Below are 112,514 nucleotides of genomic sequence, written 5' to 3'. Positions count from 1 at the left end.
CGGGCGGGGGTACGACGTCCGGATGGAGCTGCACGGGTTCGACGACTCGCTCGCGGTCGGGCTGGAGGACCGGCTGCCGCTGCGGTCGGCGGAGCCCGGGGTGTCGTTCCCGGCGGGGGTGCCGTACGACTTCTTCATGGACCGGTTCACCGCCGCCTACCGGGCCGAGCTGACCGCGTTCACGGAGGTGGTGGCGGGTGCCCGGCCCTCGCCGTGCACGGTCGCGGACGCGCTGGAGGCGGGCTGGATCGCGGAGGCGTGCACCCTGTCGCTGCACGAGCACCGGCCGGTGCGGATCGACGAGGTACGGCTCGGCTGAACGTTTCTCCGCATATGGCGCTGCCGCATATGGCGCCGCCGTACATGGCTCCGCCGCGTCAGTGGTGGAACCCGGGTTGTTCCGCCACATGGGCCGCCCGGCCCTCGGAGAGCTGGTCGACGGCCTTGCGGATGTCCTCGGCCAGCAGCACCACCTTGTCGTAGCCGATGCCGTGCCGGACCAGGACGCGGGCGATGACCGTGTCGTGGCGGCTGGCGGGCAGCGGGTACGCCGGGACCTGCCAGCCGCGGCGGCGGAGCTGGTCGGTGAGGTCGTAGAGGGTGAAGGCGGTGGCGGCGGGGTCGGTGAGGGTCCAGGAGACCGCCGGGAGCGCCTCGTGGCCGTCGTGCAGCACGGTGAACGGGCCCATCTCGCGCAGCTTCCCGGCCAGCATCCGCGCGGTGGTGGCGCAGGAGCCGTGGACCTGGGTGTAGCCCTCGCGGCCGAGGCGCAGCAGGTTGTAGTACTGGGCGACGACCTCGCCGCCGGGGCGGGAGAAGTTCAGGGCGAAGGTGGGCAGGTCGCCGCCGAGGTAGTCGACCCGGAACACCAGGTCGTCCGGGAGGAGGTCGGCCTCGCGCCAGACGATCCAGCCGACGCCGAGCGGGGCCATGCCGTACTTGTGGCCGGAGGCGTTGATGGAGGCGACCCGGGGCAGCCGGAAGTCCCAGACCAGGTCGGGCTGGAGGAACGGGGCGACGAAGGCGCCGCTGGCCCCGTCGACGTGGATCGGGATGTCCAGGCCGGTGTCCGCCTGGAGGCGGTCGAGTTCGGCGGCCATCTCGGCGACCGGCTCGTAGACGCAGGTGTAGGTGACGCCGAGGATGGCGACGACCCCGATGGTGTTCTCGTCGCAGTACTCGCGGAGCTGATGGGCGCGCAGGCCCAGGGCGTCCGGTTCCAGGGGCACCTGGCGCAGTTCGACATCGAAGTAGCGGGCGAACTTCTCCCAGCAGACCTGGACCGGTCCAGTGACCAGATTGGGCCGGTCGGTGGGCTTCCCGGCGGCCCGGCGCCGCTCCCGCCAGCGCCATTTCAGGGCGAGGCCGCCGAGCATGCACGCCTCGCTGGAGCCGGTGGTGGAGCAGCCGAGGGTGCGGGCGCCCTCGGGTGAGTTCCACAGGTCGGCGAGCATATGGACGCAGCGGTTCTCGATCTCGGCGGTCTGCGGGTACTCGTCCTTGTCGATCATGTTCTTGTCGAGGCACTCGTCCATCAGGGCGTGCACCTCGGGCTCGGCCCAGGTGGTGCAGAACGTGGCGAGGTTCTGCGAGGCGTTGCCGTCCAGGGTCAGTTCGTCGTGGATCAGCGCCTTCACCGCCCGCGCGTCGGACACCCCCCGGGGGACCTGGTACTTCGGCAGCTCACGCCCGCTGATGGGCAGGGAGTAGACATCGTCGAAGGGGACGTCGTCGTCGCGGTTGGTCTGGTGCAGAGCCATGAGGGCCATCCCCGGGCAGCTAGGACTGTCGTTCGGATCGTCCCGGCCCGGCCGCCGGGTCCGCGCAGCGCGGACCGGTCCAACGCCCACCGCCCGCCACCCACCAGGCATCAGGCACCGAACGCCGGTCACCGAACACCGGACCGCACTCCGGAATCTGCCACGCGGGACGCTCCCCCGCGCGCCGGGCGCATCCGGACGAGGGGCGGGCGGCTGCCGATCGCCCCGCATTGGCCCCCTTTTTGTCACCCAGGTGCGTAGACGCACCCCCCGGGCTGCTCCTACGGTCTGCGGGCAGCGTCGTTATGTGTCGCCGCGTCAGTCACCACATCAGGCGCCACAGCAGGCACCACGTCAGGCGCGCCACGCCTGTCGCCACACCCATCACCACGTCAGTCGCCACATCGGTCGAAAATCGAACGGGAGCAGCGGATGCGCCGGAGTGTCACCCCCCTCCCCCTGGTCCTGCTGGGCATCGGGGTGTTTCTGCTGGTGCTGGCGCCGATGCTGGTCTGGTATGTGAAACCGCGGGCCGCGGTGAACCCGATCGACATCGATGTGACGGCCGTCTACAAGGGCAGCGGCAGCTACTTCGACACCGGTGAGGCGAAGACGCTGGAGAACCAGCCGATCACCGTCACCCAGCGGGTGCGCGGGGACGTGGCGGCCAGCGAGCGGGCCGACGCGGCGGTGTGGGACGTGGTGACCACCGTCGACACCGATGCCTCGCTGCCGGCCGCCGATCCGCATGACGCGCTGGACTTCGCCACCGCCCGCTGGGTCACCGACCGGCGCACCAACGAGCCCGTGCACTGCTGCGACGAGCAGCCGTATCACGAGGGCGAGGCGTATCTGAAGTTCCCCTTCGATGTGGAGGAGCGGACCTACCGCTGGTGGGACAGCACCGGCGACACCACGGTGATGCTCCGCTACCAGGGCCCCGAGAAGGTGCGCGGCTATGAGGGGCTGGCGTTCACCGGCGAGGTGGCCCCGATGAAGGTGGGCACCCGGCAGGTGCCGGGCGCGCTGGTGGGGAAGACGGAGTCGCCGCAGATCCTGGCCGAGGAGTGGTACTCCAACCAGGGCATCAAGCTGGTCGTGGACCAGGCGACGGGACGCACGCTCTACGCCGAGCTGGGCCCCCGGCGCACCCTGCGGGCGCCCGGCTCCGACGAGGACGCGGTGACCCTGCTGGATGTGGAGAAGCTGGCGTTCACCGCGGACACCCAGCAGTTCGCGGTGGACCGCGCGGAGGCGGACGCGGGGCAGTTGCGGGCGGTGGGGGTGACGGTGCCGATCGGGGCGGGGAGCGCGGGTGCAATCCTCGCGGCGGCGGGGGTTCTCGGGCTGGTGCGGCGGCGGCCCGCCGCGACCGATGTGGGGTGACCTTGTGGATCGGGTGCGGGCCGGTGGGGCTCGTTCGCGCAGTTCCCCGCGCCCCTGAGAAGCCTCTGCGGCAACGCCCCTTCTTCTTGGGGGCGCGGGGAACTGCGCGACCAGCCCCCACTCACCCGCACCCGACCCCGTACCGTAAGAACCCGCTCACGCCCCGCAGGACCGCAGGAACTTGCGCGTCCGTACCGCGATCGGCAGCGGAGCGTCCGGCTCGCAGGGATACATGTCCTGCTCCACGATCGCGAACAGGTCGACGCCGAGCCGCTGCGCGGCCACCAGCACCGGTTCCAGTTCCGGCACGCCGGACGGCGGCTCGCACATCACCCCGCGCGCCACGGCCGGGCCGAAGGGGACGCCGTTCGCGACCACGTCCGCGAGGATGTCCGGGTCGACCTGCTTGAGGTGGAGATAGCCGATGCGCTCGCCGTAGGTCTCGATCAGCTTGACGCTGTCCCCGCCGCAGTAGGCGTAGTGCCCGGTGTCCAGGCAGAGGCCGACCAGGCCGGGGTCGGTGGCGTCGAGGAAGCGCTCGACATGGGCCTCGGTGTCGATATGGGTGTCGGCGTGCGGGTGGACGACGATGTCCAGGCCGTAGGTGTCGCGGACCTCGCGTCCGAGGCGTTCCATGCCCCGGGTGAGATGCCCCCACTGCTCGGCGGTCAGCTCGGCGGGTTCCAGGATCTCGGCGGTCTTGTCGTCGCGCCAGAAGGACGGGATGACGACGAGATGGCGGGCGCCCATGGCCTGGGTGAGCGCGGCGACCTCGCTGACGTGCTGCCAGGTGGCGTCCCAGACGGCGGGGCCGCGGTGCAGGCCGGTGAAGACGGTTCCGGCGGAGACCTTGAGGTCGCGCCGGGCGATCTCGTCGGTGAGGCGGGCGGGGTCGGTGGGGAGGTAGCCGTAGGGGCCGAGTTCGATCCAGGAGTAGCCGGCGTCCGCGACCTCGTCCAGGAAGCGCTGCCAGGGGACCTGCTGGGGGTCGTCGGGGAACCAGACGCCCCAGGAGTCGGGGGCGGAGCCCACCCTGATCCGGTCGAGTGCGGCGGACATGGTCAGGACTTCCCTTCGGAGGAGGGGGCGGAGGAGGGGCCGGTACTGGGGGCATCGGGGCCGGTGGCGGAGCCGGTACCGGAGATACCGGGGTCGGTGCCGGGCTCGGCGTCCGGGAGTTCGTCCACGTCGACGCCCCGCACCTGGGACAGCTCGTGCTTGAGCGCCGCGAGTTCCGCGCCGCCCGCCATGTGGTTGGTGAGCTGCTCCAGGCTGACCTCGCTGCGGTCGGCGGAGAGTTCGAGGGTGCCGAGCCGCAGCACGCTGAAGTGGTCGCCGACCATATAGGCGTGGTGCGGGTTGTGGGTGATGAAGATGACGCCGAGGCCGCGGTCGCGGGCGGCGGCGATGTACTTGAGCACCACCCCGGACTGCTTGACGCCGAGGGCGGCGGTCGGCTCGTCCAGGATGAGGACGCGGGCGCCGAAGTGGACGGCGCGGGCGATGGCGACGCACTGGCGCTGGCCGCCGGAGAGGGTGCCGATGGGCTGGTCGAGGTCGTCGAGGACGATGCCCATGTTGCGCAGTTCCTCGTCGGCGGTGGCCTTCATCCGGGCGATGTCGAGGCGCCGCACGGGCCAGGGGCCGCGGGTCAGCTCGGAGCCGAGGAAGAAGTTGCGCCAGACCGGCATCAGGGGCACTGTCGCCAGATCCTGGTAGACGGTGGCGATCCCGCGGTCCAGGGCCTCGCGGGGGCTGGAGAAGCGGACGGGCTCACCGTCGACGAGGAAGTCGCCCTCGGTGTGCTGGTGCAGCCCGGAGACGATCTTGATGAGGGTGGATTTCCCGGCCCCGTTGTCGCCGAGGACGCAGGTCACCCGGGAGGCGTGGACGGCGAGGTCGACGCCGTGCAGGGCGCGGATGTTGCCGTAGGACTTGCCCGCGGCGCGCAGTTCCACCAGGGGGCGGTCCGGGGCGGGCGGGGAGTCGGGGAGGACGGCCCCGTGGGTGCCGGCGGCGTTGCTGGTCATTTCTTCCGTCACCTCCGGGTCGCCGTACGGCTGACCCACAGATTGATGAGCACGGCCCCGAGCAGCATCACACCGAGGAACGCCTTGAACCAGTCGGGGTTCCACCCGGCGTAGACGATGCCCTGGTTCACCATGCCGAACATGAAGGCGCCGAAGACCGGGCCGATGGCCGAGCCGTGGCCGCCGGTGAGGAGGCAGCCGCCGATGACGGCCGCGGCGATGTAGATCAGCTCCTGGCCGACGCCCTCGCCGGACTGCACGGTGTTGAAGGAGAACAGGTTGTGCATGCCGATGAACCAGGCGCCGACGCCGACCAGCATGAACAGGCTGATCTTGGTGAAGGTGACCGGGACGCCGACGGCCCGCGCGGACTCCTTGTTGCCGCCGACGGCGAACACCCAGTTGCCGTACTTGGTGCGCAGCAGGACCCAGGTCGCGAGGGCGGCGAAGACCAGCCACCACACCACGGTGATCTTCACCTGGACGCCGCCGATGTCGAAGGAGGAGGCGAACAGGGCCCTGGCCTGCTCGAAGCCGTCCATGTTCGAGATGTCGTCGGTGGCAACGTTGCCGGTGACCCATTTGGTGACGGCGAGGTTCACGCCCTGGAGGATCAGGAAGGTGCCCAGGGTGATCAGGAAGCTGGGCAGTCCGGTTTTCACCAGCATCCAGCCGTTGAAGGCGCCGACGCCGACGGAGACGACGAGGGCGGCGATCACCCCCATCCAGACGTTCAGCGTGAGCTGGTAGCTGAGCATGCTGGCGGTGAGCGCGGAGGTGATGACGGCGACCCCGGCGGACAGGTCGAACTCGCCGCCGATCATCAGCAGGGCGACCGGCAGCGCCATGATGCCGATGGTGGACGCCTGGTAGAGGATCGTGGCCATCGAGCCGCCCTGGCGGACCGAGGGCGCGGCGATCAGGAAGAAGACCAGGACGGCGACGGCGCCGAGGAACACGCCGATCTCGGGCCGGGCGAGCAGCCGCAGGGCGAGCGGGCGCTGCCGGGTGCGGCCGTCGGCGGGGCGGGGGCCGCCGGCCGGCGGTGTGCTCACCGCCGGTGCGGCCGGGGAGGACGTACTCATCACCGGGTGCCCTTCTCGGCGAACGCGGCGACGGCCTCGACGTTGGTCTTGTCGACGAAGGCCGGGCCGGTGAGGACGGGCTGCTCGCCGCCGCCGCTGTAGTTGCCGTTGTTCTTGTGGAGCCACAGTCCGTCGACGGCGAGGTAGCCCTGGAGGTAGGGCTGCTGGTCGACGGCGAACGCGATGTCCCCGGCGGAGATCGCGCCGGTGAGCTGCTTGTTGAGGTCGAAGGTGGCGACCTTGGCCGAGCTGCCCGCCTCGTCCACCGACTGCGCGGCGGTCAGCGCGAAGGGCGCGCCGAGGGTGACGACATGGTCGATGGCGGTGTTCTCGGTGAGCTTGGCGGTGATGGTGGACTTCACGGACGGCATGTCGGTGCCGTTGACGTTGAGGATCTCGGTGGTGCCGGAGAAGGTCTTCTTCACGCCGTCGCAGCGCTGAGTGAGACCGATGTTGCCCTGCTCCTGGATGACACAGACGACGTTCTTGGCGCCGTCGGCGTTGAGCCGCTTGCCGAGGGCCTCGCCCGCGACGGTCTCGTCCTGGCCGAAGAACGACATCAGACCGAGGTCCTTCCAGTCGCTGAGCCCGGAGTTGAGGCCGACCACGGGTATCCCGGCCTCGCGCGCCTTGTCGAGGACGCCCTTGAGGGCGTCGGGCTTGGCGAGGGTGACGGCGATCCCGTCGACCTTCTGGTCGATGGCGTTCTGCACCAGGTTGGCCTGGTTTCCGGCGTTGGGGTCGGCGGAGTAGACGAGCTTGACGTTGTCCTTGTCGGCGGCGGCCTGGGCGCCCTTGCGGACGATGTCCCAGAAGGTGTCGCCGGGTGCCTGGTGGGTGACCAGCGCGACGGTCATCCGGGGGGTGGTGGCCTTGCCCGCGGCGGCTCCCTCCCCCGGCGTCTCCTCGGCCTTCTTGCCGCCGGAGCCGCTGGAGCAGCCCGCGAGGGCGAGGGCCGCCGCCGCGGCCACGGCGAGGGCGGGGATCATTCTGCGGGAGCGAGCGGAGCGGTCCATCGTTGCTGCACCTCACTGTGCGGCCGGGGAAAGGAAAGGTGTCCACCGGGTCGACGGGACCGCCGGCCGGGCCGGCAGGGTTACCGGCCGGTCGGCAGGGTCGCGGAGGACCCGGTGCCCGGGATCAAATCCCCTCAGGCGCCCGCTGTCAATACTTTGTTAGGACATCATTGCAGAACAAGGTCCGAATGTAAGTACAAAGCCTTGACAAGGCTCCCCTTCCGGCCTTTAGCTCTCAGGACGTCGAGTACCCCGCCGAGGAGGTGCCCCCCGTGGCGACGACCGGAGCCCCGTCCGTCCCGTCCGTCCCGTCTGTCTCCGCCCTCGCTTCGCTGGACTTCACGCTGGACCGGGCCAGTCCGGTACCCCTGTACCACCAGCTCGCCCAGCAGTTGGAGGCCGCGATCGAACGCGGGGAGCTGCCCCCGGGCAATCTCCTCGGCAACGAGGTCGACCTCTCCGGCCGCCTCGGCCTGTCCCGGCCCACGGTCCGCCAGGCCATCCAGTCCCTGGTCGACAAGGGCCTGCTGGTCCGCCGCCGCGGCGTCGGCACCCAGGTCGTCCACCGCAAGGTCAAACGCCCCCTGGAACTGAGCAGCCTCTACGACGACCTGGAGGCGGCCGGCCAGCAGCCCACCACCCGGGTGCTGCGCAACGAGCCGGTCCCCGCCCCCGCCGAGGCGGCCACCGCCCTCGGCCTCCCCGAGGGCACCCCGGTCACCCTCCTGGAACGGCTCCGCCTCACCCACGACCTCCCGGTCGCCTTCCTCGTCAACTACCTCCCGACGGACGTCCTCACCCCCGACACCGTCCGCCTGGAGGCCACCGGCCTCTACCGCGCGCTGCGCACCGCAGGCATCACCCTGCACAGCGCCCACCAGACCGTCGGCGCCCGCTCCGCCACCCCCGAGGAGGGCCCCCTGCTCGACGAGCCCCCGGGCGCCGCCCTCCTCACCATGCGCCGCACCGCCTACGACGTCACCGGCCGCCCGGTGGAGTACGGCACCCACATCTACCGGGCGTCCCGCTACGCCTTCGACTTCCAGTTGCTCGTCAGGGGCTGACCGGCCACCCGCGGGCGGCTCGGTGCGCCCCGTCCGGCCGGGGCTGACCGGCACACCCGTCGGCACCTCAGTGCACCCCATCCAGCCGAGCCCGCTGCTCCTCGGTCAGCTCCAGGTCGACCGCCGCGAGGTTCTCCTCCACCTGCGCCACCGAGGAGGCCCCGGCGAGCGGCAGGACGGGCAGGTCCGAGGCGAGCTGCCAGGCCAGCACCACCTGGTTGAGGGTGGCGCCGGTCTCCCGGGCCACCTCCCGCAGCACGGCGAGCCGCACCGGGTTGCCCGGGTGCGCGTAGTCCGCGGGCAGCGGCTTGTCGGGCCGGGTGTACGCACCGGCCAGCAGCGGTGAGTAGGCGACGAGGGTGAGGTCCGGCTCGGCCCGCAGATACGAGGCCAGTTCGGCGCCCGCGTGCCCGAGACTGCCCTCCGGGAACATCGCGCTGGGCACGTCGTAGCGGGGGCGGAGCAGGCTGTGCTGGTACTGGAGCACCTCGTAGCCGGGCAGTCCGGCGGCGGCGGCCAGCGCGCGGGCGCGCTCCACCCGCCAGATGGCGTGGTTGCTGACGCCGAGCAGTCCGACGGTCCCCTCGGCGACCAGCGCCGCGAACCCCTCGACGGTCTCCTCCAGCGGGACGGTCCGGTCCTCGATGTGCGCGTAGAGCAGGTCGAGCCGCTCCACGCCGAGCCGCTCCCGGCTGCGCTCGGCGGCCTCGCGGATCACCTCGGCGGAGAGGCCCTCGGGGTTGTCGATGTATCCGGTGCCGGGGGCGAGGGGGCGGGCGCCCAGTTTGGTGGCGATGACGATCTCGTCGCCGACGCCCCGGCTGCGCCGCCAGCGGCCGAGCAGTTCCTCGCTCTGCCCGCCCTGGCCGCCGTCCTCCCAGTAGGCGTAGTTGTCGGAGGTGTCGATGAAGGTGCCGCCGGCCTCGGCGAAGCGGTCCAGCACGGCGAACGAGGTGGCCTCGTCGGTACGGGAGCCGAACAGCATCGCGCCCAGCGCGAGCACGCTCACCTCACGGCGGTGGGCGGGGTCGGTGCCGATCGTGCGGTACTTCATGGGCATTTTTGCGCTTCCTCCCCTTCGAGCCGGGTTGTCCGGGCTCGAAAGGGAGTCTGGGCGTTGAAGTGCTCTTCAAGTCAAGGCGGTCAGGGGCGTTCCGCCGCGAACGGGCCCTCCAGTGCCGCCCACTGGAGCAACATGATCGTCTTGGCGTCGGCGATCTCCCCCGAGCGGATCATCGCCAGGGCCTGCCGGAAGGGCAGTTCGAGGATCTCGATGTCCTCGCCCTCCTCGTCCAGTCCGCCGCCCTCGTGGGTGCGGGTCGAGGCCGCGTACTCGGCGGCGTAGAAACTGACCCGTTCGGTCACCGAACCCGGGCTCATATAGACGTCGAAGACATGGCGGACCGCGCCGATGGTGTGCCCGGTCTCCTCCATCACCTCGCGCCGCACGGCCCGTTCGGGGTGCTCGTCATCGTCGTCGAGGAGTCCGCCGGGGGTCTCGATCAGCATGCCGTCGGGGTGTCCGTTGACATACACCGGGAACCGGAACTGCCGGGTGAGCAGGACCGTCCCCCGCTCAGTGGAGTACAGCAGCATGGTGGCGCCGTTGCCCCGGTCGTGGGTCTCGCGCTGCTGGGTGCTCCAGGTGCCGTCGGCACGCCGGAGGTCGAAGGTGGTGGCCCGCTCCACGTACCAGTGGCTGGACAGCAGCCGGACGTCCCGGACCCTGACCCGGGGGTTGCGGTCGAGGTCCAGGCCGGTGCGGTGCAGACCGGTCCGGCCGCGGCGGTCGGGGGTGTCGGCACCGGCGGTCATCGGGCACCTGCCGGAGGGGTGTGGGTGTGAGTGTGCGTATGGGTGCGGCTGTGCATGCGGGTGTGGGCGAGATCCATGTCCGCTTTCTAACATCCCGGCCCGTCCCGGCCGGGCCCCTCCCCCGGGGAGCGCGGCGCGGGGTCACTTCAGCCCGGAGTGGGACAGCCCCTCCACGAAGTGGCGCTGGGCCACGACGAAGACGATCAGCATCGGCAGTACGGTCATGGTGGCCGCGGCGAGCTGGGTGTTCCACATCTGGCCGCCATAGGCGTCGGTGAAGCGGGTCAGGGCCTGGGGCAGGGTGAACAGGTCGGGTGAGGTGAGGTAGACGGTGGGTTCCAGATACAGGTTCCAGGAGGCGAGGAAGGTCAGGATCGCCACCGCCGACAGCGCCGGGCGGGCCAGCGGCAGACAGATCCGCCACCAGATCGCCGGGCGGCCGAGGCCGTCGAGCCGGGCCGCCTCCTCCAGTTCGACGGGGAGGGTGATGAAGAACTGCCGCATGATGAACGTGGCCAGCACACAGGGCGCGGCCAGCGCGGTCACCAGGATCAGCGGCCAGTGGGTGTTGACCAGTCCCGCCGACTTGAAGAGCTGGAACAGCGGCACGATGGTCACTTCGCTCGGCACCAGCATGCCGGTGAGCACGACGAGGAAGAGGGCGTTGGCCCCGGGGAACCGGATCCGGGCGAAGGCGTACCCGGCCAGACTGGACACCGTCAAGGTGATCAGGGTGACCAGGACGGCGATGTAGACACTGTTGAGGTACTGCCGGGCGAAGGGCTGGAAGCTGAACGCCTCGGTGTAGGCGGACAGGGTGGGTGAGTCGGTCCACAGCGAGGGCGGGGCCTGGAAGATCTCCGCGAGGGGCTTGACCGACGCGGCGACCATCCAGACGGTCGGTACGACGAAGGGGAGCGCCAGCACCGCGAGGGCGAGCACCAGCAGGACCGAACGGACTCGGTCAGTCCTCATAGAACACCCACTTACGGCGGAGCTGCCATTGCAGCAGGGTGAGCAGCATGACGAAGGACAGCAGCATCAGGGCGAGCGTCGAGCCGTAGCCGATGTCGTTGAACTCGAACGCCTGCTGGAACACGTAGTAGACGAGGACCGTGGTGGACAGTTCCGGTCCGCCGCCGGTCAGTACGGCGATCTGGGCGAAGGACTGGAGCGCTCCGACGATCGTGACGATGACGGTCAGCAGGATCGTCGGGGAGATCAGCGGCAGGGTGATCCGGGTGAACACCGCGCGGCTGCCCGCACCGTCGATCCGGGCCGCCTCGTACAGCTCGCGCGGGACGCCCTGGAGGGCGGCGAGGAAGAGGACCACATTGACCCCGACGCTCCGCACCACCTGGGTGAGGATCACGGACACCATCGCGGTGTCGCCGCGCTGGAGCCAGTTGGGGCCGTCGATGCCGACGGTGGCGAGCAGGCCGTTGATGCCGCCGTTGTCCTGGAGGAGGAAGCCCCAGACCAGGGTCCAGGCGACCACGGAGACGACCACCGGGGAGAAGAACAGTGTCCGGAAGAAGGTGACCCCGCGGAACCGGCGGTTGAGGAGGACGGCGATGAGCAGTCCGAGGGTGATGTTGAGGATCACCACCCCGCCGGAGAAGAGCAGGGTGGCCAGCAGCACCTCGGGGAGCTGGGGGTCGTCTGCGAGGGCGGCGTAGTGCCGGGCGCCGACGAAGGTCTGCTCGCCGGTGAAGACGTTGCGCTGGTTGAGGCTGTACCAGATCGCCATCCCGACCGGCAGCAGCACGAACACCGCCACCCCGGCGAGCTGCGGCAGGATGAAGAGATAGCCGGTCAGAGTGTCCCGGCGGCGGGTGGTCCAGAAGCGTGGGCCGGCCATCCGGGCGGCGGCGCCCCGGGCGCCAGCGCCCCGGGCGGCAGCGCCTCGGGCGGCGAACCGGGCGGCGCCGCGAGCGGCGGGTGCCGCCGCCCGGCCGGCGGTCCGCCCGGTGGCGGTCTCCGCGCCATCGGCGTCCACGGCATCGGCACCCGCGGCGGCGGCCTCCGCGGCTGCGGTCTGCGCGGCTGCGGTCTGCGCGGCAGTGGCTTTTGCGTTGCTCACTTGGCCAGAATCGGTTCGATCGCGGCGCAGACCGAGCGCAGTACGGCCGGGATGTCGGCGTCGGGCTGCCACATCGCGTCCAGCGCGGTCTTGCCCTTCTGGGCTATCTCGGCCGGGTTGGCGTGGTTGGGCAGGGTGACGGCCTGCGGCAACTGGTCGACGACGGCGTCCTGGAGCTGGGTGGCGTTCAGGACCTGGTTGTTGGCGGCGAGCTTCTCCCCCGTCAGCAGCGACTTGCGGGGCGGCGGGAAGTACTGGGCGAGCTTCTCGGCGTTCGCCGGGTTGGTCAGGAAGGCGAGGAAGTCGGCCGCCTGCTCCGGGTTCCGGCTGGAGGCCAGGACACCCACCCCGGCCTGGCCGAGCACGGCGTAGTCCCCGGCGGGGCCCTCGGGGAGGGGGTGGAGGGCGAAGTCGAACGAGCCGGTGAGCAGGGAGGCGCGGGACACCTGGGCGACGGTGAAGGCGGCGTCCCCGGCGAAGAAGTCGGCGGTGGTGCCGGGGCCGGGCATGGCCTGGGTCTTGAACGCCGCGTCGTGCAGGAAGGTGAAGGCGTCCTCCATCTCCGGGCTGTCGAAGGTGCAGGTCTTGCCGTCCTCGCTCCAGGCCGACGCGCCCCAGCCGGTCCACACCGTGGCCAGCGTGTTCCACGCCTTGTAGTCGAAGTCGCGGACGACGAACCCGGCCTTGCCGGTCTTGTCGTTCACGGCCGCTCCGGCGGTGGCGACCTGGTCCCAGGTCAGGGTCGCCGGATCGATCTCCTGCCCGGCCTCGGCGAGCAGGTCGGTGTTCACGTACAGGGCGTACGGCGAGTTGGAGAAGGGGTAGGCGTAGAGAGTGCCGTCGCGGCTGAACTCGGCGGTCACGCTGCCGAGCAGGTCGTCGTACTTCCAGCCCGGGGTGGCCTTGAGCTTGTCGGTGAGGCCGAGGAGGGCGTCGGAGGCGATGAGATCGCTGGACAGATCGCCCATCCAGGCGAGGTCGGGGGCGTTGCCGCCAGCGATCTGGGTGGTGAGGGTGGTGTTGTACTCGGCGAACGGCAGCGACTCGAAGGTGATCTTCGCGATGTCCGGGTGGTCGGCGCGGTAGTCGGCGGCGATGTCGTTCAGCAGCTTGAGCTGGGCCTCGTCGGAGGTCCAGACCGTCATCCGGAGCTGGACCGCCGAGTCCTGGGTGTCGGCCGCGGACCCGGAACAGGCGGTCGCGCCGAGCGTGAGCGCCGTGGTCACGGCGATGGCCGTCAGCGCCTTTCTGGTGGTGTTCATGTGCGGGGTCCCTCTCGTGGTGCGGGTGCGGTGGTGCGGGGGGTGCGGGGTGCTTCGGTACTGGGGATGGGGGGTGCCTTGGGGTGAGGGGGGTTTGGGGTGGAGGGGTCTTGGGGTGGAGGGGTCTTGATGTGGGGGGTGTTCCGAAGTGGGGGTGTTCTCCAGTGTCGGAGGGGGGCTCAGTAGCCGACGATCTCGGGCCAGTGCAGTTCGACGCCCGCCTCGGTCAGGCGGCGCTGGAACTGGTCGACGAGGGCGGGGTCGGTGGCGACCTGCTGCGGACTCAGCCCCCGGTCGAGGCAGAACGCGGCGAGTTCGCCGGCCGACTCGCCGATGTTCCACTCGACGGGGTGGAGCCGGTAGGCGCCGTTGGTGATGTGGGTGGTGCCGATGTTCTTCGCGGCGGGGAGGAGGTTCTGCGTCCGGACCGGGACCAGCGCGCCGAGTGGGATCTCGAAGGGCGCCGACTCGATGTCGATGTAGTTGTCGCCGCCGGTCGAGGGGTGCAGATCGATCCGGTACATGCCCACCCCGACCGACCCCTCGAAGCGGGCCGGTCCGCCATGGCCCCGGGCCTTGATCGAGATGTCCTGCTCGCGGACGGTGGTCAGCGCCCGGATCCGCCGGGACTCCCGGATGTACGGGGCCTGCGCGAACCCGTCGTCGGTGCCCACCAGGTCGCCGCGCAGCCGCAGTCCGGGCCAGCCGTGCCCTCCGTCGGGCCGGGGCGCCTCGGTCTGGAGCCAGTGCACATACGCCCGGGACTGCGCCTTCGCCGCCGCCAGATGACGCTCCCGGTCGTCGGTGTCGATGACCGAGCCGCCGACGTAGTCCAGTTGGGGCCAGTTGGCGAGCACGATGTCGCTGTCGTACAGGCCCTCGGTGAAGGTCTGCCGGGCGGCGATCCGGCGGAACTGCCACAGATCCCGGTCCCCGGCGTCGAACCGGGGGTCGCCGGAGCCGTCCTGCTCCGGGTTGACGATCAGGGTGCGCTCCTCGGGGGCGAGGGTGCGCGGGTCGGGCGCGGTGAAGGACAGCATCGGGGCGCCCCAGAAGGGCAGTTCGAGCGAGCGCCAGTGGTCGTAGTCGTCCGGGCGGGGGATGGTGTGGTCCCCGGGCGCGTGGTCGAAGACGAAGCACCAGGCGATCGACTGCACATTGGCCGGGTCGGCGGTCTCGGGGGCACTGGGCTCCCCGGTGTCGGACCGCGCCTCGGCGCCGACGACGTACTCGGTGCCGGTGAGCGGGAGGAGATCGCCGGTCTCGGTGCCGTCGAGCACGTACTCGGCGGTGACGACGGTCTCCGCCCCGGTGTGCGGGTCGGCCACCGTGACGGAGCGGACCACCCCGTCCACGACCTCGGCGGCGACCGGGACGGCGGGCTGGAGGACCGTCAGCCGCCCGCTCGACCGGTACGGGGCGAGGAGGGCCTCGATCACGGCGAGGGCGACCCTCGGTTCGTGGCAGAGCCGGCTCACCCGGCCGCGGCCGGGGTTGAGTTCGCGGTCGGCGCGGGCCGCCGCCGAGAGCGGATAGTGGTCGCGGTAGTAGCGGCGGATGTCCTCACGCAGGGCGCGGTAGCGGGCGGTGACACCGAACCGCTCGACCCATATGTGCTCGTCCGGCGGGACCGCCTGGGACGTCAACTGCCCGCCCAGCCAGGGGAATTCCTCGGTCAGCACCACCCGGCGACCGCGCTGGAGCAGCGCCAGCGCGGCGGCCACCGAGCCGAGGCCGCCGCCGATGACGGCCACCTCCGCGCCGACGGTCCTCGTCCCCCGGGTCCGGCCCCCTGCCCCACTCACGAACGGCTCCCCTCCCTCGCTCACGAACGGTTCCCCTCCCTCTCTCACGAACGGTCCCGCTCCCCCACTCACGAACGTCCCTCCGCCCGCGCCACGACCGTCTCGCCCGTCTCGACCTCGGCGACCAGCAGCCGCTGGGTCTCCAGGTCCGCCCACTCCTCGGGGTCGGTGAGGATGAGCTGCCGCAGCAGTTCCAGCGCCTCGGCGGCGACCTGTTTGCGCGGCACCCGGAACCCGGTCAGGGCCCGGCCGTCGGCCCGGTGGCCGCGTACCTCACCGAGGGCGGCGACCGAGACCTCGCCCGGTACGTCCACCCCGGCGCCGACCAGGGCGAGGATGACGTCCTCGGTGAGAAAGGCGTCCTCGGCGAGAATCAGGGTGGCGCCGGTGGCCTGCGCCAGCCGGGGCAGTTCGGCGACCCGTTCCTCGCCGACCAGCAGGAACGCCATCCGGCCCGCCGCCGAGGCGGCCTCGACCGCGCCACGCCGGTCGCGGGCGGTGGCGGTGTCCCGGCCGCGGTGCACATACAGGGCCTGGCGGTGTCCGCCGGCCGCGGCCAGGTCGATCACGGCGTCGGTGGGGCTGACGTAGTCGATCCCGACGTACGGCACCGGCGCCGCCGTCTCGTCCCGGCGGCCGACCGCGACGAACGGGAACTGCTCGGCGACCATCCGCTCCAGCTCGGAGCCGATCATCTGCTGGCCGAGCAGGATGCAGCCGTCGGTCAGCCGCAGCCGGGTCTTGCGGTGGAACAGGCTGCGGGTGCCGTTCTCGACCGGTGAGGAGGTGAAGAACAGCAGGTCCCAGCCGATGGTCTCGGCCGCGCGCTCGATGCCGTTCAGCAGCGGGCCGTAGAAGTCCATGCTCTCCGGGGAGAGGGCTTCCTCGTAGGTGAAGACGCCGATGATCTGGTTGTCCAGGCCGGCCAGCCGGCGGGCCGCCGGGTCGGCGACATAGGTGGCCTGGTCGAGCGCCTGCTTGACCCGGGCCCTGGTCTCCTCCGAGATCCGGGCGTTCGAGTCGTCACGGTCGTTCAGCACCACCGACACGGTGGTCTGGCTGACGCCCGCGATCTCGGCGATCTCGCGCTGGGTCACCCGGCGCGGCTTGCTTGGCATCGATCCTCCGCTGCTCCGCGTAGCGCAGTCACGGTCATGGCCGCTGACGGCCATGCCACTGTTCGCTGTCGCTGCCGCTATCGCTCTCGCTGATAATGCGTATCTTCACCGAACACCGGTGACCTTAAGGCGCCGGAAACAAGAACGCAATCCCCCCTTGACCGATGGGTCATCCAGTTGAGATCGTCCGTCACGCCGCGATGAAGATAGGCATTATCACGACGACCGTCGCGGCCGGACAGGAGCCGCACGATGTCAACTCCCCATGCCCAGGCCCCCGACCCCGCCCCGCACTCCGGCCCTCTCCTGAGCCGTCGGGGGCTGCTCGGCGCCGCGCTCGCGGCCGGTGTCGTCCTGATCGCCGAGCCGACCGCCGTCACGGCGCACGCCGCGGCCGGTGATGTCACCCTGACCGCGGGCGGCATCAGTCTGCTGGCGAGCGTCGGCGGGCGGCTGGCCATCCGTGACGCGAACGGCGTCACCCGCTCCGCCGGGTCGAAGTTCCAGATCAAGGACCGGCTCACCGGCATCCATCTCTCCACCGGCGGCACCCCCGCCCTGGCCACCCTGGCCGACGGCACCCCGGCGATCCGGATGGACTACACCTTCGACCCGGCCGCCGGAGCGGCCACCACCGTCACCGGCTGGTTCAGCGTGGCCACCCGGCACGCCCAACTGGAGTGGCGGATCACCGGCGCGGACACCTTGGTCCCGGACGGTTTCCTGTTCAGCCGCGCGATCCAGTCCCCCACCGCGCCCGACGACTACATCCCGGTCACCGAGTGGGTCCGCGACACGGGCGGCGGCATCCCCTACGAGGACACCGTCGGTGTCGCCCACACCTCCACCTGGACGGCCCTGCACGGGATGTTCCTCCTGAACAGGTCCCGTCAGGCATGGACGAACTCGACCTGGATCCACTCCCCCGGGGAGACCGACCCGGCGGGCGGCTGGACCAGCCGGGCCGACTTCTTCTTCTCCACGACCCGCCCCTCGGCCACCGCCACCATCGGCCGCGGCACCCAGCTCGGCCTGGAACTCACCACCGACCGCGACTTCAACCTCTACACCACCCCCGGCGAGCCGATGCAGCTCACCGCCCTGGTGGCCAACGGCGGCACCGCCTCCCGCACGGCCGAACTGGAGCTGTCGGTCCGCGACTTCGACGGCACCCACCTGGCCGCCACGACCGTCACCGGCACCATCGCCGCGGCCAGCACCTGGCAGCACACCTTCACCGTGCCCGCCCCGGCCGCGGGCATCGCCCTCGCCGAGGTCGTCGTACGCTCCACGGGCGACGAAGCCTTCGCGCGCACCAACCTCGCGACCCTCCCCGCCCCCACCCACCAGCCGGTCGCCGACAGCATGTTCGGCATCGCCAACTACCCCTGGCTGCAACGCCCGAGCGCCACCGCCGTCCTGGACCTGTGGGAGCGCGTCGGCATCTCCCTGGTCCGGATCGCCTACGACGGCGGCCCCGGACTGCCCCCCGCCGCCTTCGACGCGCGAGGCATCCGCCACAACATCGAACTCCAGCCCTCCCTCGAAGCGACCGACACCGAGGCGGCGGCCTGGGCGGCCGACAAACTGACCGTGGCGCAGACCTCAGGAGCCGCCTACTTCGAGGTCGGCAACGAACTCAACCGCCCGTTCAACACCGGAGTGGCCGCCCAGGCGTACCTGGACAAGGCCCTGCGTCCGGTCTTCGACCGCAGAGCCGCGACCGGCGCCACGATCAAACTGATGAACAACGGCCTGGCCGGCATGGACAAGCCCTGGGTGGAGAACTTCATCGCGGCGGGCGGCTGGAACCTGATCGACGCGTTCGCCTACCACCCCGGCCGCGGCAACTTCACCCCCGACTACATCCCGCCGGGCGGCGACTGGAGCACCGGCCCGGAGGGCTCGTACTGGAACTTCTACGGCGGGCTGAAGCAGCTCAAGGCGCTGATGGCGGTGCACGGCGAGAAGGAGATCTGGCTGACCGAGGCGTACGCGCCGACCAAGCCGAACAGTTGGTGGCACGACACCTACCGGCACGCGGCGGAGAACGTCCTGCTCACCCTGGCCCTGGCGAAGGCGGAGGGGGTCACCTGTGTCTGCTGGTACCAGTTCCACGACAGTGTGCTGGGCATGCCGCAGGTCGCCGACCCGGAGAACGTCGAGTACCACTACGGCCTGATGAACCGCGACCTCAGCCCCAAGCCGTCCCTCCTGGCCTACGCAACGGCCGCCCGGGTCCTCGACCGCGCCACCTTCACCGGCCGCCTGACCTTCACCGACCCACACACCTTCGGCCTGTGGTTCACCACCCCCGACGGCCCGGCCCTCGTCCTGTGGAACCGGGCCGACGGCTACCTCCTCAACACCACGGGCCAGCGCACCGGCTCACACTTCCCCGCCCCCGAGACCTGGACCGACCCCTGGCCGACGAAAACCCTCCTCACCGTCCCCTCCACCACCCCGATCCGCGAACTCGACGCCATCGGCCGCACCCGGAACCTGACCCCGGTCCAGGGCGAGGTGACCCTGACCCTGGACGGCGCACCGCGCGTGTACTTCGGACTGACACCCCAGAACGGGACCCTGCCGGGGACGGGGACGCTGGCGGGGGGTCGGTTCGAGGTGGGGTAGGGGTTCGGTTTCCAGGAGGCGGAGTCGGAGGGTCGTCCGGCTCTCGGGCAGGGCGGGGGGGGCAAGGACGGGGGGATGCAGGGCGCGGGAGTGTCCGGGTGGGCACCCGGTGGGCACTCCCGCGCCCGTTCTCCTCGCGGATGAGGCGTGGCAGGGGTGGCCGTGGGCGGCCTCGACCCGGGATGCGAGAACAAGCAAGGGCCGGATTCGGATGGCTCCGAATCCGGCCCTGAACCGCGACTTCGCAAAGTCGGGACGACAGGATTTGAACCTGCGACCCCTTGACCCCCAGTCAAGTGCGCTACCAAGCTGCGCCACGTCCCGATGCGGTTCCCGCCGCGTGGTGCGGGTTCGCGCGGTGAGTACTTTACCCCACGTCCGGCGCGCGCCCGCCGGGGGCGATCATCGACAATCGCCGTATGGACCAGCGCAACGACACCGACGGCCGCGACCGGGACGACGACGGGCGGGCCCGCAACGCCCGGCCCCGGGACGGGCTGGGGCGTCCGCTGCCGTACGGGGCGGCCGGTGTGGAGCGGCAGCCCGAGGGGGTCGTCCGGACGCCGGAGGAGACGGTCGCGCAGGCGCAGGCGCTGCTGGACGCGGGGAAACCGTTCCACGCGCACGAGGTGTTCGAGGACGCCTGGAAGTCACGGCCCGACGGGGAGCGCACGCTGTGGCGTGGCCTCGCCCAGCTCGCCGTCGGTCTCACCCATGCCGCTCGGGGCAACCCCACCGGCGGTGCCCGGCTGCTGCGGCGCGGCGCGGACGCGGTGGAGGAGTGGGCGGCGGTGACGGGACGTCCGCTGCCGTACGGGATGGATCTCGGCGCGCTGGTCCGCTGGGGCCGGGAACTGGCGGCGGAGGTGGCGCGGGAGGCGGCCACGGTGGACCCGGTGGCGCGAGCGCCTCGGCTCGGGGGGTGGGGGGCGGGGTAGGTGGCGGGGTGGTGCCTGCCCGGGGTGGGGAGGCGCTCACCGGTGCGGGGACGCGGGTCCCTCGCGGGTGGAAGCCGGTCCCCGGAGTAGGGAGGCACCTCCCCGGCGTGGGGACGTGGATCCCCGGCGGGGGGGGGAGCCGGTCCGGCGCGCGTGGACGGGTCCCGGGGTGGGGAGGCGGGTCCCCGGCGAGTGGAAGCCGGTCCCCGGCGTGGGGGAAGTGGGTCCCCGGCATGGAGGGCGGCCGGTCCCCGGCGTGGGGACGCGGGTCCGCTGCCATGCCGCTGTCCGGGTCGTCGGTCGCCGACGGTCGCGTTGTCAGTGGTGTGGGGCAGACTCGGTGGTGTGCGAAGGATTCATGTCATCGGTATCGGCGCGGGCGACCCCGAGCAGCTCACCCTCCAGGCGGTGCGGGTGCTGCGGGGCACGGATGTGTTCTTCCTGCTCGACAAGGGCGAGGTGACGTCGGACCTCATCCGGCTGCGGCGGGACATCCTGGACACGCATCTGCCCGAGGGCGCCTACCGGCTGGTGGCGGTCCGGGACCCGGAGCGGGACCGCGCGGCGGACGGGGCCGCCTACTCCCCGGCCGTCGAGGACTGGCGCGGCGCGCGGGCGGCGATCTATGAGCGGCTGATCGCCGAGGAGCTGGGTGAGGACGAGCGGGGCGCGTTCCTGGTCTGGGGCGACCCGGCGCTGTACGACAGCACGCTGGGGATCCTGGAGGAGGTGCAGCGGCGCGGCACCGTGCCCTTCGGGTACGACGTGATACCCGGCATCAGCAGCGTCTCCGCCCTGGCCGCCCGGCATCGCACGGGGTTGAGCAGAGTGGCGCGCCCGGTGCAGATCACCACGGGGCGGCGGCTCGCCGAGGGCTTCCCGGAGGGGGTGGACGACGTGGTGGTGATGCTCGACGCCCACCAGGTCTTCCGGCGCTACGCGGACCAGGACATCGACATCTACTGGGGCGCCTACATCGGGACGCCGGACGAGATCCTCGTGTCGGGGCCGATCGCCGAGGCCGCGCCCCGGATCGAGCGGCTGCGGGCCGAGGCGCGTGAGCGCAAGGGGTGGATCATGGACACCTATCTGCTGCGGCGCGGGGAGGGACGGGGTGGGGAGCAGGGGGAGGAGTCGGCAGAGGAGTAGGCAGAGGACTGGTCAGGGGAGCGGGCCGGAGGGGTAGGGGCGCGGTGGCGGGAGCCGAGTTCCGCCTGTCGGGGAGCGCCCCCCGCTTCCGACTCGTCCCCATCCCGCCCCCATCCCCACCCCCACGGTCCACCTCGACATGCGAGCCCCCCTTCGCGGTGTGATCGTGGCCCCGTGACAGTCGCCGAGGAGACCGCCCCGACCGAGGCCCCGCCACCCGTGCTCGACCGACGGCGGCGCAATGTCGTCTTCGTCACCATCATGCTCGGTGTGCTGCTGGCGGCGCTGGACCAGACGATCGTGGGGACGGCCCTGCCGACGATCGTCTCGGATCTCGGCGGCGGGGAGCATATGTCGTGGGTGGTCACCGCGTATCTGCTCGCGGAGACCGTGGCGACGGTGCTGGTGGGGAAGTTCGGCGATCTGTTCGGCCGGAAGGTGGTCTTCCAGGTCTCGGCGGTCGTCTTCATCACCGGTTCGTTCCTGTGCGGTCTGGCGTCCAACATGACGCTGCTGATCGTGTGGCGCGGGATGCAGGGGGTCGGCGCGGGCGGGCTGATGGTGACGGCCATGGCGCTGATCGCCGATGTGATCCCGCTGCGGGAGCGCGGCAAGTACCAGGGCGCGATCGGCGCGGTGTTCGGGGTGGCGACGGTCATCGGCCCGCTGCTCGGCGGGCTGTTCACCGACCATCTGACCTGGCGCTGGGCGTTCTACATCAATGTGCCGATCGCTATCGCGGTCGTCATCGCCGCCGCGCGGACGATCCCGGTGGTGAAGTCGGCCTCGCGGCCGGTCATCGACTATCTGGGGATCGCGCTGGTCGCGGTCGGCGCGAGCGCGCTGATCCTGGCGACGAGCTGGGGCGGCAACGAGTACGCCTGGAGCTCGGGGGTGATCATCGGGCTCTTCGCGGGCGGGGTGGTGGCGCTCGGGCTGTTCTGCTGGGTGGAGACCCGGGCGGCGGAACCGATGCTGCCGATGCGGCTGTTCGGCAACCCGGTGTTCACGGTGTGCTCGGTGCTCAGCTTCATCGTCGGCTTCGCCATGCTCGGCGCACTGACCTATCTGCCGACCTATCTCCAGTACGTCGACGGCGACTCGGCCACCATCTCCGGGGTGCGGACGCTGCCGATGGTGATCGGGCTGCTGATCGCGTCGGTGTTCAGCGGCACCGTGGTGAGCCGCACCGGCCGGTACCGGGTCTTCCCGGTCGTCGGCACGGTGGTGATGGCGCTGGGGCTGTATCTGATGTCCCTGATGGGGCCCGACTCGGGTGTCTGGGTGGAGTCGCTCTCCATGTTCGTGCTGGGCACCGGCATCGGACTCAGCATGCAGGTCCTCACCATCGTCGTCCAGAACACCGTCGACTACGCCGACCTGGGCACCGCCACCTCCGGTGTCACCTTCTTCCGCACCCTGGGCAGTTCCTTCGGCACCGCCGTGTTCGGCACCCTCTACGCCAACTCGCTCACCCCGCATCTGCGCGACGGCATCGCGGCGGCCACGGCGACGGCCACCGCCACCGGCGCCGCCGACCCGGCGGCCGTCGCCCGCGCGGCCACCAGCCCCGAGGGCCTGCACCAACTGCCGCCCGACACGGCGGCGCCGATCGTCCAGGCGTACACCGAGACCCTCCAGAGCGTGTTCCTCTGGGCGGTGCCGGTCGCGGCCCTGGGCTTCGTCATCGCCCTGTTCCTCAGACAGGTGCCGCTGCGGGACAGTGCCCGGCTCTCCTCGACCGACATGGGCGACGCCTTCGCCCAGCCGCACGACGCCGACTCGCAGCGGGTGCTGGAGGCGTCCGTCGGCCGGATCATCGGCTCGACCGATCTGGACACCGCGCGGCGACTGGTCCGTGAGTCCGACACGCGGCTCGATCCGGCGGGCGCGTGGGCGGTGATGCAGGTCGAGATGTTCACCCGCCTGGTCGGGCACGCCAGCCTGGGTCTGATCGCGGCCCGCCGCCATATGCCGCCCGAGGTGCTGCTGCCGGTCTTCGAGCGGATGGTGGACGAGGGGTATCTCACCCGGCACGGTTCGCTCTTCCAGCACACCGAGGCCGGTGCCCGGGAGGCCCGGGTGATCACCGACGCCTGGGCCCACTGGCTGGAGCGGCGCGTCCAGGACGACGTCGGCCACCCCACCGGCAGCGACCTCCGGGCCGCCGTCGACGCCATCGCCAAACGCCTGCTGGTGGAGGACCTCAGCCAGGTGCTGCCGGCCGGCGCCGCGGCCCGGCCGGCGGCCACACGATCCGGACCCGCGCCCCAGGTCATGTGAGCAGCAACTGCACCCCGCCGATCACCGTCGCCGCGATCACGAGTTGTTCGAACAATCGCTGGTTGATCCTGTTCACAGCCCATTTCCCGATCAAGGCGCCCGGCACCACGAACACCACCAGCGCCGCGTCCAGCAGCAGCGACCGCGCGTCGATCAGCCCCAGCCCCACACTGAACGGCACCTTCGACACATTCACGATCAGGAAAAAGAACGCCGAGGTCCCCAGGAACCCCAGCTTCCGGAAGCCCGCCGAGAGCAGATACATCGCCATCACCGGTCCGCCGGCATTGGCCACCATCGTCGTGAAGCCGCCGAGCACCCCGTAGGAGCGGGCCTTCGCCCGTCCCCGCCGGGTCCGAATCCCGCCCGGGTCGCCCTCCCGCCCACTCTCCCGCTCGGCCGCCCGCTCGCCCTCCCCCTCCCCCTCGCCGCCTCGCTCGCCCTCCCGCTCGGCCGCCTCCCGGCGCCGCCGCCACACCGTGACCGCCGCCATCAGCAGCAGGATCGCCCCGATGGACGTCCGTACCTGCGCGTCGTCCGCCCAGAGCAGATACACCGTGCCGAGCACCACCCCCGCCGCCACCGCCGGGAACAGCCGCCACAGCGTCGGCCAGTGGGCGTGCCGCCGATAGGTGAGCACGGCCAGCACATCACCGGCGATGAGCACCGGCAGCAGGATGCCGGTCGAGGCACGGGCCGGCAGCACCGCGGCGAAGATGGCGAGGCTGACGGTGTTGGCGCCGCTCACCGCGGTCTTGGAGAAGCCGACCAGGAGCGCGGCGGCGGCCAGCGCCGCGAACTCCCAGCCGGATATGTTCCAGAGTGTCATCGTGTCCATGCGGACACCGATGCTAGGGCCACGTAACTCCCCGGGGTAAGGAGTGTCCGCCGCACGTGACCCTGATCACCCTCCTCATCCCCCTCCCATCGCCTTGGCCCGAAGACGCTCCACGCGTGGCCGAAGACCGACTCCGACAGACCCCCATGGTCATGTCACACTGCGCCGGGACCCACCACAAGCACGGCGAACACCCCAAGCACTTCGAGATTTCCATGCCTCAAGACGCCGAGACTTCGAGAACGAGGAGAGCCCCCTTGACCGGGACCGAGCCGACCGGCCCGCTGATCGACACGACCAGGCCGCACCCCGCCCGGGTGTACGACTGGTTCCTCGGCGGCAAGGACAACTACCCGGTCGACGAGGACCTCGGCCACCGGATCATGTCCATCGACACCGGCGCCCCGCGCGCCGCCCGCAGCAACCGCTGGTTCATGCAGCGGGCGACCCGGCTGCTGGTGCGAGACCAGGGAATCAGCCAGTTCCTGGACATCGGCTCCGGCATACCCACCGAGCCCAACCTCCATCAGCTCGCCCAGGCCGTCGCACCCGAGGCCCGGATCGTGTACGTCGACAACGACCCGATCGTCCTCGCCCACGCCGGCGCCCTGCTGCGCGGCACCCCGCAGGGCGCGACGCACTACGTCCAGGCCGACGCCCGGGACCCGCAGCGGATCGTCGAACAGGCGGCCGGCGTCCTGGACTTCGACCGTCCGGTCGCCCTGTCCCTGATCGCGCTGCTGCACTTCATCGCCGACGAGGACGGCGCCCACGACCTGGTGGGCACCCTGGTCGATGCGCTCGCGCCGGGCAGCTTCCTGGTGCTGTCCGCGCTGACCGCCGACTTCGAGCCGGAGAACGTACAGCGCGGCATCGAGGCGTACACGGCGGGCGGGGTGACCCTGGTCGCCCGCTCGCAGAGCGAGTTCGGCACCTTCTTCAAGGGGCTGGAACTGGTGACGCCGGGAGTCGTGCCGCTGCCCGCCTGGCACCCCGAGCTGGCCGAGGACGAGTCGGACATCGGCGACGGCCCGGTGTCGCTGTACGGGGCGGTGGGGCGCAAGCCCTGATCCCTGCCCCACAGCGACGCACCCCCGCCCCGCCTCACCCGAACCGGCTCACCCGAACCCGCTCACCCGAACCGGCTCACCCGAACCGGCTCAACGCCGCCCCCACCAGCGTCAGCACCCCCGGCACCAGCGCCGCCGGGTCGGGCGCGAACCGGGGGCTGTGATTGCTGGGAACGTTGGCGAACTTCTCCATGATCCCCTCGCCGGGCGCCGCCTCCCAGACATCGGGCGCGGTCGTGGTCACGTACCAGTAGTCGTACGGCACCCCTTCCGGTGCGAGCAGGGAGAAGTCCTCGCTGCCCATCAGCGGGCCGAAGTCGAAGACCGTGCCCGGCCCGAAGAGCGCGCCGTGCACCGCGGCGATCCGGGTGTCGAGGGCGGCGTCGTTGACCATGACCGGGTAGCCGGGCCGGACGGTGATCCCGGGCGGCTCCGGGCACCCGGCCGCCGCGCACTCGCCCCGGACGATCCGCTCGACGGCGTCCAGGACACGGGCCCGGACGGCGGGGTCCTGGGTCCGCAGATTCAGGGCGAGCCGGGCCTCGTCGGGAATGATGTTGTGCTTGGTCCCGGCGTGGAACTGCCCCACGGTCAGCACCACCGAGTCCCGCGCGGCGACCTCCCGGGCGACGACGGTCTGGAGCCGCGTCACGATGTACGCGGCCGTCACCACCGGGTCGACGGTCGACTCGGGGCGTGAGCCGTGCCCGCCGAGGCCGTGCACGACGATGTCGATGTCATCGGCGGCGGACATGGTCAGTCCGGGGGTGTGCGGGTAGAAGCCGACGACGCCGGGCGAGGCGTGCTGGCCGAACAGCACATCGGGCGCGGAAACCGCTCGTGCAGCCCGTCGGCGACCATCGCGCGCGCTCCGCCGCCGTTCTCCTCGGCGGGCTGCCCGACGACCAGCAGGGTGCCGGACCAGGTGTCGCGGGCGGCGGCCAGACAGTCGGCGGCGAAGGCCAGCCAGGTGACGTGCAGATCGTGGCCGCAGGCGTGCATCACACCGTCGACGGTGGAGGCGTACGGCAGGCCGGTGGCCTCGGTGACCGGCAGCGCGTCCATGTCGGCACGCAGCAGGACAACCGGGCCGTCGCCGTTCTCCAGGACCCCGACCACGCCCGTGGCGCCGACGCCCTCGGTGACGGTGAGTCCGGCGGCCCGCAGCCGGGCGCCGAGCTTCGCGGCGGTGCGGTGTTCCCGGAAGGAGAGTTCGGGGTGGCGGTGCAGATCGCGGTAGAAGTCCGCCAGTGCCGCGGGCCCGAGCCCGGAGGTGATGTCCCGCGTCCGTCGGGCGACGGCGTCCGGCTCACTCACTTCTCTTCGACCTCCCCCCCATCCCGGCTCCACTCCCCCGGACTCCCCTCGCCCCGACTCCACCCACCCCGGCCCCACTCCCTCCGACTCCACCGCTCACTCCTCCCCCAGCGCCGCCTCGTACGCCGCCAGTGTCCCGATGAACATCCGCCGTTCGTCCGCGCTGAGCGGTGCCAGCGCCGTGCGCCAGGCCCCGGCGCTCTGCCCGAGCCAGTCGTCGATGGCGGGCCGGTGTCCGGCCGCGATGCTGACGATCTTGCGGCGCCGGTCGGCGTCGTCCTCGCGCCGCTCCAGGATCCCCTTCCGGCTCAGCTCGCCCACCATCAGGCTCACCGTCGTCGGGGCCACCTCCAGCCGGGCCGCCAGTTCATTGACGCTCATCGGGCCGTCGAACAGCAGACAGGCGAGCAGCGACAGATGGCGCGGGGCGAGGGACATCGACTGGAACACCTCGGGCACCCGCATCCGCTTGGCCCGGCCGACCATACGCGGCATGAGCAGCAGCAGCGCCCGGATCGCCGCGTCCACCCCGGGGTCGTCGGCCTCCGCCGCGCTCTCGTTCGCGCCCGTGCGCCGGGTCGACCGGTCCGTTGACACGCACCCCACCTCCACATACCTTTGCCACCAAAGCTACCTTTGCAGGCAAAGCTATTTTGCTTGCAAGACAAAGCTGCTCTCGTTCGCCATGCTAGCGCCGCCACTCCCCCGAAGGACCCCCGTGCCCACGCCCTCGAACAACCCCGCCAACCCCACACCCCCGACGGACCCCGCCCCTCCCCCTCCTTCTGCCCCACCCTCGCCCGCCGCACTGAACGAGCAGGTCATCGACGAGTTCCGAACCCGTTCCGGCCGGGTCGGCGGGATGTTCGAGGGCGTGCCCCTGTTGCTGCTCACCACCACCGGCGCCCGCTCCGGCCGCCTCCACACCACCCCGGTGGTGTACGCCCACGACAAGGGCCGCCTGCTGGTCTTCGCCTCCCACGCGGGCGGCCCGCGCCACCCCGCCTGGTACCACAATCTGCTCGCCGACCCCCGGGTCAGCTATGAGATCGGCACCGACGACGGCCGGGTGACCCGGTTCGCGGCCACCGCCGAGCCCCTGCGCGGCACCGCCCGCGAGCGGGCCTACGAGGAGCAGTGCGCCCGCGATCCCGCGTTCACCGCCTACCGGGAGGCGACCACCCGGGAGATCCCGGTGATCGCCCTGCACCGCCCCGACATCACCGACCCGGCCCGCACCCGCGCGATGGGCGAGTTCCTCCTCCGGGTGCACGGCGAGCTGCGGGATCAACTGGCCTCCCTGACAGCCCGGTTCACCACCGACACCGACACCGACATCGACACCGACACAGTCCCCGCCCCCGGTACCGCCGCTGCCCGCCCCCTCGCCCTGCACTGTCTGACCCTCTGCACCGCCCTGCACGGCCACCACACCCACGAGGACGGCGCCTTCACCGATCTCGCCCTCCGCTTCCCCGAACTGGCCCCGGCGATCGCGCGGCTGCGCCGGGAGCACACCCGCGTGGCCGCCACGGTCCAGGACATCGAACGCCTCGCCCGCCACCTGGACACCAACCCCGCCGACCGGTCCCCGCTCCGCGCCGAACTCCTCGCCCTCACCGCCGACCTGGAGCGGCACTTCGCCTACGAGGAGGAGCAGTTGCTGCCGACGCTGTTCGCCGCGACGGACACTCGCTGACCCCGCCCCCCATCCTTGTCACCGCTCGACCCCCGGCAGCCCCAGCACCCGCGCGATCGTGCGGAGCACCCCGTTGTCGTTGTTGGACGGGGCGAGATGGCGGGCCCGCGCCACGATGTCGGGGTGGGCGTTGGCCATGGCGTAGGACCAGTCGGCGGTGTCGAGCATCTCCAGGTCGTTGAGATAGTCGCCGAAGACCATGGTCTGCGCGGGGGTGATGCCCAGTTCGCGCTGGAGACGGCGGACGGCGGCGCCCTTGTCGGCGGTGCGGTTCATGACGTCGACCCAGTGCGCGCCGGACACCACGACCTGGTGGGTGGCGGCGAAGGGGGCCAGCGCCGGTACCGTGGCCCGCTCGACGGGGCCGAAGTCGTACAGGGCCACCTTGAGGATGTCGTCGTCCACGGCGGTGACATCGTCCACGATCTCGTTGCGGACGTAGTACCGGCGCACCTCGGCCAGGAACGGCTCGTCGGACCGCTCCACGTACGCCGCCCGCTTGCCGCAGACGACGGCGCCCACCTCGGCGCCGGACGCCACCAGATCCCGTACGGTCGCCACGAGGCGGGTGACCACGGCCGGGTCCAGGGTGTCGGAGCTGAGTTCCACGCCGTCGCGGACCACATAGGTGCCGTTCTCGGCGATGAACGCCATGCCCCGGGCGGCCGGTGCGAACTCCCTGGCCAGGGTGGCGTACTGGCGTCCGCTCGCCGGGCTGAACAGCACCCCGCGCTCCCGCAGCAGCTCCAGGACGGTCCACAGCTCGGCCGGCATCCGCTTGGCGTCGTCCAGCAGGGTGCCGTCCATGTCCGTGACGATCAGCCGGATCCCGGCCGGGCGGGCGGCGGCGCCGGTCGCCCCGTTCCCATGGTTCTCGTCGTTCTCGTCGTTCTCGTCGTTCTCGGCGGTGGTGACCAGGGGGACGTGGGAGGGGGGCGGGGAGGGCATGTCCGGTGTCCGCTTTCCGTGGAGGGCGCCCGGGGCGACGGGGGTCCGTCCGACGGTGGACGGATGTGCGAGCGCCAGGGTACCGGGCGGGGGAGAGCAGGTACCTCGGCGCCGGGGTACCCGGCACCACCCGGCACCCCGGCACCACCCGCCACCCGCCACCCCGGCGCCAGGTGCTCCGCCCGGCACCCCTCGACCCCGCCCACGAGACGCTCGTCCCATTCCCGGGACAGCCGATCATGGGCGGTGCACAATGACGGCGAGAACCGGCCGGGGCGCGGCGGGCCCCGGGGGCGAGGAGGACGGACGACGTGAGCGAGAGCGGGATCCCGGCCGGCAGATCCGCGGGGCCGAGAACCCCGGTGGCGCACAGCGCACGGGTCTGGAACTACTGGGCGGGCGGCCGGGACAACTACGAGGTGGACGAGCGGGTGGGCGACCATGTCGCCTCGATGTTCCCGGTGATCCGCGAGGTGGCCCGCGCCAACCGGGAGTTCCTGGGGCGCGCGGTGACCTATCTGGCGGCCGAGTGCGGCCGGCGTCAGTTTCTGGACATCGGCACGGGCCTCCCGACCGCCGAGAACACCCATGAGGTCGCCCAGCGCGTCGACCCCGGCGCGCGGATCGTGTACGTCGACAACGATCCGCTGGTCCTGATGTACGCCCGCGCGCTGCTGACCGGCACCGGGGAGGGCACGACCGACTACATCGAGGCCGACGTCCACGACCCGGACGCCCTGATCGAGCGGGCCGCCAAGACCCTGGACCTGACCCGCCCGGTGGCCGTGCTGATGCTGGGCATCCTCAACTTCGTGCTGGACGGCGGGCAGGCCCGGGACATCGTGCGCCGGGTGATGGCGGCGGTGCCGTCCGGCAGTCATCTGGTGCTGACCCACCCCACCGACGAACCGGAGCTGGGCGGCGCGGGCCAGCGGGCGGCGATGGCGTACTGGAACGAGCACGCGCGGCCCCCGATCGTCGCGCGGAGCCGGGACGAGATCGCGGGCCTGTTCGAGGGGCTGGAGCTGCTCGAACCCGGACTGGTGTCCTGTGCGGCGTGGCGCCCGGACGGCCAAGCCCCGCCCGTGGTACCGCAGTTCGCAGCGGTGGCCGTGAAGCCCTGACCCGCGGCGCCGCCGGACCGCGCACCACCAGGAGGACCTATGACCACCCTTGCCGACCCCGTACCCGGCGGCCGACCCGGAGAGGTGGAGCGGGCCGTCGCGCTGGCCGCGGAACTGGCCGGACGCGGGGTGCACGGCATCGTGCTCGCCTATGTCGACACGGCCGGTGTCGGCCGGGTGAAGACGGTCCCGGTGGGGAAGCTGGCGGCGACGGTGGCATGGGGCGCCGGGATGTCCCCGGTGTTCGACACCTTCCTCGCGAACGACGCCATCGCCACCACGGACACCCTCGGTTCCCCGGACGGCGATCTGCGGCTCTACCCGGATCTGGACCGGCTGACCGTGCTGGCGGCGCAGCCGGGGTGGGCGTGGGCGCCGGTGGACCGGATCACCCAGGACGGCGATCCGCACCCGGGCTGCGCACGCACCTTCCTGCGCCATCTGGTGACCCGCGCCGGGGAGGACCACCGGCTGGAGTTCCGGGCGGGCATCGAGGTGGAGTGGGTGGTCGCCCGCGCCGATGCAGGAGGGAGCGAAGGGGGCGGTGGGGGCGGTGGGGGCGGTGGCGTGGACCGGGTCAGCGGCCGGGACGGCGACGCCTCCGGCTTCCGCCCCGTCGCCACCGGCCCGGCCTACAGCGCCGACCGCCAGATCGAGCTGAGCGACTTCGCCGCCGAGTTGCTCGCGGCCTGCGCGGCGCAGGGGCTGGACGTGGATCAGTTCCATCCGGAGTACGCGGCGGGGCAGTTCGAGCTGTCGGTGGCGCCGCTGGACCCGGTGGCGGCGGCCGACCGCAGTGTGCTGGTCCGGCAGACCGTGCGGGCGGTGGCCCGGCGGCACGGGCTGCGGGTGTCGTTCGCCCCGGCCGTGCGGGGCACGGGCGTCGGCAACGGCGGCCATCTGCACCTCTCCGCCTGGCGCGACGGCGCGAATCTGCACACCGGGGGCGCCCGGCGGCACGGGATGACCGCCACCGCCGAATCCTTCACGGCCGGGCTCCTCACGCATCTCCCCGCGCTGACCGCCGTCACCGCGCCGAGCCCGGCGAGCTATCTGCGGCTGCGGCCCTCCCAGTGGGCCGGGGTGTTCACGGCCTGGGGTCTGGAGACCCGGGAGGCCGGGCTGCGGGTGATCCGGGGCACCGCCGGGCAGCGCGGCCAGGCCGCGAATGTGGAGGTCAAGCCGGTCGATCTGGCCGCCAACCCGTATCTCGCCCTCGGCTGCGCCCTCGCCGCCGGGCTCGACGGCATCGGCTCCGGGGCCGCGCTGCCCCTGGAGACCACCGGCGACCCGGCCGCGCTGGACCCCGCCGAGGCGAAGGCCCGGGGGGTGCGCCGACTGCCGGTCTCCCTGCCCGAGGCGGTCACCGCGTTCCGTGCGGACCCGATCCTGCGGGACGCCCTCGGCCCGGTCCTCACGGACGCGGTGATCGCCGTACGGGAAGGGGAGAGCGCGGCCGTGGAGGGGCTGGACGACGAGCGGGTGGCGGCGGCCTACCGGTGGAAGTACTGAGATGGGGGCCGTGGAAGGGCTGGACGGTGAGCGGGCTGCCGGTGGAGTTGATGAGATGACGGCCGTGCGTGAGGCGCTGAAGGCGGTGCGGGGGGTGCGGCCTGCCGGTGAGGGCGTCGGGACGGCGGCCCGAAGGGCCGGGCCGCGAGCGGGCGGCGGCGGGCTGCCGGTGGAGGCGCTGAGATGACGGCCGTGAAAGGGCTCGACGACGAGCGGGGCGTCGGTGGAGGCACTGGGATGGGTGCCGTGCGCGAGGCGCTCGACGCGCTGGAGCTGATCGACCACCACTGCCACGGCGTCGTCACCGCCGATCTGACGCCCCCGGACTTCGAGGGACTGCTCACCGAGGCCGGGCCCTGGCCCGACCCCTCCCTCTCCCCCTTCGACACCCCGGTCGGCACCGCCGTACGCCGGTACTGCGCCCCGGTGCTCGATCTGCCCGCGCACGCCCCGCCCGCCGCGTATCTGCGGCGCCGGGCGGAGCTGGGCGCGGCGGAGGTGAACCGGCGGTTTCTGGCCACCGCGCGCACCGGGGTGTTCTGCGTGGACACCGGTTTCGCAGCCGACCGGCTGACCAGGCCGGACGCCCTCGCCGGGGCGGCGGGCGGGGGCGCGGTGGCGTACGAGGTGGTGCGGCTGGAGAGCGTCGCGGAGCGGGTCGCGGCCGAGGGCGTGGAACCGGACGCCTACGGGGAGGCCGTCCGGGAGGCCGCGCTGACGGCGGTGCGGCGGCCCGGGGTGGTCGCGGTGAAGTCGGTGGCCGCGTACCGGACCGGTTTCGCGCTGGACCCGGACCGGCCGGGTGCCGCCGAGGTGACGGCGGCGGCCCGGCGCTGGCTGGCGGGCGGTTCCGGGCGGCTGGCGGACCCCGTGCTGGTCCGGCATCTGCTCTGGACGGCCGTCGATCTGGGTCTCCCCCTCCAGTTGCACACCGGGTTCGGGGACAGCGACCTGCGGCTGCACCACGCCGACCCCGCCCGGCTCACCGACTGGCTGCACCGGATGGCGGGGGCCGTTCCGGTGCTGCTGCTGCACTGCTGGCCGTATCAGCGGCAGGCGGGGTATCTGGCCGCCGTCTTCGAACATGTGTACCTGGACCTGGGGCTCACCCTGCACCATGTCGGCCCGGTGCGGGCACGGGCGGTCCTGGAGGAGGCCCTGGAGATCGTCCCGTACCGCAAACTGCTGCACAGCTCCGACGCCTTCGGGCTCGCGGAGTTCTACCATCTCGGCGCGCTCGCCTTCCGGCGCGGGCTCGCCGAGCTGCTCCAGGACCGCGTGGACGCGGACGAGATGGCCCTGTCCGACGCGCTGCGGCTCGCCGGCTGGGCGGGCCGGGACAATGCCCGCCGGATCTACCGGTTTTCCCACGACAACTGAAAGTATGATCTAGCAATGTCTGACTTGACCGAGACCACGCCCGGCTGGCTGACCAGCGACGAGCTGGAACTCGCCCGCGCCCAGATGCCGATCCTGTACGTCGAGGCGGTCCCGGTGCGGGTCGACGACAGCGGTGAGGTCACCAGCATCGGCCTGCTCCTGCGCATCGGGCCGGACGGCACGGTCAGCCGCACCCTGGTCTCCGGCCGGGTGCTGCTCCACGAGCGGGTACGGGACGCCCTGCTGCGCCATCTGGAGAAGGACCTCGGCCCGGTGGCCCTGCCCCGCGTCCCGGCCTCCCTCCAGCCCTTCACGGTCGCGGAGTACTTCCCGACCCAGGGGATCACCCCGTACCACGACCCGCGCCAGCACGCCGTGTCGCTGGCGTACGTCGTGCCGGTCGCCGGGGACTGCCGGCCCCGGCAGGACGCGCTGGACCTGGTGTGGTTCACCCCGCAGGAGGCGGCGTCGGAGGTGGTGCACAGCGAGATGCCCGGCGGCCACAGCGCCCTGCTGCGCCAGGCGCTCTCCCATGTGGGCGTCGCTCTGTAGAACGCCTTTCCGGTTACGGTGACCTCGCTCACCTTCCTGACCTCGTCTGGCCTTGCGCAACGTGACCGGAAATCGTCCACGCAGCCCCGGGAGTCCACCATGAGGCTGAGCATCCGCAACCAACTGCCCCTGGGCCTGCGGTCCGGCTCCGCCGTGGTGGCGCCGATCAAGGCGACCGAGGTGTCGCCGGCCGCCGGGTAGGCGCCCCTTCCCGCCCCCTCCCCTCCCCCGTAGAGGTGTGGGGGCTTTGGCGTGCCCGAATATCCCCCGCTTCCTTGACGAACAGGTCAAATCCCGACAAATGGCACTGGTGTACGGGAAGGTGATTCGCCCAGGTCATCGAGGGTGCGACCAAGAATCTCTGGACGACGTACAAAGCTCGAACAACTTCTTTTCTTGAACCCTTCACGTTGAAGCGGATAGGTTGGGGGCCGTGACCGCAGCCCAGCCCCCGACCCCCGCCGAGGAGCTGCGCGGAACCGGCCCGATGACGAGGCCGTCCCGCGTCGCCGTTCCCTGCGCCGTACGGGGCACCGATCATCCCGGGTCCGGGAGACCTGCGGCCCGAGCGCGGGCTCGTGTCGGCACCGCCGCACCTTGACTCCAGCAGTTCCTGAGCACCGATCAAGCAAGTTCGGAAGGATTCCCATGGCTGAGAACCCCGAGGCGAACGTCTCCGCGGCGGAGGGCGGCTGCCCCGTCGCGCACGGGCGTGCCGCGCACCCCACCCAGGGCGGTGGCAACCGGCAGTGGTGGCCGGAGCGGCTCAATCTCAAGATCCTTGCCAAGAACCCGCCGGTGGCGAACCCGCTGGGCGCGGAGTTCGACTACGCGGCGGCGTTCCAGGCCCTGGACCTGGCGGCCGTGAAGCAGGACATCGCCGAGGTGCTGACGACCTCCCAGGACTGGTGGCCGGCCGACTTCGGCAACTACGGCCCCCTGATGATCCGGATGGCCTGGCACTCCGCCGGTACGTACCGGATCAGTGACGGCCGCGGTGGCGCGGGCGCCGGTCAGCAGCGCTTCGCCCCGCTGAACAGTTGGCCGGACAACGCCAGCCTGGACAAGGCCCGCCGCCTGCTGTGGCCGGTGAAGAAGAAGTACGGCCAGTCCCTGTCCTGGGCCGACCTGATGGTTCTGACCGGCAATGTGGCCCTGGAGACGATGGGCTTCGAGACCTTCGGCTTCGGCGGTGGCCGCGCGGACGTCTGGGAGGCCGAGGAGGACGTCTACTGGGGCCCCGAGACCACCTGGCTCGGCGACGAGCGCTACACGGGCGACCGTGAGCTGGAGAACCCGCTCGGCGCGGTCCAGATGGGCCTGATCTACGTCAACCCGGAGGGCCCCAACGGCAACCCGGACCCGATCGCCGCCGCCCGGGACATCCGGGAGACATTCCGCCGGATGGCGATGAACGACGAGGAGACCGTCGCCCTCATCGCGGGTGGCCACACCTTCGGCAAGACCCACGGCGCCGGTCCCGCGGACGCCGTCGGCCCGGACCCCGAGGCCGCCCCGATCGAGCAGCTCGGCCTCGGCTGGCAGAGCAGCTACGGCACGGGCGTCGGCAAGGACGCCATCACCTCGGGCCTGGAGGTCACCTGGACCACCACCCCGACCCAGTGGAGCAACGGGTTCTTCACGAACCTGTTCGAGTACGAGTACGAGCTGTCGAAGAGCCCGGCCGGCGCCCACCAGTGGGTGGCGAAGGACGCCCCGGAGATCGTCCCGGACGCCTTCGACGCGGACAAGAAGCACCGCCCGACCATGCTCACCACGGACCTCTCGCTCCGGTTCGACCCGATCTACGAGCCGATCTCGCGCCGGTTCTACGAGAACCCGGCGGAGTTCGCGGACGCCTTCGCCCGCGCCTGGTACAAGCTGACCCACCGTGACATGGGCCCGAAGTCGCTGTACCTCGGCGCCGAGGTCCCGGCCGAGACCCTGCTGTGGCAGGACCCGCTGCCCGCCGCCGAGGGCGAGACCGTCGACGCCGCCGATGTCACGGCGCTCAAGGCGAAGATCCTCGACTCCGGTCTCACCGTCTCCCAGCTCGTCGGCGCCGCCTGGGCCTCCGCGGGCACCTTCCGCGGCAGCGACAAGCGCGGCGGTGCCAACGGCGCCCGGATCCGCCTGGAGCCCCAGCGCGGCTGGGAGGTCAACAACCCCGATGACCTCGCCCAGGTGCTGCGCGTCCTGGAGGGCGTCCGAAGCGAGTTCAACGCCGCCGGAGCCAAGAAGGTCTCCCTGGCCGACCTGATCGTCCTCGGCGGTACCGCCGCCGTGGAGAAGGCCGCCAAGGACGGCGGCGTCGAGGTCGAGGTGCCGTTCTCCCCGGGCCGCGTCGACGCGGGCGAGGAGCACACGGACGCCGAGTCGTTCGCCGCGCTGGAGCCCGCGTACGACGGCTTCCGCAACTACCTCGGCAAGGGCAACCGGCTTCCGGCCGAGTACCTGCTGCTGGACCGCGCCAACCTGCTCACGCTGAGCGCGCCGGAGACCACCGTCCTCGTCGGCGGTCTGCGGGTGCTGGGCGCCAACCAGGGCGGCTCCCGGCACGGTGTCCTCACCGAGCGTCCGGGCACGCTGACGAACGACTTCTTCGTCAACCTGCTCGACCTGGACACCACCTGGAAGTCCACCTCCGAGGACCAGACCACGTTCGAGGCGACGGACGCCTCCGGCGCGGTCAAGTGGACCGGCACCCGTGCCGACCTGGTCTTCGGTTCCAACTCCGAGCTGCGCGCCCTCGCGGAGGTCTACGCGAGCGACGACGCCAAGGAGAAGTTCGTGACGGACTTCGTCGCGGCCTGGGCGAAGGTCATGGACCTGGACCGGTTCGACCTGCGCTAGTCGGTCGCCGCGCGGGTTTCGCGACCCGCGCCGGGCGCTCCGCAGATTTCGCGTCGCACCGGGGCTGGCCTTTCGGGGCCGGCCCCGGTGTTGTCGTGTGCGGGGAGGACGGTGGGCGGTGGGGTGGGCGGTGGGCAGTGGGCAGTGGGCCGGGAACGGAGCGGCCCGCCCGGGAGTTGTAGAGACAGGCACAGGGTTGTGGAACCAGGCTCAAGGTTGGCAGGGTTGCAGGCACAGGCACGAGCAGCGGCGGCGTGGGTGGACACCGGGACGGGAAGGCGCGAGGCATGATCATCTTCGGTACCAAGGGATACCTCTACCAGCTCGCGATGCTCACGCTGGTCTGCGGGCGCTGCGGCAACCCGGCGGCGCACGCGCTGCGCAAGCGGGTCACGAAGTTCTCGCTCTTCTTCGTCCCCCTGTTCCCGGTGTCGACCAAGTACCTGACGCAGTGCACGTTCTGCGGTGCCGAGGAGCGGGTGAGCGAGGAGCAGGCGGAGCGCCTCCAGGCCCAGTCGGCCGGTGGTGGCCAGGGCCCCCACATATCGACTCCGCAGCAGCAGTACCGCCCCTAGGGGGGTGTAAGAGTGCTGGTCTAGGCGCCGGGCGGGGTCCGCTGGGCCCGGTTGCGGTATGGGATCCACCGGGCCGGATCTGCCGAGCGGGAGTCCATCCGTCGGATGTCCACCGGTCGGAGACCAATCCGCCCCGGCTGCATCGAACGATGCAGTGCCCTTTCCTCCACGGGCAGGAAGAACGCGGCCGGGCGGCCCGGGACGCTGGTGTCATGACCGAGAGCATGCGCGCGTCCGTCGCCGCACCAGCCCCCACCATGCCCTCCACCGGCCGACTACCGGTCCTGGACGTGCTGAGAGGCGTGGCGATCCTCGGCACGCTGATGACCAACGTCTGGATCTTCGCCACACCGGGTTCGGAGTGGGCCTTCCTTCAAGGGGTGCCCATGGCGGACCCGTTCGAGGAGCCCTTCGAGGCGGTGTTCCGGTTCCTCGCGGACGGCAAGTTCCTGGCGATGCTGACGGTCCTGTTCGGGGTCGGGCTGGCGATCCAGTACGACAGCGCGAAACGCCGGGGCACGGCGTGGCCGCGCGGCTACCGGCCGCGGGCGCTGTTCCTGTTCGCCGAGGGCACCGTGCACTTCGTGCTGGTCTTCGGCTTCGACGTCCTGATGGGGTACGCCCTCGCCGCGCTGCTCGGCGCCCGGCTGCTGGTGCGGTCGGAGCGACGGCGCCGGGTAATCATGTGGGTGTCGGTGGGTGCGCACACCGCGCTGATGGCCGTAATCACCCTGGCCCTGCTGGCGGATCCGTCCGACGGCCCGAGGGGCGCGTCCCCGGCGGTGGTGGAGATCTACGCGCACGGGAGCTGGCTCGACCAGATCGCCTTCCGGCTGGAGAACGTGGTGGCGCTGCGGATGGAGCCGGTCATCTCGTTCGGCCTGCTGCTCTTCCTGTTCCTGCTGGGGGTGCGCCTGTACCGGGCGGGCGCGTTCACCGCGACCGGGGGCGGGCGGCTCCTGCGCCGACGGTTGGCGTACTGGGGTTTGGGCATCGGGCTCCCGCTGAACGCGGCCGTGTATCTGGGCGGCGAGGATCTCTTCTTCCTGGGCCGCTATGTGGCGGCGCCGGTCGTGGCCCTCGGCTATCTGGGGCTGATCGGGGTGCTGGTGGACCGCGCCTGGCTGCCGGGGGCGGCGACCCGAGGGCTGAGCGCGGTCGGCCGTACGGCGCTGACCTGCTATGTGCTCCAGAACGTCCTGGCGATGCTGGCCTGCTACGGCATCGGGCTGGGCCTGGCCGAGACCTGGGCGGACAGCGGGCCGTGGTGGGTGATGGGGCTGTGGGCGGTGATCTGCGCGATCCTGATCGCCTTCGCGACCCTGTGGCTGCGACGCTTCTCGCACGGGCCGCTGGAAGGGGTGCAGCGGTGGGCGTTGGGGAGGTGAGGCGGGGGACCGGCCGAGCCGGAGGGCCCCCGGGAGAGGGGCCCCGGGCGGGGTGAAGTCCGTCAGTCGGTATCCGGCCGTCAGGCCAGTACCTGGGACCGTCCGTCAGTTCCTGGGGCCGTCAGGCCAGTACCTGGGGACCGTCCGTCAGTTCCTGGGGCCGTGAGGTCAGTACCCAGGCCCGTCAGGTGAGTACCCGGGTCAGTCAGGTGAGTTGCGGGGGGCCGTCACATCCGTACCCGGGCCCGTCAGTTCAGACCTGCGGCCGTCAGCCAGTACCCGGGACGGCAGTCCGTACCCGGCCGTCAGCCAGTACCCGGGACGGCAGTCCGTACCCGGCCGTCAGCCAGTACCCGGGACGGCAGTCCGTACTCGGGGCCGCAGCCAGTACCCGGCCGCCAGGTCAGTACCCGGGGCCGTGGTCAGTACCCGGGCCCGTCCTCGTCGGGATCGCCGGAGGCGCGCGCGGCGGTGCGGAGGGCGTCGGCCACCCGGAGGACCGCCTCGGGGGGCGGGGCGGGCAGCCGGGCGAGGAGCAGCCGGCGCTGTTCCTGGGCGCCACCCCGGACGGGACGGACGGCGACCCCGGCGGGGGCGACCGCGGCGAGGGAGGCGGGGACGGTGGTGAGTCCGCAGCCCGCGGCGACCAGGGACAGCTTGGCCAGCCAGTCGCGGGCGGTGTGGGCGATCACCGGCCGCTCGTCCAGGCCCGGCCAGACACCCATCAGCCTGTCCTCTCCGGAGGCGGGCGCGGCGATCCAGCGCTGTCCGCGCAGATCGGCGAGGTCGACGTGGGTACCGCGGGCCAGGGGATGGTTCGCGGGCAGGGCCAGGCACAGGCTGCGCTCGGTGAGCGTCTCGGTGACCAGGGACGGCGACTCGGCGTCCAGCGGGCGGTAGGGCGGCGCGGAGCCGAGCAGGGCGAGGTCGATGGTGCCGGAGCGCAGGGCGCGGACGAGTGCCGGGGTGCTGCCCTCGCGGGAGGTGACGGTGATCGCCGGGTGCGAGGCGCGCAGCACGGTGAGGGCGCGGGGCACCAGCGCGGCCCCGGCGTTGGGCGGCCAGCCCAGCCGTACCGTGCCGCCCGGGTCGGGCAGGCCGGACAACTCCCGGGCGGTGCGGTCGATCTCGTCGAGGACGGTGGTGGCGCGGCGCAGGACCAGGTGCCCGGCGGGGGTGAGGCGGACGCCCTCACGGCGCCGGTCCAGCAGGGTCGCTCCGGCGGCCCGCTCCAGCGAGGCCATCTGACGGGAGACCGCGGACTGGGTGTAGCCGAGGGAGACCGCGGCGGCGGTGAACGTGCCCTGCTCGGCGACCGCCCGGAAGACCCGCAGCGCGGTGAGGGAGACATCCCGGAAATCCATGACGTCTACGCATACCACGCATGCCGAAGTCTCGCTGGTGTCATGGTCGGCGATGATTTTACGCTGGTCGGTATGACCGGATTCACTCCTCCTTTCAGCTTCTCCAGCACCGCGGCGGAGGTGGCCGCGGGCGTCGATCTCACCGGCCGCCGGGCCCTGGTGACCGGCGCCTCGTCCGGGCTCGGCGCGGAGACCGCCCGGGTACTGGCCGGATGCGGCGCGGAGGTCACCCTCGCGGTACGGGACCCGGACGCGGGCGAGCGGACCGCGAAGGAGATCACCGGGGCGAGTGGCGGCACGGCGGTCCGGGTGGCCCAACTGGACCTCACCGACCCGGCGTCCGCGACCGCGCTCGCCGCCCGCTGGCGCGGCCCGCTGCACATCCTGGTGAACAACGCCGGGGTGATGGCGACCCCGGAGCGGTACACCCCGCAGGGCTGGGAGCTCCAGTTCGCGACCAATCACCTCGGGCACTTCGCCCTGGCCACCGCCCTGCACGGGGCGCTGGCGACGGCCGGGGGCGCGCGGATCGTCGTCGTCAGTTCGACCGGCCACCAGCGCTCCCCGGTGATCTTCGACGATCTGCATTTCGCCTTCCGCGACTACGACCCCTGGGCGGCCTACGCCCAGTCGAAGACGGCGAACGTGCTGTTCGCGGTGGAGGCCGACCGGCGCTGGGCCGCCGACGGGGTGCGGGCCAACGCGCTGATGCCGGGGGCGGTCCGGACCCGGCTCCAGCGGCACCTCGGGGGCAGCAGCGGTCGCGTGGCGCCGGACGACTTGAAGTCGGTGGCGCAGGGCGCCGCGACCTCGGTCCTGCTCGCCGCCTCACCGCTGGTGGAGGGGGTGGGCGGCCGGTACTTCGAGAACTGCCGGGAGGCGGAGGTGGTGGACCACCGCACGGGGACGCTGCACGGCGTGGCCCGGTACGCGGTCGACGGGGCGAACGCGCGGCGGTTGTGGGAGGTGTCGGAGGAGTTGCTGTCGGCGGGGGCGGGTACGCCGTCCGGCCCGGGGCGGGGGGCGCGCTGATGTCGGACGCGGGTACGCCGTCCGGCCCGGGGCGGGGCTCGCTGATGTCGGGGACGGGTACGCCGTCCGGCCCCGGGCACGGGGCTCGCTGATGTCCGGGGCGGCGCGGCGCGACGAACTCGGTTCCTTCCTGCGCGCCCGGCGCCGGGCCACCGACCCGGTCACGGCCGGGTTCCGGCCCGGCCCCCGGCGCCGCACACCGGGTCTGCGCCGGGAGGAGCTGGCCCAGCTCTCCGGGCTCAGCGTCACCTGGTACACCTGGATCGAGCAGGGCCGGGACATCGGCGTCAGCCGTCAGGTCATCGAGAGTCTGGCCCGGGCACTGCGGCTGGCGCCCGCCGAGCGTGCCCATCTCCTCACCCTGGCCGGTCTCGCCCTGCCGCCGGTCGCGCCGCCCTCCCGGACGGTCGACCCGCTGCTGCGCCGTCTGGTCCGGGAACTCCACCCCCGGCCCGCGTACGTCATGAACCCCTGGTGGGATCTGCTGGCGTACAACGAGGCGTACGCCGAACTGCTGGGCGGGCTCGGCGGGCTCGGTGGGCTCGACCAGCGGCCCGAGGGCGAGCGGAACGTCCTGTGGATCACCTTCGTGGAGTCGCGCGGCTCGGGGCTGTTCGTGGACTGGCCGGGCGAGGCCCGTGCCCTGGTCGGCCAGTTCCGGATGGCGCTGGGACGGCACCCGGACGATCCACGCGGCCCCGAGCTGCTGGATTCCCTGCGGCGGGCGTCGGATGTGTTCGGGGAATTGTGGGAGGAGCAGACGGTCAGCGGTTTCACATCCGCCCGCAAGGAATTGCGGCACCTCCGGGACGGCCGGCGGCTGGACCTGGATTACCTGAAACTCGCCGACGCCCGGAACGAACAGCAGTCACTGATAGTCTTCCTGCCTGCTGAGTAAACCCCTGCTGTCCGTTTCCGCCGCAATCTCCGCAGCCATTCTCCCCGTCATTCTCAACACTATTTCCCGGGCTGGAAGCACTCGAAGACATTCCCGTCCCGGTCGCGCACGATCGTGCGCCGTCCGCCGGCCGCGTCGACCGGCCCGTCGAGCACCTCGCCGCCCTCCGCGACGAACGACTCGACAGCCCCGGTCAGATCGTTGACATGCAGGGTCGCCTCGCGGTGGAACGTCCTCAGGGTCTCCGGGTCATCGCCCTCGATCAGCAGGAACGGCCCGACGACGGCCAGCCGCAGCCCCGGAAAGTCCAGTACGGGCGCCTCGGCGACACCGGTGAGCCGCTGATAGAGCGGCAGCGCGTGCTTGATGTCGTCGACTTCGATACGCGCGGAGATGGATTCGATGAAGTTGCTCATGCCCTCCACGGTAGGAATCCCCTCGGCGGATTTCCATGCCGGTTCCGGGTGGTGTCGGCACCCGTATGAGCGCCACCCCGCCCAGCAATTCCATCGCCCGCTCTCCGGCCGCATGCTGGATCGCGTCGGATGACATACCTATGAATTCCCGAGGAGACCTGCCCATGTCGAAGGAACGGAATGCGTCGAACGGGCCCCGCGTGGCCCTGGTCACCGGAGCCACCCAGGGGCTCGGGCTGGCCCTGGTGCGAGCGCTGGCGCGGCGACTGGACAGCACGGACGTGGTCTACGCGACGGGACGCGACCAGGACCGGCTACGCGACATCACCGCCGAACTGAGCGGCCCCGCCCCCCGGCCCGACCCGGGGAACGACGGCCCCGCCGCCCGGTCCGACCCAGGGAACGACGGCCCCGGCGCCCGGTCCGGCCCGGAGTGCGACGGCCCCGGCGCCCCCTCGCCCACGGAACCGAACGGCCCCCGCGCCCAGGTGCGCGCCGAGTACGTCGACGTGGCCGACCCCGAGCGCGCCGAGGAACTCGCGGCGACGCTCACCGCCCGGCACGGCGGCGTCGACATCGTCTTCAGCAACGCCGTGATGCGGGTCGGCCCTCAGGACGACTCCCGCGCGATCGTCGCCCCGTACGCCGAGGTCAACAACTTCGGGACGACGCTCGTGCTGCGCGCGTTCGCTCCCCGGCTGCGGGACGGCGGGCGGCTGATCGTGGTGGCGAGCGCGCTGGGCTCGCTGTCGTATCTCGCGCCGGTGCTGCACAACCGGTTCGACGCCCCGCAGACGCTGGACGAGGTGGACCGGGCGGTCGCCGACTGGCGGGACGCGGTGCGCGACGGCAGCGCGTTCAGCGGACCGTGGCCGGCGTTCGTCAACATCCCCTCCAAGATCGGGCAGGTCGCGGCCGTACGGACGCTGGCGCGGCAGCGGCGTGCGTCGGATCTGTCGCGTGCTGTGCTGCTCGCCTCGGTGTGCCCCGGGATGATGAACACCCCGACCTCGCGGGAGTGGTGGGACGTCAGCGACGCCCCGACCCCGGAGGAGGCGGCCGAACCCCTGCTGGACCTGGTCCTCCAGCCCACCCGCCCCGACCACTACGGCGAACTGCTGCGCGACGGCGAGGTCATCCCCTGGTACCCGGCGCCCGCACCCACCCCGTCCCCCGCGAACTGACCGCCATCCCTCCCCGAAAGGCGCCCCCTGACCATGTCACTCCACCAGGAGATCCGGTCCCACCACCCCCTCGTCGTACCCGGCGTCCACGACGGCATCTCCGCCCTCCTCGTCCGCGAGGCCGGCTTCCGGGCGGCCTATGTGGGCAGTTACGCCACCGGAGCCGCTCAGTACGGTCTGCCGGACATCGGGTACATCGGCCTGGAGGACATGGCCGACCAGGTGCGCAGGCTGGGCCCGCTCCTGGGGGTGCCGATCATCGTGGACGGCGAGGGCGGCTGGGGCAATCCGCTGCATGTCGCGCACGCGGTGCGGGTGCTGGAGCGGGCGGGGGCCGCGGCCACGCACATCGAGGACCATGTGTTCGGCAAGCACCTCATGGCGGACCCGGTGCTGGAGAGCGTCCGCGGGACGTGCGACCGGATCAGGGCGGCGGTGGACGCCCGGGTGTCCGAGGACTTCCTGATCATCGGCCGGACCGACGCGGCCAAGCGCGGTGCGGCCTCCGCCGAGGGTCCTGCGGCGGCGGTCGAGCGGATGCTGGCGTATCAGGAGGCGGGCGCGGACGGGGTGTTCATCGCCGGGCGGCTGGACGAGGAGCACTGGCGGCTGCTGAGGGCGGAGGCGAAGGTGCCGGTCTACACGGTGGACTTCCCCGGGCGTTCGGCGGCGGAGGTCGGGGCGTGGGGCGCGGATGTGGTGCTGTACCGGGCGCTCGGCCCGTTCGCGGCGGCGCGGGCGATGCGGCGCGCGTTCCGGACACTGGCGCGCGAGGGGTCGACCGTCCCGATCGAACCGGACCTGGGCACGATGCCGGACTTCGATGAGTTCCTGGGCATCGAGCGGGCGCGGGAGGAGGCCCGGAGATACGGCCTCCTGGACTGACCCAGGACCCAGGACCCAGGAACCGGGAACCGGGAACCGGGAACCAGCACCCGGGACCCGGGACCCCAGAGTTCCCCCTCCCCACCCGAGAAAGACAGCCCCACCCGTGCCTCCCACCCTCTTCCACCACGCCCGGGTCATCACCGGCGACGGCCGTACGGTCATCGAGGACGCGGCCGTTCTCGTGGACACGGACGGCCTGATCACCGGCATCGGCCCCCGCGCGGCCGTCCCCGTCCCCCCGGGAACCGGCACCGTCGACCTCGGCGGCCGGACCGTCATGCCCACCCTCATCAATCCGCACGCCCACCTCGGCTATCTCCGCGACGCCACGGTCACCCGCGACCACTACTCCCGGGCGAACGTCCTGGACCACCTGCGCCGACTGGCGTACTACGGGGTCGGTGTCGTCCAGTCCCTGGGCACCGACCGCGACGACACCGAGATCACCCTGCGCGACGAGCAGCGCTCCGGTGCCCTGGACGACCCTGAGCTGCCCCTGCTGTTCACGGCGGGCACGGGTCTGGTGGCCCCGACGCCCGGCCGGATCAACGGCGGCCCCTACTTCGCGACGGACGTCGTGCACGAGGTGTCCGACCCCGCGCAGGCCCGTGCCACGGTCCGCGCGCTGGCCCGCAAGCGCCCCGACGCCATCAAGTTCTGGGTGGACGACCGCCGGGGAACCCGCGCCAAACTGACGCCCGAGGTGTACGGGGCGATCATCGGGGAGGCCCATGACCTGGGCTTCCTGGCCATCGCGCACATCTTCGAGCTGGCGGACGCCAAGGGGGTGCTGCGCGCCGGGGCGGACGGCATCGCGCACATGGTCCGCTCCCCCGGCCCCGACCCCGAACTCCTCGAACTCCTCCAGCGGGACACCGTCTTCGCGTTCACCTCGATGGGCATCCAGCGCACCGCGTACGACGACAGCGGCTGGCTGGACGAGCCCGCGCTGACCGCGACGGTGTCCGAGGCGGCGCGGGCCGACACCCGGGCCCGTGTCGCGGCGCTCACCGCCGAGGAGGCAGCCGCCGCGAGGGCGGGGTACGCGATCCTGGAGGACGGGCTGCGCCGGTACGTGGAGAGCGGTGTCCGGGTGCTGCTGTCGGCGGACACGGGCGCCCGCACCCAGTTCTTCGGTGTCGCGGAGCACCGGGAGCTGGAGTCCATGGTCCGGGCGGGGATGCCCGCGCTCCGGGCGATCCGCTCGGCGACGCAGCTCCCCGCCGAGGTCCTCGGCCTGCCCGACCGGGGCACACTCGCCCCGGGCAAGCGGGCCGACCTGCTGATCCTGGACGCCGACCCGCTGACCGACATCACCGCCACCCGCGCCATCTCGGCGGTCTACTTCGCGGGCCGGAGGGTGGACCGGGAGGCGCTGCGGGAGCGGTGGACGCCGGGGGCCCGGGTGCGCTGAGGCGCCCCGGCACGGGGCGGGGCGGAGCACGGGTGCAACGCCCGGCCCTCAGCCCTCAGCCCCCGGAAACGCGTCAGGGCCGGTTTCGGATTTCTCCGAAACCGGCCCTGACCTGCGACTGTCTCCAGTCGGGACGACAGGATTTGAACCTGCGACCCCTTGACCCCCAGTCAAGTGCGCTACCAAGCTGCGCCACGTCCCGATGCCGTCTGACCTGGGTTTTTCCCTGGCCGAACGCGCACAGAAACCATACCGCACTCCGCCGGGTGGTCGCGCACGCGTTTCCTTGACCTGAACTTCGGTTGAGGTTGCACGATCGTCCGTATGACGATCACGGACCCCCGGCAGCGCCCGTACGACTACGACGGGCTGCCCGCGCTGATGAGCCGGATGACCGGCGACGAGAAGCACGGCCCCGCCGCGACCTCCACCCTTGACGTGCTGTGGGTGCTGTACGACCGGGTGCTGCGGATCGACCCGCGGCGGCCCGAGGACCCGGAACGGGACCGTTTCCTGCTGTCCAAGGGCCACGGCCCGATGGCCTACTACGCGGTCCTCGCCGCCAAGGGGTTCGTCCCGGCCGGCTGGCTGGACGGCTTCGGCTCCTACGACTCCCCGCTCGGCCACCACCCCGACCGCACTCTGGTGCCGGGGGTGGAGATCGGCAGCGGTTCGCTGGGGCACGGGCTGCCGATCGCCGTGGGTACCGCGCTGGGGCTGCGCGCCCAGGGGCGGGGCGGACCGGCGGTGTGGGTCCTGGTCGGGGACGCCGAACTGGACGAGGGCAGCAACCACGAGGCCATCGCCTACGCCGGGCCCGCCGGACTGGACCGGCTGCACACCGTCGTGGTCGACAACTCCTCCGCCACCCATGCCCGCCCCGGCGGTATCGCGGCCCGCTTCGAGGCGGCCGGCTGGTCCACCCTCACCGTCGACGGCCGCGATCACCGGGCGCTGTACGACGCCTTCACCGCGCCGCACCCGGGCCGCCCGCATGTCGTCGTCGCCCGCGTCGAGCCGAAGGCCCCCTGACGCCCCCCACTCTGCTCGACCTTCTGAAAGGCAGTACCCCATGGACACCATGCGTGACCGGTTCGCCCCCACCATGACCCGGCTGCTGGACGAGGATCCCCGGCTCGCGGTGGTGCTCGCCGAGATTGGCGTCGCCGCGTTCGACGAGGAGGTACGGCGGCGGCATCCGGACCGGCTGATCAATGTCGGGATCCGTGAGCAGTTGCTGATCGGCGCCGGGGCCGGGCTCGCGCTCACCGGGATGCGGCCGGTGCTGCACACCTTCGCCAGCTTTCTGGTGGAGCGGCCCTTCGAGCAGATCAAGCTGGACCTCGGTCACCAGGGGGTCGGCGCGGTGCTGGTGAGCGCCGCCGCGTCCTTCGACTGGCCGGCGGGCGGCTACACCCATATGGCGCCGGGCGATGTCGCCGTCCTGGACACGCTGGACGACTGGACCGTGCACGTCCCCGGGCATCCCGACGAGGCCGAGACGCTGCTGCGGCACGCGGTCGCCGCGGGCGACGACAAGGTGTACGTCCGGCTGTCGCTCCAGTCGAACGCCGGGGCGTTCCCCGTCGACGGGGAACGTTTCCACACCGTTCGTGAGGGCCGCTCAGGGGTGGTTCTGGCGGTCGGGCCGACCCTGGACGCCACCCTCGCCGCGACCGAGGGGCTGGATGTCACGGTCCTGTACGCCACGACCGTGCGGCCCTTCGACACGGCGGCGCTGCGGGCCGCGACCGAGCGGGCGGGGGCGGAGGTCGTGCTGGTCGAGCCGTATCTCGCGGGGACCTCGACCGGCTTCGTGAACGACGCCCTGTCCGACGTACCGCACCGGGTGCTGGGACTGGGGGTCGGCCGACGGGAGCTGCGGCGCTACGGCACGGTCGAGGAGCATGTGGCCGCGCACGGGCTGGACGCCGGGGCGCTGCGGGAGCGGATCAGCCGGTTCCTGGCGGGGGCGCGGGTACCGGTCACCGTCTGACGCCGGGCGCCCGCCCGGTGTGCCCGCTCACTTGGCCTCGCAGCCGCTCCCCACATCCCGGTTCGCGCCCGGCCCGGGCTCCTCCGGTCTCGCCGTGCCGCCCGCGCCCACCGGGGCCGCGTCCACCCGGACGAGGTTGCGGACCGCCGGGATCGCGAGCAGGGCGACGACCACGAAGACGCTGGTCACGGCGGCGACCATGAGGACACCTCCGGCGCCGAGCGCGGCGGCGGCCGGGCCGGCGAGAGCCTGGCCGACCGGCATCATCGCGAGGGAGCCCGCCACGTCGTAGGCGTGGATGCGGTTGAGGACATCGGGCTGGACCTGGGTCTGGACGCTGGTCGCCCACATGACACCCCAGAACGCCATCCCCGCCCCGGCCACCGCCGCGCCCGCCGCCATGGCCGGGACGTCCATCCCGAGCCCGACCGTCGCCGGGAACCCGGCGAAGCCGAGGAGGCTGATCGCGCCCGCGCGGAGCATCCGGCGGGGTCTGATGCGCAGGGCGAGCAGCCCGCCGACGACCGTTCCGGCGCCGAGCGCGGAGTTGACCAGGCCGTACGCTCCGGCGCCGTGTTCGCCGACCACCTCGGTGGCGACCAGGGGGGTGGTGGGGCCCCAGACGGCGATCATGTAGAGGCACCAGACGAGGATGACCCCCCAGAGCCAGGTTCTGGAACGGAACTCGCGCCAGCCCTCGACCAGATCGGCCGTGAAGGTCGAGCGGGCCGTCCCCCTGGCAGGAGCGCCCTTGCCGTGGCCCGTGCCGTACGTCGGGGGCGGCAGCCGGAGCAGCAGCAGGCACAGGGCGCTGATGGCGTAGGTGGCGGCGTGGGCGACGAACACGCCGCCGGGGTCGGTCAGTCCGACCAGGATGCCCGCGGCGGCCGGTCCGGCCAACTGGGCGGCGGACTCGGCGATGCGTATCGCGCCGTTGGCTCCCTGGGCGTCACGGGACAGCCGCAGGACCGTGCTGGCCACGCCGGGCTGGAAGACCGCGCCCGCCATGCCGTTGACCACGCCGATGACGCAGATCTCCCAGAGCACGACCCGCCCGGAGAAGAACAGCACCGCCGTCACGGCCTGGGCGACCAGCCGCACCAGATCGGCGCCGATCATCAGCCCGCGGGTGCCGAACCGGTCCGCGATGACCCCGCCGAAGACGACCAGCCCCGCGAAGGAGGCGGCCGTCGACGCCATCGCGAGGCCCACCGCCCCCGCGCCGTACCCGTGCTGGAGCAGTCCGGCGGCGAGCGCCACCGGCAGCATGGTGTCCCCGAGCCGGGCGACCGCGCGGGCGACGAAGAACAGCCCGAAGTCCCGCGACCAGACGCGGGGGGCGGGCTGCTCCCCGCCCCGTGCCCCGCTCCCTGCCCCACCCGGCTTCTCCGCCGCCCCCGAGGGACCCTCCCCCACCGGCCGCGATGACATCCCCGGCATGCGTCCGTACCCTCCCCGTCCGTTTTCCCTTGTTCTGCTGCGCTGTGTTCCACCCCTGTCCTGCGGATGATGTCACGTGCCACTGACAACGCACCCGGGAGTTTTCATCCCCCTGCGGACGTCCCCAACCGGGGGTGGGCGTCGAGCAGTCGGGACGGGGCGGCCTGGCGCCAGGAGTCGGCGAGGATGTCCCGCAGCTCCGCCTCGTCCTCCAGCGCCGCGAGCCGGACCCGCACCCAGGCGAACTGCGCCTCGTGCCCGGCGATCCAGAACTTCTCCGGCTCGGCGAGCACCAGTTCGTCGCGCTCCTCCTTGGGGCAGCGCACGGCGATCGAGGTCTCGTCCTCGGGCAGGGTGGCGAACATCTTCTCCGCGACGCGGAAGGTGGGCATGCTCCAGGCGATCTTCTCCGTGGTGTCCGGCAGCGACAGGGCGATTCGGCGTACGTCTTCGGCATCCGGCATGTCAGGCACGGTAGCGGCTGCCACTGACAATCACCTGGTGGGAAGGGGCAGGGAGGGGTCAGAGAGGAGGCCGGGACAGGTCAGCCCGCTTCGTGGTGGGCCAGGGGCCGCTTGTAGTAGAGCGAGGTCGGCCGCAGTACCCCGGCGGGGTCGGCCGCGTAGTCCGGGATCGCGCCGATCCTGGTCCAGCCCGCCGCCCCGTACAGCCGCTCGGCGCCGCTGCCGGTCTCGGTGTCGAGGTGGAGGAGGGTGATGCCGGAGGCGGCGGCGGCCTCCTCGGCGGTGGTCAGCAGCAGGCGCCCGAGGCCCTGCCCGCGCGCGTCCCGGTGCACCATCAGCTTGACCAGTTCGGCCCGGTGGCGGCTGTTGGGCCGGTCGGCGAAGGCGAGGCCGACGGTCCCGGCCGGCCGGCCGTCCCGCAGGGCGATCCAGACCGCCTGCCGCCCCTGCCGCACCCCCTCGGCCCGCTCCCGCCACCAGGCGAGGGCCTCGCCGCGGTCCAGCGGCGCGAGAAAGCCGACGGAGGCGCCGCCGTCGACGGTGTCCACCAGCAGGTCCGCCAGCCCGTCCGCGAGGGCGTCCAGTTGGGCCGCGTCGGCGCGCAGGATCGTCACGGCAGCACCACCGCCAGCAGATAGCGGACGGCCTCCGGTCCCGGGCAGCGGAAGCGGGTGGCCCCCCAGACACGCAGCCGCAGGCAGTCCCCCTCTTCCAGCCGGTGCTCCGTGTCGCCCGCGGTGACGTCCAGGGTGCCTTCCAGGACCCAGAGGTGCTGTTCCAGGCCGGGCACGGGCGGCCGGTCGTAGGCGAGATCGGCGCCCGCGGTGAGCCTGCCCTCGACCAGTTCGCCGCGCAGCCCCGGGTGCGGCGGCGACACGGACCGCCGGACGAAGCCGGAGGCGCGGTCCTCCCAGCGGGGCTGCTCGGCGGCGCGCAGCAGGGGCGCGGGCTCGCCCTCGACCTCGCCGAGCAGCCGGGACATGGTCCGGCCGTAGACATGGCACAGCCGGTTGAGGGTGGCGGCGGTGGGGCTGATCTCGGCGCGTTCGGCGCGGGAGAGGGTGGAGCGGCTCACTCCGGTGCGCTCCGCCAGATCGTCCAGGGACCAGCCGTGCTCGGCCCGGAGCGCGGCGAGACGCGCGGCGAGCCGGGCGTCGACAAGGTCATACTCTCTCATGAGTGAGAGGCTATCTCACCCTTGTCCCATATTCGAGATATCGAGGCCCCTGGGGGCCTCATACCGGTGCCGCTTCCCCCAGTGCCGCCAGGACCGGGCGGATCAGCGGGTGTTCCTCGGCGCCGCGGCGGACGGCCGCGAAGACCCGGCGGGTCGGGGCCACCTGGTCGACCGGGCGGACCACCACCCCGGTGAGATCCATACCGCGCAGCGCGGAGCGCGGGACGAGGGCGACACCGACGGCGGCCGAGGCGAGGGCGACCACCGCGCGGAAGTCGTCGGAGGAGTGTTCCAGGCGGGGCTGGAACCCGGCGTTCTCGCAGGCCAGGACCACCACGTCATGGCAGGGATTGCCCGGGTAGGGGCCGATCCAGGGGTCCTTGGCCAGTTCGGCCAGCGGCACCACGGCGGCGCCCGCGAGCCGGTGGCCGACCGGCACGACCGCGTCGAACGGCTCGGCGTACAGCGGGACGTGGGTCAGCCGGGGATCGTCGGCGGGCGGCGCGCCCCGGTACTCGACGGCCACCGCCACATCGATCTGCCGGTCGAGGACCATCGCGAGGCTGGCGTCCCCCTCGGCGTCCCGGACACGGATCCGGATGCCGGGCGCGGTCCCGGCGAGCCGGGCCACGGCGGGGGCGACGACCAGGGCGATCCCGGTCGCGAAGGAGGCGACGGTCACCGCGCCCGCCGCGCCCGAGCCGTAGGCGGCGAGTTCCGCCTCGGCCCGCTCCAACTGGGCCAGCACGGCGTGGGTGTGGCCGAGGAGGATCTCCCCGGCCGGGGTGAGCCGTACGCCTTTGGCGCCGCGCTCGACCAGGCGGTGGCCGGTCTCCTGCTCCAGGGCGGTGAGCTGCTGGGAGACCGCGGAGGGGGTGAGGTAGAGCGCGGCGGCAGCCGCGGTGACCGTGCGGTGGTCGGCCACCGCACGGAGGATGTGGAGCCGCCGTGCCTCGATCATGCGCCCATTATCCCCGGGGTGCCGACAGGGATCGGCGCTGGTCAGCCCGCCAGTTCCGCCCGCGCCGCGACGAACGCGTCCACCGCCCGCCGTACGTCCTCGGTGCTGTGCGCGGCGGAGAGCTGGACTCGGATCCGGGCCCGGCCCTGGGGGACGACCGGGTAGGAGAAGCCGATCACGTACACCCCGCGTTCCAGGAGGAGTTCGGCCATCCGGGCCGCCTCGGCGGCGTCGCCGATCATCACGGGCGCGATGGCGTGGTCGCCGGGCAGGATGTCGAAGCCCTCCGCGGTCATCCGGTCCCGGAACAGCGCGGTGTTCGCGGCGAGCCGCTCGCGCAGGTCATCGGCGGACTCCAGCAGGTCGAGGACCTTGAGGGAGGCGGCGGCGATGACCGGCGCGAGGGTGTTGGAGAACAGATAGGGGCGGGAGCGCTGGCGCAGCAGGGCGACGATCTCGGCGCGGGCGGCGACATAGCCGCCGGAGGCGCCGCCGAGGGCCTTGCCGAGGGTGCCGGTGAGGATGTCGACGCGGTCCATGACGCCGTGGAGTTCGGGGGTGCCGCGCCCGCCGGGGCCGACGAAGCCGACGGCGTGGGAGTCGTCGACCATGACCATGGCCCCGTACCGGTCGGCGAGGTCGCAGATCTCGGCGAGGGGGGCGAGGTAGCCGTCCATGGAGAAGACGCCATCGGTGACGATCAGCCGCCTGCGGGCGTCGGCGGCCTCCTTGAGGCGGGTCTCCAGCTCGGCCATGTCCCGGTTGGCGTAGCGCAGGCGGCGGGCCTTGGAGAGGCGGATGCCGTCGATGATGGAGGCGTGGTTGAGGGCGTCGGAGATCACCGCGTCCTCGGGGCCGAGGAGGGTCTCGAAGACACCGCCGTTGGCGTCGAAGCAGGAGGAGTACAGGATCGTGTCCTCCTGGCCGAGGAAGGCCGACAGCCGGGCCTCCAGCTCCTTGTGCACCTCCTGCGTCCCGCAGATGAAGCGGACGGAGGCCATGCCGTAGCCCCAGCGGTCCAGGGCCTCGTGCGCGGCGGCGACGACCTCGGGGTGGTCGGCGAGCCCGAGGTAGTTGTTGGCGCAGAAGTTGAGGACCTCGCCGGGGCGCCCGCCCGCGGTGACCGTGACGGTCGCGGACTGCGGGGTGCCGAGGACCCGCTCGGGCTTGTGCAGTCCGGCGGCCCGGATCTCGTCGAGGGTGGCGCGCACATCGTCACGCACGGAGTCGAACATCAGAGGGCTCCAGAGGGCCAGAGGGGAGGAGGGAGGAGGGAGGAGGGAGGAGGCGAGAGAGGGTGCGAGGAAGCGGGCGGGATGGGGGGGGCTTGCGCGGTCCAGGAGGGCTCGCGCGGCCCAGGAGAGGTCTACGCGGTCCAGGAGGGGTTTACGCGGTCCAGTCCAGGATGACCTTGCCGCCCCTGCCGCTCGCCGCGTCCGCGAAGGCCGCCTCGTGGTCGCGGTAGCCGTAGCGGCCGGTGATCACGGGGGCGAGGTCGAGGCCGCCTTCGAGCAGGACCGACATCGCGTACCAGGTCTCGAACATCTCGCGGCCGTAGATGCCTTTGAGGGTGATCATCGAGGTGACGATCCGGGCCCAGTCGACGGGGAACTCCTCGGCGGGCAGCCCCAGCATGGCGATCCGGCCGCCGTGGGTCATGTTGGCGAGCATGTCGCGCAGGGCCTCGGGGCGGCCGGACATCTCCAGGCCGATGTCGAAGCCCTCGCGCAGGCCCAGGGCGCGCTGTCCCTCGGCGATGGGTTCCCGGGCGGCGTTGAGCGCCAGGCTGACCCCGATCTTCCGGGCCAGGTCGAGCCGTTCCTCGCTCACATCGGTGATCATCACATGCCGGGCGCCCGCGTGCCGGGCCACGGCGGCGGCCATGAGGCCGATCGGTCCGGCGCCGGTGATCAGCACGTCCTCGCCGACCAGCGGGAACGACAGCGCGGTGTGCACGGCGTTGCCGAACGGGTCGAAGAGGGCGGCCACATCGAGGTCGACCGGGACGCGGTGCACCCAGACGTTCCCGGCGGGCAGGGCCACATACTCGGCGAAGGCACCGTCGCGGCCGACGCCCAGTCCGACGGTGGCCCGGCACAGATGGCGCCGCCCGGCCTGGCAGTTGCGGCACTTGCCGCACACCAGATGGCCCTCGCCGCTGACCCGGTCGCCCACCGCGACCTCGGTGACGTCCCGGCCGATGGCGACGGCCTCGCCGACGAACTCGTGGCCGACGACCAGGGGCGTGCGGATCGCCTGCCGGGCCCAGCCGTCCCAGGAGCGGATGTGCAGATCGGTGCCGCAGATGCCGGTGCGCAGCACCTTGATGAGGACATCGCCGGGCCCGATGACCGGCTCGGGCACGTCCGCGAGCCACAGACCGGGCTCGGCCTTCTCCTTGACCAGCGCCTTCACGGACGGCTCCAGGGGTTCGGGGGTACCGGGGTGGTACGGATGGGGTACGGGGGGTTACGGGGGCGGTACGGGGGGGGCGAGTCCCCGGGCCGAGGCACGCCGAAGCGGCCCGGACACGGGGGAAGGGGGGATTCCCGGAGCAATCTGCCGTACCGGAGCCCCCCGGTCCATCGAGGATTTCTTAACCGGTGCCGCAGCTTTCCTACAGACCCGCACCGCACCCGACCCCCGCGCCGGGCCCCGCCCTCCGGCGCAGCCGCCCGCACTACGGCACCCGGCCCACTCCCGGGTGCGCCGCGCCGCTGCCCCTGCGAGGCTCGGCCTCCGGCGGCGGGGACGGTCCGCGCCGGAACGCGTGAGCCGCGAGAACGGGAGAGCCGAGATGCGTGAGTTCCTGGTACGGATCACCACGACCGTGCCCGAGGGCACCCCGCCCGAGGAGGTCGCCGCGCGCCGCGCCGCCGAGGCGGAGCACGCCGAGGAGCTGGCCGCCGCCGGTCATCTGTGGCGGCTGTGGCGCCCCGAGGGCGAACGCCGCAGCAGCGTCGGCATCTGGTGCGCCGACGACGAGGCGGAGCTGCACGCCAAGGTGCTGGACACCCTGCCGCTGCGGCCCTGGATGACGGTCACCGTCACCCCGCTCGCACCGCACCCCAGCGACCCGGGCCGCGCCGACGGCTCCCCCTGACCGCGAGCGGGAACACCCTCATCTGCGCGGTGCGCCCCACAGGTCCGGTCCGGCGGCGAGAATCGTGGGGAGATCACCGGCCGCCCAGGCCGGTGGCGCGTCCGGCCGACCGACCAGGAGCCGCTCATGAACACCGCCCGGGACCTCGCCATCGCCGCCCTGGACGCGGCACCCGACCACGGCCCGGCCCAGGGCGATCTGTCGCTCGCGCTGGCCGGTGCCGAACTCCTCGACCTCTCCGAGGCGGGCGCGCTCTCCCTGGCCGGCGACGACATCGTCCCCGGCACGACGACCTCGACGGGCGACCCCCTGCTGGACGAGGCCGCGGGCCTGGTCGTACGGGAGCAGCCGTACGAGTCGGTGGAGGACTGGCTGTGGCGGCGGGGCCGGGAGCTGGCGGCGGCCTACACGGCCGATCTGGAGCGGGCGGGACTGGCCACCCGAAGGGGCGGACGGAGGCTTCCGGTGCGCTCCCCCCGGACGACGCTGCTGGACTCCCCGGAGCGGGTCCGCGCCCATGAGCGCCTCACCTCGGGCGACCCGGTGTTCACGGCGCTGGCCGTCTCCGCCGGGATCCTGGAGGACCCCGAGGAGGGCGAGGGCACCGGTGAGGACACGGACGAGAACACCGGGGACGCCGGGGACGCCGGGAAGCCCGAGGGCACCGAGGACACCGACGGCGGCGGAGGTGCCGGGGACGGCGACGACGCCGGGGGCATCACCGACGACACCGTCATCGCCGTACTGGCCGGTGTCGGTGACGCGGTGATGGAGCTGGAGGCGGTCCGGCAGCGCCGGGCCATCGAGAGCGCGGCGTTCGACAACGTCTGGCGGGGCTGGTGACCTGACCCGCGGCGTCACAGCGCCGGGAACCCGCCCGTCTCCCGGCGCTCCAGCCGTGCGGTGAGTTCCGCGGCGGCGGCCTTCATGGTCTCCAGACCGGGTCGGCCCCAGGGGCGGGGGTCGATGTCGGCGACGGAGACCGTGCCCAGGACCATCCCCGAGGCGTCGATCATCGGCGCGCCCAGATACGACCGGACGCCGTACGCGTCGACGACCGCGTTGCCCGCGAACCGCGGGAAGTCGCGGACGTCGTCCAGGGCCAGGGCCCGGCGCCGCGCCACCACATGCGGGCAGTAGCCGTGGTCGCGCGGCTGGAAGCGGCCGATCTCGGGCCGGGTGCCGTCCTCCCGGACCACCGGCACGGGGTCCACCACATGCAGCCCGACAAAGAACTGTCCCTGTTCGCAGAGGAAGTTGACCATCGCGTAGGGCACCCCCACATGGTCGGCGAGGCCGGTCGCGAAGGCGTCGAGGGCGGGTTCCGGACGGGTGCCGAAGCCCAGCCCGCGCAGTCGGCGGGCGCGGGCCGGGGCCTCCTTGTCCTCGGGTGTGAGCAGCAGCCGACCGGCCGGGCGCGGCGGGTCGTAGCTCATCGCACGGCTCCCGCGCGGTGGACGCTGGGCATGGGCGGCTCCGATGGGTGGGCCGGGGCGGGCGGCGGGACGGCGGTCACCGGGGCACGCCATGGCTCGGCGCGGGAGCCGGGGCGTGCTCGATCAGATGCCGTACGAGGGTGAGCAGGGTCTCCACCCCGGACGCGGAGATCCGGGCGTCGCAGCGCACGACGGGGATCCTCGGGTCCAGGTCGAGCGCGGCACGCACCTCGTCGGGCTCGTAGCGGTGACCGCCGTCGAACTCGTTGACGGCGACGATGAAGCCGAGGCCGCGTTCCTCGAAGAAGTCGATGGCGGCGAAGCACTCGGCGAGGCGCCGGGTGTCGGCCAGTACGACCGCGCCGAGGGCGCCCTCGGACAGCTCGTCCCACATGAACCAGAACCGTTGCTGTCCGGGGGTGCCGAACAGGTACAGGACGTGCCGGGGGTCGAGGGTGATCCGGCCGAAGTCCATGGCGACGGTGGTCTCGACCTTGTTCTCGACGCCGTCGAGGCTGTCGGTGGCCGCGCTGACCGTGGTGAGCAGTTCCTCGGTGCTGAGCGGGGCGATCTCGCTGACCGCGCCGACGAAGGTGGTCTTGCCGACGCCGAAGCCGCCCGCGATCAGGATCTTCAGCGCGGTGGGGAAGGGGTCGCCGTCCCCGCCGCGCCCGTCGTGGCCGGGGTCGCGGCGGCTGCGCGGGACGCGCGGGCCGGGGTCGTGGGAGCGGGCGTCGTAGGCGGGGACGGGGGTGAGCGTGGGGACGGGGTTGAGGGTAGGGGTGGGATTGAGGGTGGGGGTGGGGGTGGGGGTGGGGTCGGCGGGGCGCCGGTCGTCGTGGTCAGAGCTGTCGTCGTAGTCCATCGAGCACTGCCTCCAGAAGAGCCCGGTCTGTGGGGTTGTGGTGGAACGCGGGGGGCCTGGTCGTGAGCACCCCGCAGTCGACTAGGTCGGACAGCAGCACCTTGGTGACCACCGCCGGCAGCTTCAGGTGGGCTGCCACCTCGGCGACGGGGACGGGTGCCCGGCACAGGGCGAGCGCCTGTGCGTGCTCCGGACCGAGATAGCCGAGGGGGGTCGCCCCGGTGGCCATCACCTGTGACATCAGATCGAGTGCGACGGTCGGACGGGTGCGGCCGTTGCTGACGGTGAACGGCCGCACCAGCCGTCCCGCCGCCTCGTCGAGCCAGGGCCCGTCGCCGGCCGCCACCACGCTCAGGACCTCATCGCCGTGGGTTCGACCGCGTGCTGGCGGGGCGCGGTGACCAGATAGGGGCGGACGCTCTTGACCAGCATGGCCATCTCGTAGCCGAGCACCGCGGCGTCGGCGTCCCGGCCCGCCAGGACGGCGAGGCAGGTGCCCGATCCGGCCTTGGTGACGAAGAGCAGCATCGCGTCGAGTTCGACCACGACCTGGCGGACGTCGCCGCTGTCGCCGAAGCGGACACCGGCGCTGCGGCCGAGCGAGTAGAGCCCGGAGGCCAGGGCCGCCATGTGGTCGGCGCTGTCGGGGTCGAGGCCGTGCACCGACTTGACCAGTCCGTCGCTGGAGAGGAGGACGGCGCTGCTGGTGTGCGGTACGCGCTGCACGAGGCCGCTCATCAGCCAGTCGAGATCGGATGCGTGGCCGGTGTGCGCATCGCTCGCCATGGTGGATCGACTCCTTGGGGTACGAAGGTCTGCGGGAGCGGTGGGGATGACGGGGGTGGTGGGGCGGGGGGTTCTCATCCGGCGGGAGCGCTCCCGTCGTGCCGGACGGTGTGGTGGTGGGTGGGGTGGTGGGTGTGGTGCGCGGCGGTGCGGGACGGCAGCAGGGCCGGGCGCGGCGCCGGGAGGTCCGGCGGGAGGTTCGGCGGGAGGCCGGGGGACGGGTCCGGCGGGAGGTTCGGCGGGACGGGGTCCGGGTCGGGGCCGTAGCGGGCCTCGGCGAGGCTGACACCGCGCTGGTAGGCGGCCATCAGCCCGGGGTCGTGGCCCTCGTCGGTGCCGGGCTCCGCGCGGCCTGCGGGGCGTTCGCGCAGTTGGGGCGCCAGGTGGTGCTGGGCGTGGCGCCGGGGCAGGCGGGGGCGGCCGGTGGTGCCGGGCACGGCGCCGGAGCGGGGGGTCAGGGGGGTGGTGGCGTGTTCCTCCAGGAACGACCGTTCGGCGGAGGGGATACCGGGGGTGCTGGGGGCGTCGGGGGTGCCGGGGGTGCCGGGGGCGGGGACCATCGCGGACCGTTCCCCGGGCCACTCGTCGTGGGCGCCCCGTACGGGCAGGGGCTCGGCCCCGGGGTGGGGACCGCTCCCGGTGCCCTGTGCCGCGAAGACCCCGTCGGCCGGTGGGCTCACGGTGCCGTACGCGACCGGCACGCCCCCCGTGTCGTACGTCCCGGCCGGGTACCCGGCGCCGCCGTAGGGCCCGGTGAGGGCGCCCGCCGTCCCGTACCCGGCGTGGTGCGCGACCGGCAGGGCGCCGGTGCCGGTGCCGGTCTGGTCCATGGTCGGGGGCGGGGTGCCGAGGAGGGCCTCGGGGACGACGAGGACGGCCTGGACACCGCCGTAGATATTGGTCTGGAGGCGGACCGTGATGCGGTGGCGGCGGGCGAGCTGGGAGACCACGAACAGGCCGATGCGGCCGTCGGCGAGCAGGCTGGCGACCTGGACCTGGTCCGGGTCGGTCAGCAGGGCGTTCATCCTGGTCTGCTCCTCGACGGGCATCCCGAGGCCGCGGTCCTCGACCTCGATGGCGAGCCCGGAGGTGACGAGACCGGCCCGCAGCAGGACCTGGGTCTGCGGGGCGGAGAACAGCGTGGCGTTCTCGACGAGTTCGGCGAGCAGATGGATGACGTCGGCGACGGCGTGGCCGCGCAGGGTGCCGTCGACCGGGGGGACCAGTTTGACCCGGGAGTACTGCTCGACCTCGGCGATGGCGGAGCGCAGCACCTCGGTCACGGGGACCGGGTTGCTCCACTGGCGGCGGGAGACGGCGCCGCCGAGCACGGCGAGGTTCTCGGCGTGGCGGCGGATGCGGGTGGCGAGGTGGTCGACCTGGAAGAGGCCCTTGAGGAGTTCGGGGTCCTCCAGTTCGTTCTCCAGGTCGTCGAGGATGGCGATCTCGCGGTGCACCAGGGACTGGAGGCGCCGGGCGAGATTGACGAAGACCTCCAGTTTCTGTTCGCTGCCGGTCCGGCTGGAGAGCTGGGCGGCCTGGACGACACAGGCGAGGGCGCCGTCGTGGGCGCGGGCGAGATCGGCGGCGAGGAGTTCGAACTCGTCGGCGTCGGCGGGCGGGGTGCCGCGGGTCTTGCGGCGGGGCGGCTCCTCGCCGCGGCGCAGGGTGTCGACCAGGGCGCGGAGTTCGGCCTCGCGGCGGGTGGCGCCGCGGCGCAGCGCCTCGACCCGTTCCTGGACGGAGCGGGTGGCGCGGCGGGCGGCGACGGCGGCGATGGCGACCGCGGCGACGGTCACCGAGACGGCTCCGGCCAGCACGGCGAGCAGGGTGGGGCTGAGCGGCAGGCGGGCGGTGCGGACGGTGAAGAGGACGGCGGAGGCGGCGCCGAGGGCGACCGCGACCGGGGGCAGGACCGCGAGCCGCATGAGCTGTGGGCGTATGGGGGCCTCGGGCAGCGAGGGGGTGGTGCGGGCGACCGGCCGTCCGTGCCGGCCGCCTTCACGGCGGTCTGCGCGTGCGGCCGGTGCGCGGAGGTGTGACATCGGTTTCCTCGTACTGGTCCGTCGGTCGGGGCCGGTGGCTCGCGCGCGGGGCGCGAGGCGGGCGGGGGTGCCCTCGCGGTGCCGGTCGTGAGAGCGGGGCCGGGTGATCGGCTGTTCGGCTTCTCGTCGCCCGACGGACACTCACAGTAGTCGCCGATGCATCATGTGCGGTGGGCAGTTGACAAACTCCTCCGCCCTGCGTCCCGCTCTGGTATGAGGCGTCGTACGACAGACCGATAAGTCGGCCGGGGTACGGCGGGCTGTCGGTGCGGATGCGATCAATGCTGGTCGGTTGCGGTCATGAAGAGACGGCGGGGGCGGAGGGGCGCCGGGCTCCTCCACCCCCGCCGTCCGGGCGGGATCGATCGTTCCGGGCGCCCGGCGACCGTTTCCGACCTCCGGGCGCCCACCCCAGAACCTCACCCACCGTCACCGACGGGAGGGGGGTCAGGGCTTGCGGGCGACCGCCCCGTACATCGCGATGTCCGCGTCGCGGATGTTCTGCTCGCCGGTGCCGTCGGGGTGCCACTTGTGGACCTGGACGATGCCGGGCTCGACCAGGTCGAGACCGTCGAAGAACTCGTGCGCCTCGTCCATGGTCCGCAGCCGCATCGGCATGTCCCGGGCCGCGTACTCCCGGGCGACCCGGGCCACGTCCTCCGGGGCGAACTCGGCGGTGCCGATGGACATCGCGAGATAGCTCCCGGACGGCAGCGGCTCCAGCAGCCGGCGCACGATCGCGACCGCGTCGTCCTCGTCCAGGATGAAGTGGACGATGGCGATGACGGTGAGCGCCACCGGCCGGTCCAGGTCGAGGGTCTCGCGCAGTTCGGGGGCGTCCAGGATGGAGCCGGGGTCGCGGAAGTCGGCCTCGATGTACGCCGTCCGCCCCTCGGGCGTGCTGGCCAGCAGGCCCTGGGAGAGGGTGAGGACGATCGGGTCGTTGTCGACGTAGACGACCCGGGACTCGGGTGCCACCGCCTGGGCGATCTCGTGCAGATTGGGCGAGGTGGGGATGCCGGTGCCGATGTCCAGGAACTGGCGCATCCCGGCGTCCTCGGCGAGCCAGCGCACGGCCCGGTTCATCCAGTCGCGGTTGGCCCGCATATGGATGGGGAGCGCGGGCCACTCCCGGGACATGGCATCGCCCGCCTCCTGGTCGGCGGGGTAGTAGTCCTTGCCGCCCAGGATGTAGTCGTAGATCCGCGCGGAGTGCGCGTGCTCGGTGTCGATTCGGTCGGCGGGCCATCCGTTGTCAGGCAACGCGGGGGCTTCCTTTCGGGTCGGGACGGTGACATGAGCCAGGTCCGGCGATAGTGGGGTCCGGCGCTATGCGATAACAGCAGGGGAACCGGTGGTTCGCCCGGGGAACCCGCGGGTTCACAGCAGAAAGTCGGCGTCACCCGCCTTCACACCCCAGAGGAATCGGGACATCTCCCTCGGAGTGAACACCAGGGCCGGGCCGTCCGGATCGGTCGACTGGCGGACGGCGACCCGTCCGTCGGCCAGTTTCATCACCTCGACGCAGGCGCCGCCCGCGTCGTCGCTCCAGGGCTTGGCCCAGCCGGTGGCGTCCAGCTCGCGGGCGGGCATGCCGTTGCGGACCGGGGGGCGGGGACGGGGGCGAGGGCTGGGGCTGGGGCGAGCGGGTGGCTGGGGTTCCTGGTGGGGCACGTGTGACTCCATAGAACTCCTCGAAGACTCCTGAGAACTCCTGATCGCCGGAACTCCTTGCGGGTCGCCAGAACTTCCTTGCGGGTCGCTAGAACTCCTTGCGGATCGCTCCGAGATGGGCCTCCGTCCTACTGCTGGGCGGCGCCTGGGCGCCCAGCCGGTCCAGGGCCTCGCGGTACACCACGACGTCGTCCTTCTTGTCCAGATACACGGCACCCACGAGGCCGTTGAGGTAGACGATGTCGGGCAGCTCGCGGGCCCGGAACCGGAAGATGTGGTACGCGCCCGCCCGCATCGCCGGGTGCGGGCCATTGGCGAACCGCATGACCTGGAGCGTCACATGCGGCAGCCGGTTCATCTCGATGAGATGGTCGATCTGCGCGCGCATCACCTCCGCGCCGCCGACCGGCCAGCGCAGCACGGTCTCGTCCATCACCACCCACAGCCGCGGCGGCACCGGCCGGGTCAGCAGCTCCTGGCGGCGCATCCGCAGCGCCACCCGGCGCTCGGTGGCCTCCGGGGCGGCGTGCGGGTTCCCGGCGCCGAGCAGGGCACGGGCGTAGGCCCTGGTCTGGAGGAGTCCGTGCACGAACTGGTTCTCGTAGGCGCGGATCTGGAGCGCGGCCTGCTCCAGGCTGAGGTACGCGGCGAACCAGTCCGGCATGACATCGCGGTAGGTGTGCCACCAGCCGCGCTTGTTGGCCTCGCGCACCGACTTCAGAAAGGTGTCGATCTCCTGCGGGTCCGTGACGCCGTAGACCTGGAGCAGTTTCTCGGCGTCCGCGAGGCGCAGCCGGGCGACCTTGGCGGCCTCCATCCGGCGGATCGTGGAGTGGCTGACCCCGATCGCCTCACCGGCCTGTTCGAACGTCAGACCGGCCCGGACCCGCAGCTCCTCCAGTTGCCGTCCCAGGATCATGCGCAGGACGGAGGGAGCGCCGCCCCAGTCGGTCTCCGCGGTCACGCCTTACCCCCTTGATGCCTCCGGGTTCCAGGGCCAACCGTCTCACGCGATCTCTGCCACCCGTGGGGTCGATCACCTTCTGCCGTCCTCCGCCCTCAGCATGCACGGGCCTCTTTGCAATTTTCAACTTGCAGGTTGCGAAAGGTCGTTGCCGGATGACACATTGGACCCACTGTCCCGGCGCGCTCAATCGGCAAGGACCACAGCTCAGTTGAGCCGGGCGGACAGTGACCCACTGTCGTCGGATGCGGCTGACCACCGCACCCGCGCGTGGCCGGGCCCATGGTGCGACTCCGGTGCGGCCCCGGGCACATGGCAGACGAAAGGCGTGCGGCGATGGCTTCGCCCTACCTCCCCCACCCGCCGGCACAACTGCCCCTGTCCGGCTTGCTGAGAGCGGTGCCCGCGAGCAGGCGCCCGCATGACGACCGGCACGGCGGCGCGCGTGAGCACACGCGCGCTCCAGAACCACCCGGAGGCGAGTTCAGCGGTCAACTCCCTGGGGTCCCGTGCCCCGACCGCCTCGCCTCCGGGGATCACCCCTCCCCCGCGTCCCACCCCGCCGGGGAGGCCGCGGCACGCTTATCGGACGCGTTCACCCTCCCGGCCGTCCCGGCGTCCGTCGGCGCGGCCCGTCGCCGTGTCCGGGCCCTGCTGGCCGCCTGGCGCATAGCCGACGAGATCCAGGACGACGCGATCGTCGTCACCTCGGAACTGGTGACCAACGCGGTGACCCACTCGGCCAGCGAGTACGTGGTGTACCGGCTGTGCCGGACCGCGACGGCGCTGCGGATCGAGGTGGAGGACCAGAACCGCTGTACCGCCCTGCCCACGCCCCGCTGCTCGGCCCCCGACGACCAGAGCGGGCGCGGTCTGCTGCTGGTCGCCGCGGTGAGCGCCGAATGGGGCATCGGGACCACGGCCGACGGCACCGGTCTGATCGTCTGGGCGGAACTGACGACGGCCGCCCCGGCGACGCCGGTCCCGGCTGTCTCGGCCGCCCCGGCGGCGACGCCGGTCCCGGTGATCCCGGCTGTCCCGGTACCGGGGAGCCGGTCGATCCCGGCGACTTCCGTCCCGGCGGCTCCGGCAAGCCTCGTCCCGGCGCCCCCCGCGTCCCCCGCCATGGCGCCGGACGAGGCTCAAGGCACCGCCCCCGCATCGGCGACCGGTCCCCACGACCGCGTACCGGCCGACGGGACCCCGGACGCCGTACGGCCCGGCGCCGCCGGGAACCTCACGCACGGCGCTCCGCACGCGGCGGTGCCGGACCCCTTCGAGACCACCGCCGGCCCCTCCCCCACCAGGCCGAAGGATGAACACCATGCTCCGACCCCAGGGCACTGAGCCCCACCCCCTCCACCCCCCGGTCGCCCCCGTGGGCCACCCCGCCGTCCGCCGGGCCGACCCCTCCTGGACCCCGACCCGGCCCAGGCCGGAAGCCCGCGTGCCCCGCGTGCGCCCCGGCACCGCTCCCGCGCGGCCCTCGCACCCCGGCTCGCCGGCCGACCGGAGCTGAGAAGCCGGGGGCGCGGGCCGAATCCCTGACATCGGCCCGCGCCCGCCCTCAGCTCCCTACCTCACCGATCCCCGGCCAGATCGAGGCCACCCCGGGTGCCCGTACCGGGAGTCCCCGGCGAGCCCGGATCGGCGTCGGCGGCCGTCGCCGTGGTCCCCGGCTCCGCCGGGGTACCGGTCTGCTCCCGCCAGGGCCTGTCGATGCGCGGGGAGACCGCCCGCCACCAGCGCTCGGTGGGCAGGACGCCCTCCGGTTCGAAGGGGCGGCCGGGGTGCGGGAAGGCGGCTCGCTGGCCCGCGTCCCCGGCGGCGTCGGCGGTCCACTCGGCGGGCTCCGCCCAGGGGTGCCCGGCGAGGTTGAAGGTGCCCCAGTGGATGGGCAGCAGCACCCCGCCGGGGCTGCCGCCCTGGAGGTCGAGATGGGCCCGCAGGGCCTCCTTTGGCGTCATATGGATGTCGGGCCAGAACTCGCTGTAGGCGCCGAGCTGGATCATCGTGGCGTCGAACGGGCCGTGGGCCGCGCCGATGTCCCGGAAGCCCTCGAAGTAGCCGGTGTCGCCGCTGTGGAATATGCGGTGCCGCTCCCCCGCGACGGCCCAGGACGCCCACAGGGTGTGCTGGGTGTTGCGCAGCCCGCGTCCGCAGAAGTGGCGGGCCGGGGTGGCGGTGAGGGTGAGACCGGCGATCGCGGTCGACTCGTGCCAGTCCAGCTCGCGCAGCCGGTCCGGGGCCACGCCCCAGTGCTCGAGATGGGCGCCGACGCCTAGCGGGACGGCGAACACGGTGTCCGTACCGGCCAGCGTCTTGATCGTGGGCAGGTCCAGATGGTCGTAGTGGTCGTGGGAGATGACGATCACATCGACCGGGCCCAGCGCCGTGAGCGGGAGCGGGGCCGGGTGCAGCCGCTTGGGCCCGGCGAACGGGAAGGGGGAGCAGCGCTCGCCCCAGACCGGGTCGAAGAGCACCCGGGCGCCGTCGATCTCGGCGAGCACGCTGGAATGGCCCATCCAGGTCAGCCGGAGGCCGGACGCCGGGGGGCGGGCCAGGTCGGCGAGGGTGGTGGGGTGCACCGGGATCGGGGCGGACGGGGAGCGGCGGCGCCGGGCGTCCCCGTCGAAGTACTGCTTCGCGAAGCCGAGCAGGGACGACGGGCTGGTGCGCGCCACCCCGCCCGGGTTCTGGAAGACACCGTCCCTGAAGTGGGGCGATCTGCGGATGCGCGCCAGACGCTCGCCGCTCGGGTCCGCGCCGAACGCCTCGGGCCGCAGCGCGCGGAGCCCCGAGTCCGGGGAACGGAAACCGGCCACATTACCTCCAGGTGGAGTCGCTGAGACCTCCATTATGGTCGCCCCCTGTGACAACGCCGATTGACGCTGCCCGCCCCCGGCTTCGATACTGACCAGTCATTCAGTACCGTCACCGCTCACGCCGTACCGCACGGCACCGCGGCACCCTGCACCGGTACGGCCGCACCTCGAAGGAGAGCACCCCCATGCCAGCCCCCCGCACCGGCGGCCCTCTGCTGTCGCTCACCTGGTCCGACCATGTCACGGGCCGGGTGGGCTATCTGGTGGTCGACCGGCTGGTGCGGGGGGTGTCCAGCGGCGGGCTGCGGATGCGCGAGGGGTGCACCCTGGACGAGGTGACGGGGCTCGCCCGTGGCATGACCATGAAGGAGGCGCTGCACTACGACCCCGGGGCGCGCTATGTGCCGCTCGGCGGTGCCAAGGGCGGTATCGACTGCGATCCGCGCTCCCCGGACGCCTATGGGGTGCTGGTGCGCTATCTGCGGGCGATGCGGCCGTACATCGAGCGCTTCTGGACCACCGGGGAGGATCTGGGGCTGACCCAGGACCTGGTGGACCGGGCGGTGGCGGAGGCGGGGCTGGAGTCCTCGGTGCAGGCGGTGCACCCGCTCCTGGACGACGGTCCGGCCGCGCGCCGGCGGCTCGCGGACGCCTTCGCCGTGCGGGTGGACGGCATCGGGCTGGACGAACTGGTCGGCGGCTGCGGCGTCGCCGAGGCGGCCCTCACGGCACTGGACCGCGCCGGGGTGCCGTACGCCGGTACGCGCGTGGCGGTGCAGGGGCTCGGCACGATGGGCGGGGCCACCGCCCGGTTCCTGGCCCGCGCGGGGCTGGCCGTGACCGCCGTCGCCGATGTGTCGGGCACGGTCGCCCATCCGGCCGGGCTGGACGTGGAGGCGCTGCTCGCGGCCCGGGACGGGTACGGCACGGTGGACCGGGCGGCGCTGCGCCCCGGGGACCGTGAACTGCCGGGGGACGCCTGGCTGGCCGCCGAGGTGGAGGTGCTGGTGCCCGCCGCCGTGTCCTACGCGATCGACACCACGAACCAGCACCTGATCACCGCCCGCTGGATCGTGGAGGCGGCCAACATGCCGGTGACGGCGGCGGCAGAGGAGCTGCTCGCCGCGCGGGGCATCACCGTACTGCCCGATGTCGTGGTCAACTCCGGCACCAACGCCTGGTGGTGGTGGACCCTGTTCGGGGACATCGGCCCGGACGCCGAGGGGGCCCTGCGGCACACCCGGCGCTCGCTGCGCGCGCTGGTCGAGCTGATGCTGACCCGTGCGGAGCGCGACGGCACGACCCCGCGTGCCGCCGCCCACGCGATCGCCGCGGAACGGCTGCCGGTGATCGCGGAGCGGTACGGCTGGTACCGCTGACAGCCCCCGGCGGGGCACCCGCCCGCGGGACCGCGTGGCCGTCGGGGCGGGCGATAGGGTGGGCCGCCATGGCGAGAGTGCGGTTGAGCGTGGCGGAGCGGCGTGAGGAGATGTTGCGGGCCGCCGTCGGACAGATCGAGGAACGCGGGGTCGCGGCGGTACGGATCGCCGATGTGGCCGCGGCGCTCGGGGTGAGCAACGCGCTCGTGCTGTACCACTTCTCCACCAAGGAGAAGCTGGTGGCCGCCGCCTTCACCCATGCCGCGCAGGACGATCTCGCCCAGTTGCGCACGCTGCTCGGCCGCCGGACCAGCGCCCTGCGCCGGTTGCGGTCGGCGGTGCGCTGGTACGCCCCCACCGGACCGGCCAAGGGCTGGCGGCTGTGGATCGAGGGCTGGGCGGTGGCGCTGCGCGAACCGGCGCTGGCGGAGGTCACCCGGGACCTGGACCGGCAGTGGAAGTCGGCGCTCGCCGAGGTGATCGCGGAGGGGGTGGCCGCCGGGGAGTTCCGCTGCGCGGACCCCATGGCCGCCGCGCTGCGGCTGACGGCGCTGCTCGACGGTCTCGCCGTCCAGCTCACGTCGTACGCGGGCGCGGTCTCCCGCGCCCGCGCGCAGCGGTGGGTCGACGAGGCCCTCGCCCGGGAGCTGGACCTGCCGCACCCACATCCCTAGAACGTGACAGGGGTCAGGCCACGGAGGCGATGCGCGTTCTGATGGCGTCCGGGGACAGCGCGCCCTTGGCGGTGACATGGTCGCCGGAGGACTCGCCGCGCAGGCGGCGCCCGATCCAGGGCACCAGGTACTCGCGGGCCCAGTGGACATCGTCGCGGCGGACGTCCAGGGTGCCGCGCGGTGGACGTGGGGGCCAGGGCTGTTCGGGGTCGGCCGGGGGGTCCACGCCGAGCGCCTGACCCGCCCGCAGGGCCACCCGGGTGTGACCCTCGGCCGAGAGGTGCAGCCGGTCGTCGTCCCAGGCCCGGCGGTCCTGGACGGACTTCAGGGACCACAGGTCGAGCACCGGGCAGCCGTACCGGTCGGCCACCGCCCGGACATGTCCGTTGTAGGTCGCGATCTTCCCGCGCAGATGCTTGAGCAGCGGCACCCCCCGGGGGTCGAAGCCGGTGGTCACGAGGACGGTGCCGGCCGCCTCGGTGAGGACGGCGACCGCGCGCTCGAAGCGCTCGGCCACGTCGTCCGGGTCGCTGCCCGGCCGCAGGATGTCGTTGCCGCCCGCGCAGAACGAGATCAGGTCGGGCGCGAGGGCCGCGGCTCTCGGCACCTGGTCCGTCACGACCTGGTCCAGCAGTCTGCCCCGCACCGCGAGGTTGGTGTAGTCGAAGTCGCCTTCCGGGCGCCGGTCCGCGAGGAGGACCGCGAACCGGTCCGCCCAGCCGACAAGTGCCCCGTCGGGGCCGGGATCGCCCACGCCCTCGGTGAAGCTGTCCCCCACCGCCACGTACGACCCGATCACTGATCTGGTGTCATTCTTCGAATCGTCTGCCACATCGCCCCATGATTCCCCTTCGAATGTGAGCTACGCGACCGTAATAAAGGGTTGACGGGCGGTGAGATAAGCCACGGACCAAGGCTTGGTCAAGTGCGGAATACCTGGATGTCCGACGGATCGTCAGATGTCGGGTCCCCCACCATCGGTCCCGGGTCGTGGTGAACGCTCCGTAGGCCGGACCCGGGGATCGGGGTCCGGCCTACGGAGCGTGCGCGTGGCGGGTGCCTCAGCCGATGGAGAGGCCCTTGCCCCGCAGATAGGCGAGGGGGTCGACATCGGAGCCGTAGTCCGGCCCGGTGCGGATCTCGAAGTGCAGGTGCGGGCCGGTGACATTGCCGGTCGCGCCGGAGAGGCCGACCTGCTGTCCGGCGCTCACCGACTGGCCCGCCGAGACGGACAGCGAGGACAGGTGGGCGTACTGGGCGTAGTAGCCGTCGGCGAGCCGGATGACGACCTGGTTGCCGTACGCGCCGCCCCAGCCGGCCGAGACGACCGTGCCGGCGCCGACGGCCTTGAGCGAGGTGCCGGTCGGGACGGAGAAGTCGACACCGGTGTGGTAGCCGCTGGACCACATGCTGCCGGACTGGCGGTACGCGGTGCCCACGCCGCCCGCGACCGGGAGGCTGGCGCCCGAGGACGACGCCGGGGCGGGGGTGTTCGAGGAGCCGGAGGACGAGGAGGAGCCGGACGACTTGGTCGCGGGGGTCTCCTTGGTCTCCTCGCTCTTCTCGGCCTTCTCGCTCTTCTCGGTGGTGCCGGTCGTCCCGGTCGTGCCGGTCCTCTCGGTGGTGCCGCCGGACGCCTTGCCGCCGAGCGTCAGCTTGAGGCCGGGGTGGATGAGCGACGGGTCGTCGCCCACGGCCTCGCGGTTGTCGGCGTACAGGGTCTGCCAGCCGCCGCTGACCTCCTGCTCGTCGGCGATCTTCGAGAGATAGTCGCCGACCTTCACGGAGTAGGTCCGGGTGCTGGTCTGCGGGGCCGCGGACTTCTGGTCGGCGATCCGGGTGACGGTCTGCTGGGGCACCGCGCTGGGTGCCGAAGTGACGGCTTCCGCCGGCTTCTGGGGAACGGACTGGCCGGGGGCCGCGTGGGCGCCTGCGGCACCCATCAGCGGGAGGGCGAGTGCGGCGCCGCCGGTTCCGGCGACGGCGAGGGAGCGTGTCAGACGCAGGCTCCGGGGACGGCGGTGCTTACCCTTCGCGGGCATGGTGAATTCCTCTCCGGCGCCTGCGAGGTGAGCTGTCGGGTGCGAGCTGGAGATGCCCGGCCGCGTGGGGGAACGCGACTAAACCCCTAGCCGTTCCGGAGACCGGAACAGGCGTTGAGTCCTGTGGGTCCCCCGCTCCTGCCGTGCACGGGTGGGTTTCTGCGGGGTCCGGACGGCGGCAGGATTCGGCGTTCCGCCCGGATTCGGTGGCGAACGTAAGCGACCTGGACGCACGGGGACAAGCAAGGGGTTCCATGTAAAGGCCCCGTTCTTGATCCATGCGGGTAATTCCCGGTCACCCTCCGTCGCATTTCCACCTGTCGAATCACTCAAGGGCCCATGAAAACGGGGTTGATTACGTGGGCATGAGGGGCGACGGACGGTCACGGATATGACGCTGCTCACGTGGTGCCGCGCCAGCTTCCTTTATTCCAGAGCGAGTTGTAATCAAGGTAATGAAGAATGGCAATTCGGACAGAATTCCCACATGCGGCACAGTCGGAGAAGTGGTGCATCGAGCAGCCAGAGTGAAGCATGGGGTTCTTTGTGGGCTTTCGCCCGTTTCGTCATGTCGTATCGTCAAAGGGAAGCCGCCACCCGGCAACGGAGCCGGGCGGGCGAGCCGACTGGGAGGAGCCCCCGTGACGCAGCAGGTCCCGTCGACCGAGCCCGAACTGGCCGGAATCCGCAATTTCCGTGACGTCGGCGGACTGCCGACCGTGGACGGCCGCCGGGTGCGGTACGGGGTGCTGTTCCGCAGCGGCCATCTCGCACACGCCACCACCGAGGACGCCGCTTTCCTGACCGGCCTCGGACTGCACACCGTCTTCGACTTCCGCAACTTCGCCGACCGGGGTCTGGAGGGCAGGGATGTCGAACTGCCCGGCGTGCGCAATGTGAACATTCCGCTGAGCGACCCGGCGGAGGGCGCGGAGTTCTGGGCGATGGTCCGGGACGGCGAGGTGGAGCAGCTCCGGGAGATCCTCTCCGAGGGCCGGGCGGCGGGCCGGATGATCGACTCGTACCGCAGGATCGTCGTCGAGCGCACGGGTGAGCACTCCCGGGTGCTGCACGCGCTCGCCGAGGACAGCGTCCCGGCGCTGATGCACTGCGCGGCGGGGAAGGACCGCGCGGGGCTGTCGATCGCGGTGACCCTGCTGGCGGTCGGGGTGGAGCGGGAGGCGGTCTTCGAGGACTATCTGAAGTCCAACGCCAAGCACCGCCGCTACAAGGTGCGCCGCGGCGGCGACGCCGCGACCGCCTACACCCCCGAGATCATGGAGCTGCTCAGTCCGCTCTTCGACGCGCGCGCCGAGTATCTGACGGCGGCCTTCGAGACCATCGAGGAGACCTGGGGCGGTGTCGAACCGTATCTGGAGCGGGGGCTGAAGCTCGCCCCGGAGACCCGTGAGCGGCTGCGGGAGCGGCTGGTGGGCTGAGAGGGCTGAAGGGCTGAAGGGCTGAGGGCTGAGCACGGCCGGGAGGCCGGGAGATCGGGCGGCGGCTCGGTGCCGCCGCGTCGGCCGCCCGGCCGCCACCGGTCCGGCCGGTCTACTTCGCGCCGACCTCGAAGAGCAGATAGAGGAACGCGGCGAAGACATGCCCCACCGCGACATAGATGAACAGCCGGATCCAGATGCCGGGGTACCGCTTCTCCTTGACCTTGGCGGGCCTGGCGGGCTGGACGGGCCCGGCGGGCCCGGCGCCGGTGGTTCCTGCGGTCCCGCCGGTTGCGGTGGGCCCGGTGGTTCCGGTGGTCTCACTCATCGCGTTTCTCCCGTGATCGGGCCGAGGCACAGCGCGGCCGTGGGGCTCTGCAAGAGGGTGTGGACGAAGAGCAGCTCGACGCCCTCCGGATCGCGGGCGGCGATCCGGTGCGGGGTGAGCGAGTCGAAGTGGGCGCTGTCCCCGGGGCCGAGCTGGTGCCCGGCGTCACCGAGGCGCAGCCGCAGCCGCCCCTTCAGGACGTAGAGCCACTCCTCGCCGGGGTGCACCCGGACGATGTCGCCCTGGGAGCCGTGGGGCACCTTGACCCGCAGGGCCTGCATGGCGCGGCCGGGGGCGCCGGTCTGCCAGTAGGTCCAGCCGCCGGCCTCGGTCGGGTCCATGTGGTCGCCGCGGATCACGGCGTCCCGGTCGGGGACGGTCTCGCCGAGCACCTCGGAGACCGTCGTACCGTAGACACGGGCGAGGGCGAGCAGCATGGGCAGGGAGGGCTGGCGTCCGCCGGTCTCCAGGCGGGAGAGGTGGGCGGGGGAGAGTCCGGCAGCCCGCGCCGCGGCCTCCAGGGTGAGCGAGGCCCGGCGGCGCAGGGCGCGCAACTGCGGGGCGACGGCCGGCAGGGGCTCGGCGGCGCCGGGCTCGATGCCGGGTTCCGTTCCGGTGCCGGTGCCGGTGGTGACTTCAGTTCCGGTCCCGGTCCCGGTGCCGGGGATGTGCTCCGGGGCGGTCTCTGGAGGGGTCATGCCCTCCATTCAGCCCGAGAATTACCTCCGAGGCAAATTGCTTGTCTCAGAGACAAGAACCCCGGTTCGGTCGCGGAACGTCAGCGGTTGGCCACCGCCTGTTTGACCAGGGTCCGGCCGAAGTCCCAGATGAGTCCGCCTCCGTTGTGGGCGTCGTCCATGACGTCCGTGAAGGCGGCCACGAAGCGGTCCACCTCCCGCTCCCCGATGGTGAGCGGCGGGATCAGTTTGATCACCTCCAGATGGTCGCCGGAGACCTGGGTGAGGATGCGGTGGCGCTGGAGCAGCGGGACGACCACCATCTGCGCGAAGAGCCCCTTGCGGGCCGCCTGGAGCATCGTCCAGCGGCTGCGCAGCCCCAGCGAGGTGGGCCGCCCGAACTCGATGCCGACCATCAGACCGCGCCCGCGCACATCGGCGAGCAGTTCGTACCGGTCGACCAGGGCGGCGAGGCGGGTGCGCAGCAGGTCGCCGGTGGCGCGGGCGTTCGCGACGATCTGCTCGTTCTCCATCACCGACAGCACGGCGAGGCCCGCCGCCATCGCCTGGGCGTTGCCGCCGAAGCTCGCCGAGTGCACCAGCACCCGGTCGATGGACGAGTAGACCTTCTTGAAGATCCAGTCCCGGCCCAGGGTCGCCCCGACCGGCACATAGCCGCCGGACAGCGCCTTGGCGACACAGACCAGGTCCGGCTCGACGCCCTCCTCGTGCTGGTACGCGTAGAAGTCGCCGGTGCGGCCGAGGCCGGTCTGCACCTCGTCGGCGATCAGCAGCGCCTTGTGCCGGTGCAGCAGGTCCTGGGCGGCGCGTAGATGGCCGGGCGGGGCGGCGTGCACGCCCTTGCCCTGGATCGGCTCGACGATCAGGGCGGCCACATCGCCCTTGCGCAGCTCGCGGGCGAGGGCGTCGAGGTCGCCGAGGGGGACGGCGGTGTCGGGCAGCAGAGGGGCGAAGCCGTCCCGGAAGCCGTCCTCGCCGTTGACGGAGAGGGAGCCGGTGGTCAGCCCGTGGAAGGCGTGGTCGCAGTACAGGATCCGGCGTCTGCCGGTGGCCCGGCGGGCGAACTTCAGGGCGGTCTCCACCGCCTCGGTGCCGCTGTTGCCGAAGAACACCCGGTCCAGGTGGGGGCTGTGGGCGAGGAGCCGTTCGGCGAGCAGTCCGGGCAGCGGCGGGCAGTCGAAGCGGGTGAGGTCGGCGAGCTGTGCGTCCAGGACGTCGTGCAGCGCCCGGCGGATCACCGGGTGGTGGCGGCCGAGGCCCATCACCCCGAACCCGGCGAGCATGTCGAGGTAGTCGGCGCCCTCGGTGTCGTAGAAGTAGGCGCCCTCGGCGCGCTCGTAGACCTTGTCGAAGCCGATGGTGTGCAGCATGCGCGGGAGCTGGTGGTTGAGGTGGCGGGCGTGCAGCTCGTAGCGCTCGGAGCCGCGTTCGGCGAGCAGCGCGGTGAGATCGAACGTCCCGGCGCCGGGGGCGCATCCGGGGGTGGTCATCGCTGGGTCTCCTCGGCGGGGGGTGTGGAGAGGGTGCGGGGGGTGCCGGTCCCGGCGGGGGGCTTGTCGGGGGTGCGAGGGGTGCGGTTCCCGGCGGGCGGCCCCGGTGGGTGGCTGCCGTCCCGGGCGGTCGTGGTGGTCCCCGGTGTGCCGGAGGTGGTGTCCCGGGTGGTCCCCGGTGGGCCGGAGGTGGTGTCCCGGGTGGTCCCCGGTGGGCCGGAGGCGTCCTGCCGGGCCAGGCTCGCGCTGATCCGGCCGGCGATCTCGACCGGCGTCAGCCCGATGTCGGCCAGCACCTCGGCGCGCTTGGCGTGGGCGAGGAACTGCTCGGGGACGCCGAAGCGGCGGACGGGGACGTCCACCTCGGCGTCGCCCAGCGCGAGGGCGACGGCGGAGCCGACCCCGGCGGCGCGGCTGTTGTCCTCGACGACCGCGACCAGCCGGTGCCGGGCGGCGAGCGGTGCCAGCTCGGGGTCGACGGGCTTGACCCAGCGCGGGTCGACCACCGTGCAGCCGGTACCGCGCGCTTCGAGCAGTTCGGCGGCCCGGAGGCAGACCGGGGCCATCACCCCGACCGCCACCAGCAGCACCTCGGGCCGGTCGGCGCGGTGCAGGACGTCCAGTCCGCCGATCCGGTCGACGGCCGGGAGGGCGGGGCCGACGGACTCCTTGGGGAAGCGGATCAGGGTGGGCGCGTCGTCCACTGCGACCGCCTCGCGGAGCTGGGCGCGGAGCTGGTCGGCGTCGCGGGGCGCGGCGATCCGCAGACCGGGCACGACCTGGAGCACGGACAGGTCCCACATGCCGTTGTGGGAGGCACCGTCGACGCCGGTGACCCCGGCGCGGTCCAGGACGAAGGTGACCCCGCAGCGGTGCAGGGCGACATCCATCAGGAGCTGGTCGAAGGCCCGGTTGAGGAAGGTGGCGTAGACGGCGACGACCGGGTGCAGGCCGCCGGTGGCCAGTCCGGCCGCGGAGACCGCCGCGTGCTGCTCGGCGATCCCGACGTCCCAGACCCGGTCCGGGAAGCGTTCGGCGAACTTCGCGAGGCCGACCGGGTGCAGCATGGCGGCGGTGAGGGCGACGACGTCCTCGCGCTCCTCGCCGATCGCCACGATCTCGTCGCCGAAGACGGAGGTCCAGGAGGGGCCGCCGGAGGGGGTGAGGGGCTCGCAGGTGAGCGGGTCCATCACCCCGACGGTGTGGAAGTGGTCCTCCTCGTGGGCGAGCGCCGGTTCGTAGCCGCGGCCCTTCTCCGTGAGGCAGTGCACCAGGACGGGGCCGTGGAAGCGTTTCGCGCGGCGCAGCGCGGACTCGACGGCACCGATGTCGTGGCCGTCGATGGGGCCGACGTACTTCAGGCCGAGGTCCTCGAACATGCCCTGCGGGGCGAAGGCGTCCTTGAAGCCCTTCTTGGCTCCGTGCAGGGCCTCGTAGACGGGGGTGCCGATGACGGGGGTGTGCTGGAGGACGTGTTTGCCCCAGGCGAGGACGCGTTCGTAGCTGTCGGTGGTGCGCAGGGTGGCGAGATGGTTGGCGAGGCCGCCGATGGTGGGGGCGTAGGAGCGTTCGTTGTCGTTGACGACGATGATCAGGGGGCGGTCGCGGGCGGCGGCGATGTTGTTGAGGGCTTCCCAGGCCATGCCGCCGGTGAGGGCGCCGTCGCCGATGACGGCGACGACATGGCCCGCCCCGCCCCGTACCTCGCGGGCCTTGGCGAGGCCGTCGGCCCAGCCCAGCGAGGTGGAGGCGTGGCTGTTCTCGACGATGTCGTGCTCGGACTCCTCGCGTGCGGGGTAGCCGGACAGACCGCCCTTGCCGCGCAGCTTGGAGAAGTCCTGACGGCCGGTGAGCAGTTTGTGGACGTAGCTCTGGTGGCCGGTGTCCCAGACGATCCGGTCGAGCGGTGACTCGAAGACCCGGTGCAGGGCGACGGTCAGTTCGACCACGCCCAGGTTGGGCCCGAGATGCCCACCGGTCCTGGCGACCGCCTGTACCAGGAACTCCCTGATCTCTTCGGACAGTTGAGCGAGCTGCGCCTCGGGCAGCGCCTTCAGGTCGCGTGGTCCCCGGATGCTCTCCAGAATCGTCACGCTCGACCCCCTTCGGTCCGTGCCGTTCCACCCTGCTGTTCGGCTGTGCTGTCCCAGGTCACGGGTCGTGGTTCATCGACTGCACGGAGACCGGGCCCCGCCCCCGACCACCACCGGCCGCCACCGGCCCGGCCCGACCCGGATCCGCCGCGACGGGCGTCGCACGGCGATCGGGCGGGCCGGTACCCCCGGTACCCCCGGTACCCCCGGTACCCCGGGGACGCCCGGGGAGACGGCGGTCACGGTGTCAGTCCTCAGTCGTCAATCGTCAATCGTCAGCCCTCGGTCCTCGGTCCTCGGTCCTCAGTCCCGGTTCCCGCCGACCGTCTCGCGCATGGCCCGCAGGGACTCCTTGAGGGAGCCCATGGTGGCCAGGACGGCGGTGGGCTCGTAGCCGCAGTGCGCCATGCAGTTGGCGCAGCGCGGGTCCTTGCCCCGGCCGTACTTGTCCCAGTCGGTCTTCTCGATGAGTTCGCGGTACGTCGGGACGTAGCCGTCGCTCATCAGATAGCAGGGGCGCTGCCAGCCGAAGAGGGAGTAGTTGGGGATCGCCCAGGCGGTGCAGGGGAAGTCGACCTTGCCCTCCAGGAAGTCCAGGAAGAGCGGGGAGTGGTTGAGCCGCCACTTGCGCCGGTTGCCACCGGAGAACGCCTTCTTGAAGAGTTCCCTGGTCTGCTCGACGCCGAGGAAGTGCTCCTGGTCGGGGGCCTTCTCGTAGGCGTAGGCGGGCGAGATCATCATCTCGTCGACCTGGAGGTCGTCGTTGAGGAAGTTGAGCACCTCGACGATGGTCTGCGGGGTGTCGGTGTTGAAGAAGGTCGAGTTGGTGGTGACGCGGAAGCCGCGCCGCTTGGCCTCCTTGATGGCGGCGACCGCCTCGTCGAAGACACCCTCCTTCGCCACCGACTCGTCGTGCCGCTCGCGCAGCCCGTCGATGTGGACGGCGAAGGCGAAGTAGGGCGAGGGGGTGAACTTGTCCATCTTCTTGCGCAGCAGCATGGCGTTGGTGCACAGGAAGACGTACTTCCGCTTGGCCACGAGCTGACGGACGATCTCGTCGATCTGGGGGTGCATCAGCGGCTCGCCACCGGCGATGGACACCATCGGGGCGCCCGATTCGAGCACCGCCCCGACCGCCTGCGCGACCGGCATGCGCTGCTTGAGCACGCCGGCCGGGTGCTGGATCTTGCCGCACCCCTCGCACTTCAGATTGCAGGCGAAGAGCGGCTCAAGCTCCACGATCAGCGGGAACTTGTCCCGTCGGCGCAGCTTCTGTTCGGCCAAGTATGTAGCGACCTTGATGGACTGGCGCAGCGGCATGGCCATCGGGCTCACCTCCTGGGGAGCAGCACACTACGGTGCCATTCGAAGAAAGTCGGTAGGACGGAACGCAGCACGCGGAAAGCTGATATTCCACCGCGCACCGTGCCGATCCGGACGAGTTCATGTTCTGGAGCGTCCACGACCACCCGGACGGCCGCAACCGGGCGCTCGCCCGCCCGGACGGCGCTCAGGAGCGTGGCGGCGGACTCCATGTCGACGGCGATGGCGCCGGTGGCGCGCAGGGCGGACCGCTCCGGGCCCCGGACCACATGGTCGGAGCCGGTGAGCGGGCCCGTGTGGACACGGCGGCCGGGCAGGGCGCGGGTGAGCTCCCTGACGAGGGTCTCGGTGCCCGCGCAGCGGACTGTGCCGCGCGGGTCGCGGGTCTCCTCGGCGACCACCAGGTCACCAGGGTGCATCCCGGGGGCGAGTCCGGCGCAGAAGCCGGTGGCGAGGACGGCGGCGCCGGTCAGGGCCGGGTCGGCGAGGATCCGGCCCAGGGAGCATTCGGCGGCCCTGGGGCCCATGCCGGTGCGCACCACGGTGACCGGGCCCGCGGCTCCGCCGCGCTCCCCCAGACGCAGGGCGAGATGCTCGATACCGAGCGCACAGGCGATCAGTAGCGGGGGCCCTCCGGGCGGGGTGGGGCTCACGCTGGGCGGGGTGGCGCCCACGCTCGGCCGGGTGGCGCCCACGCCGGGCCGGGTGCCCGTCGCGCTCGGCGCGGGGCCGGTCGCGCTCGGCGGGGCGCCCGTGTCGCCGGGGCGGGGGGCTTGTGCGGCGGGGTGGCGGGCTTGTGCGGCGGGGGCGTGGCCGGGCCGTCCGGGGCGGTGGCCTTGGTCGCCGGGGCGGATGCCCGCAACGCCGGGCTCCTGGCCGGGCCGGTGGCCTCGTACGCCGGGGGCGTGGCGTGGCCCGTCGGGGCGGGGGGCTGCGGGGCTGCTGGCTGCACCCGGCCCAACGGGGCTGGGAGCTGCGGGACCGGCGGCTGCACCCGGCCCGCCGGGGCGGGGGGCTCCGGTACGGAAGCCTCCGGTGCCGGGACCTGCGCCCCGCCCGCCGGGGCGGTCAGCTCCGGCGACGGCGGCTTGATCCGGCGTGCCGGGGCGGCCACCTCCCGGACCAGCGCTTTCACCCGGCCCGCCGGGGCGGCGGCCCCGGGCAGCAGCTCCGTCACCCGACCCAGCGAGCCGGTCGTCTCCGGCACCGACATCTTCACCCGACCCATCGGGCCAGGGGCCTCGGGCACCAGGGCCGTCGCCCGACCCGCCGGACCGGCCATCTCCGGCACCACCGCCCTCGCCCAACCCGCCAGGCCACTCACCTCCGACGCCAACGCCTTCGACCAACCCACCCAACCGGTCACCTCCGGCACCAGGGGCCTCGACCGACCCGCCGGACCGGCGACCCACCGTGCCGAGCCCTTCGCCCGATCCACCTGAACGGGGGCCACCCGCATCGGGCTCGCCACCCGGCCCGGCAGCCCGGCGGCCTCCGGTGCCGACGCCTGCGCCCGGCCCACCGGGGCGGCCACCTCCGGCACCAGCACCGTCACCCCATCCGCCAGGGCGACCGCCCCCGGCACCAGCACCGTCACCCGACCCACCCGCCCCGGCGCCCACCGCGTCGGAGCGGTGGCCCCGGTCGCCGGAGGCGCCGAAGGGACCCGGCGCGCCAAAGGCCCCGGAGGCCCCGGAGGCGTCGGCCCGTACGACGAGCGGCTCACCGGGCCCGTCAGCCCCCACCGCACCCGGACCGGCCACCCCAGCCGCACCAAGACCAGGCACCCCCGCCCCACCGGCACCCGCCACCTCAGCCGCACCAGGACCCGCCGCCCCGGCCCCACCGGCACCGGACACCCCAGCCCCGCCAGAACCAGGCACCCCGGCCCCACCGGCACCGGACACCCCAGCCCCACCAGGACCAGGCGCCCCAGCCCCACCGGCACCGGACACCCCAGCCCCACCAGAACCAGGCGCCCCACCCCCACCGGACACCCCGGCCCCGTCAGCCCCCTCACCCGCATCGCCCACCCCGTCGTCGTTTCCGTCGAGGTGGGTCATCAGCTCTCCCCGGCCCCGGTGAGCTGGCCCTTCTCCACGCCGGGGGCCGTGACCGTGCCGGGGCGGGCGGGGGCGGGCCGGGTGGCGGGGGGATGTCGGACGAGGCTGTCGAACGGGTCGCCGTGGACGTAGCGGCCGAGCGCGGTGAGCGGGAAGACCTGGCGGTAGAGGTGGTAGTTGATGGAGAAGTCCCAGGGGAAGCCGGTGCCGGTGAAGTACGGCTCGTCCCAGGAGCCGTCCTCCTTCTGGGTCTCGGCCAGCCAGCGCACCCCGGACGTGACGGCGTCGGACTCCCGCTCCCCCGCCGCGAGCAGGGCCATCAGCGCCCAGGCGGTCTGCGAGGCGGTGGAGGCGCCCTTGCCGCTCCAGCTCTTGGTGTCGCTGTAGGAGCGCAGGTCCTCGCCCCAGCCGCCGTCGTCGTTCTGGGCGTTCTCCAGCCAGCGGACCGCCCGGCGGATCGCGGGATGGGTGCCGGGGATCCCGGCGGCGGTGAGGGCGGGCACCACGGAGCCGGTGCCGTAGATGTAGTTGACGCCCCAGCGGCCGAACCAGGAGCCGTCCGGCTCCTGTTCGGCGAGCAGCCAGGCGATGCCGCGCCGGGTGCGCGGATCGTGGGTGAGGCCCTCGACGGCGAGCATCTCCACGACATGCGCGGTGACATCCGCCGAGGGCGGGTCGATGACCTCGCCGAAGTCGCAGAACGGCAGCTTGTTGGGGAACGGGCTGGTGTTGTCGACGTCGAAGGCGCCCCAGGCCCCGTCCCGGGACTGCATGCCGAGCTGCCAGCGCACCCCGCGCGCGACGGCCCGGTCCACCCGCTCGGGGTCGGGATGGCGGACCCGGCGCAGGGCGAGGACCACCTCGGCGCTGTCGTCGATGTCGGGGTAGTTGTCGTTGTGGAACTCGAACGCCCAGCCGCCGGGCGGCAGTCCGGGGCGGCGCACGGACCAGTCGCCGGGCCGGACGATCTGCTCACTGAGCATCCAGTCGGCGGCCTTGACCAGTTGGGGATGGTCGGCGGGGACCCCGGCGTCGGCGAGGGCGATGGTGGCGAGGCAGGTGTCCCAGACCGGAGACTGGCACGCCTCGATCATCCGGGCGCCGTCCTCGCGCCAGACGGCGTAGCGGTCCAGGGACTCCAGGCCCGCCCGCATCACGGGGTGTTCGAGGTCGTAGCCCAGCAGATGGAGGGCAATGATCGAGTAGACGGCGGGGGGCTGGATGCCGCCCCAGGCGCCGTCGTTCTCCTGGCGCTCGATGATCCAGCGGGCGGCGGTGTTCATGGCCGCCCGGCGCACCGCGCGCGGGGCGACCCTGCGGTAGACGTGGAGGGCCTTGTCGAGGCGCTGGAAGAAGCCGTCCCAGCTCGCCGCGGGGGCCGGTGGCCGGGGCGGGTTGGGGCGGGCGGGGTCGGTGTGGAGTTCGTCCAGCGGGAAGGGCGCGGGGCGCACGGGGCGCTGGGCGCCGACGATGGTGAGGGGGACGATCGTCTGCCGGGCCCAGCAGCCGAAGTCGTAGATGTTGAGCGGCACCCACTTCGGGAAGTAGATGATCTCCGGGGGGAGTTCGGGGAGGTCGTCCCACCGCCACCAGCCGAACAGGGCGAGCCAGATCCGGGTGAAGACCCGGGCCCCGGCGAGACCGCCCCGCTCGCGGACCCAGGCGGACGCCTTCGCCATGTGCGGGTCGTCGGGGCGGTCCCCGGCCAGCCGGAGGGCGACGTACGCCTCGATGGTGGTGGAGAGTTCGCCGGGTCCGCCGAGGAAGGTGGCCCAGGTGCCGTCCTCGCGCTGTTCGCCGCGGATGAAGAGGGCGGCGGCGCGGGTGGTGGCCTCGTCGCGGATGCCGAGGAACTGGCGCAGCAGCAGATCCTCGGCGTCCATCGTCACGTTGGTCTCCAGGTCGCCCTTCCACCAGCCGTTGGGGTCCTGGAGAGACAGGAGGAAATCGGTGGCGCGCAGGTTCGCGCGCCGGGCGGCTTCTTCGACCCCGGCCGCGGCGGGGGTGGTGCTTTCGCTGGCCGCGGCAGCGCGGGGCGGCAGGGCCCCGGTGCTTCCGTCGGTCGTCGCTGTCATGGCTTCCCCTTCGTGCAGTGTGCAGTCGGTGCGTCTGCTGGGTCCGCCGTCGGCCGGTACGCTCGCTCTGCTCGCTGTACCGGCCGGCGACTACGCGAGGATGGTTCGACCGATAGTGATCATCTCTTTCGTACGACGACGAAGTCGGCGAGCGCCGTGAACCGGGCCCGCACCGGGTCGGGCATGTCGATGGCGTCGAGGGCTTCGATGGCGGTGAGGTGCTGACGGCGGGCCTCTTCGGCGGTCCACTCGCGACCGCCGGCCTCTTCGATCAGGGCGGCGCGGGCGGCGAACTCCTCCTCGGAGAAGTGCGCGAAGTCGCTGCTCTTGGCGTCCGCGGCGAGGATCTCGCCGAGCCGTTCGGAGGCGGGTCCCCCGGCGGCGAGCGCGGCGACCACGGGCAGGGACTTCTTGCGCTGGCGCAGATCGCTCCACGCCTGCTTGCCGGTGGCGCCCGGGTCGCCCCAGATGCCGAGGAGGTCGTCCACGGCCTGGAAGGCGAGACCGAGGTGGTGGCCGTACTTCTCCAGGGTGTCGGCGGTGCGGTCGTCCGCGCCGCCGAGCACGGCGCCGATGGAGCTGGCGCAGGCCAGCAGGGCGCCGGTCTTGTTGCCCTCCATCTCCAGGCACTCCTCGACGCTGACGCGGTCGCGGTGCTCGTAGGAGATGTCCTGGGCCTGCCCGTCGATCAGGGCGCGGGTGGCGGTGGTGAGGCGGCGGGTGGCGCGGCCGGCCTCGACGGTGCCGAGTTGCAGGAGCACGTCGTTGGCCAGCGCGAACAGGGCGTCGCCGACCAGGATGGCCTGGGCGGGGCCGTGCACCTTCCAGACGGTGTCGCGGTGGCGGCGCTGTTCGTCGCCGTCCATGAGGTCGTCGTGCAGCAGGGAGAAGTTGTGCACGAGTTCGACGGCGACCGCGCCGGGCACGCCGGTCTCCGGGGCGGCCCCGGTGACCTCGGCGGAGAGCACGGCGAGGGCGGGGCGCACGGCCTTGCCTCCGTCGCCGTCGGCGGGGCGGCCCTCGGCGTCGATCCAGCCGAAGTGGTAGGCGGCGACGGTGTCCATGGGCGGGGCCAGGCGGTCCACCGCCGCCCGCAGCACCGGGGTGGCCAGGGTCCGGCCGCGCTCCAGCAGCGCGGTCACGTCCACCGCTGCCGGGCGGGCGGCCGGGGCGGCCGGGGGCACAGTGGGCACAGTCTCTCCTCTTGTTGCGGTGCTGGAGGTGCGGGGGCCCGCCGCGCGCGGTTCGGGGCTCATGCGGCCTCCTCCACGTCGAAGAGGTGGGCGGGGCGGGGCCGTCCCAGGGCACGCAGCGCGGCGTCCGCCGCGGTGATGCCGCTGCGGACCGCACTCTCCATGGTCGCGGGCCACCCGGTGGCGGTCCACGCTCCGGCCAGGTACAGGCCGGGGGCTTCGGTGCGGGCGCCGGGCCTGAGCGGTCCGGTGCCGGGGGCGGGGGCGAAGGTGGCGGTGCGCTCGCGGGTCACGAAGAAGTCCCGTACCCCGGCCCCGCGGGTGAGCGGCAGCAGCCGTTCCAGTTCGGGCAGATAGCGGGCGCGCAGGTCGGCCACCGGCCGGTCGATGTCGTCCTGCGCGGCCGACTGGGACAGCGCCAGATACTGGCCGCCGTCCTTCAGCCCGGACGCGGCGGTGCGGTCGAAGACCCACTGGACGGGGCTGCCGAGGGCGGCGAAGAAGGGGGCGTCGAGGACCGTGCGGTCGTAGACCACATGGACGTTGAGGATCGGTGCGGTGCCGAGGGCGAGCAGCCGCTCGGGGCGCTCCAGCGCGCCCTCCGGAAGCAGCGCGTGCGCCTCGTCCTGGGGCACGGCGAGGACGACCGCGTCGGCTTCGATGCTCTCGCCGGGAACCTGGACGCTCCACCGGCCGTTGGCGAGGGTGGAGACGGAGGTGACGCGTGAACGGACCTCGGTACGGACGCCCGCGGAGTCGAGCGCCTTGCGCGCCAGCCGGTCGTGCAGTTCTCCCAGGGGTACATGTGCCCAGCCGATGTCGGCGGCTCCCGGGTCGGACAGCAGACCGGTCTTGAACACCATCGCGGCGAGCGCCAGCGAGGCGTCGCCCGCGACCGCGTTGAGGGTGGCGACCCCGACCAGGTCCCACAGGGCCTCGACGGCACGCGCCGATTGGCCGTGCTCGGCCAGCCACCTGCCGAAGTCCTGCCGGTCCAGGGTCGGATCGGCGAGGTCCAGCCCCTTCAGCGCGAGTGCGGCGCGCCCTACCGCGGCCCGCTCGGCGAGCGAGAGATGCGGGTACGTCGCGAGGCTGCGCCCCAGGTGCAGGGGGACGGGCAGCGCGTCGCGCCGGATTCTGCCCAGCCGCCGTCCCTCGGGGCGGTCGGCGTCGACGACGGGTACGTCGAGGCGGCGCTGGAGCGGGGCGAGCGCGGCGGCGTCGATCCGGTCGAGGAACCAGCGGTAGGCGGTGCAGCAGCGCAGATACACATGCTGGCCGTTGTCGATGGTGAGGTCGCCGCGCCGGAAGGAGAAGGCGAGGCCGCCGAGGCGTGGTCGGCCTTCCAGGAGGGTGACCTGGACGCCCGCGTCGGCCAGCGCGAGGGCGGTGGTGGTGCCCGCGAGGCCGCCGCCGACGATGACTGCGCGGCGGGTGGGCTGTGACGTGCCGTCAGGCATGACGCGCCTTCCCTGGGGCGTGGTGGCGGGTGGTGGGGCGGGTGCGGGTTCGCCGGGGCCGGTCGCGCAGTTCCCCGCGCCCCTTGAGGGTGCTGCCGGACTGCCGACGGCGTCGTGCGCGTTGCTCCCTCAGGGACGCGGGCCGCCCGTCGGGAGTTGCCCCGGGTTCGTCTCCCTCTGCCGTCCGTCCCGTATCGGCCATCAGGCGCGCCTCCTGACGGTCCCGCGGGTGACATGACGGGCGTCCAGGCCGGACAGGCCCCGGACGGCGACGTACGCCTTCTCGCGGCCCGGCAGGGAGACCCGGCCGCGCAGGACGGCTCCGGGGTCGCGTTCGATGCGGTCGAGGAGCCTGCGGTAGATCCCGGCCATCGCGGCGACACAGGCGCCGCTGCGCCGGTCCAGCAGGGGCAGCAGCCGGTAGCCCTCGGCGAACAGGGCGCGGGCGCGGCGTACTTCGAAGTGCACCAGACCGGCGAAGTCGGAGCCCTCGGGCGGCAGCGGTCCGGCGAACCCGGCGGAGCAGCCGAACTTGGCGAGGTCGTCGGCCGGGAGGTAGGTCCGGCCGCCCTCGGCGTCCTCGCGGACATCGCGGAGGATGTTGGTGAGCTGGAGGGCGAGGCCGAGGGTGTCGGCGTACTCGGGGGCCCGCTCGGCGCCGCGCGCGCCCGGTTCGGTGCCGAACACGCCGAGGGAGATCCGGCCGATGGCCCCGGCGACACAGCGGCAGTACGCCTTGAGGTCGTCCCAGGTCTCGTAGGTCTCGCCGCGTACGTCCATCTGGACGCCGTCGATCAGCTCGTCCAGGCCGCCGAGCGGGATGGGGAACCGGGCGGCGGCGTGGCTGAGGGCGACCGCGACGGGGTCGGTGTCGTCCTCGTCGACCCGGCCGTCGCGGACCCGGGCGAGCAGGGCCCGGGTGTCGTCGAGCCGGGTCGCCTTGATGTCGTCCGCCAGGTCGCCGTCGCCGATGTCGTCGACGCGGCGGGAGAAGGCGTACAGCGCCGACATCGCCCGCCGCTCGGGCGTGGGCAGCAGCCGGATGCCATAGGCGAAGTTCCTGGCCTGCTGGCCGGTGACGGTCTCGCAGTAGCTGTAGGCGGCGAGTACCGGTGCGGACGGCTGTGCGGTGTGCTCCACGGTCCGGATCACCCCTCTCCTCGCAGAGTGACGCCCACCTGACGCAGCAGTTGGAGCCTGCCGGGCCTGGGCGGGCCGGGAAGTACGTCGTACCCGGCGGCGGTGATCGCGTCGATCGCCGCCCTTCCCCCCGCCACGAACCCGGCCAGCAGCAGTCTCAGCCTGCCGTGGACGCTGCCCACCAGGGGGGCGCCCTCATCCAGCAGGGCGCGGGCGCGGTGCGCTTCGAAGGCGACCAGGGCGCGCACCGAGGCGCTCGCGGTCTTCGCGGCGAGGTCGGTTTCCTGGACGTGGAAGCGTTTCATGTCCTCGGCGGGTAGGTAGACGCGGTCGCGGCCGAGGTCCTCGGCCACGTCCTGGAGGTGTTCGACGATCTGGAGGGCGGTGCAGATGGCGTCGGAGCGGCGGATCCGCTCGGGGGTGGAGGTGCCGGTCACACCGAGGACGAGACGGCCCACGGGGTTGGCGGACAGCTCGCAGTAGGCGAGCAGGTCGTCGTAGGTCTCGTAGCGGGTGACGAGCTGGTCCTGGCGGTTGGCGGCGATCAGGCCGAGGAACGGCTCGGGGGGCAGATCGCGGCGGTGCACGGTGGGGGCGAGGCGGCGCAGCAGGGGGTGGCGGGGTTCGCCGTCGTAGACCCGGCGCAGATCGGCCTCGAAGGCGTCCAGGAGGTGGAGGCGGTCACCGGCGCGGTCGGGGGTGACTCCGAGGAGGCGGGCGTCGGCGCCGCCGGGGGCGAGGTCGCCGTCGCCGATGTCGTCCACCAGACGGGCGAAGCCGTAGACCGCCATCAGGTCGGCGCGCCAGTCGCGGGGGAGGAAGAAGGGGGCGACGGGGAAGTTCTCGTCGGCCGCCTTGTCGAGCGTGTCGCGCTCGGGGTTCTGGGTGCCCGTCGCGTTCAGTGCCGTCATCGTTTGCTGCCCGGGGCGAGAACGGCACATGCTGCGAAGAGCTGGGGAGTTTCCGTAGCCATTGCCGTCACATCTCCCGTTCTACACTGCCTACCCAATAGACACTATTTCGGACACGCCGCCCTGCGCTTCCCGCGCCCGGCCCCAGTGCCGGGCGCGCGCATTATCGCCCCACTTGCCGCGATTCGGCACCCCTACAGCTTACGTTGTACAACGCAGAACGGACCGCGGGGGTGTCCTGGGCATCACAACAACACACCGATTGGCGCCAAGATTCCTCGGGCCGGACAGAGTTGACGTCCGCTTTGCAAACGCGGGGCCCCGCCGGAAGGGTTCCGGCGGGGCCCCGTGCCGAACCGGCTACCGGCCGGTGAATTTCTCGTACTCCTTGAGGACCTCGTCGGTGGGGCCGTCCATGCGCAGTTCGCCGCGCTCCAGCCACAGGACGCGGTCGCAGGTGTCCCGGATCGACTTGTTGTTGTGACTGACCAGAAAGACCGTGCCGGCTTCCTTGCGGAGTTCCCGGATGCGTTCCTCGGAGCGCTTCTGGAACTTCCGGTCGCCGGTCGCGAGCGCCTCGTCGATCATCAGCACATCATGGTCCTTGGCGGCGGCGATGGAGAAACGCAGCCGCGCCGCCATGCCCGAGGAATATGTCCGCATGGGCAGGGTGATGAAATCGCCCTTCTCATTGATACCGGAGAAGTCCACGATTCCCTGGTAACGCTCTCTGATCTGCTCACGGGTCATCCCCATCGCGAGACCGCCGAGGATGACATTGCGCTCGCCGGTCAGATCGTTCATCAGAGCCGCGTTCACCCCGAGCAGCGAGGGCTGCCCATCGGTGTAGACCTTGCCGCTCTCGGCCGGGAGCAGCCCGGCGATGGCCCGCAGCAGGGTGGACTTGCCGGAGCCGTTGGAGCCGATGAGTCCGACGGCCTCGCCCCGGTAGGAGGTGAAGGACACGCCCCGCACGGCGTGCACCTTGCGCACCCCGCGCTGCTCGCCGCCGCGCTTGAGTATCCGGCTGAGTGCGGCGGTGGCGCTGCCCTTGCCGGTCTTGGCGCCGTTGACCCGGTAGACGATGTGCAGATCGTCCGCGATGACGGTGGGGATCCGTGCCCCGGTGAACTGCTCAGCCACGGCCGTACTTCTCCTCCGCCTTCCAGAAGTACACGAACCCGCCGACGGCGAAGAGGGCCGCCCAGCCGCCCGCGATGGCCCAGACATGGTCGGGCAGGTTCTCCGAGCCGTAGCCGTCGATCATCGCGAAGCGGACGAGGTCCATGTAGACCGCGGCCGGGTTGCACTGGAGGACCGTCGAGATCCAGCCCGGGTGGTCGGCCAGCATGATCGGGATCGAGTACATCACACCGGACGCGTACATCCAGGTGCGCATCACGAACGGCATGAGCTGGGCCAGGTCCGGGGTGGCCGACCCGGCCCGCGCCATGATCAGGGCGAGCCCGGTGTTGAACAGGAACTGGAGCGCCAGCGCGGGCACGATCAGCAGCCAGGACATCGACGGCAGGCTGCCGAAGGCGACGGTCACCGCGACCAGCACGATCATCGAGAACAGCAGTTGCTGGAGCTGCTGGAGCGAGAACGACACCGGCAGCGAGGCCCGCGGGAAGTGCAGCGCCCGCACCAGCCCCAGGTTCCCGGAGATGGCCCGCACGCCCGCCATCACCGAACTCTGCGTGAAGGTGAACACGAACACGCCGGTGACCAGGAACGGGATGTAGACATCCCGGCTCATCCCGCGGTCGGCCTGGAGGATCACACCGAAGATGAAGAAGTACACGGCCGCGTTGAGCAGCGGGGTGACCACCTGCCACAACTGGCCCAGCTTGGCCTGGCTGTACTGGGCGGTGAGCTTGGCCCGGGAGAACGCCAGGATGAAATGGCGGCGGTCCCAGAGCCGGCGGACGTACTCGACGAGGGAGGGCCGGGCCCCGCTGACGGCCAGGCCGTACTTCGCGGCCAGCTCCGCCGGGCTCATCGCCTCGTCGGGCGACACGGGCGCGCTCACCGCGACCGTGGCGTCGTGCGTTGTCTCACTCACAAGGGGAAACTTTCGTCTTCGATGTGCGCGGCCCACCACGGGCACGGCACGGTCCGGCGGCCCCCGGGCCATCGCCCCGGAAACCCGTCAGGGACGAGCTTGTCAGATCACCGGGGGACGGCCCAGTCGGGTCAGCCGCCACACCGTACGCCACTTCATCGGGCGGCGCGGACCGCACGGGCTGGTCCAGCCCTCGCGGAAGCCGCCGAACCAGGCGCGCAGCGCCGAGCGGGACGGCCGGCGGGCCAGGGTGAGCAGCAGCCAGACGCCGAGATAGACGGGGACCAGGGGCGCGGGCAGATTGCGGCGGGCCAGCCAGACCCGGTTGCGGGCCACCATCCGGTGGTAGACCGCGTGCCGGGAGGGCGCCGTCGTCGGGTGGTACAGCACCATGTCGGAGCGGTAGTCGATCATCCAGCCGGCGTCCAGCGCCCGCCAGGCGAGATCGGTCTCCTCATGGGCGTAGAAGAACGCGTCGGGCAGCGCGCCGACCTCGGCGAGGACCTGGGTGCGCACCGCGTTGGCGCCGCCGAGGAAGGTGGTGACCCGGGAGGAGCGCATCGGGTCGGAGGCGCGCAGCCGGGGGACGTGGCGGCGCTGGGTGCGCCCGGTGTCGGGGTCGGCGATGCGGAAGCTGATGATGCCCAGGCGCGGGTCGCCGGTGAAGGCGGCACGGCACAGCTCGGCGGTGTCGTGGTGGGCGAGCAGTCCGTCGTCGTCCAGGAAGAGCAGGACGTCGACGTCCCGGCCGCCGGGGCCGAACGCCTCGATGCCGACATTGCGGCCACCGGGTATGCCGAGGTTCTCCGGCAGCTCGATGGTGCGCACCCCGGCGGGGACGTCGGGGACGGGTGAGCCGTTGCCGACCACGACCACCTCGACCCGGTCGCCGTCCTGCTTGGCTATCGAGTCCAGCAGGGCGCGCAGTTCGTCGGGGCGGTTGCCCATGGTGATGACGACGGCGCCGACGACACTGACCGCGTCGGGGCGGGCCCCGGACTCGCCCCGGGGGGCGGGTATCCGGGGGGTGGTGCCGGAGCCGTCCGGGGTCTCGGACCCGGTGCCCGGTGCGGTGTCGGAACCGGTGCCGGGTGTGCCGCCGGGTGTGGTGTCGGCGCGGTCCGCGCCGCCGGAGGCGCTCACCGGAGCCTGCTCGACACCAGGATGGACACCAGGTGCAGCAGCGTCTGGAGCAGCGCGATCCCGGCGAGGACGGCGACGCCCAGGCGGGTGAAGAAGAGATCGCCGCGGCTCGCGTCGAGGACCGCGAGGAGCAGGATCAGCAGGGTCGCCTCGATGCCGAGGATCAGCCGGTGGAACTTCAGGGCGGCGGCGGCCCTGCGGGCGAGCGCCATGCCGGAGGAGCGGGGCTCGGCCGCGGACTCCTGCACCGGGGGCAGCCCGCCCTGGTGCCGGGCGACGCCCACGAGGTCGGTCTCGGCCTTGATCAGGATGGCGCCGAGGGCGGCGAGGGTGCCCAGGAACGCCCACAGCCAGTCGATCCGGCCCTCGCCCCAGACATCGGCGGCGCGCAGTCCGAGGCCGACCAGGACGGCCGCGTCGGTGAGGTAGGCGCCGACCCGGTCCAGATAGACACCGCCCAGCGAGTACTGCTTCTTCCAGCGGGCTATCTCGCCGTCGACGCAGTCCAGCAGCAGATAGAGCTGGACCATGACCACGCCGAGCACCGCGCCGGTGATGCCGGGCACCAGCAGGGCCGGGAGCGCGAGCACCCCGCACAGGGTCATCAGGTACGTGAGCTGGTTGGGCGTGACCCGGGTGTTCACCAGGTAGCGGTCGACGCGCAGGGACACCTCGCGCATGTAGAGGCGTCCCGCCCAGTGCTCACCGCTGCGCCGGTCCTTGACCCCGGCGGGGTGGACGACGGGCCTGAGTTCAGCTACCGATGGCCTTGACATAGTCGGCGTAGATGTCCTTGATCTGGTGGGTGTTCAGGTCGAGGTGTTCGAGGATCGTGTAGCGGCCGGGGCGGGTCCGCGGGGCGAACTCCACGACCCGGACGAATTCCTCCTCCGTGAAGCCGATCTCCCCCGGCAGCACCGGCAGTCCGTGGCGGCGCAGCACCCCGGCCATGAAGACGGCCTCGTCGTGGGCGCCGCGCAGATACATCGCGAAGGCCGCGCCGAGTCCGCACTGCTCGCCATGGGCGGCGGCGCGCCTGGGGTGGAGCAGGTCGAAGGCGTGGTTGATCTCGTGGCAGGCGCCGGAGGAGGGCCGGGAGTCGCCGGAGACGGACATGGCGATCCCGCTGAGCACCAGGGCCTCGGCGAGCACCTGGAGGAAGTCCTGGTCGCCGACGCCGCCGGGGTGGCGCAGCACGGCCTCACCGGCCTGGCGGGCCATGGCGGCGGCGAGGCCGTCGATCTTCTCGCCCTTGACCCGGTGGGCCAGCTCCCAGTCCCGGATGGCGGAGATGTTGGAGACGGCGTCGCCGATCCCGGCCCGGACGAAGCGGACCGGGGCCTCGCGGATCACATCGAGGTCGATGAGGACCGCGATCGGGTTGGGCACACCGTAGGAGCCGCGTCCGGCGTCGTTGTCGAGGGTGGCGACGGGCGAGCAGAGTCCGTCGTGGGCGAGGTTGGTCGGCACGGCGACCAGGGGCAGCCCCACCCGGGCGGCGGCGAACTTGGCGCAGTCGATGATCCGGCCGCCGCCGAGGCCGACGAGGGCGTCGAAGTGCCCGGCGCGCATCTCGGCGGCGAGGCGCACGGCGTCGTCGAGGGTGCCGCCGCCGACCTCGAACCAGGTGGCGCCGGGCAGCGAGGGCGCGACCCGCGCGCGCAGCCGGGCGCCGGAGCCGCCGCTGACGGCGACGGCCAGCTTGCCGGAGTGGGATATCCGCTCGTCGGCGAGGACGGCACCGAGGTCGTCCAGGGCGCCGGGGCGGATGTCGACGACGACCGGGGAGGGGATGAGCCTGGTCAGTACCGGCACGCGATCTCCCGTCCCCGGGCCAGATCGTCGTGGTTGTCGATCTCGACCCAGTCGACGTCGCCGATGGGCGCCACGTCGATGCGGAAGCCGCGGTGCACCAGTTCCTGGTAGCCGTGCTCGTAGAACTGCTGGGGGTCGGTCTCCCAGACCGTGCGCAGCGCGTCGCCGAGTTCGGGGGCGGCGTCGCCCTCGATGAGGGTCACGCCTATGTACTCGCCGGTCGCCTCGGCCGGGTCCATCAGCTTGGTGATCCGGGTCATGCCCCCGTCCGGGCCGACGACGACCTTCATCTCCTCGTCGGCGAGGGACTTCACGGTGTCCAGGGCCAGGATGATCTTCTTGCCGTCGCCGCGCGCGGCCAGCAGGGTCCGCTCGACGGAGACCGGGTGGACGGTGTCGCCGTTGGCGAGGATCACCCCGTCCTTGAGCGCGTCCCGCCCGCACCACAGGGAGTAGGCGTTGTTCCAGTCCTCGGCCCGGTCGTTGTCGATCAGGGTGAGCTTGAGCCCGTACGTCCGCTCCAGGGCCTCCCTGCGGGCGTACACGGCCTCCTTGCGGTAGCCGACGATGACGGCGGCCTCGGTGAGGCCGATCTCGGCGAAGTTGCCGAGGGTGAGGTCCAGCACGGTCGGCTCGCCCTCGACGCCCTCGGGCCCGACCGGCACCAGCGCCTTGGGCAGGGTGTCGGTGTAGGGGCGCAGACGCCGGCCGGCGCCGGCCGCCAGCACGAGGCCGATCATGCGGGTTCTCCTTCGTCGTGTACGGCGGGCGCTCCGGCCCGGTGCGAGGCCACCCAGAAACGGACGCTCTCGGCGACCACCAGCAGGGCCAGGGCCACCGCGAGCGCGGTGAGCGCGAGGGCGAACGCCTCCCCGGTGAGCAGCGCGGCCAGCACGGCGACGAGCAGCACGCGCCCTTCCTGTCCCCCTGCGGCCCGCACCAGCCAGGCCGGTGGCGCCCCGGCGTTCCCGCGGATGCGGTAGACCGTGTCGTAGTGATGGTAGGCGACGGCCGCCACCAGCCCGAAAGCTGCCGGTAGGGCTCCGTTCACCTCCGCGTGGGCGGCGAGGACCAGGACGGTGCCGTACTCGGCGACCCGGAACAGCGGCGGGACCAGCCAGTCCAGGGCGCCCTTCAGCGGCCGGGCGAGGGCCTGACCGGCGGTGATCGCGTAGACCAGGGCGCCGGCGACCGGGGCCCAGGTGACGCCGGAGAAGAGCGAGGCGGCGAGGACGGCGGTACCGGCGGCGGCGATCAGCGGCGGGGCGCCGAGGCGCCGGGGCGTGATCCGTGCCACGGCTCCGGCGAGGGGGCCGTTGTCGGCGAGGTCGGCGAGTGCCTGGGCGGCCCGGTCGGTGCGGTGGGCCCTGCGGGTGAGGGAGCGCAGGACCCGCCCGGCGGTGGTGTAGGCGGCGGCGAGGGCGCAGCCGACGAGCAGCGCGTAGAAGGTGACGCGGGGGGTGGTGAGGGCGGTGAGCACGGCGATCATGGCCCAGCGCTCGCCGATCGGCAGCACGATCATCCGGCGCAGCCAGACCGTCCAGCCGACGCTGTCGAGGCGGTCGGAGAGGGCGGCGGTGGGGCTGGTGTTGGCGGTGGCGTCGTGGTTGGCCTCGTTGAAGGAGAAGTCCACGACATGGCGGCCGGTCTGGAGGACCATCGCGGCCAGCGCCAGCGCCCATACGTCGTCGCCGCCGCGGGCCGCGCCGAGGGCGAGTCCGGCGTAGTAGGCGTACTCCTTGGCCCGGTCGAAGGTGGCGTCGAGCCAGGCGCCGAGGGTGGAGTACTGGAGCGAGTAGCGGGCGAGCTGGCCGTCGGTGCAGTCCAGGACGAAGGACGCGATCAGCAGGACACCGGCGGCGACGAAGCCGCCCCGGGTGCCGGTGGCCGCGCAGCCCGCCGCGATCAGCGCGGTGAGCAGGGAGGCGGTGGTGACCTGGTTGGGGGTCAGTCCGCGCCGGGCGCACCAGCGGGCGAGGTAGCGGGAGTAGGGGCTGATGAAGAAGGTGGTGAAGAAGCCGTCCCGGGCCTTGACCGCGGACTTCAGCCGGACGGCCTCGTCGTCGACGGCGGCGACGGCCCCGCGGGCCTCGTGGCGGGCCTGGGGGTCGGCGGGGACCTCGGCGACCAGGGTGCCCAGCTCGGGGCGGTGCGGGGCGGTGCCGTCGGCGGTGAGGGCGGCGGCCACCCGGTCCGGGAGGCTGTCGAGCAGGACGGTGCCCCCGGCGGACCGCTCCCGGGCCAGCGCCCGGGTCAGTTCCTGGCGTCCGGCGGCCTGGGCGGTGACGGCGCCGGGGACGGCGGCGAGCGGGAAGCGCGGGTCGGTCAGTCCGAGGCGCAGCGCGTGCGGGTGGCCGACGAAGCGGGCGTCGACCAGGGCGACCCGGTCGGCGGCCGGGACCCGGGCGAGCAGCGACTCGGCGTCGGCGGTGCCGGAGGCGATGCGCACCTCGAAGCCGAGCGACCGCAGATCGGCCTCGATGGACGATCCCGGGACCGGCTGGCCGGTGAGGATGGCGGTCGGCAACCGAACTCACTCCCTGGGTGCCGACGCGTCCGCGCCGGTCATGTGCATGGTGGGGGCGCCCTCTTGGCGCCTGTGGGGGCGCCCGGCGGGCGGCATCCGGCAGAGGCTATCGGATGATCGGAAGACCGCGTTCACCGGCCGTTCACGGTCCGGACGGCGCGGTTTGCCCTGCCTGTGCTGTCGATCATCATGGGGGATGCGCGGGCCGCCGTACAAAATCGCACGGCAGAGCGGTCCATCGCACGGCAGAACGGGGCATTGAGGGGCCAACCCGCCGGTAATCGGTTCCCTGGGGACCGGCTTAGGGTGGGCGACCATGACGTGGCTGATCACCGGCGGTGCCGGTTACATCGGGGCCCATGTGGTGCGTGCCATGACCGGGGCCGGGGAACGGGTGGTCGTCCTGGACGATCTGTCGTCGGGGATACGGCGGCGGCTCCCGGCCGGGGTGCCGCTGGTCGACGGGTCGTATCTGGACGGGCCGCTGCTGCGGCGGATCCTCGCCGGGCACGGGGTGAGCGGGGTGGTGCACCTGGCGGCCCGCAAGCGGGTCCCGGAGTCCCTGGAGCGGCCCACGGAGTACTACCGGGACAACGTCGGCGGGCTCGCCACGCTCCTGGAGGCGGTGGCGGACGCCGGGGTGGACCGGTTCCTGTTCTCCTCCTCCGCGGCCGTCTACGGCGCCCCGGACGCGGAGCTGATCACCGAGGACACCCCGTGCGCCCCGCTGAACCCGTACGGCGAGACCAAGCTGGCCGGTGAGTGGCTGGTCCGGGCGGCGGGATCGGCGCACGGGATCGCCACGGCGTGCCTGCGGTACTTCAACGTGGCCGGCGCCGCCGCCCCCGAGCTGGCCGACACCGGGGTCTTCAACGTCGTCCCGATGGTCTTCGACCGCCTCACCCGCGACGAGGCCCCGCGCATCTTCGGCGACCGCCACCCGACCCCGGACGGCACCTGCGTACGGGACTACATCCATGTCGCCGATCTGGCCGAGGCGCACCTCGCGGCGGCCCGGCGGCTGTCGGCGGGCGGCGCGGGCGGCGATCTGACCGTGAACATCGGGCGCGGCGAGGGCGTCTCGGTGCGGGAGCTGGTGACGCTGATCGGCGAGGTGACCGGCGACCGCCGGCCGGCGCTGGTGGAGGGCCCGCGCGCGGGTGACCCGCCCCGGGCGGTCGCCTCGGCCGCGCTGGCCGCGAGGGAACTGGGCTGGACGGCCCGGCACGGGCTCGGCGAGATGGTGGAGTCGGCGTGGCGCGGCTGGCTGCTCCAGCACCCGCGATGATCACCCACCCGGCCTGACCTGCGGTTCATTTCCGCAGGTCAGAGCAGATGACAACGGTGTTCAGTGCCGCGTTGCCCGATACCCCCCACCCGTAGTTCACTGTGATCGCGGACCGATCACAGGAGGCGGTTTTTCATGGGCGCTGGGCACGATCACGGGCATTCCCACGGCCCGCCGGCGGGCAGCGGCACGGCGGCTGCCGCGTACCGGGGGCGGCTGCGGATCGCGCTGGGCATCACCGTCAGCGTCATGGTCGTGGAGATCGTCGGCGGGATGCTGGCCGACTCGCTCGCCCTGATCGCCGACGCGGCGCACATGGCGACCGACGCGGTGGGGCTCGGCATGGCGCTGCTCGCGATCCATTTCGCGAACCGCCCGGCCAGCGAGCGGCGCACCTTCGGGCTGGCCCGCGCCGAGATCCTCGCCGCCCTGGCCAACTGTCTGCTGCTGCTCGGCGTCGGCGGCTATGTGCTCTTCGAGGCGATCCAGCGGTTCATCACCCCGGCGGAGACGGCGGGCGGCACGACCATCGTGTTCGGTCTGATCGGCCTGGTCGCCAACATCGTCTCGCTGTCGCTGCTGATGCGCGGCCAGAAGGAGAGCCTGAACGTCCGCGGCGCCTTCCTGGAGGTGCTGGCGGACGCGCTGGGCTCGGTCGCGGTGATCGTCGCGGCGGTGCTGATCCTCACCACCGGCTGGCAGGCCGCCGACCCGGTCGCCTCGCTGGTGATCGGCCTGATGATCGTGCCGCGCACCCTCAGGCTGCTGCGCGAGACGCTGGACGTGCTGCTGGAGTCGGCCCCCAAGGGCGTCGACATGGCGGAGGTGCGGTCGCACATCCTGGCCCTGGAGGGCGTGCAGGACGTGCACGATCTGCACGCCTGGACGATCACCTCGGGCATGCCGGTGCTCTCCGCGCATGTGGTGGTGCGCCCGGACGTGCTGAGCGCCATGGGGAACGAGAAGATGCTGCACGACCTACAGGGCTGCCTCGGGGACCACTTCGACGTGGAGCACTGCACCTTCCAGCTCGAACCCAGCGGGCACGCGGAGCACGAGGCGGGGCTGTGCCACTGAGGGCGTAGCCGCCCCGCGGGGCGGGCGCGCTGAGTGGGCGCAGGGGGCGGGAGGGGTGGAGGGTCCCCGGGTGCCGCGGGGGGGCGCCCGGGTGCTGGGGGCGCGGGCGCCGGAGTGCGCCCCCTGCGCCGTCGTTCACGCCCCCACCTCGGGCGATTCCCCTCCCGGCGGGCCGGGCACGATCACCTTCCGTGCCCGAGAAGGGCGCCCGTGCCGGGCGGGGGACATGCCGGGTGTGCCCGGGAAGTGCCGGGCGCCGCCCGATTCGTGCGGCAGACTGGGGCGAGAACCGAGGCGAAGGATGGGTATGCCGATCACACCTGCCACCGCGACGCACAGCGCGTCGGACGGCACCGCGGAAGCGATCATGCTCGAACTGGTCGACGAGAGCGGTGTGACCATCGGCACCGCGGAGAAGCTCGCCGCGCACCAGCCGCCCGGACAGTTGCACCGGGCGTTCTCGGTGTTCCTGTTCGACGACCGCGGACGGCTGCTGCTCCAGCAGCGGGCACTCGGCAAGTACCACTCCCCCGGTGTCTGGTCGAACACCTGCTGCGGCCACCCCTACCCCGGTGAGGCACCCTTCGCGGCGGCGGCCCGGCGCACCCACGAGGAGCTGGGGGTGTCGCCGTCACTGCTGGCCGAGGCGGGCACGGTCCGCTACAACCACCCGGACCCGAAGTCGGGCCTGGTGGAGCAGGAGTACAACCACCTCTTCGTCGGCATGGTCCAGTCCCCGCTGCGGCCCGACCCGGAGGAGGTCGGGGAGACCGCGTTCGTGACGCCCGGGGAGCTGGCCGAGCGGCACGCCGAGGACCCCTTCTCGTCCTGGTTCATGACCGTGCTGGACGCCGCGCGGCCCGCCATCCGGGAGCTCACCGACCCGTCGACGGGCTGGTGACGGAGCAGCCGCACCGACCGGACGCAAGCCCGCCGGAACGTTTCCGGCGGGCTTTCGCGCGCGCAGCCGCGGACCTCAGAAGGCGGGCTTGAGCGGCAGGGCCGCCCAGATCACCTTGCCGCCGCCCGCCGTCTGCTCCACGTCGCAGGCCCCGCCCGCCTCCCGGGTGATCTCACTCACCAGCAGCAGCCCCCGGCCGCCGGTACGGCCGTAGTCGGTCTCCAGCGCGGTCGGCCGGTAGGGATGGTTGTCCTCCACGGACACCCGGACCCACTCCGCGCCCACCGCCACCTCCACGGCCAGCACCGGCGACAGCAGCGCCGCGTGCCGCACCGCGTTCGTGACCAGCTCCGAGACGATCAGCAGCAGCCCGTGGCCCACGTCCTCGGCGACCGGCACCCCCTGACGCAGCAGCAGGTCCCGCACCGCGTGCCGGGCCTGCGGCACCGAGGCGTCCACCGCGGGCGCGGTGAACCGCCAGACCCCCTCGTACGGCAGCGGCGGCGGGACGCTCGCCTGCCGCGGGGCACCGGCCTCCAGAGGTCTGTGCGCGTCGCCCACGGGGCGCGGACCGGGGCCGGGCCCGAGGTCGTCCATCGTCCGGTCGCCACCCTTGCACTCGATTGTCACCACACGTCGAGAGTGGAGAACCCACCGCACCGGCCCACGGCGCTGAACTGAAGTCAGCGACTATCGAACGCTTCTGATCGTTGGCGTATGACGCGGTCGGCTCAGGGACTGCTCCTGACACCTCGTGCCGACTTCGGGAACTCTTCGGGTTGTACGGGTACGGCTCCGCCGCCGTCCGGTGAGCCCCCGGCCCGGCGCCGTCCGGTCAGTCCCCCGCCCGCCGCCCTGCGGTCAGTCCCCCGGGCTGTCGCCGGGGCCGCGCCCGGGGAGGTGTCCCGGGACCCCGCCGGTGGTCCGCGGGCCGCCGAAACCGGAGGTGATCAGGGCGAGGCCGTCGAGGAGCAGGGCGAGCGAGAGGAAGGTACCGACGGCGTAGCGGCTGCCGCTCGGCCAGGTGCCCAGCACCAGGACACCGAGCAGCAGGTCGAGGGCGCCCAGCACCAGCGTCACGCCGTACAGCGGGCCGCGCACCACCAGGGCGCCCACCAGCCGGTACAGCCCGGCGGACAGGAACAGCAGCGCGGCGAAGAGGGTGAGCGCGCGGGCCGGGGCGTCCGGATCGCGCAGGAGCACCACCCCGGCGGCCAGGTTCAGCGCCGCGACGGTCACCCCGGGCCAGAAGAAGCCGGTGCCGCGCGCCTGCACCGAGTGCAGCAGCCCGGCCAGCCCGCCGGCCAGCAGCAGCCAGCCGAACAGCAGCATGGAGGTGAGGGTGGAGAACGCGGCGCAGCCGAGCCCGGCCAGCCCGGCGGCCAGCAGCGGCACCCCCAGCATCCCGAGCCGCCCGGCACCGCGCCCCGGCCCGGCCCCCGCACCCCTCGCCGCTGCGGCCATCGGTCGGCCCTCCGTGGACGGCGGGGCCGCCCGGCCATGACACGGCCCCTTCCCGAGCGTACGTTCGCCCGCGACGGTCGGCATCCGGTCCCCTGCTCCCCGTCCCCGTCCCCGTCCCGTCCCCGGATAGCATCCGGCGCATGGAGCCGAAGCTGCTGCACACCGTCGCCGACTCGGTCGCCACCGTCGTCATCCACCATCCGGCCCGGCGCAACGCCATGACGGCGGCGATGTGGCGGGCGCTGCCCCCGCTGCTGGAGCGGCTCGCCGCCGATCCCGGCGTCCGGGTGCTGGTGCTGACCGGGGAGGGCGGCACCTTCTGCGCCGGGGCCGACATCACCGGGCTGCTGGACGCGGCCGACGAGGCGCGGGAGCTGGCGGTGGCTGCGGAGGAGGCGCTCGCCGCGTTCCCCAAACCGACACTGGCGGCGATCCGCGGGTACTGCGTGGGCGGCGGGGCACAGCTCGCGGCGGCCTGCGATCTGCGGTTCGCCGAGGAGGGCGCGCTGTTCGGGGTGACTCCGGCGAAGCTGGGGATCGTGTACCGGGCCTCCTCGACCCGGCGGCTGGTGGCGCTGGTGGGCCCGGCGACCGCCAAGTACCTGCTCTTCTCCGGCGAGTTGATCGACAGCGCGCGGGCGCTGCGCACCGGGCTGGTGGACGAGGTGCTGCCGGAGGGCGATCTCGGCAAGCGGGTCGCCGAGTTCACCCGGATCCTGGCCGCCCGCTCCCTGCTGACCCAGGCGGCGGCGAAGGAGTTCGCGAACGGCCGGACGGACCGCGACGAGCACTGGGAGGCCCAGGCACGCGGCAGCGGCGACCGGATCGAGGGGGTCACGGCGTTCCTGGAGCGCCGGACACCGGATTTCGGGTGGACCGGCGCTCAGGGCGGGTCTCAGGGATCTCCGGGGTGTCGCGACGCCCGTGATTCTTCGCAGGTCCCGCCATGGCCGCAATGACGGGCTTCCCGCCTTTTCTGCCATGCCGGGCCGACGCCGGGCGCACACGTGCCGTGACGGCGGCGGTGCGGGTGCTGTGACGGTGGCGGTGCGGGTGCTGTGACGGTGGCGGTGCGGGTGCTGTGACGGTGGCGGTTAGGGTCGCGCCCCGCCGGATGCCGCCCTGATCCCCGGTTGTCGGTGCCACCTGCCACAATTGCCGCGCAACCCGAAGTGGAGAAGGCGGTACGGCTCGTGACGACACCCGGGTCCCTGGCAGTGGGGTCCATCGAAGGCAGGATCGCCGAGGAGCTCGGCGTACGGGAGCGGCAGGTCAAGGCCGCCGTGGAGCTGCTGGACGGCGGTTCGACGGTGCCCTTCATCGCCCGCTACCGCAAGGAAGCCACCGAGATGCTCGACGACGCGCAGCTCCGCACCCTGGAGGAGCGGCTGCGCTATCTGCGGGAGCTGGAGGAGCGCCGGGCGGCGATCCTGGAGTCGGTGCGGGAGCAGGGGAAGCTCACGGAGGAGCTGGCGGCGCGGATCCGGGGGGCCGAGACCAAGGCTCGGCTGGAGGACATCTACCTGCCGTACAAGCCCAAGCGGCGGACGAAGGCGCAGATCGCCCGGGAGGCGGGGCTCGAACCGCTGGCGGAGGGGCTGCTGACCGACCCCTCGGTCCCGCCGCAGGCCGCCGCCGCCGCGTTCGTCGACGCGGACAAGGGCGTCGCCGATCCGCAGGCCGCGCTGGACGGGGCCCGCGCGATCCTCACCGAGCGGTTCTCGGAGGACGCGGACCTCATCGGTGAGCTGCGCGAGCGGATGTGGACGCGCGGGCGGATGGCGGCCAGGGTGCGCGAGGGCAAGGAGGAGGCGGGGGCGAAGTTCGCCGACTACTTCGACTTCGCCGAGCCCTTCACCGCGCTGCCCTCGCACCGGATCCTGGCCATGCTGCGCGGCGAGAAGGAGGAGGTCCTCGACCTCACCCTGGAGCCGGAGGAGGCCGCCGAGGGCCCGTCGTCGTTCGAGGGGACGATCGCCCACCGGTTCGGTATCGCCGAGCGCGGGCGGCCCGCCGACAAGTGGCTGACCGACACGGTCCGCTGGGCGTGGCGCACGCGGGTGCTGGTGCACCTCGGCATCGATCTGCGGCTGCGGCTGCGGACGGCCGCCGAGGACGACGCGGTGGGGGTGTTCGCGGCGAACCTGCGCGATCTGCTGCTCGCCGCACCGGCCGGTACGCGCGCGACGCTGGGCCTGGACCCCGGGTTCCGTACGGGCGTGAAGGTGGCCGTGGTGGACGCGACCGGGAAGGTGGTGGCGACGGATGTCATCCATCCGCATGTCCCGGCCAACCGGTGGGACGAGGCCATCGCCAAGCTGGCCGTGCTCGCCCGGGAGCACGCGGTCGAACTGGTCGCGATCGGCAACGGCACGGCGTCCCGCGAGACGGACAAACTGGCCGGTGAGCTGATCACCCGCCACCCGGAGCTGAAGCTCACCAAGGTGATGGTGTCGGAGGCGGGCGCGTCGGTGTACTCGGCGTCGGCGTTCGCCTCGCAGGAGCTGCCGGACATGGATGTGTCGCTGCGCGGCGCGGTCTCCATCGCCCGGCGCCTCCAGGACCCGCTGGCCGAGCTGGTGAAGATCGACCCCAAGTCGATCGGGGTGGGCCAGTACCAGCACGATCTGTCCGAGGTGAAGCTGTCCCGCTCGCTGGACGCGGTGGTGGAGGACTGTGTGAACGGCGTGGGGGTGGACGTCAACACCGCCTCCGCTCCCCTGCTGTCCCGGGTCTCCGGCATCACCTCGGGCCTCGCGGAGAACATCGTGGCGCACCGCGACGCCAACGGCCCCTTCACCTCCCGGGGCCAGCTCAAGAAGGTGTCCCGGCTGGGCCCCAAGGCGTACGAGCAGTGCGCGGGGTTCCTGCGGATCCGCGGCGGCGACGACCCGCTGGACTCCTCCAGCGTCCACCCGGAGGCGTATCCCGTGGTCCGGCGGATGGTGAAGACCGCCGGTCAGGAGGTCGCGGCGCTGATCGGCAACACGGCGGTGCTGCGGTCGCTGGCGCCGGGGGACTTCGTGGACGAGACATTCGGTCTGCCGACGGTCTCCGACATCCTGAAGGAGCTGGAGAAGCCGGGTCGCGATCCGCGTCCCGCGTTCCGGACGGCCACGTTCAAGGAGGGCGTCGAGAAGCTCGGGGACCTCGTGTCCGGGATGGTGCTGGAGGGCGTGGTCACCAATGTGGCGGCGTTCGGGGCGTTCGTGGACGTGGGGGTGCACCAGGACGGGCTGGTGCATGTGTCGGCGATGTCGAAGACGTTCGTGAAGGATCCCCGGGATGTCGTCAAGCCCGGGGACATCGTGAGGGTGAAGGTGCTGGATGTCGACATTCCGCGGAAGCGGATCTCGCTGACGCTGCGGTTGGACGACGAAGCGGTTGCCGCTCCGCGGGAGCGGGGGGCGGGCGCTGGTACGGGGCGGGCGCAGTCGCAGCGGCGTGGGGGTGGGGGCGGGGGGCGTGCGCCTCAGCCTCGGCAGGGGGGTGGTGCTGGTGCTCCGCCGGCCAACAGTGCGATGGCGGATGCGTTGCGTCGGGCGGGGTTGGTGGATCCGAAGGGCGGGAAGCGGCGGTGAGGTAGGGCTGTGTTGTCGGGTGCGGGTGCGTGGGGGCTGGTCGCGCAGTTCCCCGCGCCCCTTAATGGCGGGGCTCCGTCTTCGGGTGCGGGGCGGTGGTCGCTTCTCGCGCAGTTCCCCGCGCCCCTAAAAGCAGGGCGTGGGCGCCTAGGTTCTCCAGGGGCGCGACCGGCTCCAGACGACCCGCACCCGAAAACGGCCCCCGCCTCCCAGGGGCGCGGGGAACTGCGCACAAAGCGACCACGGCTCCGCACCCGAAAAACGACGCCCGCCCCCAGGGGCGCGGGGAACTGCGCGGCCAGCCCCCACCCACCCGCACCCCCGCCCGGCGGCACAGCCCGCTCAGTGCTCGGTCACCTTGCCGGAGGTCACTGCCAGGCGGCGCGTGACGTGGACCGCGTTCAGCATGCGGCGGTCGTGGGTGACCAGGAGCAGCGTGCCGGTGTAGGCGTCGAGGGCGGACTCCAACTGCTCGATGGCCGGGAGGTCCAGGTGGTTGGTGGGCTCGTCCAGGACGAGGAGGTTGACGCCCCGGCCCTGGAGGAGGGCGAGGGCGGCGCGGGTGCGTTCGCCGGGTGAGAGGGTGTCGGCGGGGCGCAGGACGTGGTCCGCCTTCAGGCCGAACTTGGCGAGCAGGGTGCGGACCTCGGCGGGTTCCGTGTCGGGGACCGCCGCGGTGAACGCGTCCAGCAGTGTGTGCGGGCCGTGGAACAGGCCCCGCGCCTGGTCGACCTCGCCGATCAGCACACCGGAGCCGACGGCGGCCCGCCCGGCGTCCAGGGGGATCCGGCCGAGCAGCGCGCCGAGCAGGGTGGACTTGCCGGAGCCGTTGGCGCCGGTGACGGCGACCCGGTCGGCCCAGTCGATCTGGAGGGTGACCGGCCCGAGGGTGAAGCCGCCCCGGCGGACCTCGGCGTCGCCCAGGGACGCCACGATCGCGCCGGAGCGCGGGGCGGCGGCGATCTCCATCCGCAGCTCCCACTCCTTGCGGGGCTCCTCGACCACCTCCAGGCGCTCGATCATGCGCTGGGTCTGGCGGGCCTTGGACGCCTGCTTCTCACTGGCGTCGCTGCGGAATTTCCGGCCGAGCTTGTCGTTGTCACCGGAGTTCCCGGCCTTGCGGCGGGCGTTCTTGACACCCTTGTCCATCCAGGCGCGCTGCATCTGGGCGCGGTCCTGGAGGGCGGCCCGCTTGTCGGCGTACTCCTCGTAGTCGTCGCGGGCGTGGCGGCGGGCGACCTCGCGCTCCTCCAGGTAGGCGGTGTAGCCGCCGCCGTAGAGGTTGATCTGGCGCTGGGCGAGGTCGAGTTCGAGGACCTTGGTGACCGTGCGGGTGAGGAACTCGCGGTCGTGGCTGACCACGACCGTGCCGGCCCGCAGTCCGGAGACAAAGGTTTCGAGGCGTTCGAGGCCGTCGAGGTCGAGGTCGTTGGTGGGCTCGTCCAGCAGGAAGAGGTCGTAGCGGGAGAGCAGCAGGGAGGCGAGGCCCGCGCGGGCGGCCTGGCCGCCGGAGAGGGCGGTCATCGGCTGGTCGAGGCCGATGGTGAGGCCGAGGGTGCCGACGGTGTCCTCGGCGCGTTCGTCGAGGTCGGCGCCGCCGAGGGCGAGCCAGCGGTCCAGGCTCGCCGCGTAGGCGTCGTCGGCGCCGGGCGCCCCGTCGACCAGGCCCTGGGTGGCCTCGTCCATGGCCCGCTGGGCGGCGGCCACCCCGGTGCGGCGGGCCAGGAACTCCCGCACGCTCTCCCCCGGGCGGCGCTCCGGCTCCTGCGGGAGGTGGCCGACGGTGGCGGTGGGCGGGGAGAGGCGCAGTTCGCCCTCCTCCGGCGCGGTCAGTCCGGCGAGGAGGCGCAGCAGGGTGGACTTGCCCGCTCCGTTCGCGCCGACCAGCCCGATCACATCGCCGGGCGCGACGACGAGGTCGAGCCCGGCGAAGAGGGAGCGGTCGGCGTGTCCGGCGGCGAGGTTCTTGGCGACGAGGGTGGCAGTCATCAGGGGGCCGATGGTATCGGGCGGGTTCCCGTCGGCCGTCGTCAGCGGGCCATGGGCTCGACCAGCACGCTGCCCGTGGTGCGGGCCACCACGAACGCCTCGCCCTTCACCGCCCTGGCGTCCAGCGGGATGCGGTGCAGGCCCGGTTCGAGGACGCCGTCGAAGACCTGGTGGGTGTGGGTGCGGTAGAGCCGGTCGAGACGGTACGCGGTGACCTGGACGCGGCAGGAGGAGGTGACCTCGATACCCGCCTCGCCGTGGGCGGCGGTGAGCCGGGTCAGGCGGCGCCGCTCGGCGGGGCCGGGGTCGAGGGCGTGCTCGATCTGGGCGACCAGCAGCGGGATGATCGGGGCGAGACCGTCGACGTAGGCCACCTCCGCCCCGGCGCGGGTGAACGCCTCGCGGACCGCGGCGCGTTCCCGCTCCCCCACCGCGCGGCCGAAGGCGACGGCGCCGTAGCCGCGCAGTTCGTCGGGGGACACGTCCTGGGCGTCGCGGGTGATGTCGGCGCCGACGCCGATGGTGCGCAGGGCCGCGGCGAGCCGGGCGAGCACGGCGACCCGGGCGCCGATCAGCAGCACCCGGCGGCGGGGGGCGCCGGATTCGGCGGTGGCCAGGAGGGCGTGCAGGGCGGCCCGGTACTCGGCGCCGCGGAAGCGGAAGGGCCCTATGCCGTGATAGCCGTTGCGCTCCAGGTCGGCCTCGGGCGTGGTCTGCCAGGCGAAGTCCCGCCAGACGACGTCGTCGCCGTCGCGCCGGATCACCGCGGTGACCGCGCCGCACGCGAGGTCCTCGCACTCGGGGCAGCCGTAGATGACATGGCGGTCGCCCGGTAAGGGGGCGTCCGCCTCCAGCAGCAGTCCGCGCACCTGCTCGGTGAAGATCGCGGGCGGGACGTCGGAGGCGAGCGGGGAGACGGCGTCGAGGTCGGAGAGCCGGTGCAGCAGCGGATGGCCGTCGACGAGGAAGTCGACGAAGTCCCGGTGGATCCGGTAGCCCCCGTCCGACAGCACACCTCCGGCACGTATCGCAGGGACCAGGCCGAACGTCGCGTACGCGGCAGACATGGTGTGAGTATCCCCAGTCGGACACCGCCCTGAGCGCGGCATGACACATTCCGCTACGGTCGCGGTGTGATGGGCGGACAGCGGGACGATGTGATCGTCGTCGGCGGCGGGGTGATCGGGCTGACGACGGCCGTGGTGCTGGCCGAGCGGGGCCGGCGGGTACGGCTGTGGACGCGGGACGCGGCCGGGCGGACCACCTCGGCGGTCGCGGGCGCGCTCTGGTGGCCGTACCGGATCGAACCGGCCGCGGCCGTGCACGGGTGGGCGCTGCGCTCGCTGACGGTGTACGAGACGTTGGCGGCGGGGGGTGCGGGGAGCGGCGTACGGATGGTCGAAGGGGTACTGGGGGCGACCGGCCCTGACGAGGTGCGCGGGTGGGCCGGGGACCGGCTGGCGGTGCGCGCGGACGGGGCGGGGGGCATCCGGGTGCGGCTGCCGCTGATCGACATGCGGGCGCATCTGGGGTGGCTGCGGGAGCGGCTGATCGCGGCGGGCGGCACGGTGGAGGAGCGGTCGGTGTCCCCGGGGTTCCCGGAGGCGGACGCGGCGGTGGTGGTCAACTGCACGGGGCTGGCCGCCCGGGAACTGGTGCCGGACCCGGCGGTGCGGCCCGTGCGCGGGCAACTGGTGGTCGTCGAGAACCCGGGGCTGGAGACCTGGATGGTGGCGGCCGACGACGGGGGCCCGGCCAAGACGTACTTCTTCCCGCACGGCGACCGGCTGCTGCTGGGCGGCACGGCCGAGGACGACGTCTGGTCCACGGCGCCCGATCCGGCGGTCGCGGAGGGCATCGTCCGGCGGTGCGCGGCGCTGCGGCCGGAGATCGCGGGGGCGCGGGTGCTGGAGCACCGGGTGGGGCTGCGCCCGGTGCGGGACGCGGTCCGGCTGGCCCCAGAGCGGCTGGCGGACGGGCGGCTGCTGGTGCACAACTACGGGCACGGGGGCGCGGGTGTGACGGTGGCGTGGGGGTGCGCGGAGGAAGCGGCGGGGTGGTGCGGGGGGTGAGCGCCAGGGGGTGAGGCCGCCACGGGGTGAGCGCCGGGGGGCGCTACGGTTCGGTGCCCCGCACCGGGTTGTCGGCGCCCCCGCCCGCTCCCTCCCCCGGTGCTTCCCCCGGTCCCTCCCCCGGGCCGATCCGCAGGGCGAAGTCGCCGTCGTAGCGGTGGTGCCCGGCGATCACCGCCGCGTCGACCGCCTCCGAACCCAGTTCCTCGCGCACGATCAGCGGGTCCCGGCGCAGATCGCGCATCAGCGCCACGCACATGAAGAGCATGACGAGGACGAACGGGGCGGCGGCGAGGATGGTGAGGTTCTGGAGGCCAGTGAGGGCGTCGCCCTGGCCGCTGCCGACCAGCAGCATGACGGCGGCGACCGCGCCGGTGACCACGCCCCAGAAGATCACGACGAGCCGGCCGGGTTCGAGGACGCCCCGCTGGGACAGTGAGCCCATCACGAGCGAGGCGGCGTCGGCGCCGGACACGAAGAAGATGCCGACCAGGATCATCACCAGCAGGCTGGACGCGGTGGCGAGCGGGAACTCGCGCAGCACCGCGAAGAGCTGGCCCTCCGGGGTGGACTCGTCGCCGAGGCGGCCCTGTTCCTGCATCTTCATCGCCGCGCCGCCGAAGACCGCGAACCAGACCAGGCTGACCGTGCTGGGCACGAGGATGACTCCGCCGATGAACTGACGGATCGTGCGGCCCCGGCTGATCCGGGCGATGAACATGCCGACGAACGGCGTCCAGGAGATCCACCAGGCCCAGTAGAAGACGGTCCAGCTCCCCAGCCACTCGGCGACCCCCTCGCCACCGCTGGCCACGGTGCGCCCGGCCAGGTCGGGCAGGTCGCCGAGGTAGGCGAAGACCGAGGTGGGCAGCAGATCGAGGACGATGACCGTGGGCCCGGCGACGAACACGAACAGGGCGAGGACCAGGGCGAGCACCATATTGATGTTGGACAGCCACTGGATGCCCCGCTCGACCCCGGACACCGCCGAGGCGACGAAGGCGAGGGTGAGGACGGCGATGACGGCGACGAGGAGTCCGGTGCCGGCCTCGTCCAGCCAGTCCAGCACCTGCATGCCGGAGCCGATCTGGAGGGCGCCGAGGCCGAGCGAGGCGGCCGAGCCGAAGACGGTGGCGACGATCGCGAGCATGTCGATGACCCGGCCGCCGACCCCGCCCGCGTTCCGCTCCCCGATGAGCGGGGTGAACACGGCGCTGATGGTCTGGCGGCGGCCCCGGCGGAAGGTGCTGTAGGCGATGGCGAGGCCGACGACCGCGTAGATCGCCCAGGGGTGCAGGGTCCAGTGGAAGAGGGTGGTGGCCATGGCCGTCTCCATACGGGCGCCGGAGTCGGCCGGTTCGGTGCCGGGCGGGGGTGCGAGGTAGTGGGCGAGGGGTTCGCTGACGCCGTAGAACATCAGGCCGATGCCCATGCCCGCGCTGAACATCATGGCGACCCAGGAGACCGTGTGGAACTCGGGTTTCTCGCCCTCGGCGCCCAGCTTGATCCGGCCGTAGCGGCTGATCGCCAGCCACAGGGCGAAGACGACGAAGCCGGAGGCGGCCAGCATGAACGCCCAGCCGCCGTTCTGCATCAGTCCGTCGAGCAGGGTGCTGGAGACGTCCTCCAGCGAATCGGTGGCGACCGCGCCCCAGATGACGAAGGCGAGGGTGAGGGCGGCGGTCACCCCGAAGACCACCCGGTCGGTCCCGGGCCGCCGGTCGGTCCCCCCGGTCCCAGGGCCGGTTCCCCCGGTTCCGGTCCCGGGGCCGGATCCGGGCTCGTTCTCGGCCCGGCTGCTGTCGGCTGCTGTCACAGGGGCACCTTCCGAGGGCGGCGGCAGGGCGGGGGCGCACCTCTCCGAGGAGAGGGCCTCTCCGGGGAGAGGGTCTTCCCGGGGAGAGGGTCCTCCCGGGGAGGAGTGCCCCCGCCCTACGCGTCTTCCACGGATCGCCTGGTTCTCACCCGCTCACCGGGCGGTTCTCACCTGCTCAGCAGTCCCGGTCGGGTGTACCGGCCGTCAGGTGGTAGGTGGCCCGGCCGTCCAGCAGCAGCGGCACCAGCGCCCGCAGCGACTGCCGCAGGGGTACGGAGGTGCCCTCGCGGTCGTGGCGGACGCGGACCCCGTGCAGCGCGAGTTCGTCCCCGACCCGCGCGTACTGGGCGGCGGTGAGCCGGTAGGCGCAGGGCGGGTCCTGGATCACCTCGGCAGGCTCGGGCGGGTCGTTGTCGGCGCCGCCGAGATAGACCGGGCCGGAGTCCCGGTACCCGGCGTACCGGGCGGCCGTGGTCGCCGACTCGATCGGGCCGCGCCGCTCCTCGGTGTAGTCGAACAGACCGTCGAGCGCGGCGAGCTGGGAGGTGACCCGGCGCCGGTTGTTGAGCGCCGCGTCGGCCTGCTCGGCGTCGGTGAGCGGGTCGACCCGGCTCTCGATGAGCAGGCCGACGGCGTGTTTGGCGCCGGACAGGTTGCGCAGGATGCGTTCCTGTCCGTCCCCGGCGACCTGGCGGAGCGGTTCACCGGTGTCGGGGTCGGTCCAGATGCCGTAGGTGCCGGTGGAGTGCCCGGCGGCCCGGGCGGCGGGGCGGACGTAGGACGCGGAGAGGGTGCGGGCCTCGGCGTGGACGGCGTCGGCGGTGTTGAGGTTGCGGGGCCACAGATCGAACAGGTCCTTGTCGTAGTAGCGCGGGGTGGACCCGTATTCGTGCAGGTCGTAGATGAGGTCGGGGCGCCGGTCGCGGATCACGGCGGCGAGGGCGCGGCCCTCGCGGGTGGCGAGGGCGACATGGTCGCGGTTGATGTCGACGCCGTCGGCGTTGCCCCGGGTGTCGGCGGCGCGGCCGTCGGGGTTGGCGGTGGGCACGACGAGGACGGTGGTGCGCTCCAGGAAGCGCCGGGTGGCGCGGTCCCGGGCGTGGGCCAGGTCGCGGACGGTGCTGAGGCAGGCTTCGCGGCCAGAGGGTTCGTCGCCGTGCTGGCTGCACACCAGCAGGACGGTGGTGGCGGCGGACCGGGCGCCGATCCGGATGAGCTGGAGCGGCCGGTCCTGTGCGGTGGTGCCGACGCGAGTGACGGAGACCCGCTCGCTCGCGCGGTCGACGGCGGCCAGGAAGGACTGCTCCTCGGCCTGGGTGGTCCAGCGGGCGCCGCCGCTCTGCTCGAAGCCGGTGCGCGGGGGTGGGGTGGAGGAGGACTCGGCGGCCTGCGCCGGGACGGCGGTCAGCGTGGCCGTGACGGCGGCGGTGGTCAGGGTCAGGGCCAGGGTGCGGACGCGGTGGTTCACCGGCCTCCCTCCGGGACGCGGTGGACGGTGGCGGGCGGCTCGACGCCGCTGAGTCCGGCGGCGGGCGCGGTCGCCGGGGAGCCCGCGGTGGCGCGGGTGAAGGCGGCGGTGCCGCCGACGACGGGGACGCTCGCGGTGGTGCGGGCGAGGTCGAGGGTGAGGGTGGGGGTGTCGGCGGGCGGCTCGATCAGGCCGTTGTCGGTGCCCGCGACGATCAGGGCGAGCCGGTGCCCGGCGGGGACGACATGGTCGGTGGCGGCGAGGTCGAGGGTGATCGAGTACGTCCGGCCCGGGGTGAGGGGGGTGCCCCGGCCGTTGCCGGCGTGGTGGCCGAGGTCGGCCCAGCCGCGGCTGAGGACGGTGTGTTCGACGGCGGCGGTGCGGGCGGCGGTCTCCCGGTAGCAGGCGCTGTCGCCGGTGGTGCTCGCGCCCCAGCATGTGCGGTTCGGGAGGGTGGTGATGCCCTCGCCGGAGGCCGCGTAGTCGCGGATGGTGGCGGGGCCGAGATCGACCAGGACGGCGCTGAGATGGGCCGTCGGGGTGCTGGCGGAGGCGGTGACGGTGACCTTCGAGGAGCCGGACAGCCGCAGGTCGCGGGTGAGGGGCCCGGTGACGAACCCGGCCTTGTCGGGGGTGGACACGCCGAGGTCGGTGGCCCAGTCGCCCTCGTCGCGCGCGGGGTCGTCGGTGAAGGTCTCGGTGCCGCGGACGGTGCGCGTGCCGAGGGTGCCGACGCCGGGTTCGGTGCCGCTCGCGGGCTTGAGGCGGACGGTGCCGGTGGTGCGGGGCGGCCAGGTGGCGGAGGTCTCCCACTGGTCGGGGGCGCGTTCGAGGTCGGCCATCGGTTCGTCGTCGATGCCGTTGTCGTAGCCGAGGAGTTCATGGTCGAACCAGCGGTGCAGGGTGGTCACCCACTCGGCGCGGCGGAAGTCGAAGGGGTCGACATGGCCGGCCTGGGTGAGCCAGATCTTGCGGTCGACGCCGCTCCGGGCGAGCGCGTCCCACCACTGGCCGAAGTGCTTGGCGCGGACATTGAGGTCCTGGGTGCCGTGCACCACGAAGACGCTGGCCTCCACCTGGTCCGCGTCCGGGACGTAGTTCCGCTCGCTCCACAGGCCGGTCCAGTCGCCGGAGCGCGGGGCGCCCTCGACGAGGGCGTCCTGGACGGCGCCGCAGCGGGCGCGGGCGGCGGGGCTCTCCACATAGTTCGACAGCCAGTCCGGGCCGGAACCGAAGAGCGGGGCGCCCTGGGCGAAGTAGTAGTCGTACCAGGAGGAGATGGCGCCGATGGGGACGATGGTCTCCAGGCCCTCGACGCCGGTGGCGGCGACGCCGTTGGCGATGGTGCCGTCGTAGCTCTTGCCGATCATGCCGGTGCGGCCGTTGCTCCAGTCGGCCCGGGCGCGGGTGGTGCCCGTGGGGGTGGTGTAGGCGGTGCCGCGGCCGTTGAGCCAGTCGATGACGGCTTTCGCGGACTGGATGTCGGAGCGCCCGCCGACATCCACACAGCCGTCCGAGCGATTGGTTCCGGCCAGGTCGACACCGATGACGGCATAGCCGCGCGGGACGAAGTAGTTGTCGTAGTACAGGGGCATCTGGACGACGTTCCCGGCCGCGTCGTACGTCTTGCGCTGGCTCTCGTTGCCGCGTCCGCAGCAGGAGTAGTAGGGGCTGGCGTCCATGATGACCGGGATCCGGCGGCCCTGCCGGGCGGGTTCGGAGGGGCGGACGATGTCGACGGCGACCCGGTCGGTGCGGCCGTCGCCGTCCCCGTCGAGGCGGGTGTCGACCCAGACGGCCTCGCGGACGGCGTTCTCGTAGGAGTGGACGGGCTGGCTGGTGCGCGGGGTGTGCGGGGCCTGGGCCTGTGCCGGTGCGGTGAGGACGGTGGCCATCAGGGCGGCCGTGGCCGCCGTCGCGAGCGGTCTCCAGATCGTGAAGCGCGTGCGTGTCGGCATGGGGCGGACGCTACCCCCGTCAATTCCCGTGCAGAAGACGGCGTTTGTGCGATGCCTGTGAAGGATCGTGGCCGGATGTCGCCGGTGGGGCGGGCGGGGACGGGGTCGGGGGGTGCCCGGCGCTGGGCCGAACGGGCGGTGTTGGAGTGGCGCCGGGCGAACGCGCCGGGACGCGCGCGGGCGCCGACGGGCCTGCGCGCGCCCGGCGGTCTACGGTGGGCCTGTGCGCCGGACGGCCCGTACGCACCGGCCGTCGTCGTGCGCGCAGGTCGGCCGGGCGCCCGCCGGGCGGGCCCTCGGACCCGAACGAAGGAGCCGTCGCGTGCGGGACGTCGCGATCATCGAGGCACCGTCCGTGCTGGGACTGCGGCCTACCGGGGTCGAGGAACTGCCCGAGGCGCTGCTGGGCGCGGGGCTCGCCGAAGGGCTGCGGGCGGTACGGGCGGGGCGCGTCGAACCGCCGCCCTACCTTCCGGACCGGGACCCGGAGACCGGGGTCCTCAATCCGGGCGGCATCGCCGAGTACTCCGTACGGCTGGCGGACGCGGTGGGGGCGGTGCTGGACGACGGGCTGTTCCCGCTGGTCCTCGGCGGTGATTGCAGCATCCTGCTCGGCGAGCTGCTCGCGCTGCGCCGCCGGGGGCGCCACGGGCTCCTCTTCCTCGACGGCCACACCGACTTCTACCAGCCGGAGGCGGAGCCGGTGGGCGAGGTGGCCGCCATGGAACTGGCCATCGCGACGGGCCGCGGGCCGCGGATCCTGACGGATCTGGAGGGGCGCCGGCCGCTGGTGGCGGACAGGGACGTGGTCGCGCTCGGGTTCCGGGACGAGGCGGAGTCGGCGGTGTTCGGGGTGCAGCCGCTGCCGGACGAGTTGCTCGCGCTGGATCTGCACACCGTGCGGGAGATCGGCGCGGCGGGCGCCGCCCGGGCGGCGCTGGACGCGCTCACCGGGGACGGGGGGAGTGAGGGGTTCTGGGTGCATCTGGACGCCGATGTCCTGGACGACGCGGTGATGCCGGCGGTGGACTACCGGCTGTCGGGCGGGCTGGCGTGGCAGGAGCTGGACTCCGTCCTGGGGGCGGCTGTGGGGGATCCGGGGGCTCGGGGGATGTCGGTGACGATCTTCAACCCCCGGCTGGATCCGGATGGGTCGATCGCGTTGCGGTTGGTGGAGTGTTTGGTGGGGGCGTTTGAGGGGCGGGGGGATTGAGGGGGGGTGGTGGGGCGGTGCGGGTGAGTGCAGGCTGGTCGCGCAGTTCCCCGCGCCCCTAAGAGCCTTGGCCCTCAGCGGCGCTGGGGAGCGGGACCGGTCGGGGGGCGTGGGGCGGTGCGGGTGCGTGGGGGTTGAGCGCGCAGTTCCCCGCGCAGGCCCCGGGATGATCCGATGGCCCAGCTCATCGCGTTCGGCGATGAGCTTGCCGCC

Annotated in this window: 98 protein-coding genes, 2 tRNA genes, 1 pseudogene and 1 riboswitch (1 of these 102 running past the window's edge); of the genes and pseudogenes, 38 read left to right on the top strand and 63 right to left on the bottom strand. The window is 72.7% G+C overall.

All coding sequences use genetic code 11. The annotated features are described in order from the left end of the window. Positions 1–319 carry the 3' portion of a Gfo/Idh/MocA family oxidoreductase gene (locus tag AB0O01_RS09385; protein ID WP_365311893.1) on the top strand. It extends 686 nt beyond the left edge of the window, so 319 of the gene's 1,005 nt are visible here — the last part of the coding sequence; its start codon lies off the left edge, out of view; it ends in the stop codon at positions 317–319. Between the two features lie 58 nt (positions 320–377). Here the strand turns inward: AB0O01_RS09385 and AB0O01_RS09380 are convergent, their stop codons facing one another. Beyond that, entirely contained in the window at positions 378–1,760 is a 1,383-nt protein-coding gene (locus tag AB0O01_RS09380) for a glutamate decarboxylase (protein ID WP_365311892.1), read from the bottom strand. A gap of 432 nt (positions 1,761–2,192) precedes the next feature. Between AB0O01_RS09380 and AB0O01_RS09375 the strand changes: the two genes are divergently transcribed. Further along, positions 2,193–3,146, top strand: a complete 954-nt coding sequence (locus AB0O01_RS09375) for a DUF3068 domain-containing protein (protein WP_365311891.1) — start codon at positions 2,193–2,195, stop codon at positions 3,144–3,146. Positions 3,147–3,302: 156 nt separating this feature from the next. Here AB0O01_RS09375 and AB0O01_RS09370 read toward each other — a convergent pair whose 3' ends face one another. Genes AB0O01_RS09370 through AB0O01_RS09355 form a run of 4 tightly spaced genes read right to left on the bottom strand, consistent with a single transcriptional unit; the run spans position 3,303 to position 7,277 of the window. Next, positions 3,303–4,205: a sugar phosphate isomerase/epimerase gene (locus tag AB0O01_RS09370; protein WP_365311890.1), complete on the bottom strand. Its 903-nt coding sequence runs from the start codon at positions 4,203–4,205 to the stop codon at positions 3,303–3,305. Between the two features lie 2 nt (positions 4,206–4,207). Continuing rightward, positions 4,208–5,176 (bottom strand): ATP-binding cassette domain-containing protein, encoded by a 969-nt coding sequence (locus AB0O01_RS09365; protein ID WP_365311889.1) that lies wholly within the window; start codon positions 5,174–5,176, stop codon positions 4,208–4,210. An 8-nt stretch (positions 5,177–5,184) separates the two neighbouring features. Next, the gene (locus AB0O01_RS09360) at positions 5,185–6,261 is read right to left on the bottom strand and encodes an ABC transporter permease (RefSeq protein ID WP_365311888.1); all 1,077 of its coding nucleotides are present in this window, start codon (positions 6,259–6,261) and stop codon (positions 5,185–5,187) included. Continuing rightward, complete coding sequence (locus tag AB0O01_RS09355) at positions 6,261–7,277, bottom strand: sugar ABC transporter substrate-binding protein (protein WP_365311887.1); 1,017 nt, start codon at positions 7,275–7,277, stop codon at positions 6,261–6,263. Before AB0O01_RS09355 ends, AB0O01_RS09360 begins: the two co-directional genes overlap by 1 nt. A 272-nt stretch (positions 7,278–7,549) precedes the next feature. Between AB0O01_RS09355 and AB0O01_RS09350 the strand changes: the two genes are divergently transcribed. Further along, on the top strand, positions 7,550–8,341 hold the full coding sequence (locus AB0O01_RS09350; protein WP_365311886.1) for a GntR family transcriptional regulator: 792 nt from the start codon (positions 7,550–7,552) through the stop codon (positions 8,339–8,341). A 67-nt stretch (positions 8,342–8,408) separates the two neighbouring features. Here AB0O01_RS09350 and AB0O01_RS09345 read toward each other — a convergent pair whose 3' ends face one another. From AB0O01_RS09345 to AB0O01_RS09315, 7 genes are all read right to left on the bottom strand, one after another. Further along, positions 8,409–9,395, bottom strand: coding sequence for an aldo/keto reductase (locus AB0O01_RS09345; RefSeq protein ID WP_365312421.1), 987 nt, complete (start codon positions 9,393–9,395; stop codon positions 8,409–8,411). 89 nt (positions 9,396–9,484) lie between these two features. Then, positions 9,485–10,156 carry an NUDIX domain-containing protein gene (locus AB0O01_RS09340; RefSeq protein ID WP_365311885.1) on the bottom strand — a complete coding sequence of 224 codons (672 nt, stop codon included), beginning with the start codon at positions 10,154–10,156 and terminating at the stop codon, positions 9,485–9,487. A 141-nt stretch (positions 10,157–10,297) separates the two neighbouring features. After that, positions 10,298–11,131, bottom strand: a complete 834-nt coding sequence (locus tag AB0O01_RS09335; RefSeq protein WP_365311884.1) for a carbohydrate ABC transporter permease — start codon at positions 11,129–11,131, stop codon at positions 10,298–10,300. Then, on the bottom strand, positions 11,121–12,017 hold the full coding sequence (locus AB0O01_RS09330; protein WP_365312419.1) for a sugar ABC transporter permease: 897 nt from the start codon (positions 12,015–12,017) through the stop codon (positions 11,121–11,123). Before AB0O01_RS09330 ends, AB0O01_RS09335 begins: the two co-directional genes overlap by 11 nt. A 218-nt stretch (positions 12,018–12,235) precedes the next feature. Next, the gene (locus AB0O01_RS09325) at positions 12,236–13,501 is read right to left on the bottom strand and encodes a sugar ABC transporter substrate-binding protein (RefSeq protein WP_365311883.1); all 1,266 of its coding nucleotides are present in this window, start codon (positions 13,499–13,501) and stop codon (positions 12,236–12,238) included. A 179-nt stretch (positions 13,502–13,680) separates the two neighbouring features. Then, positions 13,681–15,306 carry an FAD-dependent oxidoreductase gene (locus AB0O01_RS09320; protein WP_365311882.1) on the bottom strand — a complete coding sequence of 542 codons (1,626 nt, stop codon included), beginning with the start codon at positions 15,304–15,306 and terminating at the stop codon, positions 13,681–13,683. A 68-nt stretch (positions 15,307–15,374) separates the two neighbouring features. Continuing rightward, the gene (locus AB0O01_RS09315) at positions 15,375–16,424 is read right to left on the bottom strand and encodes a LacI family DNA-binding transcriptional regulator (RefSeq protein WP_365311881.1); all 1,050 of its coding nucleotides are present in this window, start codon (positions 16,422–16,424) and stop codon (positions 15,375–15,377) included. Positions 16,425–16,676: 252 nt separating this feature from the next. Here AB0O01_RS09315 and AB0O01_RS09310 point away from each other — a divergent pair, with 252 nt between their 5' ends. Beyond that, a complete protein-coding gene (locus AB0O01_RS09310) occupies positions 16,677–19,058 on the top strand; it encodes a hypothetical protein (RefSeq protein ID WP_365311880.1) in 2,382 nt (793 codons plus the stop codon). Between the two features lie 250 nt (positions 19,059–19,308). On the opposite strand, the gene AB0O01_RS09305 is transcribed toward AB0O01_RS09310, so the two are convergent. After that, positions 19,309–19,382 (bottom strand) — tRNA-Pro (locus tag AB0O01_RS09305). Positions 19,383–19,477: 95 nt separating this feature from the next. Here AB0O01_RS09305 and AB0O01_RS09300 point away from each other — a divergent pair. From AB0O01_RS09300 to AB0O01_RS09290, 3 genes are all read left to right on the top strand, one after another. Continuing rightward, positions 19,478–19,996 (top strand): DUF309 domain-containing protein, encoded by a 519-nt coding sequence (locus tag AB0O01_RS09300; protein ID WP_365311879.1) that lies wholly within the window; start codon positions 19,478–19,480, stop codon positions 19,994–19,996. A gap of 345 nt (positions 19,997–20,341) precedes the next feature. Beyond that, entirely contained in the window at positions 20,342–21,145 is an 804-nt protein-coding gene (gene cobF / locus AB0O01_RS09295; RefSeq protein ID WP_365311878.1) for a precorrin-6A synthase (deacetylating), read from the top strand. Between the two features lie 174 nt (positions 21,146–21,319). After that, complete coding sequence (locus AB0O01_RS09290; RefSeq protein ID WP_365311877.1) at positions 21,320–23,428, top strand: MDR family MFS transporter; 2,109 nt, start codon at positions 21,320–21,322, stop codon at positions 23,426–23,428. Here AB0O01_RS09290 and AB0O01_RS09285 read toward each other — a convergent pair. Beyond that, positions 23,421–24,266: a sulfite exporter TauE/SafE family protein gene (locus tag AB0O01_RS09285; protein ID WP_365311876.1), complete on the bottom strand. Its 846-nt coding sequence runs from the start codon at positions 24,264–24,266 to the stop codon at positions 23,421–23,423. The genes AB0O01_RS09290 and AB0O01_RS09285 overlap by 8 nt on opposite strands. Before the next feature lie 257 nt (positions 24,267–24,523). Here AB0O01_RS09285 and AB0O01_RS09280 point away from each other — a divergent pair, with 257 nt between their 5' ends. Next, a complete protein-coding gene (locus AB0O01_RS09280; RefSeq protein ID WP_365311875.1) occupies positions 24,524–25,336 on the top strand; it encodes an SAM-dependent methyltransferase in 813 nt (270 codons plus the stop codon). Positions 25,337–25,412: 76 nt separating this feature from the next. Here the strand turns inward: AB0O01_RS09280 and AB0O01_RS09275 are convergent. Further along, positions 25,413–26,653 (bottom strand): annotated as a pseudogene (locus AB0O01_RS09275) (amidohydrolase). A 96-nt stretch (positions 26,654–26,749) separates the two neighbouring features. Then, the gene (locus AB0O01_RS09270) at positions 26,750–27,148 is read right to left on the bottom strand and encodes a MarR family transcriptional regulator (protein ID WP_365312417.1); all 399 of its coding nucleotides are present in this window, start codon (positions 27,146–27,148) and stop codon (positions 26,750–26,752) included. 223 nt (positions 27,149–27,371) lie between these two features. On the opposite strand from AB0O01_RS09270, the gene AB0O01_RS09265 reads away from it, so the two are divergent. After that, entirely contained in the window at positions 27,372–28,352 is a 981-nt protein-coding gene (locus AB0O01_RS09265) for a nitroreductase/quinone reductase family protein (RefSeq protein ID WP_365311874.1), read from the top strand. Between the two features lie 18 nt (positions 28,353–28,370). On the opposite strand, the gene AB0O01_RS09260 is transcribed toward AB0O01_RS09265, so the two are convergent. After that, positions 28,371–29,300 carry a Cof-type HAD-IIB family hydrolase gene (locus AB0O01_RS09260; protein WP_365311873.1) on the bottom strand — a complete coding sequence of 310 codons (930 nt, stop codon included), beginning with the start codon at positions 29,298–29,300 and terminating at the stop codon, positions 28,371–28,373. A gap of 311 nt (positions 29,301–29,611) precedes the next feature. On the opposite strand from AB0O01_RS09260, the gene AB0O01_RS09255 reads away from it, so the two are divergent. The 8 genes from AB0O01_RS09255 to AB0O01_RS09220 all read left to right on the top strand — a co-directional run bounded on the left by AB0O01_RS09255 (position 29,612) and on the right by AB0O01_RS09220 (position 38,684). Further along, positions 29,612–30,424, top strand: a complete 813-nt coding sequence (locus AB0O01_RS09255; RefSeq protein ID WP_365311872.1) for an SAM-dependent methyltransferase — start codon at positions 29,612–29,614, stop codon at positions 30,422–30,424. 39 nt (positions 30,425–30,463) lie between these two features. Continuing rightward, entirely contained in the window at positions 30,464–31,936 is a 1,473-nt protein-coding gene (locus AB0O01_RS09250; RefSeq protein WP_365311871.1) for a glutamine synthetase family protein, read from the top strand. Between the two features lie 55 nt (positions 31,937–31,991). Further along, positions 31,992–32,123 carry a hypothetical protein gene (locus AB0O01_RS09245; RefSeq protein WP_365311870.1) on the top strand — a complete coding sequence of 44 codons (132 nt, stop codon included), beginning with the start codon at positions 31,992–31,994 and terminating at the stop codon, positions 32,121–32,123. Between the two features lie 50 nt (positions 32,124–32,173). After that, positions 32,174–33,316 carry an amidohydrolase family protein gene (locus AB0O01_RS09240; RefSeq protein ID WP_365312415.1) on the top strand — a complete coding sequence of 381 codons (1,143 nt, stop codon included), beginning with the start codon at positions 32,174–32,176 and terminating at the stop codon, positions 33,314–33,316. Between the two features lie 15 nt (positions 33,317–33,331). Next, a complete protein-coding gene (locus AB0O01_RS09235; RefSeq protein ID WP_365311869.1) occupies positions 33,332–33,868 on the top strand; it encodes an NUDIX hydrolase family protein in 537 nt (178 codons plus the stop codon). Between the two features lie 648 nt (positions 33,869–34,516). Beyond that, positions 34,517–36,721, top strand: a complete 2,205-nt coding sequence (gene katG / locus AB0O01_RS09230; RefSeq protein WP_365311868.1) for a catalase/peroxidase HPI — start codon at positions 34,517–34,519, stop codon at positions 36,719–36,721. A gap of 287 nt (positions 36,722–37,008) precedes the next feature. Continuing rightward, on the top strand, positions 37,009–37,296 hold the full coding sequence (locus AB0O01_RS09225; protein WP_365311867.1) for a zinc-ribbon domain-containing protein: 288 nt from the start codon (positions 37,009–37,011) through the stop codon (positions 37,294–37,296). Between the two features lie 212 nt (positions 37,297–37,508). Then, the gene (locus AB0O01_RS09220; RefSeq protein ID WP_365311866.1) at positions 37,509–38,684 is read left to right on the top strand and encodes a DUF418 domain-containing protein; all 1,176 of its coding nucleotides are present in this window, start codon (positions 37,509–37,511) and stop codon (positions 38,682–38,684) included. A gap of 422 nt (positions 38,685–39,106) precedes the next feature. On the opposite strand, the gene AB0O01_RS09215 is transcribed toward AB0O01_RS09220, so the two are convergent. Beyond that, a complete protein-coding gene (locus tag AB0O01_RS09215) occupies positions 39,107–40,048 on the bottom strand; it encodes a LysR family transcriptional regulator (protein WP_365311865.1) in 942 nt (313 codons plus the stop codon). A gap of 72 nt (positions 40,049–40,120) precedes the next feature. On the opposite strand from AB0O01_RS09215, the gene AB0O01_RS09210 reads away from it, so the two are divergent. Both AB0O01_RS09210 and AB0O01_RS09205 read left to right on the top strand, forming a co-directional pair. Next, entirely contained in the window at positions 40,121–41,080 is a 960-nt protein-coding gene (locus tag AB0O01_RS09210) for an SDR family NAD(P)-dependent oxidoreductase (protein WP_365311864.1), read from the top strand. A 91-nt stretch (positions 41,081–41,171) separates the two neighbouring features. Beyond that, positions 41,172–41,978 carry a helix-turn-helix transcriptional regulator gene (locus AB0O01_RS09205; RefSeq protein ID WP_365311863.1) on the top strand — a complete coding sequence of 269 codons (807 nt, stop codon included), beginning with the start codon at positions 41,172–41,174 and terminating at the stop codon, positions 41,976–41,978. 59 nt (positions 41,979–42,037) lie between these two features. On the opposite strand, the gene AB0O01_RS09200 is transcribed toward AB0O01_RS09205, so the two are convergent. Further along, positions 42,038–42,394, bottom strand: a complete 357-nt coding sequence (locus tag AB0O01_RS09200) for a VOC family protein (protein WP_365311862.1) — start codon at positions 42,392–42,394, stop codon at positions 42,038–42,040. 164 nt (positions 42,395–42,558) lie between these two features. Here AB0O01_RS09200 and AB0O01_RS09195 point away from each other — a divergent pair, with 164 nt between their 5' ends. From AB0O01_RS09195 to AB0O01_RS09185, 3 genes are all read left to right on the top strand, one after another. Then, complete coding sequence (locus AB0O01_RS09195) at positions 42,559–43,578, top strand: SDR family NAD(P)-dependent oxidoreductase (protein WP_365311861.1); 1,020 nt, start codon at positions 42,559–42,561, stop codon at positions 43,576–43,578. A gap of 33 nt (positions 43,579–43,611) precedes the next feature. Beyond that, entirely contained in the window at positions 43,612–44,463 is an 852-nt protein-coding gene (locus AB0O01_RS09190; protein WP_365311860.1) for an isocitrate lyase/PEP mutase family protein, read from the top strand. A 106-nt stretch (positions 44,464–44,569) separates the two neighbouring features. Then, positions 44,570–45,880: an amidohydrolase family protein gene (locus AB0O01_RS09185; protein ID WP_365311859.1), complete on the top strand. Its 1,311-nt coding sequence runs from the start codon at positions 44,570–44,572 to the stop codon at positions 45,878–45,880. A gap of 128 nt (positions 45,881–46,008) precedes the next feature. Here the strand turns inward: AB0O01_RS09185 and AB0O01_RS09180 are convergent. Further along, a tRNA-Pro gene (locus AB0O01_RS09180) sits at positions 46,009–46,082 on the bottom strand. A 122-nt stretch (positions 46,083–46,204) separates the two neighbouring features. On the opposite strand from AB0O01_RS09180, the gene AB0O01_RS09175 reads away from it, so the two are divergent. Further along, positions 46,205–46,912, top strand: a complete 708-nt coding sequence (locus AB0O01_RS09175; protein ID WP_365311858.1) for a transketolase — start codon at positions 46,205–46,207, stop codon at positions 46,910–46,912. A gap of 40 nt (positions 46,913–46,952) precedes the next feature. Then, positions 46,953–47,876 carry a transketolase gene (locus tag AB0O01_RS09170; protein ID WP_365311857.1) on the top strand — a complete coding sequence of 308 codons (924 nt, stop codon included), beginning with the start codon at positions 46,953–46,955 and terminating at the stop codon, positions 47,874–47,876. Positions 47,877–47,903: 27 nt separating this feature from the next. Here the strand turns inward: AB0O01_RS09170 and AB0O01_RS09165 are convergent, their stop codons facing one another. From AB0O01_RS09165 to tdh, 7 genes are all read right to left on the bottom strand, one after another. Continuing rightward, the gene (locus AB0O01_RS09165) at positions 47,904–49,307 is read right to left on the bottom strand and encodes an MFS transporter (protein ID WP_365312413.1); all 1,404 of its coding nucleotides are present in this window, start codon (positions 49,305–49,307) and stop codon (positions 47,904–47,906) included. Between the two features lie 113 nt (positions 49,308–49,420). Further along, positions 49,421–49,780 carry an MmcQ/YjbR family DNA-binding protein gene (locus tag AB0O01_RS09160; protein WP_365311856.1) on the bottom strand — a complete coding sequence of 120 codons (360 nt, stop codon included), beginning with the start codon at positions 49,778–49,780 and terminating at the stop codon, positions 49,421–49,423. 80 nt (positions 49,781–49,860) lie between these two features. After that, a complete protein-coding gene (locus AB0O01_RS09155; protein ID WP_365311855.1) occupies positions 49,861–50,394 on the bottom strand; it encodes a GNAT family N-acetyltransferase in 534 nt (177 codons plus the stop codon). After that, positions 50,391–50,957 (bottom strand): XRE family transcriptional regulator, encoded by a 567-nt coding sequence (locus AB0O01_RS09150; protein ID WP_365311854.1) that lies wholly within the window; start codon positions 50,955–50,957, stop codon positions 50,391–50,393. The genes AB0O01_RS09155 and AB0O01_RS09150 overlap by 4 nt, the downstream gene beginning before the upstream one ends. Before the next feature lie 58 nt (positions 50,958–51,015). After that, the gene (locus AB0O01_RS09145; RefSeq protein ID WP_365311853.1) at positions 51,016–51,918 is read right to left on the bottom strand and encodes a LysR family transcriptional regulator; all 903 of its coding nucleotides are present in this window, start codon (positions 51,916–51,918) and stop codon (positions 51,016–51,018) included. Positions 51,919–51,959: 41 nt separating this feature from the next. Next, entirely contained in the window at positions 51,960–53,153 is a 1,194-nt protein-coding gene (locus AB0O01_RS09140) for a glycine C-acetyltransferase (protein ID WP_365311852.1), read from the bottom strand. Positions 53,154–53,304: 151 nt separating this feature from the next. Then, the gene (tdh, locus tag AB0O01_RS09135; RefSeq protein ID WP_365311851.1) at positions 53,305–54,333 is read right to left on the bottom strand and encodes an L-threonine 3-dehydrogenase; all 1,029 of its coding nucleotides are present in this window, start codon (positions 54,331–54,333) and stop codon (positions 53,305–53,307) included. 382 nt (positions 54,334–54,715) lie between these two features. On the opposite strand from tdh, the gene AB0O01_RS09130 reads away from it, so the two are divergent. Together AB0O01_RS09130 and AB0O01_RS09125 are read left to right on the top strand one after the other, a co-directional pair. Next, a complete protein-coding gene (locus AB0O01_RS09130; protein ID WP_365311850.1) occupies positions 54,716–55,021 on the top strand; it encodes a muconolactone Delta-isomerase family protein in 306 nt (101 codons plus the stop codon). Between the two features lie 126 nt (positions 55,022–55,147). Beyond that, positions 55,148–55,864, top strand: a complete 717-nt coding sequence (locus AB0O01_RS09125) for a GPP34 family phosphoprotein (protein WP_365311849.1) — start codon at positions 55,148–55,150, stop codon at positions 55,862–55,864. Between the two features lie 14 nt (positions 55,865–55,878). On the opposite strand, the gene AB0O01_RS09120 is transcribed toward AB0O01_RS09125, so the two are convergent. The 8 genes from AB0O01_RS09120 to AB0O01_RS09085 all read right to left on the bottom strand — a co-directional run bounded on the left by AB0O01_RS09120 (position 55,879) and on the right by AB0O01_RS09085 (position 62,791). Then, entirely contained in the window at positions 55,879–56,457 is a 579-nt protein-coding gene (locus AB0O01_RS09120; protein ID WP_365311848.1) for a GAF domain-containing protein, read from the bottom strand. A 76-nt stretch (positions 56,458–56,533) separates the two neighbouring features. Then, complete coding sequence (locus AB0O01_RS09115) at positions 56,534–57,094, bottom strand: ATP/GTP-binding protein (RefSeq protein ID WP_365312412.1); 561 nt, start codon at positions 57,092–57,094, stop codon at positions 56,534–56,536. Positions 57,095–57,299: 205 nt separating this feature from the next. Then, positions 57,300–57,671 carry a DUF742 domain-containing protein gene (locus AB0O01_RS09110; protein ID WP_365311847.1) on the bottom strand — a complete coding sequence of 124 codons (372 nt, stop codon included), beginning with the start codon at positions 57,669–57,671 and terminating at the stop codon, positions 57,300–57,302. Positions 57,672–57,673: 2 nt separating this feature from the next. Continuing rightward, positions 57,674–58,108, bottom strand: coding sequence for a roadblock/LC7 domain-containing protein (locus AB0O01_RS09105; protein ID WP_365311846.1), 435 nt, complete (start codon positions 58,106–58,108; stop codon positions 57,674–57,676). Positions 58,109–58,182: 74 nt separating this feature from the next. Next, a complete protein-coding gene (locus AB0O01_RS09100) occupies positions 58,183–60,153 on the bottom strand; it encodes an ATP-binding protein (protein WP_365311845.1) in 1,971 nt (656 codons plus the stop codon). A gap of 447 nt (positions 60,154–60,600) precedes the next feature. Next, positions 60,601–61,416 carry an SAM-dependent methyltransferase gene (locus AB0O01_RS09095; protein WP_365311844.1) on the bottom strand — a complete coding sequence of 272 codons (816 nt, stop codon included), beginning with the start codon at positions 61,414–61,416 and terminating at the stop codon, positions 60,601–60,603. Positions 61,417–61,533: 117 nt separating this feature from the next. Beyond that, on the bottom strand, positions 61,534–61,746 hold the full coding sequence (locus AB0O01_RS09090) for a DUF397 domain-containing protein (RefSeq protein ID WP_365311843.1): 213 nt from the start codon (positions 61,744–61,746) through the stop codon (positions 61,534–61,536). A 169-nt stretch (positions 61,747–61,915) separates the two neighbouring features. After that, positions 61,916–62,791 carry a helix-turn-helix transcriptional regulator gene (locus tag AB0O01_RS09085; RefSeq protein WP_365311842.1) on the bottom strand — a complete coding sequence of 292 codons (876 nt, stop codon included), beginning with the start codon at positions 62,789–62,791 and terminating at the stop codon, positions 61,916–61,918. A gap of 336 nt (positions 62,792–63,127) precedes the next feature. Here AB0O01_RS09085 and AB0O01_RS09080 point away from each other — a divergent pair, with 336 nt between their 5' ends. Then, positions 63,128–64,138: an ATP-binding protein gene (locus AB0O01_RS09080; RefSeq protein WP_365311841.1), complete on the top strand. Its 1,011-nt coding sequence runs from the start codon at positions 63,128–63,130 to the stop codon at positions 64,136–64,138. Between the two features lie 233 nt (positions 64,139–64,371). Here the strand turns inward: AB0O01_RS09080 and AB0O01_RS09075 are convergent, their stop codons facing one another. Then, positions 64,372–65,616: an MBL fold metallo-hydrolase gene (locus AB0O01_RS09075; RefSeq protein WP_365311840.1), complete on the bottom strand. Its 1,245-nt coding sequence runs from the start codon at positions 65,614–65,616 to the stop codon at positions 64,372–64,374. 185 nt (positions 65,617–65,801) lie between these two features. On the opposite strand from AB0O01_RS09075, the gene AB0O01_RS09070 reads away from it, so the two are divergent. Together AB0O01_RS09070 and AB0O01_RS09065 are read left to right on the top strand one after the other, a co-directional pair. After that, on the top strand, positions 65,802–66,995 hold the full coding sequence (locus AB0O01_RS09070; RefSeq protein WP_365311839.1) for a Glu/Leu/Phe/Val dehydrogenase dimerization domain-containing protein: 1,194 nt from the start codon (positions 65,802–65,804) through the stop codon (positions 66,993–66,995). Between the two features lie 68 nt (positions 66,996–67,063). Next, complete coding sequence (locus AB0O01_RS09065; protein ID WP_365311838.1) at positions 67,064–67,669, top strand: TetR family transcriptional regulator C-terminal domain-containing protein; 606 nt, start codon at positions 67,064–67,066, stop codon at positions 67,667–67,669. A 13-nt stretch (positions 67,670–67,682) separates the two neighbouring features. Here the strand turns inward: AB0O01_RS09065 and AB0O01_RS09060 are convergent, their stop codons facing one another. Then, the gene (locus AB0O01_RS09060; RefSeq protein ID WP_365312410.1) at positions 67,683–68,468 is read right to left on the bottom strand and encodes an SGNH/GDSL hydrolase family protein; all 786 of its coding nucleotides are present in this window, start codon (positions 68,466–68,468) and stop codon (positions 67,683–67,685) included. Positions 68,469–68,730: 262 nt separating this feature from the next. Then, positions 68,731–69,711, bottom strand: a complete 981-nt coding sequence (locus AB0O01_RS09055; protein WP_365311837.1) for a M23 family metallopeptidase — start codon at positions 69,709–69,711, stop codon at positions 68,731–68,733. Positions 69,712–69,715: 4 nt separating this feature from the next. Further along, positions 69,716–69,885: riboswitch (cyclic di-AMP (ydaO/yuaA leader) on the bottom strand. 467 nt (positions 69,886–70,352) lie between these two features. On the opposite strand from AB0O01_RS09055, the gene AB0O01_RS09050 reads away from it, so the two are divergent. Next, positions 70,353–71,150: a tyrosine-protein phosphatase gene (locus tag AB0O01_RS09050; RefSeq protein ID WP_365311836.1), complete on the top strand. Its 798-nt coding sequence runs from the start codon at positions 70,353–70,355 to the stop codon at positions 71,148–71,150. A gap of 112 nt (positions 71,151–71,262) precedes the next feature. Here AB0O01_RS09050 and AB0O01_RS09045 read toward each other — a convergent pair whose 3' ends face one another. From AB0O01_RS09045 to AB0O01_RS09020, 6 genes are all read right to left on the bottom strand, one after another. Continuing rightward, the gene (locus tag AB0O01_RS09045) at positions 71,263–71,478 is read right to left on the bottom strand and encodes a DUF6126 family protein (RefSeq protein WP_365311835.1); all 216 of its coding nucleotides are present in this window, start codon (positions 71,476–71,478) and stop codon (positions 71,263–71,265) included. Then, complete coding sequence (locus AB0O01_RS09040; protein ID WP_365311834.1) at positions 71,475–72,176, bottom strand: XRE family transcriptional regulator; 702 nt, start codon at positions 72,174–72,176, stop codon at positions 71,475–71,477. Before AB0O01_RS09040 ends, AB0O01_RS09045 begins: the two co-directional genes overlap by 4 nt. Positions 72,177–72,256: 80 nt before the next feature. Beyond that, positions 72,257–73,666 (bottom strand): aspartate aminotransferase family protein, encoded by a 1,410-nt coding sequence (locus AB0O01_RS09035; RefSeq protein WP_365311833.1) that lies wholly within the window; start codon positions 73,664–73,666, stop codon positions 72,257–72,259. After that, entirely contained in the window at positions 73,663–75,759 is a 2,097-nt protein-coding gene (gene dxs / locus AB0O01_RS09030; protein ID WP_365311832.1) for a 1-deoxy-D-xylulose-5-phosphate synthase, read from the bottom strand. Before dxs ends, AB0O01_RS09035 begins: the two co-directional genes overlap by 4 nt. A 303-nt stretch (positions 75,760–76,062) precedes the next feature. Then, a complete protein-coding gene (gene hpnH, locus AB0O01_RS09025; protein WP_365311831.1) occupies positions 76,063–77,085 on the bottom strand; it encodes an adenosyl-hopene transferase HpnH in 1,023 nt (340 codons plus the stop codon). A 5-nt stretch (positions 77,086–77,090) separates the two neighbouring features. Beyond that, on the bottom strand, positions 77,091–77,735 hold the full coding sequence (locus tag AB0O01_RS09020; protein ID WP_365311830.1) for a 1-hydroxy-2-methyl-2-butenyl 4-diphosphate reductase: 645 nt from the start codon (positions 77,733–77,735) through the stop codon (positions 77,091–77,093). A 156-nt stretch (positions 77,736–77,891) separates the two neighbouring features. Between AB0O01_RS09020 and AB0O01_RS09015 the strand changes: the two genes are divergently transcribed. Then, entirely contained in the window at positions 77,892–78,524 is a 633-nt protein-coding gene (locus AB0O01_RS09015) for a hypothetical protein (protein ID WP_365311829.1), read from the top strand. A 620-nt stretch (positions 78,525–79,144) separates the two neighbouring features. On the opposite strand, the gene shc is transcribed toward AB0O01_RS09015, so the two are convergent. The 12 genes from shc to AB0O01_RS08955 all read right to left on the bottom strand — a co-directional run bounded on the left by shc (position 79,145) and on the right by AB0O01_RS08955 (position 93,474). Continuing rightward, positions 79,145–81,220 carry a squalene--hopene cyclase gene (gene shc / locus AB0O01_RS09010; RefSeq protein ID WP_365311828.1) on the bottom strand — a complete coding sequence of 692 codons (2,076 nt, stop codon included), beginning with the start codon at positions 81,218–81,220 and terminating at the stop codon, positions 79,145–79,147. Between the two features lie 119 nt (positions 81,221–81,339). Then, on the bottom strand, positions 81,340–82,476 hold the full coding sequence (locus AB0O01_RS09005; RefSeq protein ID WP_365311827.1) for a polyprenyl synthetase family protein: 1,137 nt from the start codon (positions 82,474–82,476) through the stop codon (positions 81,340–81,342). Continuing rightward, positions 82,473–83,873, bottom strand: a complete 1,401-nt coding sequence (gene hpnE / locus AB0O01_RS09000) for a hydroxysqualene dehydroxylase HpnE (RefSeq protein ID WP_365311826.1) — start codon at positions 83,871–83,873, stop codon at positions 82,473–82,475. Before hpnE ends, AB0O01_RS09005 begins: the two co-directional genes overlap by 4 nt. Positions 83,874–84,074: 201 nt before the next feature. Then, complete coding sequence (gene hpnD / locus AB0O01_RS08995) at positions 84,075–85,025, bottom strand: presqualene diphosphate synthase HpnD (RefSeq protein ID WP_365311825.1); 951 nt, start codon at positions 85,023–85,025, stop codon at positions 84,075–84,077. Then, the gene (gene hpnC, locus AB0O01_RS08990) at positions 85,022–85,924 is read right to left on the bottom strand and encodes a squalene synthase HpnC (protein WP_365311824.1); all 903 of its coding nucleotides are present in this window, start codon (positions 85,922–85,924) and stop codon (positions 85,022–85,024) included. Before hpnC ends, hpnD begins: the two co-directional genes overlap by 4 nt. A gap of 360 nt (positions 85,925–86,284) precedes the next feature. Next, positions 86,285–87,067: an ABC transporter ATP-binding protein gene (locus AB0O01_RS08985; RefSeq protein ID WP_365311823.1), complete on the bottom strand. Its 783-nt coding sequence runs from the start codon at positions 87,065–87,067 to the stop codon at positions 86,285–86,287. Beyond that, entirely contained in the window at positions 87,060–87,989 is a 930-nt protein-coding gene (locus AB0O01_RS08980) for an ABC transporter permease (RefSeq protein WP_365311822.1), read from the bottom strand. The genes AB0O01_RS08985 and AB0O01_RS08980 overlap by 8 nt, the downstream gene beginning before the upstream one ends. Before the next feature lie 102 nt (positions 87,990–88,091). After that, positions 88,092–89,009, bottom strand: coding sequence for a glycosyltransferase (locus AB0O01_RS08975; RefSeq protein WP_365312408.1), 918 nt, complete (start codon positions 89,007–89,009; stop codon positions 88,092–88,094). Positions 89,010–89,128: 119 nt separating this feature from the next. Continuing rightward, positions 89,129–89,908, bottom strand: coding sequence for a CDP-alcohol phosphatidyltransferase family protein (locus AB0O01_RS08970; RefSeq protein ID WP_365311821.1), 780 nt, complete (start codon positions 89,906–89,908; stop codon positions 89,129–89,131). Continuing rightward, entirely contained in the window at positions 89,886–90,947 is a 1,062-nt protein-coding gene (locus tag AB0O01_RS08965) for an iron-containing alcohol dehydrogenase family protein (protein ID WP_365311820.1), read from the bottom strand. The genes AB0O01_RS08970 and AB0O01_RS08965 overlap by 23 nt, the downstream gene beginning before the upstream one ends. Then, positions 90,935–91,687: a phosphocholine cytidylyltransferase family protein gene (locus AB0O01_RS08960; protein WP_365311819.1), complete on the bottom strand. Its 753-nt coding sequence runs from the start codon at positions 91,685–91,687 to the stop codon at positions 90,935–90,937. The genes AB0O01_RS08965 and AB0O01_RS08960 overlap by 13 nt, the downstream gene beginning before the upstream one ends. After that, positions 91,684–93,474, bottom strand: coding sequence for a DUF5941 domain-containing protein (locus AB0O01_RS08955; protein WP_365311818.1), 1,791 nt, complete (start codon positions 93,472–93,474; stop codon positions 91,684–91,686). Before AB0O01_RS08955 ends, AB0O01_RS08960 begins: the two co-directional genes overlap by 4 nt. Positions 93,475–93,790: 316 nt before the next feature. Here AB0O01_RS08955 and galE point away from each other — a divergent pair, with 316 nt between their 5' ends. From galE to idi, 3 genes are all read left to right on the top strand, one after another. Beyond that, a complete protein-coding gene (gene galE, locus AB0O01_RS08950) occupies positions 93,791–94,762 on the top strand; it encodes a UDP-glucose 4-epimerase GalE (RefSeq protein ID WP_365311817.1) in 972 nt (323 codons plus the stop codon). Positions 94,763–94,897: 135 nt separating this feature from the next. Continuing rightward, a complete protein-coding gene (locus tag AB0O01_RS08945; protein ID WP_365311816.1) occupies positions 94,898–95,839 on the top strand; it encodes a cation diffusion facilitator family transporter in 942 nt (313 codons plus the stop codon). A 307-nt stretch (positions 95,840–96,146) separates the two neighbouring features. Next, complete coding sequence (idi, locus tag AB0O01_RS08940; protein ID WP_365311815.1) at positions 96,147–96,740, top strand: isopentenyl-diphosphate Delta-isomerase; 594 nt, start codon at positions 96,147–96,149, stop codon at positions 96,738–96,740. A 75-nt stretch (positions 96,741–96,815) separates the two neighbouring features. On the opposite strand, the gene AB0O01_RS08935 is transcribed toward idi, so the two are convergent. Both AB0O01_RS08935 and AB0O01_RS08930 read right to left on the bottom strand, forming a co-directional pair. Then, complete coding sequence (locus AB0O01_RS08935; RefSeq protein WP_365312406.1) at positions 96,816–97,337, bottom strand: ATP-binding protein; 522 nt, start codon at positions 97,335–97,337, stop codon at positions 96,816–96,818. Positions 97,338–97,601: 264 nt separating this feature from the next. Continuing rightward, entirely contained in the window at positions 97,602–98,204 is a 603-nt protein-coding gene (locus tag AB0O01_RS08930) for a DUF308 domain-containing protein (RefSeq protein ID WP_365311814.1), read from the bottom strand. A gap of 140 nt (positions 98,205–98,344) precedes the next feature. Here AB0O01_RS08930 and AB0O01_RS08925 point away from each other — a divergent pair, with 140 nt between their 5' ends. Then, positions 98,345–99,163 carry an enoyl-CoA hydratase/isomerase family protein gene (locus AB0O01_RS08925; protein WP_365311813.1) on the top strand — a complete coding sequence of 273 codons (819 nt, stop codon included), beginning with the start codon at positions 98,345–98,347 and terminating at the stop codon, positions 99,161–99,163. 234 nt (positions 99,164–99,397) lie between these two features. Next, positions 99,398–101,785 carry a Tex family protein gene (locus AB0O01_RS08920; protein ID WP_365311812.1) on the top strand — a complete coding sequence of 796 codons (2,388 nt, stop codon included), beginning with the start codon at positions 99,398–99,400 and terminating at the stop codon, positions 101,783–101,785. Positions 101,786–102,127: 342 nt separating this feature from the next. Here the strand turns inward: AB0O01_RS08920 and AB0O01_RS08915 are convergent, their stop codons facing one another. Together AB0O01_RS08915 and AB0O01_RS08910 are read right to left on the bottom strand one after the other, a co-directional pair. Then, positions 102,128–103,774: an ABC-F family ATP-binding cassette domain-containing protein gene (locus tag AB0O01_RS08915; protein ID WP_365311811.1), complete on the bottom strand. Its 1,647-nt coding sequence runs from the start codon at positions 103,772–103,774 to the stop codon at positions 102,128–102,130. Between the two features lie 41 nt (positions 103,775–103,815). Continuing rightward, a complete protein-coding gene (locus AB0O01_RS08910; RefSeq protein WP_365311810.1) occupies positions 103,816–104,841 on the bottom strand; it encodes an oxidoreductase in 1,026 nt (341 codons plus the stop codon). Between the two features lie 69 nt (positions 104,842–104,910). Between AB0O01_RS08910 and AB0O01_RS08905 the strand changes: the two genes are divergently transcribed. Next, entirely contained in the window at positions 104,911–105,846 is a 936-nt protein-coding gene (locus AB0O01_RS08905) for an FAD-dependent oxidoreductase (protein WP_365312405.1), read from the top strand. 43 nt (positions 105,847–105,889) lie between these two features. Here AB0O01_RS08905 and AB0O01_RS08900 read toward each other — a convergent pair whose 3' ends face one another. The 3 genes from AB0O01_RS08900 to AB0O01_RS08890 all read right to left on the bottom strand — a co-directional run bounded on the left by AB0O01_RS08900 (position 105,890) and on the right by AB0O01_RS08890 (position 111,088). Further along, positions 105,890–107,662 carry a BCCT family transporter gene (locus AB0O01_RS08900; RefSeq protein WP_365311809.1) on the bottom strand — a complete coding sequence of 591 codons (1,773 nt, stop codon included), beginning with the start codon at positions 107,660–107,662 and terminating at the stop codon, positions 105,890–105,892. A gap of 175 nt (positions 107,663–107,837) precedes the next feature. Further along, positions 107,838–109,130 carry a M14 family metallocarboxypeptidase gene (locus AB0O01_RS08895; protein ID WP_365311808.1) on the bottom strand — a complete coding sequence of 431 codons (1,293 nt, stop codon included), beginning with the start codon at positions 109,128–109,130 and terminating at the stop codon, positions 107,838–107,840. After that, positions 109,127–111,088 (bottom strand): Xaa-Pro dipeptidyl-peptidase, encoded by a 1,962-nt coding sequence (locus tag AB0O01_RS08890; RefSeq protein ID WP_365311807.1) that lies wholly within the window; start codon positions 111,086–111,088, stop codon positions 109,127–109,129. The genes AB0O01_RS08895 and AB0O01_RS08890 overlap by 4 nt, the downstream gene beginning before the upstream one ends. 322 nt (positions 111,089–111,410) lie before the next feature. On the opposite strand from AB0O01_RS08890, the gene AB0O01_RS08885 reads away from it, so the two are divergent. Further along, positions 111,411–112,301, top strand: a complete 891-nt coding sequence (locus tag AB0O01_RS08885; RefSeq protein ID WP_365311806.1) for an arginase family protein — start codon at positions 111,411–111,413, stop codon at positions 112,299–112,301. The last annotated feature ends 213 nt before the right edge of the window (positions 112,302–112,514 follow it).

It is taken from the genome of Streptomyces sp. NPDC093252 (assembly GCF_040683675.1).
Taxonomy (GTDB): Bacteria; Actinomycetota; Actinomycetes; order Streptomycetales; family Streptomycetaceae; genus Streptomyces.
This window is presented reverse-complemented; position numbering and strand designations above follow the sequence as displayed.

What these genes read in the sequence shown, in the direction of transcription:
- AB0O01_RS09380 (WP_365311892.1), bottom strand. Translation starts at nt 1,760, where the DNA reads ATGGCTCTGCACCAGACCAACCGCGACGACGACGTCCCCTTCGACGAT.
- AB0O01_RS09375 (WP_365311891.1), top strand. Translation starts at nt 2,193, where the DNA reads ATGCGCCGGAGTGTCACCCCCCTCCCCCTGGTCCTGCTGGGCATCGGG.
- AB0O01_RS09370 (WP_365311890.1), bottom strand. Translation starts at nt 4,205, where the DNA reads ATGTCCGCCGCACTCGACCGGATCAGGGTGGGCTCCGCCCCCGACTCC.
- AB0O01_RS09365 (WP_365311889.1), bottom strand. Translation starts at nt 5,176, where the DNA reads ATGACCAGCAACGCCGCCGGCACCCACGGGGCCGTCCTCCCCGACTCC.
- AB0O01_RS09360 (WP_365311888.1), bottom strand. Translation starts at nt 6,261, where the DNA reads ATGAGTACGTCCTCCCCGGCCGCACCGGCGGTGAGCACACCGCCGGCC.
- AB0O01_RS09355 (WP_365311887.1), bottom strand. Translation starts at nt 7,277, where the DNA reads ATGGACCGCTCCGCTCGCTCCCGCAGAATGATCCCCGCCCTCGCCGTG.
- AB0O01_RS09345 (WP_365312421.1), bottom strand. Translation starts at nt 9,395, where the DNA reads ATGAAGTACCGCACGATCGGCACCGACCCCGCCCACCGCCGTGAGGTG.
- AB0O01_RS09340 (WP_365311885.1), bottom strand. Translation starts at nt 10,156, where the DNA reads ATGACCGCCGGTGCCGACACCCCCGACCGCCGCGGCCGGACCGGTCTG.
- AB0O01_RS09335 (WP_365311884.1), bottom strand. Translation starts at nt 11,131, where the DNA reads ATGAGGACTGACCGAGTCCGTTCGGTCCTGCTGGTGCTCGCCCTCGCG.
- AB0O01_RS09330 (WP_365312419.1), bottom strand. Translation starts at nt 12,017, where the DNA reads ATGGCCGGCCCACGCTTCTGGACCACCCGCCGCCGGGACACTCTGACC.
- AB0O01_RS09325 (WP_365311883.1), bottom strand. Translation starts at nt 13,501, where the DNA reads ATGAACACCACCAGAAAGGCGCTGACGGCCATCGCCGTGACCACGGCG.
- AB0O01_RS09315 (WP_365311881.1), bottom strand. Translation starts at nt 16,424, where the DNA reads ATGCCAAGCAAGCCGCGCCGGGTGACCCAGCGCGAGATCGCCGAGATC.
- AB0O01_RS09310 (WP_365311880.1), top strand. Translation starts at nt 16,677, where the DNA reads ATGTCAACTCCCCATGCCCAGGCCCCCGACCCCGCCCCGCACTCCGGC.
- AB0O01_RS09300 (WP_365311879.1), top strand. Translation starts at nt 19,478, where the DNA reads ATGGACCAGCGCAACGACACCGACGGCCGCGACCGGGACGACGACGGG.
- AB0O01_RS09285 (WP_365311876.1), bottom strand. Translation starts at nt 24,266, where the DNA reads ATGGACACGATGACACTCTGGAACATATCCGGCTGGGAGTTCGCGGCG.
- AB0O01_RS09270 (WP_365312417.1), bottom strand. Translation starts at nt 27,148, where the DNA reads ATGCCGCGTATGGTCGGCCGGGCCAAGCGGATGCGGGTGCCCGAGGTG.
- AB0O01_RS09260 (WP_365311873.1), bottom strand. Translation starts at nt 29,300, where the DNA reads ATGCCCTCCCCGCCCCCCTCCCACGTCCCCCTGGTCACCACCGCCGAG.
- AB0O01_RS09250 (WP_365311871.1), top strand. Translation starts at nt 30,464, where the DNA reads ATGACCACCCTTGCCGACCCCGTACCCGGCGGCCGACCCGGAGAGGTG.
- AB0O01_RS09245 (WP_365311870.1), top strand. Translation starts at nt 31,992, where the DNA reads ATGACGGCCGTGCGTGAGGCGCTGAAGGCGGTGCGGGGGGTGCGGCCT.
- AB0O01_RS09240 (WP_365312415.1), top strand. Translation starts at nt 32,174, where the DNA reads ATGGGTGCCGTGCGCGAGGCGCTCGACGCGCTGGAGCTGATCGACCAC.
- AB0O01_RS09235 (WP_365311869.1), top strand. Translation starts at nt 33,332, where the DNA reads ATGTCTGACTTGACCGAGACCACGCCCGGCTGGCTGACCAGCGACGAG.
- katG (WP_365311868.1), top strand. Translation starts at nt 34,517, where the DNA reads ATGGCTGAGAACCCCGAGGCGAACGTCTCCGCGGCGGAGGGCGGCTGC.
- AB0O01_RS09225 (WP_365311867.1), top strand. Translation starts at nt 37,009, where the DNA reads ATGATCATCTTCGGTACCAAGGGATACCTCTACCAGCTCGCGATGCTC.
- AB0O01_RS09220 (WP_365311866.1), top strand. Translation starts at nt 37,509, where the DNA reads ATGACCGAGAGCATGCGCGCGTCCGTCGCCGCACCAGCCCCCACCATG.
- AB0O01_RS09215 (WP_365311865.1), bottom strand. Translation starts at nt 40,048, where the DNA reads ATGGATTTCCGGGATGTCTCCCTCACCGCGCTGCGGGTCTTCCGGGCG.
- AB0O01_RS09210 (WP_365311864.1), top strand. Translation starts at nt 40,121, where the DNA reads ATGACCGGATTCACTCCTCCTTTCAGCTTCTCCAGCACCGCGGCGGAG.
- AB0O01_RS09205 (WP_365311863.1), top strand. Translation starts at nt 41,172, where the DNA reads ATGTCCGGGGCGGCGCGGCGCGACGAACTCGGTTCCTTCCTGCGCGCC.
- AB0O01_RS09200 (WP_365311862.1), bottom strand. Translation starts at nt 42,394, where the DNA reads ATGAGCAACTTCATCGAATCCATCTCCGCGCGTATCGAAGTCGACGAC.
- AB0O01_RS09195 (WP_365311861.1), top strand. Translation starts at nt 42,559, where the DNA reads ATGTCGAAGGAACGGAATGCGTCGAACGGGCCCCGCGTGGCCCTGGTC.
- AB0O01_RS09190 (WP_365311860.1), top strand. Translation starts at nt 43,612, where the DNA reads ATGTCACTCCACCAGGAGATCCGGTCCCACCACCCCCTCGTCGTACCC.
- AB0O01_RS09175 (WP_365311858.1), top strand. Translation starts at nt 46,205, where the DNA reads ATGACGATCACGGACCCCCGGCAGCGCCCGTACGACTACGACGGGCTG.
- AB0O01_RS09170 (WP_365311857.1), top strand. Translation starts at nt 46,953, where the DNA reads ATGGACACCATGCGTGACCGGTTCGCCCCCACCATGACCCGGCTGCTG.
- AB0O01_RS09165 (WP_365312413.1), bottom strand. Translation starts at nt 49,307, where the DNA reads ATGTCATCGCGGCCGGTGGGGGAGGGTCCCTCGGGGGCGGCGGAGAAG.
- AB0O01_RS09160 (WP_365311856.1), bottom strand. Translation starts at nt 49,780, where the DNA reads ATGCCGGATGCCGAAGACGTACGCCGAATCGCCCTGTCGCTGCCGGAC.
- AB0O01_RS09150 (WP_365311854.1), bottom strand. Translation starts at nt 50,957, where the DNA reads ATGAGAGAGTATGACCTTGTCGACGCCCGGCTCGCCGCGCGTCTCGCC.
- AB0O01_RS09145 (WP_365311853.1), bottom strand. Translation starts at nt 51,918, where the DNA reads ATGATCGAGGCACGGCGGCTCCACATCCTCCGTGCGGTGGCCGACCAC.
- AB0O01_RS09140 (WP_365311852.1), bottom strand. Translation starts at nt 53,153, where the DNA reads ATGTTCGACTCCGTGCGTGACGATGTGCGCGCCACCCTCGACGAGATC.
- AB0O01_RS09130 (WP_365311850.1), top strand. Translation starts at nt 54,716, where the DNA reads ATGCGTGAGTTCCTGGTACGGATCACCACGACCGTGCCCGAGGGCACC.
- AB0O01_RS09125 (WP_365311849.1), top strand. Translation starts at nt 55,148, where the DNA reads ATGAACACCGCCCGGGACCTCGCCATCGCCGCCCTGGACGCGGCACCC.
- AB0O01_RS09120 (WP_365311848.1), bottom strand. Translation starts at nt 56,457, where the DNA reads ATGAGCTACGACCCGCCGCGCCCGGCCGGTCGGCTGCTGCTCACACCC.
- AB0O01_RS09105 (WP_365311846.1), bottom strand. Translation starts at nt 58,108, where the DNA reads ATGGCGAGCGATGCGCACACCGGCCACGCATCCGATCTCGACTGGCTG.
- AB0O01_RS09100 (WP_365311845.1), bottom strand. Translation starts at nt 60,153, where the DNA reads ATGTCACACCTCCGCGCACCGGCCGCACGCGCAGACCGCCGTGAAGGC.
- AB0O01_RS09090 (WP_365311843.1), bottom strand. Translation starts at nt 61,746, where the DNA reads ATGCCCGCCCGCGAGCTGGACGCCACCGGCTGGGCCAAGCCCTGGAGC.
- AB0O01_RS09080 (WP_365311841.1), top strand. Translation starts at nt 63,128, where the DNA reads ATGGCTTCGCCCTACCTCCCCCACCCGCCGGCACAACTGCCCCTGTCC.
- AB0O01_RS09070 (WP_365311839.1), top strand. Translation starts at nt 65,802, where the DNA reads ATGCCAGCCCCCCGCACCGGCGGCCCTCTGCTGTCGCTCACCTGGTCC.
- AB0O01_RS09065 (WP_365311838.1), top strand. Translation starts at nt 67,064, where the DNA reads ATGGCGAGAGTGCGGTTGAGCGTGGCGGAGCGGCGTGAGGAGATGTTG.
- AB0O01_RS09055 (WP_365311837.1), bottom strand. Translation starts at nt 69,711, where the DNA reads ATGCCCGCGAAGGGTAAGCACCGCCGTCCCCGGAGCCTGCGTCTGACA.
- AB0O01_RS09045 (WP_365311835.1), bottom strand. Translation starts at nt 71,478, where the DNA reads ATGAGTGAGACCACCGGAACCACCGGGCCCACCGCAACCGGCGGGACC.
- AB0O01_RS09040 (WP_365311834.1), bottom strand. Translation starts at nt 72,176, where the DNA reads ATGACCCCTCCAGAGACCGCCCCGGAGCACATCCCCGGCACCGGGACC.
- AB0O01_RS09035 (WP_365311833.1), bottom strand. Translation starts at nt 73,666, where the DNA reads ATGACCACCCCCGGATGCGCCCCCGGCGCCGGGACGTTCGATCTCACC.
- hpnH (WP_365311831.1), bottom strand. Translation starts at nt 77,085, where the DNA reads ATGGCCATGCCGCTGCGCCAGTCCATCAAGGTCGCTACATACTTGGCC.
- shc (WP_365311828.1), bottom strand. Translation starts at nt 81,220, where the DNA reads ATGACAGCGACGACCGACGGAAGCACCGGGGCCCTGCCGCCCCGCGCT.
- AB0O01_RS09005 (WP_365311827.1), bottom strand. Translation starts at nt 82,476, where the DNA reads ATGAGCCCCGAACCGCGCGCGGCGGGCCCCCGCACCTCCAGCACCGCA.
- hpnE (WP_365311826.1), bottom strand. Translation starts at nt 83,873, where the DNA reads ATGCCTGACGGCACGTCACAGCCCACCCGCCGCGCAGTCATCGTCGGC.
- hpnC (WP_365311824.1), bottom strand. Translation starts at nt 85,924, where the DNA reads ATGACGGCACTGAACGCGACGGGCACCCAGAACCCCGAGCGCGACACG.
- AB0O01_RS08970 (WP_365311821.1), bottom strand. Translation starts at nt 89,908, where the DNA reads ATGTCAAGGCCATCGGTAGCTGAACTCAGGCCCGTCGTCCACCCCGCC.
- AB0O01_RS08960 (WP_365311819.1), bottom strand. Translation starts at nt 91,687, where the DNA reads ATGATCGGCCTCGTGCTGGCGGCCGGCGCCGGCCGGCGTCTGCGCCCC.
- galE (WP_365311817.1), top strand. Translation starts at nt 93,791, where the DNA reads ATGACGTGGCTGATCACCGGCGGTGCCGGTTACATCGGGGCCCATGTG.
- AB0O01_RS08945 (WP_365311816.1), top strand. Translation starts at nt 94,898, where the DNA reads ATGGGCGCTGGGCACGATCACGGGCATTCCCACGGCCCGCCGGCGGGC.
- idi (WP_365311815.1), top strand. Translation starts at nt 96,147, where the DNA reads ATGCCGATCACACCTGCCACCGCGACGCACAGCGCGTCGGACGGCACC.
- AB0O01_RS08935 (WP_365312406.1), bottom strand. Translation starts at nt 97,337, where the DNA reads ATGGACGACCTCGGGCCCGGCCCCGGTCCGCGCCCCGTGGGCGACGCG.
- AB0O01_RS08930 (WP_365311814.1), bottom strand. Translation starts at nt 98,204, where the DNA reads ATGGCCGCAGCGGCGAGGGGTGCGGGGGCCGGGCCGGGGCGCGGTGCC.
- AB0O01_RS08925 (WP_365311813.1), top strand. Translation starts at nt 98,345, where the DNA reads ATGGAGCCGAAGCTGCTGCACACCGTCGCCGACTCGGTCGCCACCGTC.
- AB0O01_RS08915 (WP_365311811.1), bottom strand. Translation starts at nt 103,774, where the DNA reads ATGACTGCCACCCTCGTCGCCAAGAACCTCGCCGCCGGACACGCCGAC.
- AB0O01_RS08910 (WP_365311810.1), bottom strand. Translation starts at nt 104,841, where the DNA reads ATGTCTGCCGCGTACGCGACGTTCGGCCTGGTCCCTGCGATACGTGCC.
- AB0O01_RS08905 (WP_365312405.1), top strand. Translation starts at nt 104,911, where the DNA reads ATGGGCGGACAGCGGGACGATGTGATCGTCGTCGGCGGCGGGGTGATC.
- AB0O01_RS08890 (WP_365311807.1), bottom strand. Translation starts at nt 111,088, where the DNA reads ATGCCGACACGCACGCGCTTCACGATCTGGAGACCGCTCGCGACGGCG.